94 protein-coding genes and 6 pseudogenes (2 of these 100 only partly in view) are annotated in these 115343 nt (G+C 71.5%); 58 read left to right on the top strand and 42 right to left on the bottom strand.

All coding sequences use genetic code 11. The features are described 5' to 3' along the window. Together ACF1CT_RS23050 and ACF1CT_RS23055 are read right to left on the bottom strand one after the other, a co-directional pair. Positions 1-316: the 5' portion of a GNAT family N-acetyltransferase gene (locus ACF1CT_RS23050; RefSeq protein WP_391785798.1), read on the bottom strand. 221 nt of this gene lie to the left of the window's left edge; 316 of the gene's 537 nt are visible here — the first part of the coding sequence; it begins with the start codon at positions 314-316; its stop codon lies beyond the left edge, outside the window. Positions 317-384: 68 nt separating this feature from the next. Then, positions 385-1104, bottom strand: a complete 720-nt coding sequence (locus ACF1CT_RS23055) for a hypothetical protein (RefSeq protein ID WP_391785799.1) — start codon at positions 1102-1104, stop codon at positions 385-387. Between the two features lie 332 nt (positions 1105-1436). Between ACF1CT_RS23055 and gcl the strand changes: the two genes are divergently transcribed. Beyond that, the gene (gene gcl / locus ACF1CT_RS23060) at positions 1437-3221 is read left to right on the top strand and encodes a glyoxylate carboligase (protein WP_391785800.1); all 1785 of its coding nucleotides are present in this window, start codon (positions 1437-1439) and stop codon (positions 3219-3221) included. 329 nt (positions 3222-3550) lie between these two features. Here gcl and ACF1CT_RS23065 read toward each other — a convergent pair whose 3' ends face one another. The 3 genes from ACF1CT_RS23065 to ACF1CT_RS23075 all read right to left on the bottom strand — a co-directional run bounded on the left by ACF1CT_RS23065 (position 3551) and on the right by ACF1CT_RS23075 (position 7286). Beyond that, positions 3551-5008, bottom strand: a complete 1458-nt coding sequence (locus tag ACF1CT_RS23065; RefSeq protein ID WP_391785801.1) for a catalase — start codon at positions 5006-5008, stop codon at positions 3551-3553. A 241-nt stretch (positions 5009-5249) separates the two neighbouring features. Beyond that, a complete protein-coding gene (locus ACF1CT_RS23070; protein ID WP_391785802.1) occupies positions 5250-6149 on the bottom strand; it encodes a 2-hydroxy-3-oxopropionate reductase in 900 nt (299 codons plus the stop codon). A 246-nt stretch (positions 6150-6395) separates the two neighbouring features. Beyond that, positions 6396-7286 carry a TIM barrel protein gene (locus tag ACF1CT_RS23075; protein ID WP_391785803.1) on the bottom strand — a complete coding sequence of 297 codons (891 nt, stop codon included), beginning with the start codon at positions 7284-7286 and terminating at the stop codon, positions 6396-6398. 283 nt (positions 7287-7569) lie between these two features. On the opposite strand from ACF1CT_RS23075, the gene ACF1CT_RS23080 reads away from it, so the two are divergent. The 8 genes from ACF1CT_RS23080 (at position 7570) to ACF1CT_RS23115 (ending at position 15006) form a co-directional block, all read left to right on the top strand. After that, positions 7570-8763: a lactonase family protein gene (locus ACF1CT_RS23080; RefSeq protein ID WP_391785804.1), complete on the top strand. Its 1194-nt coding sequence runs from the start codon at positions 7570-7572 to the stop codon at positions 8761-8763. A 125-nt stretch (positions 8764-8888) separates the two neighbouring features. After that, complete coding sequence (locus ACF1CT_RS23085; RefSeq protein ID WP_391785805.1) at positions 8889-9128, top strand: hypothetical protein; 240 nt, start codon at positions 8889-8891, stop codon at positions 9126-9128. Next, positions 9125-9502, top strand: coding sequence for a helix-turn-helix domain-containing protein (locus tag ACF1CT_RS23090; RefSeq protein WP_391785806.1), 378 nt, complete (start codon positions 9125-9127; stop codon positions 9500-9502). The genes ACF1CT_RS23085 and ACF1CT_RS23090 overlap by 4 nt, the downstream gene beginning before the upstream one ends. A 190-nt stretch (positions 9503-9692) precedes the next feature. Then, positions 9693-10202 (top strand): 2-oxo-4-hydroxy-4-carboxy-5-ureidoimidazoline decarboxylase, encoded by a 510-nt coding sequence (gene uraD / locus ACF1CT_RS23095; RefSeq protein WP_391785807.1) that lies wholly within the window; start codon positions 9693-9695, stop codon positions 10200-10202. Positions 10203-10239: 37 nt separating this feature from the next. Then, positions 10240-10632 carry a hydroxyisourate hydrolase gene (gene uraH, locus ACF1CT_RS23100; protein WP_391785808.1) on the top strand — a complete coding sequence of 131 codons (393 nt, stop codon included), beginning with the start codon at positions 10240-10242 and terminating at the stop codon, positions 10630-10632. Positions 10633-10639: 7 nt separating this feature from the next. After that, a complete protein-coding gene (pucL, locus tag ACF1CT_RS23105) occupies positions 10640-11587 on the top strand; it encodes a factor-independent urate hydroxylase (RefSeq protein WP_391785809.1) in 948 nt (315 codons plus the stop codon). A 305-nt stretch (positions 11588-11892) separates the two neighbouring features. After that, positions 11893-13290: an 8-oxoguanine deaminase gene (locus tag ACF1CT_RS23110; RefSeq protein ID WP_391785810.1), complete on the top strand. Its 1398-nt coding sequence runs from the start codon at positions 11893-11895 to the stop codon at positions 13288-13290. A 249-nt stretch (positions 13291-13539) separates the two neighbouring features. Then, positions 13540-15006, top strand: a complete 1467-nt coding sequence (locus ACF1CT_RS23115; RefSeq protein WP_391785811.1) for a nucleobase:cation symporter-2 family protein — start codon at positions 13540-13542, stop codon at positions 15004-15006. 100 nt (positions 15007-15106) lie between these two features. On the opposite strand, the gene ACF1CT_RS23120 is transcribed toward ACF1CT_RS23115, so the two are convergent. The 7 genes and pseudogenes from ACF1CT_RS23120 to ACF1CT_RS23150 form a co-directional block, all read right to left on the bottom strand. After that, a complete protein-coding gene (locus ACF1CT_RS23120; protein ID WP_391785812.1) occupies positions 15107-15988 on the bottom strand; it encodes a chitosanase in 882 nt (293 codons plus the stop codon). 185 nt (positions 15989-16173) lie between these two features. Further along, positions 16174-16617 (bottom strand): annotated as a pseudogene (locus ACF1CT_RS23125) (IS30 family transposase); the annotation flags it as partial. Between the two features lie 609 nt (positions 16618-17226). Further along, positions 17227-17589, bottom strand: a pseudogene (locus ACF1CT_RS23130) (group II intron maturase-specific domain-containing protein); the annotation flags it as partial. A gap of 56 nt (positions 17590-17645) precedes the next feature. Next, positions 17646-18258 (bottom strand): annotated as a pseudogene (locus ACF1CT_RS23135) (reverse transcriptase/maturase family protein); the annotation flags it as partial. A gap of 213 nt (positions 18259-18471) precedes the next feature. Continuing rightward, positions 18472-18648, bottom strand: a pseudogene (locus ACF1CT_RS23140) (hypothetical protein); the annotation flags it as partial. A gap of 359 nt (positions 18649-19007) precedes the next feature. Further along, positions 19008-20156: an IS701 family transposase gene (locus ACF1CT_RS23145; protein ID WP_391785913.1), complete on the bottom strand. Its 1149-nt coding sequence runs from the start codon at positions 20154-20156 to the stop codon at positions 19008-19010. A 76-nt stretch (positions 20157-20232) separates the two neighbouring features. Further along, positions 20233-21041 (bottom strand): IS5 family transposase gene (locus tag ACF1CT_RS23150; RefSeq protein ID WP_391785813.1). Its coding sequence is split into 2 segments (ribosomal slippage): positions 20233-20693 and positions 20693-21041, totalling 810 coding nucleotides; the frame shifts between segments, so codons are not numbered across the junction. 421 nt (positions 21042-21462) lie between these two features. Between ACF1CT_RS23150 and ACF1CT_RS23155 the strand changes: the two genes are divergently transcribed. Next, positions 21463-21669, top strand: a complete 207-nt coding sequence (locus ACF1CT_RS23155; RefSeq protein ID WP_391785814.1) for a hypothetical protein — start codon at positions 21463-21465, stop codon at positions 21667-21669. A 56-nt stretch (positions 21670-21725) separates the two neighbouring features. Here ACF1CT_RS23155 and ACF1CT_RS23160 read toward each other — a convergent pair whose 3' ends face one another. Then, entirely contained in the window at positions 21726-21938 is a 213-nt protein-coding gene (locus ACF1CT_RS23160; protein ID WP_391785815.1) for a hypothetical protein, read from the bottom strand. Between the two features lie 212 nt (positions 21939-22150). Here ACF1CT_RS23160 and ACF1CT_RS23165 point away from each other — a divergent pair, with 212 nt between their 5' ends. From ACF1CT_RS23165 to ACF1CT_RS23225, 13 genes are all read left to right on the top strand, one after another. After that, positions 22151-22360: a hypothetical protein gene (locus ACF1CT_RS23165; protein ID WP_391785816.1), complete on the top strand. Its 210-nt coding sequence runs from the start codon at positions 22151-22153 to the stop codon at positions 22358-22360. A gap of 685 nt (positions 22361-23045) precedes the next feature. Continuing rightward, on the top strand, positions 23046-23180 hold the full coding sequence (locus tag ACF1CT_RS23170; RefSeq protein WP_391785817.1) for a hypothetical protein: 135 nt from the start codon (positions 23046-23048) through the stop codon (positions 23178-23180). A gap of 102 nt (positions 23181-23282) precedes the next feature. Beyond that, positions 23283-24206 carry a SagB/ThcOx family dehydrogenase gene (locus ACF1CT_RS23175; RefSeq protein ID WP_391785818.1) on the top strand — a complete coding sequence of 308 codons (924 nt, stop codon included), beginning with the start codon at positions 23283-23285 and terminating at the stop codon, positions 24204-24206. Between the two features lie 63 nt (positions 24207-24269). Beyond that, positions 24270-25319, top strand: coding sequence for a TOMM precursor leader peptide-binding protein (locus ACF1CT_RS23180; protein ID WP_391785819.1), 1050 nt, complete (start codon positions 24270-24272; stop codon positions 25317-25319). Then, entirely contained in the window at positions 25312-26685 is a 1374-nt protein-coding gene (locus ACF1CT_RS23185; protein ID WP_391785820.1) for a YcaO-like family protein, read from the top strand. The genes ACF1CT_RS23180 and ACF1CT_RS23185 overlap by 8 nt, the downstream gene beginning before the upstream one ends. Before the next feature lie 3 nt (positions 26686-26688). Further along, on the top strand, positions 26689-27480 hold the full coding sequence (locus tag ACF1CT_RS23190; RefSeq protein ID WP_391785821.1) for a CPBP family intramembrane glutamic endopeptidase: 792 nt from the start codon (positions 26689-26691) through the stop codon (positions 27478-27480). Next, complete coding sequence (locus ACF1CT_RS23195; protein ID WP_391785822.1) at positions 27477-28115, top strand: hypothetical protein; 639 nt, start codon at positions 27477-27479, stop codon at positions 28113-28115. Before ACF1CT_RS23190 ends, ACF1CT_RS23195 begins: the two co-directional genes overlap by 4 nt. Positions 28116-28167: 52 nt before the next feature. Then, a complete protein-coding gene (locus ACF1CT_RS23200; RefSeq protein ID WP_391785823.1) occupies positions 28168-29223 on the top strand; it encodes an LLM class flavin-dependent oxidoreductase in 1056 nt (351 codons plus the stop codon). Between the two features lie 174 nt (positions 29224-29397). After that, positions 29398-30129: a TetR/AcrR family transcriptional regulator C-terminal domain-containing protein gene (locus ACF1CT_RS23205; RefSeq protein WP_391785824.1), complete on the top strand. Its 732-nt coding sequence runs from the start codon at positions 29398-29400 to the stop codon at positions 30127-30129. Between the two features lie 106 nt (positions 30130-30235). Next, positions 30236-31465, top strand: coding sequence for a cytochrome P450 (locus tag ACF1CT_RS23210; protein WP_391785825.1), 1230 nt, complete (start codon positions 30236-30238; stop codon positions 31463-31465). Between the two features lie 37 nt (positions 31466-31502). Then, positions 31503-32558 carry a methyltransferase gene (locus tag ACF1CT_RS23215; RefSeq protein ID WP_391785826.1) on the top strand — a complete coding sequence of 352 codons (1056 nt, stop codon included), beginning with the start codon at positions 31503-31505 and terminating at the stop codon, positions 32556-32558. Between the two features lie 201 nt (positions 32559-32759). Continuing rightward, entirely contained in the window at positions 32760-34478 is a 1719-nt protein-coding gene (locus tag ACF1CT_RS23220; RefSeq protein WP_391785827.1) for an MFS transporter, read from the top strand. A gap of 12 nt (positions 34479-34490) precedes the next feature. Beyond that, positions 34491-35519: a replication-relaxation family protein gene (locus tag ACF1CT_RS23225; RefSeq protein WP_391785828.1), complete on the top strand. Its 1029-nt coding sequence runs from the start codon at positions 34491-34493 to the stop codon at positions 35517-35519. A gap of 377 nt (positions 35520-35896) precedes the next feature. Here the strand turns inward: ACF1CT_RS23225 and ACF1CT_RS23230 are convergent. The 5 genes and pseudogenes from ACF1CT_RS23230 to ACF1CT_RS23250 all read right to left on the bottom strand — a co-directional run. After that, positions 35897-36030, bottom strand: a pseudogene (locus ACF1CT_RS23230) (IS30 family transposase); the annotation flags it as partial. Continuing rightward, positions 35997-36320, bottom strand: coding sequence for a helix-turn-helix domain-containing protein (locus ACF1CT_RS23235; RefSeq protein ID WP_391785914.1), 324 nt, complete (start codon positions 36318-36320; stop codon positions 35997-35999). The gene ACF1CT_RS23235 and the pseudogene ACF1CT_RS23230, both read right to left, overlap by 34 nt. A 469-nt stretch (positions 36321-36789) precedes the next feature. Beyond that, complete coding sequence (locus ACF1CT_RS23240; protein WP_391785829.1) at positions 36790-37098, bottom strand: SH3 domain-containing protein; 309 nt, start codon at positions 37096-37098, stop codon at positions 36790-36792. A 240-nt stretch (positions 37099-37338) separates the two neighbouring features. Further along, positions 37339-37929, bottom strand: a complete 591-nt coding sequence (locus tag ACF1CT_RS23245; protein ID WP_391785830.1) for a TIGR03086 family metal-binding protein — start codon at positions 37927-37929, stop codon at positions 37339-37341. 48 nt (positions 37930-37977) lie between these two features. Continuing rightward, entirely contained in the window at positions 37978-39039 is a 1062-nt protein-coding gene (locus tag ACF1CT_RS23250) for an amidohydrolase family protein (protein ID WP_391785831.1), read from the bottom strand. Between the two features lie 163 nt (positions 39040-39202). On the opposite strand from ACF1CT_RS23250, the gene ACF1CT_RS23255 reads away from it, so the two are divergent. Then, positions 39203-40180, top strand: a complete 978-nt coding sequence (locus ACF1CT_RS23255; RefSeq protein WP_391785832.1) for a fibronectin type III domain-containing protein — start codon at positions 39203-39205, stop codon at positions 40178-40180. 85 nt (positions 40181-40265) lie between these two features. Here the strand turns inward: ACF1CT_RS23255 and ACF1CT_RS23260 are convergent, their stop codons facing one another. The 6 genes and pseudogenes from ACF1CT_RS23260 to ACF1CT_RS23285 form a co-directional block, all read right to left on the bottom strand. Then, on the bottom strand, positions 40266-41426 hold the full coding sequence (locus ACF1CT_RS23260; protein WP_391785833.1) for a VWA-like domain-containing protein: 1161 nt from the start codon (positions 41424-41426) through the stop codon (positions 40266-40268). A gap of 55 nt (positions 41427-41481) precedes the next feature. Continuing rightward, positions 41482-42720 carry a sigma 54-interacting transcriptional regulator gene (locus tag ACF1CT_RS23265; RefSeq protein WP_391785834.1) on the bottom strand — a complete coding sequence of 413 codons (1239 nt, stop codon included), beginning with the start codon at positions 42718-42720 and terminating at the stop codon, positions 41482-41484. Beyond that, the gene (locus tag ACF1CT_RS23270; RefSeq protein WP_391785835.1) at positions 42717-44567 is read right to left on the bottom strand and encodes an ankyrin repeat domain-containing protein; all 1851 of its coding nucleotides are present in this window, start codon (positions 44565-44567) and stop codon (positions 42717-42719) included. The genes ACF1CT_RS23265 and ACF1CT_RS23270 overlap by 4 nt, the downstream gene beginning before the upstream one ends. Beyond that, the gene (locus ACF1CT_RS23275; protein WP_391785836.1) at positions 44564-45700 is read right to left on the bottom strand and encodes a gala protein; all 1137 of its coding nucleotides are present in this window, start codon (positions 45698-45700) and stop codon (positions 44564-44566) included. The genes ACF1CT_RS23270 and ACF1CT_RS23275 overlap by 4 nt, the downstream gene beginning before the upstream one ends. 111 nt (positions 45701-45811) lie before the next feature. After that, positions 45812-45884: pseudogene (locus ACF1CT_RS23280) on the bottom strand. A gap of 100 nt (positions 45885-45984) precedes the next feature. Continuing rightward, positions 45985-46635, bottom strand: a complete 651-nt coding sequence (locus ACF1CT_RS23285) for a response regulator (RefSeq protein WP_391785915.1) — start codon at positions 46633-46635, stop codon at positions 45985-45987. Between the two features lie 197 nt (positions 46636-46832). Here ACF1CT_RS23285 and ACF1CT_RS23290 point away from each other — a divergent pair, with 197 nt between their 5' ends. Further along, positions 46833-47777, top strand: a complete 945-nt coding sequence (locus tag ACF1CT_RS23290; protein WP_391785837.1) for an ABC transporter ATP-binding protein — start codon at positions 46833-46835, stop codon at positions 47775-47777. Further along, entirely contained in the window at positions 47774-48574 is an 801-nt protein-coding gene (locus ACF1CT_RS23295; protein ID WP_391785838.1) for an ABC transporter permease, read from the top strand. Before ACF1CT_RS23290 ends, ACF1CT_RS23295 begins: the two co-directional genes overlap by 4 nt. A 169-nt stretch (positions 48575-48743) precedes the next feature. Here the strand turns inward: ACF1CT_RS23295 and ACF1CT_RS23300 are convergent, their stop codons facing one another. Further along, the gene (locus tag ACF1CT_RS23300; RefSeq protein ID WP_391785839.1) at positions 48744-50390 is read right to left on the bottom strand and encodes a sensor histidine kinase; all 1647 of its coding nucleotides are present in this window, start codon (positions 50388-50390) and stop codon (positions 48744-48746) included. Positions 50391-50741: 351 nt separating this feature from the next. Here ACF1CT_RS23300 and ACF1CT_RS23305 point away from each other — a divergent pair, with 351 nt between their 5' ends. Further along, positions 50742-53030 carry a glycosyl hydrolase family 18 protein gene (locus ACF1CT_RS23305; RefSeq protein ID WP_391785840.1) on the top strand — a complete coding sequence of 763 codons (2289 nt, stop codon included), beginning with the start codon at positions 50742-50744 and terminating at the stop codon, positions 53028-53030. A 135-nt stretch (positions 53031-53165) separates the two neighbouring features. Here ACF1CT_RS23305 and aceB read toward each other — a convergent pair whose 3' ends face one another. Then, complete coding sequence (gene aceB / locus ACF1CT_RS23310; protein WP_391785841.1) at positions 53166-54785, bottom strand: malate synthase A; 1620 nt, start codon at positions 54783-54785, stop codon at positions 53166-53168. Between the two features lie 235 nt (positions 54786-55020). Then, positions 55021-55626, bottom strand: a complete 606-nt coding sequence (locus ACF1CT_RS23315; protein WP_391785842.1) for an NTP transferase domain-containing protein — start codon at positions 55624-55626, stop codon at positions 55021-55023. 282 nt (positions 55627-55908) lie between these two features. Here ACF1CT_RS23315 and ACF1CT_RS23320 point away from each other — a divergent pair, with 282 nt between their 5' ends. Continuing rightward, entirely contained in the window at positions 55909-56211 is a 303-nt protein-coding gene (locus ACF1CT_RS23320) for a DUF5955 family protein (protein ID WP_376242593.1), read from the top strand. Between the two features lie 20 nt (positions 56212-56231). Here ACF1CT_RS23320 and ACF1CT_RS23325 read toward each other — a convergent pair whose 3' ends face one another. Both ACF1CT_RS23325 and ACF1CT_RS23330 read right to left on the bottom strand, forming a co-directional pair. Beyond that, positions 56232-56876, bottom strand: a complete 645-nt coding sequence (locus ACF1CT_RS23325; RefSeq protein WP_391785843.1) for a response regulator — start codon at positions 56874-56876, stop codon at positions 56232-56234. Continuing rightward, the gene (locus ACF1CT_RS23330; RefSeq protein ID WP_391785844.1) at positions 56873-58099 is read right to left on the bottom strand and encodes a sensor histidine kinase; all 1227 of its coding nucleotides are present in this window, start codon (positions 58097-58099) and stop codon (positions 56873-56875) included. Before ACF1CT_RS23330 ends, ACF1CT_RS23325 begins: the two co-directional genes overlap by 4 nt. 110 nt (positions 58100-58209) lie before the next feature. Here ACF1CT_RS23330 and ACF1CT_RS23335 point away from each other — a divergent pair, with 110 nt between their 5' ends. Beyond that, positions 58210-59301, top strand: a complete 1092-nt coding sequence (locus ACF1CT_RS23335; protein ID WP_391785845.1) for an ABC transporter permease — start codon at positions 58210-58212, stop codon at positions 59299-59301. Further along, entirely contained in the window at positions 59298-59984 is a 687-nt protein-coding gene (locus ACF1CT_RS23340) for an ABC transporter ATP-binding protein (RefSeq protein ID WP_391785846.1), read from the top strand. Before ACF1CT_RS23335 ends, ACF1CT_RS23340 begins: the two co-directional genes overlap by 4 nt. 82 nt (positions 59985-60066) lie before the next feature. On the opposite strand, the gene ACF1CT_RS23345 is transcribed toward ACF1CT_RS23340, so the two are convergent. Next, positions 60067-60867, bottom strand: a complete 801-nt coding sequence (locus ACF1CT_RS23345; RefSeq protein ID WP_391785847.1) for an IclR family transcriptional regulator — start codon at positions 60865-60867, stop codon at positions 60067-60069. Positions 60868-61335: 468 nt separating this feature from the next. On the opposite strand from ACF1CT_RS23345, the gene allB reads away from it, so the two are divergent. Beyond that, a complete protein-coding gene (allB, locus tag ACF1CT_RS23350; RefSeq protein WP_391785848.1) occupies positions 61336-62679 on the top strand; it encodes an allantoinase AllB in 1344 nt (447 codons plus the stop codon). Positions 62680-62885: 206 nt separating this feature from the next. Beyond that, positions 62886-63512, top strand: coding sequence for a dihydrofolate reductase family protein (locus ACF1CT_RS23355; RefSeq protein WP_391785849.1), 627 nt, complete (start codon positions 62886-62888; stop codon positions 63510-63512). 124 nt (positions 63513-63636) lie between these two features. Here ACF1CT_RS23355 and ACF1CT_RS23360 read toward each other — a convergent pair whose 3' ends face one another. Continuing rightward, positions 63637-65367 carry a hypothetical protein gene (locus ACF1CT_RS23360; RefSeq protein WP_391785850.1) on the bottom strand — a complete coding sequence of 577 codons (1731 nt, stop codon included), beginning with the start codon at positions 65365-65367 and terminating at the stop codon, positions 63637-63639. 207 nt (positions 65368-65574) lie between these two features. On the opposite strand from ACF1CT_RS23360, the gene ACF1CT_RS23365 reads away from it, so the two are divergent. The 3 genes from ACF1CT_RS23365 (at position 65575) to ACF1CT_RS23375 (ending at position 68236) form a co-directional block, all read left to right on the top strand. Continuing rightward, the gene (locus ACF1CT_RS23365; RefSeq protein WP_391785851.1) at positions 65575-66666 is read left to right on the top strand and encodes an NAD-dependent epimerase/dehydratase family protein; all 1092 of its coding nucleotides are present in this window, start codon (positions 65575-65577) and stop codon (positions 66664-66666) included. 62 nt (positions 66667-66728) lie between these two features. Further along, complete coding sequence (locus tag ACF1CT_RS23370; protein ID WP_391785852.1) at positions 66729-67223, top strand: NUDIX domain-containing protein; 495 nt, start codon at positions 66729-66731, stop codon at positions 67221-67223. Further along, the gene (locus ACF1CT_RS23375; protein WP_391785853.1) at positions 67220-68236 is read left to right on the top strand and encodes a mevalonate kinase; all 1017 of its coding nucleotides are present in this window, start codon (positions 67220-67222) and stop codon (positions 68234-68236) included. Before ACF1CT_RS23370 ends, ACF1CT_RS23375 begins: the two co-directional genes overlap by 4 nt. A 128-nt stretch (positions 68237-68364) precedes the next feature. Here the strand turns inward: ACF1CT_RS23375 and ACF1CT_RS23380 are convergent, their stop codons facing one another. From ACF1CT_RS23380 to ACF1CT_RS23395, 4 genes are all read right to left on the bottom strand, one after another. Beyond that, complete coding sequence (locus ACF1CT_RS23380; RefSeq protein ID WP_391785854.1) at positions 68365-69462, bottom strand: radical SAM protein; 1098 nt, start codon at positions 69460-69462, stop codon at positions 68365-68367. A gap of 62 nt (positions 69463-69524) precedes the next feature. Beyond that, positions 69525-70376: a carbohydrate ABC transporter permease gene (locus tag ACF1CT_RS23385; protein WP_391785855.1), complete on the bottom strand. Its 852-nt coding sequence runs from the start codon at positions 70374-70376 to the stop codon at positions 69525-69527. After that, complete coding sequence (locus ACF1CT_RS23390; protein ID WP_391785856.1) at positions 70373-71293, bottom strand: carbohydrate ABC transporter permease; 921 nt, start codon at positions 71291-71293, stop codon at positions 70373-70375. The genes ACF1CT_RS23385 and ACF1CT_RS23390 overlap by 4 nt, the downstream gene beginning before the upstream one ends. After that, complete coding sequence (locus ACF1CT_RS23395; protein ID WP_391785857.1) at positions 71283-72569, bottom strand: extracellular solute-binding protein; 1287 nt, start codon at positions 72567-72569, stop codon at positions 71283-71285. The genes ACF1CT_RS23390 and ACF1CT_RS23395 overlap by 11 nt, the downstream gene beginning before the upstream one ends. Positions 72570-72885: 316 nt before the next feature. Between ACF1CT_RS23395 and ACF1CT_RS23400 the strand changes: the two genes are divergently transcribed. Together ACF1CT_RS23400 and ACF1CT_RS23405 are read left to right on the top strand one after the other, a co-directional pair. Next, positions 72886-74049 (top strand): serine/threonine protein kinase, encoded by a 1164-nt coding sequence (locus ACF1CT_RS23400; protein WP_391785858.1) that lies wholly within the window; start codon positions 72886-72888, stop codon positions 74047-74049. Positions 74050-74059: 10 nt separating this feature from the next. Further along, positions 74060-74812 carry an HAD family hydrolase gene (locus ACF1CT_RS23405; protein WP_391785859.1) on the top strand — a complete coding sequence of 251 codons (753 nt, stop codon included), beginning with the start codon at positions 74060-74062 and terminating at the stop codon, positions 74810-74812. Here the strand turns inward: ACF1CT_RS23405 and ACF1CT_RS23410 are convergent. Beyond that, positions 74739-76229 carry a N,N-dimethylformamidase beta subunit family domain-containing protein gene (locus ACF1CT_RS23410; RefSeq protein WP_391785860.1) on the bottom strand — a complete coding sequence of 497 codons (1491 nt, stop codon included), beginning with the start codon at positions 76227-76229 and terminating at the stop codon, positions 74739-74741. The genes ACF1CT_RS23405 and ACF1CT_RS23410 overlap by 74 nt on opposite strands. A gap of 167 nt (positions 76230-76396) precedes the next feature. On the opposite strand from ACF1CT_RS23410, the gene ACF1CT_RS23415 reads away from it, so the two are divergent. Next, the gene (locus ACF1CT_RS23415) at positions 76397-77251 is read left to right on the top strand and encodes a class I SAM-dependent methyltransferase (protein WP_391785861.1); all 855 of its coding nucleotides are present in this window, start codon (positions 76397-76399) and stop codon (positions 77249-77251) included. A gap of 17 nt (positions 77252-77268) precedes the next feature. Beyond that, a complete protein-coding gene (locus tag ACF1CT_RS23420) occupies positions 77269-78018 on the top strand; it encodes a GNAT family N-acetyltransferase (protein ID WP_391785862.1) in 750 nt (249 codons plus the stop codon). A 365-nt stretch (positions 78019-78383) separates the two neighbouring features. On the opposite strand, the gene ACF1CT_RS23425 is transcribed toward ACF1CT_RS23420, so the two are convergent. The 3 genes from ACF1CT_RS23425 to ACF1CT_RS23435 all read right to left on the bottom strand — a co-directional run bounded on the left by ACF1CT_RS23425 (position 78384) and on the right by ACF1CT_RS23435 (position 81022). Continuing rightward, the gene (locus tag ACF1CT_RS23425; RefSeq protein ID WP_391785863.1) at positions 78384-79373 is read right to left on the bottom strand and encodes a CehA/McbA family metallohydrolase; all 990 of its coding nucleotides are present in this window, start codon (positions 79371-79373) and stop codon (positions 78384-78386) included. A 150-nt stretch (positions 79374-79523) separates the two neighbouring features. Next, positions 79524-80651 (bottom strand): hypothetical protein, encoded by a 1128-nt coding sequence (locus ACF1CT_RS23430; protein WP_391785864.1) that lies wholly within the window; start codon positions 80649-80651, stop codon positions 79524-79526. An 83-nt stretch (positions 80652-80734) separates the two neighbouring features. Further along, positions 80735-81022, bottom strand: a complete 288-nt coding sequence (locus ACF1CT_RS23435) for a hypothetical protein (RefSeq protein ID WP_391785865.1) — start codon at positions 81020-81022, stop codon at positions 80735-80737. 291 nt (positions 81023-81313) lie between these two features. On the opposite strand from ACF1CT_RS23435, the gene ACF1CT_RS23440 reads away from it, so the two are divergent. The 4 genes from ACF1CT_RS23440 (at position 81314) to ACF1CT_RS23455 (ending at position 85160) form a co-directional block, all read left to right on the top strand. Continuing rightward, on the top strand, positions 81314-82549 hold the full coding sequence (locus ACF1CT_RS23440) for a sensor histidine kinase (protein WP_391785866.1): 1236 nt from the start codon (positions 81314-81316) through the stop codon (positions 82547-82549). Between the two features lie 73 nt (positions 82550-82622). Continuing rightward, positions 82623-83354: a response regulator gene (locus tag ACF1CT_RS23445; RefSeq protein WP_391785867.1), complete on the top strand. Its 732-nt coding sequence runs from the start codon at positions 82623-82625 to the stop codon at positions 83352-83354. A 179-nt stretch (positions 83355-83533) separates the two neighbouring features. Continuing rightward, positions 83534-84724 carry a cytochrome P450 gene (locus ACF1CT_RS23450; protein ID WP_391785868.1) on the top strand — a complete coding sequence of 397 codons (1191 nt, stop codon included), beginning with the start codon at positions 83534-83536 and terminating at the stop codon, positions 84722-84724. 16 nt (positions 84725-84740) lie between these two features. Then, positions 84741-85160, top strand: coding sequence for a PaaI family thioesterase (locus ACF1CT_RS23455; RefSeq protein WP_391785869.1), 420 nt, complete (start codon positions 84741-84743; stop codon positions 85158-85160). Positions 85161-85250: 90 nt separating this feature from the next. Here ACF1CT_RS23455 and ACF1CT_RS23460 read toward each other — a convergent pair whose 3' ends face one another. Next, on the bottom strand, positions 85251-86288 hold the full coding sequence (locus tag ACF1CT_RS23460; RefSeq protein ID WP_391785870.1) for a Gfo/Idh/MocA family oxidoreductase: 1038 nt from the start codon (positions 86286-86288) through the stop codon (positions 85251-85253). Positions 86289-86498: 210 nt separating this feature from the next. Between ACF1CT_RS23460 and ACF1CT_RS23465 the strand changes: the two genes are divergently transcribed. The 6 genes from ACF1CT_RS23465 (at position 86499) to ACF1CT_RS23490 (ending at position 92420) form a co-directional block, all read left to right on the top strand. After that, positions 86499-87215 (top strand): GntR family transcriptional regulator, encoded by a 717-nt coding sequence (locus ACF1CT_RS23465; protein ID WP_391785916.1) that lies wholly within the window; start codon positions 86499-86501, stop codon positions 87213-87215. A gap of 397 nt (positions 87216-87612) precedes the next feature. Then, a complete protein-coding gene (locus ACF1CT_RS23470; RefSeq protein WP_391785871.1) occupies positions 87613-88596 on the top strand; it encodes a sugar ABC transporter substrate-binding protein in 984 nt (327 codons plus the stop codon). Further along, on the top strand, positions 88593-89633 hold the full coding sequence (locus tag ACF1CT_RS23475) for an ABC transporter permease (protein WP_391785872.1): 1041 nt from the start codon (positions 88593-88595) through the stop codon (positions 89631-89633). Before ACF1CT_RS23470 ends, ACF1CT_RS23475 begins: the two co-directional genes overlap by 4 nt. Continuing rightward, complete coding sequence (locus ACF1CT_RS23480; protein ID WP_391785873.1) at positions 89630-90487, top strand: ATP-binding cassette domain-containing protein; 858 nt, start codon at positions 89630-89632, stop codon at positions 90485-90487. Before ACF1CT_RS23475 ends, ACF1CT_RS23480 begins: the two co-directional genes overlap by 4 nt. A 164-nt stretch (positions 90488-90651) precedes the next feature. After that, on the top strand, positions 90652-91815 hold the full coding sequence (locus ACF1CT_RS23485) for an ROK family glucokinase (protein ID WP_391785874.1): 1164 nt from the start codon (positions 90652-90654) through the stop codon (positions 91813-91815). 14 nt (positions 91816-91829) lie between these two features. Continuing rightward, positions 91830-92420 carry a hypothetical protein gene (locus ACF1CT_RS23490; protein ID WP_391785875.1) on the top strand — a complete coding sequence of 197 codons (591 nt, stop codon included), beginning with the start codon at positions 91830-91832 and terminating at the stop codon, positions 92418-92420. 55 nt (positions 92421-92475) lie between these two features. Here the strand turns inward: ACF1CT_RS23490 and ACF1CT_RS23495 are convergent, their stop codons facing one another. Then, a complete protein-coding gene (locus tag ACF1CT_RS23495) occupies positions 92476-93423 on the bottom strand; it encodes a methionyl-tRNA formyltransferase (protein ID WP_391785876.1) in 948 nt (315 codons plus the stop codon). A 249-nt stretch (positions 93424-93672) separates the two neighbouring features. On the opposite strand from ACF1CT_RS23495, the gene ACF1CT_RS23500 reads away from it, so the two are divergent. The 4 genes from ACF1CT_RS23500 to ACF1CT_RS23515 all read left to right on the top strand — a co-directional run bounded on the left by ACF1CT_RS23500 (position 93673) and on the right by ACF1CT_RS23515 (position 98100). Further along, positions 93673-95016: a lysine N(6)-hydroxylase/L-ornithine N(5)-oxygenase family protein gene (locus ACF1CT_RS23500; protein WP_391785877.1), complete on the top strand. Its 1344-nt coding sequence runs from the start codon at positions 93673-93675 to the stop codon at positions 95014-95016. A gap of 83 nt (positions 95017-95099) precedes the next feature. Then, complete coding sequence (locus ACF1CT_RS23505) at positions 95100-96158, top strand: FecCD family ABC transporter permease (RefSeq protein WP_391785878.1); 1059 nt, start codon at positions 95100-95102, stop codon at positions 96156-96158. Then, positions 96155-97216, top strand: a complete 1062-nt coding sequence (locus ACF1CT_RS23510; RefSeq protein ID WP_391785879.1) for a FecCD family ABC transporter permease — start codon at positions 96155-96157, stop codon at positions 97214-97216. The genes ACF1CT_RS23505 and ACF1CT_RS23510 overlap by 4 nt, the downstream gene beginning before the upstream one ends. Positions 97217-97257: 41 nt before the next feature. After that, positions 97258-98100 (top strand): ABC transporter ATP-binding protein, encoded by an 843-nt coding sequence (locus ACF1CT_RS23515; RefSeq protein WP_391785880.1) that lies wholly within the window; start codon positions 97258-97260, stop codon positions 98098-98100. 17 nt (positions 98101-98117) lie between these two features. Here the strand turns inward: ACF1CT_RS23515 and ACF1CT_RS23520 are convergent, their stop codons facing one another. Continuing rightward, complete coding sequence (locus ACF1CT_RS23520) at positions 98118-99101, bottom strand: response regulator transcription factor (protein WP_391785881.1); 984 nt, start codon at positions 99099-99101, stop codon at positions 98118-98120. Positions 99102-99209: 108 nt separating this feature from the next. Here ACF1CT_RS23520 and ACF1CT_RS23525 point away from each other — a divergent pair, with 108 nt between their 5' ends. The 5 genes from ACF1CT_RS23525 to ACF1CT_RS23545 all read left to right on the top strand — a co-directional run. Continuing rightward, positions 99210-100022 (top strand): ABC transporter ATP-binding protein, encoded by an 813-nt coding sequence (locus ACF1CT_RS23525; protein WP_391785882.1) that lies wholly within the window; start codon positions 99210-99212, stop codon positions 100020-100022. Then, positions 100022-102541: an FtsX-like permease family protein gene (locus tag ACF1CT_RS23530; protein ID WP_391785917.1), complete on the top strand. Its 2520-nt coding sequence runs from the start codon at positions 100022-100024 to the stop codon at positions 102539-102541. The genes ACF1CT_RS23525 and ACF1CT_RS23530 overlap by 1 nt, the downstream gene beginning before the upstream one ends. A gap of 167 nt (positions 102542-102708) precedes the next feature. Next, on the top strand, positions 102709-103767 hold the full coding sequence (locus ACF1CT_RS23535; protein WP_391785883.1) for an iron-siderophore ABC transporter substrate-binding protein: 1059 nt from the start codon (positions 102709-102711) through the stop codon (positions 103765-103767). A gap of 37 nt (positions 103768-103804) precedes the next feature. Further along, positions 103805-105604 carry an ABC transporter ATP-binding protein gene (locus ACF1CT_RS23540; RefSeq protein ID WP_391785884.1) on the top strand — a complete coding sequence of 600 codons (1800 nt, stop codon included), beginning with the start codon at positions 103805-103807 and terminating at the stop codon, positions 105602-105604. A gap of 46 nt (positions 105605-105650) precedes the next feature. Continuing rightward, on the top strand, positions 105651-115343 hold the 5' portion of the coding sequence (locus ACF1CT_RS23545) for an amino acid adenylation domain-containing protein (RefSeq protein WP_391785885.1). 1230 nt of this gene lie beyond the right edge of the window; the window shows 9693 of its 10923 coding nt (coding positions 1-9693); it begins with the start codon at positions 105651-105653; its stop codon lies off the right edge, out of view.

Below are 115343 nucleotides of genomic sequence, written 5' to 3' on the forward strand. Positions count from 1 at the left end.
GCTCCGCCCATCCGGCGAGATGGTCGATGAGCCCGGAGCCGATCCCGCGCCGGGCGGCGGACGGATGGACGGAGACCTGCTCGATGTGGGCCGCGCCGTCGACCGGGTCGGCGATCAGATAGCCGACCGGGCGGTCGGCGGGGTCCGTGGCCACCCAGGCGCGGCCCGCCCGCCGGTAGCGTTCCAGCAGGTCGAGCGGGGGCGGGTCGTCGTCCGCTATGGCTGCCATGCCCAGCGCGCGGAAGGGCTCGCCGGCGTCCCGCTCGATGTCCTGCAGGAGGGGGAGATCGGGGCGGCGGGCGGTACGGATGCGCATGGGGCCAGTATGGCGTCCGCCGCGGAACCCCGGGCGGACGGGGGCCCCGCCCCCGGGGCCTGCCGGTGTCAGGCGTTGGCGTCGACGAGTTCGTCCGCCGGCCCGTTGACCGGCCGGGGTGTTCCCGTGCCGTCCATCACGAAGAGCGGGACGCCGAGTCCGTCCGCCCGTTCCCCGGCGTCCGGCGCGTATCCGGGGAGAGAGAAGAACACGCACGCGACGGAGGCGGACAGGGCGTTCAGCCACAGGCATTCGACGTCGCGCAGCGCGGTCGGCCGACCGCCGGTGTCCACCCGGGCGATCAGGCCGTCGGCCCGCAGATCGATCCGGGCGGGGGAGGCGCCGCCCGGCCGGGACGCGTCGTGGTAGCCCAGCAGGCGCAGGTATCCGGCGGCGTTCGTGACGGCGTCGTGTGCGGTGCGGACCGGTCGGGGGCGGAAGGCGGGCCGGGGCGCCGCCGCGGTGTGCGGCGGCGGTCCGGGGGACACCCGGGTGCCGTCGGCGGCCCCGGGATCGCCGAGGGGCGTCGGTGCCGGGGCGACCGGTATCCGCAGCACCGTCCCGCAGGGGCAGCACAACTCCGGCCGCGGCCACTGGTCGAGACGGCCGCAGGCGCCGCAGCGCACGGCCACCCAGTCGTCGTCCCAGGTGCGGTGGGTGAGCGGTACGACCGGAGCGCCGCGCAGGACCGGCGGGGCGGTCGGCGCTCCGCAGGGGCACGGGTAGGCCTGCGTGCCGTACGTGTGCGCGGCATGGCAGACCGGGCAGCGCACCGGTACCGACTCCACCCTGTCCTCCCTCGTCCCCGCCCCACTTTCCCCCGGGCGTCTCGCCGTCCGGGCCCGCGGGCGCGGCGGCGGGGGCATCGCTCCGGGGCCCATGCTCCATCACGCGCGCGTGCCCCGGAGGCGGTTCGGCGTACTTCGCGCGTCCACGTGCCGACGGCCGCCGCCCGCTCGGCGTCCCTTGACGACCGTTCGGCAGCACCTTAAATTGACTTCCGTATAACAGAATCCATTTTCCGCGATACGGAAATAGTGCGGAAGTGGTCCATGCGGAATTGGTGCTCTCAGGTGGCGCGACAGAGCCCGACTCCACCCGGTCCGAGCAGGAGCACTCAATGCCTCGAATGACCGCTGCCCGAGCGGCAGTCGAAATCCTCAAACGAGAAGGCGTCAGCCACGCGTTCGGTGTGCCGGGCGCGGCGATCAACCCCTTCTACGCGGCCCTCAAGGCCTCCGGCGGGGTCCGCCACACGCTCGCCCGCCATGTCGAGGGCGCCTCGCACATGGCGGAGGGCTACACCCGGGCTCGCCCGGGGAACATCGGCGTCTGCGTCGGCACGTCGGGACCGGCCGGCACCGACATGATCACCGGTCTGTACTCCGCCTCCGCCGACTCGATCCCGATCCTCTGCATCACCGGCCAGGCTCCGACCGCGGTGCTCCACAAGGAGGACTTCCAGGCGGTCGACATCGCCTCGATCGCGGCGCCCGTCACCAAGTCCGCCACGACCGTGCTCGAGGCCGCCCAGGTCCCGGGGGTGTTCCAGCGGGCGTTCCACCTGATGCGGTCCGGCCGCCCCGGCCCGGTCCTGGTCGACCTGCCCATCGACGTCCAGCTCACCGAGATCGAGTTCGACCCCGACCTGTACGAGCCGCTGCCGGTGCACCGGCCCGCGGCGTCGCGCAAGCAGATCGAGCGGGCCGTCCAGATGCTCAACGCGTCCGAGCGTCCGCTGATCGTCGCGGGCGGGGGCGTCATCAACGCCGACGCCTGTGAACTCCTCGTCGAGTTCGCCGAGCTGACGGGCGTTCCGGTGGTGCCGACGCTGATGGGCTGGGGCGTCCTCCCCGACGACCACGAACTGAACGCCGGGATGGTCGGTCTGCAGACCTCGCACCGATACGGCAACGCGAACTTCCTGGAGTCCGACTTCGTCCTCGGCATCGGCAACCGCTGGGCCAACCGCCACACCGGGAAGCTGGACGTGTACACCCGCGGCCGCACCTTCGTGCACGTGGACATCGAGCCCACCCAGCTCGGCAGGATCTTCGCCCCCGACCTCGGCATCGCCTCCGACGCCCGGCCCGCGCTGGAACTCCTCGTCCGGGTGGCGGGCGAGCTGAAGGCGGCCGGGAGGCTCAGGGACCGCTCGCAGTGGGCGGCGTCCACCCAGGAACGCCGGGCCACCCTCCAGCGCCGCACGCACTTCGACGACGTGCCGCTGAAGCCGCAGCGGGTGTACGAGGAGATGAACCGGGCCTTCGGCCCCGAGACCCGCTACGTCACCACGATCGGCCTCTCGCAGATCGCCGGTGCGCAGCTGCTGCACGTGTACCGGCCGCGCCACTGGATCAACTGCGGCCAGGCGGGCCCGCTCGGCTGGACCGTCCCGGCCGCGCTGGGCGTCGCCACCGCCGATCCGGACGGCTCCGTCGTCGCGCTCTGCGGCGACTACGACTTCCAGTTCATGCTGGAGGAACTCGCCGTCGGCGCGCAGCACCGCATTCCGTACGTCCACGTCCTGGTGAACAACTCCTACCTGGGGCTGATCCGTCAGGCCCAGCGCGCCTTCGACATCGACTTCCAGGTCAATCTGGAGTTCGAGAACCTCAACTCGCCGGAGATCGGCGGGTACGGCGTCGACCACGTCAAGGTCGTCGAGGGGCTCGGCTGCAAGGCGATCCGGGTCACCGAGCCGGACCGGCTGCTGCCGGCGTTCGAGGAGGCGAAGAGGCTTGCCGCCGAGTTCCGGGTGCCGGTGGTGGTCGAGGCGATCCTGGAGCGCGTGACGAACATCGCGATGAGCGGCACGGACATCGCGTCGGTCAACGAGTTCGAGGACCTCGCCACCGAGTCCGGCCACGCGCCCACCGCGATCCGTCCGCTCGCGGTGTCCTGAGACGTCGGCCCCCAGGGGCGGCCCGTGCTCCCCGGTCCGGGGCACGGGCCGCCCCGTGTGCCGCCCCGGCGACGGGCCCGCACACGACGAAGGGGCGCGGAGCACGGGACCAGGTCCGTACTCCGCGCCCCGGCGCGGGTGGTGAGGCGGAGGGATCGAGGGTCGCGGCGGCGGCCCGGACCGGCGGCGGTCGTCCCCCTCGGATCGGGGAACGGACCCCGCAGGCCCCGCCACCGCACTGGCGTCGCACGCCGCCGCGACCTCGTCCTGTCCGCGTCGCGTACCACCCCTCATCCGGGTACGCGCCGCGCACAGGGCTCGGTGGGCTCTCAGTCCTCGCGCAGGGCGCGGACGGCCTCCTCCACGCGTCGGCCGTAGTCGGCGTCGGCGGCGCGGAAGTGGGCGAGGTTCTTCTCGATCACGTCCTCCCGGGTGACCCGGGACAGGCCCCCGGCGATATTGGCGACCAGGCGGCCCTTCTCCTCCTCGGACATCAGCCGGTACAACTCGCCCGCCTGGAAGAAGTCGTCGTCCTTGATGTGGGCGGGCGCCGCGTGGGTGCCGGTCCAGCCGTGGATCGCGAGCGGGGCGGAGAGCGCCCGGTCCGTCTGGGCGGGGCCCGCGTAGGAGTTGGGCTCGTAGTTCTTGTCGTGGCGGGTGCCGTTGCGGGTGGCGTGCAGCCCGTCGCGGCCGTAGTTGTCGACGACCGGGGTGCGCGGCGCGTTCACCGGGAGCCGGGTGTGGTTGACGCCCAGCCGGTAGCGGTGCGCGTCCGCGTACGCGAACAGCCGGCCCTGGAGCATCTTGTCCGGGGACGGGCCGATGCCCGGCACGAAGTTGTTCGGCGAGAACGCGGCCTGTTCGACCTCGGCGAAGACGTTCTCCGGGTTGCGGTCGAGGACCAGCCGGCCCACCCGCCGCAGCGGGTGGTCGCCGTGCGGCCAGACCTTGGTCAGGTCGAACGGGTTGAAGCGGTAGTCCGCGGCCTCGGCGGCCGTCATGACCTGCACGTACAGCGTCCAGGACGGGTTGACTCCGCGCTCGATGGCCTGGAGCAGGTCCGTCTGGTGCGACGTGGCGTCCTTGCCCGCCAGTTCGGCCGCCTGCTCGGCGGACAGACAGCGGATCCCCTGGTTGGTCTTGAAGTGGTACTTGACGAAGAACGCCTCGCCCGCCGCGTTCGTCCACTGGTAGGTGTGCGAGCCGTACCCGTTCATGTGGCGGTACGAGGCGGGGATGCCGCGGTCGCCCATCAGCCAGGTGACCTGGTGCGTCGCCTCCGGGGCGTGGGCCCAGAAGTCCCAGACGTTGTCCGGCTCCTGACGTCCCGTGAACGGGTCGCGCTTCTGCGAGTGGATGAAGTCGGGGAACTTGATCGGGTCCTTGATGAAGAACACCGGGGTGTTGTTGCCGACCAGGTCGTAATTTCCCTCGTCCGTGTAGAACTTGAGGGCGAAGCCGCGCGGGTCGCGCACCGCGTCCGCGCCGCCGAGGGAGTCGGCGACGGTCGAGAAGCGGATGAACGTCTCGGTCCGCCTGCCCACCGAGGACAGGAAGTCGGCGTGGGTGAACTCCGTGACGTCGTCGGTGACTTCGAAGTAGCCGTGAGCGCCGGAGCCGCGGGCGTGGACCACGCGCTCCGGGATGCGCTCACGGTTGAAGCGGGCCAGCTTCTCCAGCAGATGCTGGTCCTGGAGGAGGAGCGGGCCGCCGGCACCCGCGGTGGCGGAGTTCTGGTTGTCGGCGACCGGGGCGCCTGACTCGGTCGTAAGCACACGCTGCGTCATGGTGTCGGGGCGACCTTCCGTACGGGATCTGCTGAGGTGCGGAACTGCGACGGTTCGGGGTTCCAGGAGCGTAGATACGCCGCGAACCGGAGGTCAACAGTTTGTTGAAATCGGGTGTCCGGTGTTCCGGACGGCGTCGACGCCTGGGCGCGACAGGACAGGTGTCGGCGCCGACGCCGTCCGGAAGTTTCGGGGAGCCGCCCTCGGCGAGGGGTGCGGGGCGGCCGGGGCGGGAGCGGTCTCAGACCGCGGCGGACGGGCCGGACAGGCGCTCCACCGAACGCAGCAGCGCCGAGTGGTCCAGACCGCCGTCGCCCTGGGCGCGCAGCGAGGAGACGAGCTGGGCGACCACGGCGCCGACCGGCAGCGCGGCGCCGACGTCGCGGGCGGCGTCGGTGACGATGCCCATGTCCTTGTGGTGCAGGTCGATCCGGAAGCCCGGGGTGAAGTCCCGCTTGACGAAGTTGTCCTTCTTGCGCGTCAGTACCGTCGAACCGGCGAGTCCGCCGTTGAGCACGTCCAGGGCGGCGGCGAGGTCGACGCCGGACTTCTCCAGGAAGACGACCGCCTCGGCGCACGCCTGGATGTTGACCGCGACGATCAACTGGTTGGCGGCCTTCACCGTCTGGCCGGAGCCGTGCGGCCCGCACCGCACGACGGTCCTGCCGAGCGCCTCGAAGAGCGGCCGGGCCGCGTCGAAGTCGGACTGCTCCCCGCCGACCATGATCGACAGAACTGCCTCGATCGCTCCGGCCTCGCCGCCGGACACCGGGGCGTCCAGCACCCGGATGCCCTTCTCGGCGGCGTTTCCCGCCAGTTCCACGGAGGTCTGCGGGGTGATCGACGACATGTCGATCAGCAGCGCGCCGCGCCGCGCGTTCTCCAGGATGCCGTCGGGTCCGTAGGCGACGGCCTCGACCTGCGGGGAGGCGGGCACCATCGTGATGATCACGTCGGCGTCCCGGACCGCCTCGGCGATCGAGCCCGCGCCCCGGCCGCCGGCCGTGACCAGGCGGTCGATCTTCTCCTGCTCCAGGGTGTGACCGGTGACGTCGTATCCGGCCCCGATGAGGTTCTCGGACATGGGCGAGCCCATGATGCCGAGCCCGATCCACGCGACCTTGGGGAGGGTGCTGCTCATGAGGGTGCCTTTCGGTAATGAGCTGGGGGCGGGAGAGGGATGGAGCGGCGAGCGGTGTCATGCGGCCAGGAGCCCGGGGTGGAGCAGGGGGCGAGGGCGAAGGGGGCCTCCCGTGCGGGCGAAGCCGGGAACGTGGGGAACCTCGCAACCGGCGACAGCGCGGGAGGCGCGGTCGCAGGGCGTCGCGAACCCGCCCCTCTCCTGCTCCCCGGGTCGTGAGCGCGTGTACGAGGGGAGTCCGCCGCCTCAGAGCCCGTCGGGTGACCGCTGACCGGCCGAAGGCCGCCCGGCAGGCTCTCGGCGGGCGGCCCGCGCGGTGGCCGGCAGCCACTCGAAGGCCTCGGCGCTCGGCCGGTCGCCCGGCTTGTACTCCAGGCCGACCCAGCCGTCGTAACCGGCCTTCGTCAGCTCGTCGAGCAGCCGTTCCAGCGGGAGCGAGCCGGTGCCGGGCGCGCCGCGCCCCGGGTTGTCGGCGATCTGGACGTGGCCGGTCCTCGCGGCGTACGTCGCGATGACCTCGCTCAGGTCCTCGCCGTTCATCGACAGGTGGTAGAGGTCCAGCAGGAACTTCGCGTTGCCGAGCCCGGTCGCCGCGTTCACCCGGTCGACGACCGCGATCCCCGCCGGGGCGCTCACCAGCGGATAGCGCGGCGACTCCGGCGCGTTGAGGGTCTCGATCAGCAGCACCGCCCCGATCCGGTCGGCGGCGCGGGCCGCCGCCACCAGGTTCTCCAGGGCGAGTTCGTCCTGCGCGGCCGGGTCGACGCCGTCGACGCGGTTGCCGTACAGCGCGTTCAGCGCCCGGCAGCCGACCGAGGCGGCGAAGTCGGCCGCCACCTCGATGTTGGCGCGGAAGCGGTCCGACTCCGCGCCGGGGACGGAGAGCGCGCCGCGGTCGGGGCCGGGCAGCCGCCCGGCGTAGAAGTTCAGCCCCACCAGGCGCGTGCCCGCGTCGTCGAGCGCCTTCCCGAGGGCGTCGAGCTCGGCCCGCGGTGGGGTGGGGGTCTCGATCCAGGGCCACCACAGCTCGACCGCGGTGAAGCCGGCCGCGGCGGCTGCCGCGGGACGCTCCAGGAGCGGGAGTTCCGTGAAGAGGATCGAAAGGTTCACATCGAAGCGCTGGTCCGGATAGCCCATGAGGGTTTCGGCATCCCTTCCGTATTGCGGAAGTTGGTTTCTACAAGCTGGAAGATTGCCCGGGGGGTCGGTGACTGTCAAGGGGGTGCGCGGAATTCGGGCCGGAGCCTTCGAGCGGATTGGGCGGCCCTTGGGCGGGAATCGGCCGGTTGCCGAAGGGGAACCGGGCGGGACAGGGTGGCGGCGATGCGTCCGATGCGGTCGGCCCGGCTCCCGCCACTCGCCGCGCGGCCCGCCCGTGCGCAACGTCCCCCCGCTCTCGACCCCGCACGAGGTGCCCCGCATGAACCACGCCACCAGTCGGCGTACCGTCCTCGGCGCCCTGCTCGCCGGCGCCGCCCTGTCCGCGGCCCCCACCCGGTCCCGGACCGCGCCCCACGCGCCGGAGCCCGTCCCCGCGGCCGGCCCCCGTCAGCCGGCCGACCTGCTGCTGCTCGGCACCTACACCTCCGCCAGAGGCGGTGGCACGGGCATCGGCACGGCCGCCTACGACGCCACCACCGGGGCGATCTCCGCTGGTCCCGTGATCACCGGGGTCGACAACCCCTCGTACCTGGCACTCCACCCCTCGGGCGGCACCGTCTACGCCGTCGACGAGCAGGAGAACGGGGGCGTGACCGCCGTCGCCCTGTCCCCGGACGGCGGGCACCGGGTGCTGGGCACCCGCTCCACCGGCGGGGCCGGACCCACCCACCTCTCCGTCCACCCCACCGGGCGCTGGCTGCTCACCGCGAACTACACCTCGGGCAGCGTCGCGGTGCACCCCATCGGCGACGACGGCTCGCCGGGGGAGCGCACGGACCTGGTCTCCCACACCGCGCCGCCGCCCGGCCCCGGCCAGAGCGGGCCGCACGCCCACCAGATCGTCACCGCCCCCGACGGCGAGCACATCCTCGCCACGGACCTTGGCAACGACACCGTCTACACCTACCGCCTCGACCAGGAACGCGGCAGGCTCACCGAGGTCTCCCGCGCCTCGCTGCGCCCCGGCTCCGGGCCGCGCCACCTCACCTTCCACCCCGGCGGCCGGTTCGCGTACCTCGCCTGCGAACTCGACAACACGGCCGTCGTCTGCGGTTACGACCCCGCCACCGGCGCCCTCTCCCCGGGCGCCCCGCTGTCCACCGGGACCGGCGGCGGCACCAGCTACCCCGCGCAGTTCGCGGTCACCGGCGACGGCCGGTACGCCTACCTCGCCAACCGGGGGCACAACAGCCTGACGCGCTACGCGGTCGAGGGCGACGGGGCCGCGCTGCGGCTGCTCGACACCGTGCCGGTCGGAGGCGACTTCCCCCGGCAGGTCGCCCTCTCGCCGGACGGGAAGCTGCTCTTCGCGGCGAACCAGCGGTCGAGCACCGTGACGGTCTTCCGGGTCGACGCGGGCGACGGCGGCCTGACCCGCGCCGGTGACGCCTTCCCGTTCCCGACCGCCGTCTGCGTCCTGCCGTACCGGGCGCCGGTGCCGTCGCACCACTGAGCGCGCGCCGCCACCGGCCGCGGCCCCCGCCGTCCGGGAGGCGGCGGGGGCCGTTAGGGTCGGGCCCCTGGCCGCGGGCCACTCGGACGCGGCGAACGCATGTGGGAGGCACAGTGCGCTTGAGAGTGGAATTCACCACCGAGCCCTTCGATCTCGACGAGGCGCCCGCCCACGCGGTCGTGGCCCGCGAGGTCATCCAGTCGGCCGAACTGGACGCCGTGGACGTCGGGCCCTTCGGGAACACGGCCGAGGGCGGCGCGGACCGGGTGCTCGCCGCGGTGGACAGCCTGCTGCGCAACGCCCTCGCGTCGGGCGCCACTCGGGTGTCGCTCCAGGTCAACGTGGTCGGGGAGGACGCGAAGTGACCGAACCGGCTGACCACCCCCTCGTCGCGGCGGTCAAGCCGCTCGTCGACGCCATGGGCGCCGAACTGCTCGGCCCCGAACAGGCATGCGGCGACGACGTGGTGCTGACCTGGGAGGGTGAGGAGGTCGTCGCCGTCCGGCTGCCCCAGCTCTCGGAATCGCTCGACCACATCCTGACCGCCATGGAGCGGCGGCACGGCATGCCGCTCGCCGAGCTCGACCGCAGGACCAAGCAGTCGGTGGTGCGGAGCCTGGAGGCGCGTGGCGCGTTCTCCGTACGGCACGGAGTGGAGACGGTCGCGGGCGCGCTGGGCGTCAGCCGCTTCACCGTCTACAACTACCTCAACAGGGAAAACGCGGCCAAGGAAGGGTAGTTGGGGCCGCCGGTGCGGGAGGGGTGCCGAGGCGGTGCGGGGCCGTCGTCCGGAGTGCCGGGCGGCGGCCCTCCGCGTTCGCGGAATTTCAACAAAGTGTTGACGTGATGTTGTGGAGGGCGTTAGCTATGCGCAGCCCGACCGACGCGGAGTGCCGCACAGCACCGCGAGAACAGCCACGGAGGCTCCCGTGACTTCGAGCTCCACACCGGGCCTCGCCCGGTTCGACACCCTGGCGGACGACGAGGCGGCGGCCGTGCTGCGCGAGGTGTGCGCGAGCGCCGCCTGGGGGAGAGCGATCCTCTCCCGGCGTCCGTACGCCACCGCGGAGGACCTCTTCTCCGCGAGCGACACGGCGACGGCCGCGCTGACCGCCCCGGACCTGGCCGAGGCGATGACGGCACACCCGCCGATCGGCCGCCCGACCCCCGGCGATCCGACCTCCTCCCGCGAACAGCGGGGGATGGCCGACGCCTCCGAGGAACTCAGGGCCGAGCTGCTCGAACTGAACCTGGCCTACCAGGAACGGTTCGGACACGTCTTCCTGATCTGCGCCACCGGAGCCACCGGTGAACAGATGCGCGACGCGGTGAGGTCCCGGATCGGGAACTCGCCGGAGCGGGAGCGCGAGCACGTGCGCACCGAACTCGGCAGGATCAACCGCATCCGGCTCGCCCGTCTCCTGACGGAGGACGCGTGACGGCACAACGGCTCGCAACGGAAAGAGAGTGAAGGCCGTGAGCACCTCCGCCACCGCATCGGTGTCCACCCACATCCTGGACACCAGCATCGGCCGCCCCGCCGCGGCCGTCGCCGTCCGGATCGCCGCCCGCGGCGGCGAAGGCGCCCCGTGGACCGCGCTCGGCGGCTCCACCACCGACGCGGACGGGCGCTGCAAGGACCTGCCGGCACCGCCGGAAGGCACCACCCACGTACGGCTCGACTTCGACACCGGGACGTACTTCGCCAGCACGAGGCAAGCCGAGGCGCAGCAGGACGCCCCCCGCGCAAGGGACAGCGGCGCGTTCTTTCCCGAGGTGGCGATCACCTTCGCCGTCACCCCGGGCGAGCACTACCACGTGCCGCTGCTGCTCAACCCGTTCGGCTACTCCGTTTACCGAGGGAGCTAGCACCGACATGACCGCCGATTCCGCCCGCCCCCGCCCTGTGATCCTCGGCCAGAACCAGTACGGCAAAGCGGAGAACCGCGTCGTCAGGATCACCCGGGACGGCGACACCCACCACATCAAGGACCTGAACGTCTCCGTCGCCCTCTCCGGCGACATGGAGGACGTCCACTACTCCGGTTCCAACGCCCACGTCCTGCCGACCGACACCACCAAGAACACGGTGTACGCGTTCGCCAAGGAACACGGCATCGAATCGGCCGAGCAGTTCGGCATCCACCTCGCCCGTCACTTCGTGACCTCGCAGGAGCCGATCCAGGTGGCGCGCATCCGGATCGAGGAGTACGCCTGGGAGCGCATCGCCACCTCGGACGCCAACTCGCGGTTCATCGGCGCCGACGAGGTCAAGCACTCCTTCGTGCGCAGGGGACAGGAGACACGCACCACCCAGATCACCTTCGACGGCGAGAAGTGGCAGATCGTCTCGGGGCTCAAGGACCTCGTCGTGATGAACTCCACCCACTCCGAGTTCTGGGGCTACGTCAAGGACCAGTACACGACGCTCAAGGAGGCGTACGACCGCATCCTCGCGACCGAGGTGTCCGCCAGATGGCGGTTCAACTGGACCGGCGACGAGACGCGGATGCCGAACTGGGAGAAGTCCTACGAGCAGACCCGCAAGCACATGCTCCAGGCCTTCGCCGAGACGTACTCCCTCTCCCTCCAGCAGACCCTGTACCAGATGGGTTCGCGCATCATCAACAGCCGCAGCGAGATCGACGAGATCCGCTTCTCGCTGCCGAACAAGCACCACTTCCTCGTGGACCTGGAGCCGTTCGGCCTCAAGAACGACAACGAGGTCTACTTCGCGGCGGACCGCCCGTACGGCCTGATCGAGGCCACCGTGCTGCGGGACGGCACCGAACCGCGGATCCCGGTCGACCTGACCAACCTCTGACGCGGCGCCGCGCCGGTCCCCGCCCGCACCGGGCCGGGCGGGGACCGGCCGGGCCGGAGGGAACCCCCATGGCACAGCCGTTGTCCGGGGCCGCAGCGGCGAAGGCCCCGTCCCGTCCGGCGGACGAGAGGCTCCGCCCCGAACGGCTCGTCCCCGCCGCGCCCCGGCGCGGCGCCGGAGCGCTCGTCGCGCTCCCGCCCCACCTGTTCCTCCACCCTCTCGGCACCCACGGCAGCCCGGCCGTGGCACTCAAATCCTCCTGGGGTCCTGCCGTGCCCGTACCGCCGGAAAGAGAAGGAGACGTCATGGCAGCATCGGCAGCCCCCGAGCACGTGGAACGCCTCGTCATCGAGAACTGCGCGATCGCGACCGTCGACGCCGACGACACCGAGTACGCCTCGGGGCACGTCGTCGTCGCGGGCAACCGCATCGAGTCGGTCGGCGCGGGCCGGGCCCCCGCGGGCCTGGAGAACGTCGTGCGCCGCGTCGACGGGACCGGGCACCTGGCCACCCCCGGCCTGGTGAACACCCACCACCACTTCTACCAGTGGATCACCCGCGGCCTCGCCACCGACCACAACCTGTTCGACTGGCTGGTCGCGCTGTATCCGACGTGGGCGCGGATCGACGAACCGATGGTCCGCGCCGCCGCGCGGGGCTCGCTCGCCATGATGGCCCGGGGCGGTGTCACCACCGCCATGGACCACCACTACGTGTACCCGCGGGGATCGGGCGACCTGTCCGGTGCCATCATCGGGGCCGCCCGTGACATGGGCGTACGGTTCACCCTCGCCCGGGGCTCCATGGACCGCGGCCAGAAGGACGGCGGACTGCCCCCGGACTTCGCCGTGGAGACCCTGGACGACGCGCTCTCCGCGACCGAGGCCACCGTCGACGCCCACCACGACGCCTCGTTCGGCGCGATGACCCAGATCGCCGTCGCGCCGTGCTCCCCCTTCTCCATCTCCACCGGACTCCTGCGCGAGGGCGCCGAACTGGCCCGCCGCAAGGGGGTGCGCATGCACACCCACGGCTCGGAGACCGTGGAGGAGGAGAAGTTCTGCCACGAACTCTTCGGCATGGGGCCGACCGACTACTTCGCCTCCACCGGATGGCTCGGCGACGACGTGTGGATGGCGCACTGCGTCCACATGAACGACTCCGACATCACCGCCTTCGCCCGCACCGGAACCGGTGTCGCGCACTGCCCCTCGTCCAACGCCCGGCTCGCCGCCGGCATCGCCCGGGTACCCGACCTGCTCGCCGCCGGTGTCCCGGTCGGCCTCGGCGTCGACGGCACCGCCTCCAACGAGTCCGGAGAACTCCACACCGAACTGCGCAACACCCTTCTCGTCAACCGCCTCGGCGCCCACCGCGAAAAGGCGCTGAACGTCCGTCAGGCGCTGCGTCTGGGAACCCACGGCGGCGCCCGGGTCCTCGGCCGCGCCGACCAGATCGGTTCGCTGGAGCCCGGAAAGCTCGCCGACCTGGTGCTCTGGAAGCTGGACACCCTCGCCCACGCCTCCATCGCCGACCCGGTCACCGCGCTCGTCCTCGGGGCCCCCGCCCCGGTCACCCTCTCCCTCGTCGACGGCCGGCCGGTCGTCGAGAACGGCCGCCTGACCACCGCGGACGAGGACGCCATCGCCCGTGCCACCCGTGACGAGGCCCGCCGCCTCGCGCGGATCGCCGCCGGGGCCTGACCCCCGGCCCCCCCAGGACAGGTCGGCCGAGGGGGACGGCCCTCGGCCGACCGTCGCGGACCCGAGAGGGGTCCGTGACAACCGGTGCGGGGCGCACACACGTGCGCGCCCCGCACCGGCGAGGAAGGCTGCCCGCACCAGCTGCCGCACGAACTGCCCACCTGCCCCCCACCTGCACCGACGCACCACTCGCACCACCTCCCTGACACCCACGTCACCGCAGACGTGTAACCGACCGGAGGAACCGCCGTGGCAGCCAAGCCCAGGTTTCGCAACGACGCAGTCGCAGCATCCGACGCCACCCCCACCCCCGTACCGGAAGCGGCTCCCGCCGAACGGAGGCATCCGGTCGACGGGACGCTCCCCCCGCTGAAGCTGTTCACCAGCGGCCTGCAGCACGTGGCCGCGATGTACGCGGGCGTGGTCGCCCCGCCGATGATCGTGGGCCCCGCCGTGGGCCTCGACGCCAAGGAGACCGCCTTCCTGATGGGGGCGAGCCTCTTCACCGCGGGACTGGCCACCCTGCTCCAGACCCTCGGCGTCTGGCGCATCGGTGCCCGGCTGCCGTTCGTCAACGGTGTCTCGTTCGCCGGTGTCACACCGATGGTGGCGATCGGCAAGGACCGCGGACACGACGGCATCGCCGTCATCTTCGGCGCGATCGTCGTCGCCGGTCTCCTCGGCTTCCTGCTCGCTCCCTACTTCTGCAAGCTGGTCCGCTTCTTCCCACCCGTCGTCACCGGCACCGTGATCACCCTGATCGGCGTCTCGCTCCTGCCGGTCGCCTTCAACTGGTCGCAGGGCGGCAACGCCGAGGCCACCGACTACGGTTCGACGACCAACATCACCATGGCCGCCGTCACCATGGTGATCGTCCTCGCCCTGCGCAGGCTGCTGCGCGGCTTCCTCCAGCAGATCGCCATCCTGCTCGGCCTGGTCGTCGGCACCCTGATCGCGATTCCGGTCGGGATCACCGACTTCGGGGCCCTCGGGGACGCCGGACTGTTCGGCTTCCCGACGCCGTTCCACTTCGGGGCGCCGCGGTTCGAGATCGCCGCGATCGTCTCCATGTGCATCGTGATGCTGGTCTGCATGACCGAGTCCACCGCGGACATGCTGGCCCTCGGCCGGATCGTCGACCGCCCGGCCGACGAGCGGACCATCGAGGGCGGACTGCGCGCCGACACCCTGGGCAGCGCGATCAGCCCGCTCTTCAACGGCTTCATGTGCAGCGCCTTCGCCCAGAACATCGGCCTGGTGGCCATGACCAAGGTGCGCAGCCGCTTCGTGGTGGCCGCGGGCGGCGGCATCCTGATCCTGCTCGGGCTGATGCCCGTCGCCGCGTCCGTCATCGCGCTCGTCCCGCTGCCCGTTCTCGGCGGCGCCGGGATCGTGCTCTTCGGGTCGGTCGCCGCGAGCGGCATCCAGACGCTGGCGACCGCCGCGATGGAGAAGGGCGAGAACGCGCTCATCGTGGCCGCGGCCCTCGGTATCGGCCTGATCCCGATCGCCGCGCCGGACTTCTACCACGCCTTCCCCAAGGACCTGCTCGTCGTGCTCGACTCCGGCATCTCCACCGGGTGCGTCGTGGCGATCGTGCTGAACCTGGCCTTCAACCACCTCGGCCGTGGGCCGGAGCGGGAACTCCCCGACGGGGACGGGGCCAACGCCCCGGAGCGGAGCCGGTCGGCCGCCGCCCCGGCCACGGCGCACTGACCGCGCGTACCGGCGGGCCACGTCCTTCGGGACGACGGCGCGGCGCGTACGACGGCCCCTCCCGGGCCGCCGTACGCGCCGCGCCAGTGCGCCGGACGGATCAGCCGATGTGGTAGCTGTCGCCGTACACCTTCCAGTCCAGCGGCGGATCCAGGTTCAGATTCCCCTTCTTGAGGAACACCCGCTGGGCGGTGTCCACCCGGCTGGTGTCCGAGTGGGCCTCCTCCTGCTTCATCGCCCACACCCGGGCGTCCAGGAAGGCGTTGAGGTACGCGACCTCGTCGCCGCCCTGGGCCGGCGGCTTCGCCTTGGCGAGGGCGCGCTTGCGGATGGCTCCGAAGCCGGTGCTGTCGTCGCCGTCCCCGTGCATGACGATGGCGTCGTAGTACGCGAACTGGCCGAGCGTGCCGATGCCGTCCGCCTTGCCCCGCTTCACGGCGGGGTCGAAGTACACCCGGTCCCGCTCGTCGTTCTGCGCCTGCTGGAACACGGTGTCCGACGCCGCCTTCACCCAGTCCTTGGTGAAGTTCGGGTCGAGACCCTCGTGCGAGTCGGAGCCGTTGACCTTGCGCAGCGCGGGGAGGTACTTCGCGAGGACGTTGCCCGGTTTGCGCGCGGTGTACGACTCGACGAGATCCAGCATGTCTCCGGTGCCGGAACAGAACCCGATGATGCCCGCGGTGTAGCCGCGGCCGTCGTCGATGTCCTCGATGTACCTGTACTGGGCCTTCCAGTCCAGCGAGGAGTTCTCCGCGCTGGAGACCAGCTTCATGGCGATCTCCTTCTTCGCCGGGTCGTCGAGCCCGGTCGCGGCGGCGGCCCGCGCGGCGTCCGCCGCCGTCCGCTGCTCGGCCGCCGGGTGTGTGGGGGCTCCGGCGTGGGCGGCCACGGGGACCGCCGTGAGGGCCAACCCTGCCGCGATGACCGCGATGCGCACGGAGCGGGGGGCGCGTCGTGCGGTGCGCTTGTGGGGAGCGTGCACCAGTCCTCCAAGAGGGTTTCATCGTTCTGTCGGTCTGTTAGGAAGCTTTCCTATCAGAGTGATCGGGTGCCGTACACCCCTGCCGCACAAGGAACCGGAGGGGCGAGGGCCGCGGCGTCCGCGGCGGGACGCCGAAGGCCCCGCACCACCTTGGGTTCCAGTGGTCGCCGCAACACCGCCTGTTTTCAGGTGGTGAGTGGATCACGTAGACGCTCGGCCGGGGTGTGCCGGCCGAGCGTCCTGTGTGGGCGGCCGTTGAGTTCCTGGGTGACGTGTTCGAGGTTCTCGGGGCTGTGGACACTCAGGTCGGTGCCTTTGGGGAAGTACTGGCGCAGAAGTCCGTTGGTGTTCTCGTTGGAGCCGCGTTGCCAGGGTGAGGCGGGGTCGCAGAAGTGGACGGGCATGCCGGTGGCCATGGTGAACTGCTTGTGACGTGCCAGCTCGCTGCCCTGGTCCCAGGTGAGGGAGCCACGTAGATGCGCGGGCAGTGTCTGGATGGTGGCGCCGAGGCCGTCGCGGACGGTCTCGGCGTCGTGAGCTCCGCCCGGCAGGTGGACCAGCATGGTGTAGCGGGTGCTTCGTTCGACCGGGGTGGCGATCGCGGAGCGGCTGTTGGCACCGATGGTCAGTCGGGTAGCGGGGACGCATTGCTGCGTCCCCGCCCCCTCAGAACCGTGCAAGCAGCTGTTCACCGCACACGGCTCAAGCAAGCCCCAAGGGCTCGCGGTCAGGAGAAGGTGCAGGATTCGTCGGCCCGGCGGCTCCCATCCGCCGTTGACAGAGGGTGTGAAGGAGACGGAGCCGTTGATTGCCCGGTGAGACACCGCCAGGGAACGCGACATACTGCTTGGAGATCGCCTTCCTGACGACGACCCGTCACGCTTCCCATTCCTGGGGCTTCGCGGTGGGTGGTCGGCGTGCAACAGGAGTCCTCCGCAGATCGAACAGCGACCTTGCTGCGCCTGGAGCAAGCGCACGGTGATGCCGTCGACCGGTGGAGGTGGTCCCCTGCGACGCCGCTCGGCCCAGTACGACTCAAGCGCCGGGTCGTCCGGGGACGCCCTGCCCTTGACCAGCTGGTGCCGGACGATCTTCGTCCAGGAGAACTTGAGCAGGTAGGCGCCGCTGTCGCGGTCGCCGAACACCCACCGGTCCTTCCTGGCCTTGTTGAACCGGCCGAAGTACTTGTCGGATACCCAGTGCTTCGGCTTGTTCGGGTGGCTGTGCTTGGCCCACTTGTAAGTGAGCTTCCACATGTGATTGTCCAGCGTGGTGAAGACCTCGCTGGACACCACCGTCCGGTAGTAGGCCGACCAACCCCACACGATCGGGTTGATCTTCTTGAGCACCGCTCCTGCGTTGGCCCCTCGCAGGGCCAGCATCTCGGCGCTCAGCCGTTCCCGGATCCGTCGTTGGGCCGCTGTGCTCGGCTTGATCAGCAGCTTGCCGTGATAGCGGCGGACGTTGAACCCCAGGAAGTCGAACCCGCTCTCCGCGTGGACGATGCGAGTCTTGTCCTCGTGGAAGGTGAGGCCCCTGGGCGTCAGCCATGCGGCCAGCCGTTCCTCGACCTGTTCGGCCTGCTCACGGCTGGTGCACATCGCGACAAAATCGTCTGCGTATCTCACCAGCACGGGGCTGCCACTCTGCGCGCATTGGCATGATAGCGCCAGTCCTCTAGATATCCGGCCTGTAGTAGCCCGTCGACCAACCGCAGGAATCGGTTGTCGTGAATCTTCTCAGCCAGGATTCCATGGAGGATCCCATGGTCCAGCCGATCGAAACACTGAGAGATGTCTCCCTCAACGAACCACACTGTGCCACACCACGTCGGATGGATCTCCTGTAAAGCAGTGTGGCACCCCCGCCCCGTGCGGAAACCATGAGAGGAATCACTGAATTGCGGATCGTAGTACGCATCCAATAGAGAGCGCATTACTTCGTGCAACAGCTTATCCGACCACGAGGGTAATCCAAGCGGACGCTTGGCGTTTGATCCCTTCTTTTGAATATAAACGCGCCGTACTGGCGTCCATCGATAGCGCTCCGAACGGAGTGCATCAATGATCTCCTGGATCTTTCCCATGCTCATGCCGTCCACGGTCTCAGCCGTAGAACCGTGGGTCATTGCGCCGTCGTTGCGATAAATCCGCCCGGTAAGCGCGCAGATACAGTTCCGGATTGAACAAGCATCGATACAACCGCTCCAGTGGCAATCCCCTTTTACCGCGATCACGGATGATCTCCAGTATGGCTTCGGCGTTCTGCATTACGCGTACCTCACCATCCCTGTAGTTCAGTCAACACCTGTGCCCCTTTGCCCTCATTCCGGCTTTCCCGGACTTCATGACCGGTCGTTACTCCGGGTAGGGTGGGCTGCCTGGCGAGGTCCCGTGTTCATTTCGATGATCTCGGGCCTTTTCCAGGCAGCCTCCCACCAAACCCGGCGTGCCCGCTTTCCAGGCACCGGGCTTTCCAACGATTTATTCCGCGCGTGTGACCGGGTTTGCGTGGATCCAGTCATGGCACGGCACGCAGACTATGAGCGTCTTGCGTCGTTTCCTCGCCATGATGACGGCCCACGCTGGCTGGTCCGGTCCCGGTTTCCCGAGTTCGTTGAGTCCGGCGACCTGGTGGACTGCCACCGTGGTGCCGGTCTCGCAGAGTTCGCATTCCTCGCGAGCAGTTCCTTGCGGGGGACGCGGACCCGGACCGGGCCGGCGTCAGTGATGACCGCCCGCCGGTCTTGCCGCAGGATGATCCCGCCGAATCGTGCTACCAGATCTGGCCTGCCTCTCCGCTTCCGCCTGGCCTCGAAACAGGTCCTGGGGCCGTCGCCGGTGATGACCTTCGCCTTAGTACTGCAACGACACTCCGTGATGTCCTCTGCGTTGGTAATGGCTGATGCGGGCTCGTGCTTGGCTTCGTCTTCGCCATCGTGACCATGCGAGTACGTGTTGGGCGTGGTGGCGGAGGGGTGACGAGATGCGGTTGAAGAGCCGCCGGGCCTCGTTCATGGTCATGGGAATGAGGGATTGATCGCTGCCGGTGTCCGGGCCCCTTTTTTTGCCTCGGCTCGCAGGAGGGCGAGGAAGGCAAGGGCGGCCATGGAGAGAGTTATGTGCCGGTACCACGCGGTGTAACCGCGGACCTGGTAGTGATCGAGACCGGTTTCGTTCTTCGCCGTCTGGAAACACTCCTCGACCATCCACCGGGACCCCGCTGTCCGCGCGAGTTCTTCCAATGGAGTCCCTGTCGGGGAGAAGCAGATGTAGTAGGCGATATCCGTAGGATCCGTGAGGCTGCGTCGTGCCAGTAACCAGTGGTCCCAGCCTTCCCGCCGCCAGGGCCGGATCGGGGCTGCCGCCCAGTCGTATTCACGCGGTCCGTGGGCGCCGTCGCCGCAGCTCACACGGGTCCATGCGTCACTGGGGAGCTCGCTGACCAGCTTGTGCGCGCGGGCCTGGCCGAAGAATTCCATAGTCATGACCATCTGCGATTTCGGGACCGCGAGGACATGAGGGATGTCATGTTCTTCCAGCCATAGCCGGATCCGGCTCGTCTGGCCGTAGACCTCATCAGCAGTCACCCACCCGAACGGGATCCCTGATTCCACGGCGCGTTTCAGCATACGCAGGGCCATGTCCGGCTTGGTGGCGAACTCGACATCGTCGCCGATGCCGGCAGCCCGGCACCGTTCGCTGTCCGATATCCAGTCCTTCGGGAGATACAGCTCGCGGTCGATCAGTGCCCGCCCCCGGTCGGATCCATAGGCCAGGAACACCCCAATCTGGGAATTCTCGATTCGGCCGGCCGTTCCCGAGCACTGCCGGGCTACCCCCGCCGACTTGATGCCCTTCTTCAGGAAACCCGTCTCGTCGAGGATCAGAATTCCCCGGTCGGGATCTCCGATCTGCTCCACGACCGCGTCACGGACGTCGTCCCGCAGGGCATCGGCGTCCCACAGGTAGTGGTTCAGCAGCCGCTGCATCCCCTGGGGACCATCGTCGCCGTCAGCCTCGGCCAGGGTCCAGCTGTTCTTCCGTTCCGCCTCGCTGAGCAATCCCCGCAGGTAGGACACCATCCGCCGCCTCGACTCCACCCGCCCGAAGCGTCCCGCGAACCGCGCCACGAAGTCACAGGACACATCTGACCAACCATCAGCTATCTCGTCCACCACGAAACGAGCAACGACGAAGACGGCATCGAGTCACGGAGTGTCGTTGCAGTACTAAGAAGTCATCTCATTTGGCGAGTCTGCGGTAGCAAATGAGGGTGCAGGCGATGCTGGTGAAGGCCAGGAAGTGGTCGGCCTTGCGTTCGTAGCGGCGGTGGAGTCGTCGGCAGCCGGCGAGCCAGGACATGGTGCGTTCGATGGTCCAGCGGTGTCGGCCGAGTCGTTGTGAGGTCTCGATGCCTTTGCGAGCGATGCGGTGCCGGATCCCGCGTCGGCATAGCCATTGCCGCAGGTGACGGTAGTCGTAGCCCTTGTCGGCGTGGAGCTTGCCGGGCCGGCGTCGACGGGGGCCTCGGCGGGAGCGGATGGGCGGTATGCCTGTCACGAGCGGGATAAGGGCTTGACTGTCGTGGACGTTGGCACCGGAGATTGCGACAGATATAGGCAGACCGGTCCGTTCGGTGATCAGATGGATCTTCGACCCGTACTTACCCCGGTCGACAGGATTCGGACCTGTCAGGTCCCCCTTTTCAGAGCCCGCATGTTCACCGAGTCGATCGCGCACCTCGACCAGTCCAGCTTGCCGCGGGCACCGAGTTCGTCCAGTACCAGGCGGTGGAGCTTGGCCCACACCCTGACCTTCGACCACTCCGAGAACCGCCGGTGGGCGGTCGCTCCGGACGGGCCGAACGACGCCGAAGGCAGCTGCTGCCAGGTGCAACCCGACGTGGCCACGAAGGCGATCGCGGCCAGCACCTCCCGGTCGCCGTGCCGACGCCGACCACCGCCCTGCGGCCGCGACGGCGCCTCCGGCACCACCCGCTGGAACAACTCCCACAACTCATCCGGCACCAGCCGCTCAACGATCCCCACCATGACTCACAGAATGCCGAGTCGCCCAAATGAGATGACTTCTAAACGTGATTGTCGGGCTGTTCATCTTCCTGGCGGTCTCCTTTGCCCGGCCGGTGGTGGCCAAGCTCATGACCTTCAGCTTGTGCTTGCCGCTGTAGTTGGATCGGTTGGCGGTTCCGTGGCGGCGGGTGCGGGTGCGGGTGCGGGTGCGGACGCGGGTGCCATCCATGAGGACGACCTCACTCGTCCGCGAACCGGAACCCGATGATCCCCAGTTTGGGATCTTTTGCGAACAACCCAACGCCTCACCCACTATCACGCACCAACTCGTAAGCACGGCTGCGGCGACCGCTGCGGTCCCCAGAAGATCAACACCAGGCGAGAGACCAAGAGTGCGAAGTCCCGCGCTGGTCAGAGGCCCATCGGCACCCCAGACGAGTTGATGCACATCCTCCGCCGCCACAAGGAGGCGCAGGCCCGTGAGCGAGCACTCGCCCGCGACCTGTGGACCGAGAAGGGCTACGTCTTCACCTCGCCGGTCGGCGAGCCCCTGAACCCCAACACCGATTACCACAAGTGGAGGGAGCTGCTGAGGTCCGCGACGGCCGTCTCCACGACGCCCGCCACACCGTGGCCACCGTCCTGTTGATCCTCGGCGTCCCGGACGCGGTCGTCGACGCCATCATGGGCTGGGAGCCAGGCAAGTCAGCGCGGATGCGCCGCCGCTACCAGCACCTGACCAGCCGCGTCCTGAAGGACACTGCCGACAAGATCGGCGGCCTCCTCTGGGGCAACGACCCCGCCCAGGTGGCCGGAGGCGTCGTGCCTGGCGCCGGCCAGAGCCCTGTCCCTGCTGAGCTGATGGTCCACGTCGCCCGCCTCGGCGAGCGGCGCGTACCCTTCCTTCAGAGGGAGCATGCTGACGAGGTCGTTGCCCAGTGGAGCGAGGACTGGCCGGACCGAACAGCCGAGGTCGAGGAGTGGGACCGCGGGCGCTGGGAGCGCAACGGCCCCGGGGGCGTGCGCGCGGTCCGCGATCGGATGCCCGAGCGGATCGTCGTTTTTCACGCACGTGCCCTGTTCCTCCCCAGCGGAGAGCGTGAGTTGCTGCGCTCCCCGAACAGTGGTCGGTGCCGGCATGGGAATTGGAGACCGACGCCTACACCAACCGCCCATCGGTCTGGCGCACGGTCCGGCTCCCCGGTGCGGGCCAGGAGGTCGAGGCCAACGCGCGCGGTACGGACAAGGCGGCCGGGGAGGCCGCCTTCGCCGAGGCGTGCGTACAGGCTGAGGACCGCGCACAGAACCCGGGGAAGTACGGAGACGCGGACGAGTGGTAGCCGAGCCGCCGTGGCGACCCTGCCCGACGCGGAACTGAAGCGGGCTCCGACCGACTGGTCGGAGCCCGCTGCCCGGTGCGGTTACTGGTGAGGGTGATCCACAGCGCACGCAATCGCTCCCATGCCCCGCTCGCGCGCGGACTTCCATTCCCACTACCGCTCAACTCCCCTCCCGGGCCGCTGTTCGCGCAGGTGGTGCCAGATATTTCCGTGCGTGCGAGAGGCCGACAGCAGGGCGACTACCGGCGCTGCGGCGGGAGGCGGGGAATCGGTTCCGCTGCCTGACTGCCAGTGGGATCCAGCGAGTGTCGCAAGTGCATGTGTCCCAAGCGATCTGCTTTGTGGGCGCTTTCGGGCCGTTTGGCCGGTACACCGACACCCCTGAGGCGCTATCGGTGTGACCTGGGTCACTTTGTGAAGATTCCGTTTCGTGTTGTCGGTTAAGGAAAGGCGCTGATGAGGCGTTCGGGTGATCGAGAAACGCTCGGATTCCACTCTTTGGGAGAGTGAGCGATGGCTGCCTAAGCTGGGTTGACGCCCACAAACTACGATAGTTAGATGAGTTCAGCAGTCGCCGTAAAGGATATGCGGCAGGGCCCTGGAGGCTTACCTTTGAGTGATCTAAGTAATTTGCCTCCCCCTTCTTTCTGGGCTGCTCGAAAAAGTTCTTAGAAAGGTGAGATAAATGCAGATCCGTTCCACTGTGACTGCCGAGACGCGGAACCAGACCCAGCAGGTCGCGCTTTTCGGCGCCAACCGCACCGAGGCCGTTCTGGTCCCCGGTGCGTGCTGCTGCACCGCGGCCATCGCCCGCCGGTAATCACCTGAGCGCGGAGGAAACTCCGGGCACGTGAAGGGTGGCCGGGACCTCGCGTCCCGGCCACCCGTCACGGAATCGACAAGGTACTGGAGGGTTGAACCCGTGTCGGAGAGTCCACTGTTAACACTCGATGAAATACGGAATGCGCTGGTCACCACAGAATGCCGCAGCCTTTCCGTTGGATTTGAGTCCATCGGTCTTCGGACCCATGAGGCGCGATTTGATAACCTGAGTCAGACGGCGCTGCCGCGCGTCGCCGAGGAATTCCTGCTGGCCGGCAGAAACCGGCGGCACGACCGGGACACCCAGCTGTCCGTCACGCACTACTTCACCGACCCGGTGGCGGTCGCCCTGTCCCAGCTTGGGAGGGAGGCCACCGAGGCCTCACGCCTGGCACTCCCGGCGGGCAGCGAGCCCGAGGCATCTCTGACCGACGCAGTGGCCGGCCGCCGCAGCGTCCGGGATTTCGCGGGCCTCCCGGTCTCCCTCGATGACCTCGCCACAGTCCTGCGCTATGCCAATTCGGAAACCGCCGAGATCGACACCGTCCTGGAATCTGGCAGCGAGGTATCGCTGCGCCTGCGCACCGTTCCCAGCGGCGGCGGACTCTATCCGATCGAGATCTGGATCGGAGCCCGGAACATATCTGGGTTGGCACCCGGTATCTACCGCTATCTGCCGCACGAGGATTCCCTGGCGATGCACGGTGGCGCGGACGTGCTGGACGCCGCAACGGCCGCCGTGATGGAGAGCGGAAGCGCGGAACTGCGGCTGGGTGCAGGATTTGCCCTGCTGGTTGCCCAACCGTGGCGGGCTATGCGTAAATACGGCCCGCGCGGAATGCGTTTTGTTTTCCACGAAGCAGGCGGCATCAGCCAGAACATCCATCTGGCGGCCACTGCGCTCGGTTTGGGCAGCCTGGACAGTTCCAGCTTCTATGACGACGACATGGACGATGCCCTGGGGCTCGACGGTCTCTTCCGTACCACCGTCCACCTGATCGTCCTGGGGCATGTGTCGTCCTGACCAAATATCTTTTGTTGTTACGGCCGTCACGGTTGATTTCACGTGCCGATTGAGGAGCTTTCCGTGTCAGTGGAACACAAGAAATATGGCGAGTCGCGCCTCAGGCGCTCCTATTCCGTCATCGGGCACAGCCCGGACGTGGTCGAGATCAGAACGGGCGTGTGGAACCACCGTTCCTTCACCCTGACCGACGAGCGCGCCTCGGGAAAGCTGTACGCACTGGTGCGTGGCCTCGACGGCTCGCTGTCCCACCGCGAACTGGCTTCCCAGGTCGGGGTCCCGCGCGCCGAGGTCGAGGCGGTCGTCGACCACCTGGCCACCCTGGACGCCCTGGAGTGGAGCCCGCACAGTGCTCTGGACGCCTACCTGGAGACGATCGGCCCGCTGCGTACGGCAGACGCCGGCACAACCTCGTACAAGCGAGTATTCGTTCTTGGCGACCCTGTCCTGGCCGAGCACCTCGCCGCCTCGATTTCCGAGGCGGGTGATGTGAAGGCTGAGGTCCTCGGCACGCAGAGCCCCGTCGCCCAGGCGCTGTCCCGGGCCGGAGCCGACACCCTCAACGATGGACTCAGGCTGGCCGAACTGGTTCGCAGTGTCGAGGAGCTGCGCGGCTCGGTGCTCGTGACCGTCGACGCCGTCGTCAACCCGTTCCGGTCCCAGCTCATCAACCGCGTTACCCAAGAACTCGGGGTCCCCTGGCTCCACACCGGGGTCGACGGCCCGTTCCTGTTCATCGGCCCCACCGTGATTCCTGGCCGGTCCGCCTGTTACGAGTGCTTCGAGACCCGCGTCGGGATGAACATCCGGGAGAGCGCCTCGTACCAGCGCTACAAGGAGGCCCTCGCAACGGGCCAGGTCCGTACCGGCGAACCCGCGCTGCTCAGCGCGATGCGTACCACCCTCGTTGGCCATGCCGCGCTGGAAGCCATCAACCTCCTCGCCGCGGGCAGTACCTTCAGCGTCGGCAAGGTCCTGGGCATCTACGTGCCCACCATGGAGATCGCCTGGAGCGATGTGCTCAAGCTGCCGGGCTGCCGGGGCTGTTCCTCGCTCGCCGGCCGCGACGACACCCACCTGTACTTCGACGTCAGGACGTGGGCCGGTGAGTGAGACGACGACCGAGTTCCGGGGCGCGGACCTCCGGGTGCTGGGCGATGAGGACGCCCGCGCACGTGAGATCCACCGCCGCATGCAGGGTGCGCTGTGCGGGATCATGACCTCCTCCGGCAGCCTCAACAAGGCGCCCACGCACCCCCACCTTTTCGTGGAGGGCGCCGAACTCACCGGAGTGCACCAGTGGTTCGGGCGCGAGTCGGCCAAACCGGGCGCTTACCACATCGGCGGCTACGGCACCGTGCCGTTCGAGGCACGAATCCGCATCCTCGGCGAGACGCTCGAACGCTACGCGGGCTTCTCCGCGTGCGTCGAGGGCCGCTTCCCGGTCGTCCGCGCCTCCCACGAGGAGCTGCTGGCGCGCGGCGAACCCGTTGTCGACACGGGCGTGTTCCAGCTGTTCGTCCCCGACCAGTTGGCCGCCGACGGCTTCCCCTTCCAGGCGTTCTCACCCGCCATGCCCATGGAGTGGGTGAAGGTCCCCTCGCTGCTCGACAGCAGTGAGCAGTACGTGCCCGCCCATCACTTCCTGCTCGGCAATCTGCCCGGCCCGGGTGAACCCTGGACGCTGCCCGCGGTGACCACCGGCACCGCGGCCCACACCGCGCCGGAGGCTGCCTTCCTGTCGGCCCTGTACGAGATCGTCCAGGTCGACGCCGCCGTCGGACACTGGCACAGCGCCACGTCCAGCCTGCGCATCGAACCCGACGCGCGTACCGCGCTGCTCCAGAACGTCATCACCAGGCGGCTGCGCGGCGGCCTGGAGCCCGAGTTCCATCTGCTGCCGAGCCCGGACCTGCCCGGGTTCAACGTGGCGTGCATCCTGCGCAAGCCCGAGGGAATCAGCCCGGCGATCAGCGTCGGTCTCGGCAGCGGCCCCTCCCTGGTGCGTTCTATGTACCGGGCCCTGCTGGAGACCGTGGGTGTCCAGACGCTCGCCGGCTGGTCCGCCGTCGAGGACAGGCTCGGCACCGGCGCCGAGGTACCGCTGCGCGACCGCCTAGGCCAGATCTTCGACCTGGACCAGAACGTCGCGTACTACGCGGGTGTCGAGGGCGCGCGCACCGTCGAGGAGCGTTTCGCCCGGCACACTGCCGTCAGGGCCGGAGACCTCCCTGCCGACGACCAACGTCCGGCACGGGAGATCGGCCGCTCGTTGCTCGATGCCTTCCGAAACAGCGGCAAGCGGCTCTTCGGTGCCGACTTCACGTCGGTGGACATCCGCCAGCTCGGCTTCTCCGTCATCCGGGCGTGGTCCCCGGACACGCTGAGTCTTCCGCTGCCGAGCGCACCGCCGGTCGCGCACCCGCGCTTCACGGCGTACGGCGGTTTCACCCACCGGCTCCCGCACCCCTACCCGTGAGCCATGGACCGGTTCCTGCTCACCACCCTGGCGGTGTGGTCACTGGCGCCGATGCCGCTGGCTACCCGGGTGCACGGACGCTGGCTCGAAGACCGTTGGCCGAAGCTGTCCACCCTCACGGTGTATCTGCTCGTTCTCGGCGTCCTGACCGTCGCCGGCGGGCTGTTGCTGGGCCCCGGCATCGTGCACGACGGCCCGCTGTACTGGGCTGTCGTCTGTGTTCCGCTGGGCTTGGCCCTCGGCCGAGCCTCGCAGATCGCCGACCGTAGGATCACCCGGCATTTCGCTGCACGCGCGCGGGCCCGTACGGCATCGACCGACCAGGCCCGAGGTGCCACCGCACCCTTACGGGCGGGCGGGGCCCGGCCGGTGGGCCTCGCCGCCCGCCGTTCGGCTCCGGGCACCGCCGTACGGAAGGCACCGGAATCGTCGGCACGCGGCGGCAACCGTTGGACCGCGAAGGAGCGGGACCGGGAGACACGGATCGGGCTGGGGGCGCTGCTGGCCGGGGCAGTGCTGGAGGAAGCCGTCTTCCGAGGCGTGCTGGGGCGGTTGGGGCTGGACCTGGGAGGACTCTCGGGGGCCGCACTGATCGTGCTTGCCATGGCGGCTTTCTGTCTGACGCACCTGCCGTTCGGATGGCCGCAGGCACTGGCCAAACTCCCGCTCTCGTTCATGACAACCGCGGCGTTCCTGCTGTCCGGCGGGATCGTCGCCGGATTGGTGGCACATACGTTGTTCAACTGGGAGTACTGGCGCTACCAACGGGCCCTCGGCACCACGGGGGAGCGATGACGATGCTCCTGTGGGTGGTCCGTGCCGCAGTGGTGCTCGCTGCCGCCACGGCCTGCGGGTGGTACCTGTGGCCGCGCCTGGCCAATGCCACCGGGCCGCGCAGGGCGCTGCTGCTGGCGCCCGTGCCCCTGGCCCTGCTGGTGACCCGTCAGATGCCTGGGCTGGGCGGTGCCGACGGGGCCCTGTTGATTCCACCCGGCATCGCGCTGGGCGTCGGGGAGGCGGCCCTGGCCGGGCTGCTGGGCACAGCGGGGGTGAGTGTGCTGGAACGCGTTCAGGTCTCGTACGCCAACTGGCTGCCCTTGGGAGACGGTCCGGCGCTGGCACCACTGCGTCCGAAGGGCCACCAGCTGCCGTGGGCCACGCTCGTCGGGACGGCGCTGGTGGCCGAGACCGTCCGGGCGGCCCTCGTCGGGGCCGCGTGCGCGGCGCATTGGGGGCTCGTCACGGCCCTCGCCCTGGGCATGCTGGCCTCGCTGACCCTGATGCACCCGCGCTCCAAGCGGGGCGCGGCGGACGCCGTTGCCGTAGCCCTGGGCGTGGGCTTCGCACACTCTTGGCTGCTGTGGTCGACGGACGCTCTGCCGGCGCTCGTCGCCGCTCACCTCGCCTTCCTCCTCGTCACAGTCGCCTGAATCCGCGTAAGCACACCGCGCACATCCGTCTGGCACAAAAATTGGAGGAACCATGAAATTTGGTATATCGCTGCTTCCGGACTGTCGGCCGGAACACACCTCACCCGTCCGCTACTTCGAGGATGTGCTGGAGGTCTCGCGGCTGGCCGACGAACTCGATTTCGACTACGTGAAGATGACCGAGCACTACCTGAAGGACTACGGCGGCTACTGCCCCAGCCCGCTCACGTTCCTGACCGCCGTCGCCGCGCAGACGCGCCGGATCCGGCTGATGACGGGTGGCGTCCAGGCGTCCTTCCACCACCCGGTCCAGCTGGCGGCGCACGCGGCCATGGTCGACGCCATCAGCGGCGGCAGGCTCGACGTCGGCTTCGCCCGGGCCTGGCTTCCGTACGAGTTCGAGGCGCTCGGCATCCCGTTGGACGAGAGCCGCGATCGCTTCACGGCCACCGTCGAGGCCGTGCTGCGGCTGTGGACGCAGAAGGAGGCATCCGAGGACACGCCCTTCTTCAGCTACCGGGACGCGCACTCGCTGCCTGCCGTGACGCAGACCCCGCACCCTCCCGTATGGGTCGCGGCCGTCCGCTCCCGGCAGAGCTTTGCCTGGATCGGGGAGAAGGGGCTCGGGCTGCTGATCGCCTCCCCGCCCCGCAAGGGCGAACTGGAGCACACCCAGGACATGGTCCGCGTCTATCTGGAAACCCACCGGGAGTACCACCCCGACCGGGAGCCGCGCATCGCGCTGTCCATCCCCATGATGGTCGCCGAGACCGACGCGGAGGCCCTCACGACCGCAGAACCGCTGCTCCAGTCCTACCTCGACGTGTGGGGCGAGGCCGCGGCCTCCTGGGACGGCGTCCAGTCCGCCGCATACCCGGGCTACTCCAACGCGGGCACCACCTTCCGCGCACTGACCGACGAGGACCTGCGCAGCACCTCCACGGCGCTGATCGGAAGCCCGGACACGGTCGTGGAGAAGATTCAGGAACTGTCCGCCGCGCTGTCCCTGGACACCCTGTTGCTGCAGATCGACTACGGCAGTCCGAGCGCCGAGGCCATGAGCCGCAATCTGCGCCTGTTCCATTCCGAAGTGCTGTCGCGCTTGTGAGATGTGCAGCTGCGGCGCCTACGAATACCTCAGCGCCTTCTCTCGTTCCTGAGTGGCCGGTAATGTTTGCCTCCTCAGCAATGTCAGCGACGTGGGAAGCCTGTCCACACCCGGCACGAAGCCGGGTCGGGGCCCGCGTACGCGATCCGGCGTCAAGGGGATGGAGAGCTCGTCGTGCCTGCTCCCGGTGCCCTGCCACCCGGTCGGAAGCTGCGTCCCCGGAAGCCGGCGGCGCGACCGCCCCGTGCCCCGCTGACCCTGGAGAGCCTGGCCGAGGCCGCGTTCCAGGTCATCGAGCGGGAGGGCCTCGACTCGCTCACCATGCGCAAGCTCGCGGACGAGCTGGGCATCCAGGCGGCCTCGCTCTACTGGCACGTCAAGGACAAGCTGGACCTGATCGACGTTCTCGCGGAGGCACTCTTCGCCGGGTTCTCACCCGAGGACTGGACCGACGGCGCCCTCAACGGGGACGAGGAGGACTGGCGGACGCACCTGTCCCGGTTCGCCTACGGGTTCCGCAGCTACCTGTTGAGCCGACGGGACGCGGCGCGCATCCTGACCAGCAAGTTCGTGGTGGGCCCCAGCATGCTGCGGCACCTGGAGGAGCAGCTGGGCTGGATCCGCCGGGCCGGCGTGGATGACCGCTCCGCGGCTTTCGGCTTCTACAACACCCTCGTCTTCGTGCACGGCTTCGTGCTGTGGGAGACCTCTCCGCTCTCCGCCGCCGTCGCGCGCGGAGTGGAACCCCGTCAGTACCTCAGCGAACTGCGGGCCGAGCTCGACGACCTCGACCCCGACATGTATCCGCACGCCCACGCCCTGGCGGATGAACTGACCCGTCCCGGTATGGACGAGCGTTTCACCTTCGGTCTGAACTGCCTGCTCGCCGGACTGGGCCAGCAGTAGTCCCGGTCCGGTAGAGGCCCCAACCCTCTTGCGGGTGAAGCCGTTCACCGCTGCGCGTGTGGTCTGCGTGCCGTCTTCCCGACATCTCCCCTCTCGGCAGGTTCCCTTGACGCTCAAGAACGCTCTGCCCCAGCCCTTCGCCGAAGAACACGCGGTCAATCCGTACCCGGCCTACCGGGCCCTCCTCGACGAGGGCGACCTGCAGCGGATCACCGTACGACCCGGCCTCGACGCATGGCTTGTCCTCGGCCACGATCTCGCCCGGCAGGCCCTCAACCACCCGGCGATCAGCCTGGAGGCCCGGCATGCCCAGCCGCCGGTCCACGAGGCGATCATGGCGGGCGCCATGGAAGAGAAACAGTCCTTCTTCGGGCAGCACCTCCTCGCCGCCGACGGCGAGCGACACCACCGCCTACGACGCGTGATGTCGCGGGCGCTGACCGCGCGCCGTTTCCATTCCATGGCGCCCGAGGTCGACAGCATCGCCCACGCCTTGATCGACGAGCTGCCCGCGCCCGGCCACACCGACCTCGTCGCCACTCTGGTCGTCCCCTTCACCATCAGCGTGCTCGCCGGGCTGATGGGCGTCCCCGAGCCCGGCCGGGAGCTGCTGACCGAGCTGGCCAACACCGTCATCCAGGGCAAGGCCGAGGACGACGCGGGGTTCGCCGGAGTGATCTCCGGACTCACCACGTGCTTCGCGGAGTTGCTTGACCATCCGGAGCGGATCGCGCCCGACGGGCTGCTGGCCATGCTGGTCGAGGCCCGCAGCGCGGGGACGATCACTTCCGAGGAGACGTTCTCGCTGGCGTACCAGCTGTTCTTTGCCGGGCACGAGAGCAGCGGCTACCTCATGACCAATGCGACGGCCGTCCTGTTGTCCCGGCCGGACGTCGCTGCCGAGCTGCGCGCCCACCCCGAGCTGCTGGACGGGGCCGTGGAGGAGCTGTTGCGCTGGGAGGGCTCGGTCAAGGTTGGCAGCTGGCGCTTCGCGACCGAACCGCTCGAACTCGGCGGCAAGCGGCTGGAGACCGGCGACCCCATTCTGGTCGTGCTCTCCGCCGCCAACCGTGACCCGGAGAAGTACGCTGGCCCGGACACCCTCGACATCCACCGCGGCGGAGTCCCTCACCTCTCCTTCGGGCATGGGCCGCACCACTGCCTGGGCGCGGCCCTCGGCCGACTGGAGGCGCGCACCCTGCTTGCCGCGCTGCTGGAGCGCTTCCCCGACATGCGCCTCGACGTCCCGTACGCGGAGTTGTCCTGGCGCCACAACCTCATCATGCGCGGCCCGCGCCATCTGCGCGTCACCCTCGGCGAGGACCGGCGCTTCTGAGCCGTCCGTCTGTTCACCCCTACGCAAGGAGGCCGCAATGACGGCACCAGGAGCAGCAGCCACCCCCAACCCCCTGCCGATCGCTTCGGAACGGCTTCCCCCGCACCTGCGTCTGATGGGAATCGCCGCCGCCAAGTGGATCGCCCAGCCCGTCTACGTGCTCGCGAAGCTCAACGTCGCCGACCGGCTCGCCGAGGGCGAGGCGAGCACCATGCAGCTCGCGGAGCGGCTCGGCGTACGAATCGATCCATTACGGCGCTGTCTGCGGGCGGCGGCCTCGGTCGGTGTCTTTCGCGAGACGCAGCCGGACCGCTGGGAGCTGACCGACATGGCCGAATTCTTGCGGACTGACGTGCCCATGAGCCTGCGGGACTTCGCCGTGCTGCTGGGCGAGGAGCCCATGTGGGCATCGTTCGGCGGGATCATGCAGGCGCTCCGGCGGGAAGGGCCGGTCTTCGACAAGGTCCACGGGCATTCGATGTACGCCCACCTGGCCCAGGACGACGAGCTCGCCCGGACCTACCAGGGCGCCTGGGCGCCGCTCACCCAGGGCGTGATGCGCGCACTGGCCGCGGCCTATGACCTTTCGGGCTTCGGAACCGTCGCAGACCTGGGTGGGGGCGACGGCACTGCGCTGCGCATCCTGCTCGCCGAACACCCGCACATGAACGGTGTGTTGATGGATCTTCCGCATGTGCTCGAGGAGTACCGGAACGCTGACGACGAGGTCGGGGCGCGGCTGCGGACCGTAGCCGGGCGGCTTCCGGACGACGTGCCGGCCGACGCCGACGCGTACCTGCTGAAGAACACCCTGCACTGCTTGACGTCGCCCCTGGTCCGGCAGACCCTCAAGCGGATCCGTGAGGAGATGAGGCGCCCTGAACAGCGATTGCTGATCGTGGAGGCGGTGCTGGGGGCGGGCGACGGCTTCGATTGGAGCAAGCTCATGGACATCGAGGTGATGGTCAACAACGGAGGGTGCGAATACACGCTGAAGGAGTGGCGCGCACTGCTGGCGGAGACCGGGTTCCGGCTCGTCTCGGCCCGTGAGGTGCTGCATCCGCAGTGGGTCCTGGAGGCCCAGGCGGCCTGACCGTCCCGTTCGTCGAAACACAGCTGCATATTCACGGCGGTACCTACGGCGGCTCCGAGCACTCGGCTCGGGGCCGCCGTCGCCATGTTGGCGGTGGCCGGAAAGCACCCTTGGCGAGGCGCCAACGACGCATCTAACGTTGATAGGGATCTCTAACGTTAGTAGTCTCCGTGTCGTTCGTACCCACCCAAGGGAGAGCCCGTGTCCGAAGTCGAGGAGAAATCGGCCGCACGGACGGCGCAGCATGGGCCGGGGACCCGGCACCCCTGGCTCATTCTGGCGATCGTGCTGACCGCCGCGTTCATGCAACTCGTGGACGTCAGCATCGTCACCGTCGCTGTCGCGTCCATCCAGAACGGACTGGACGCCGGCTACGCCCAGGTCCAATGGGTACTCGCCGGATACACCCTGGCGTTCGCCGTCCTGCTCATCACCGGCAGCAAACTCGGTGACCGGCTCGGCCGCAAACGCGTCTTCATCCTGGGTATGGCCGGCTTCACCCTGGCCTCACTGCTGTGCGGGGTCGCCGGGAATGCTGAGACGCTCATTGCGGCACGTCTCCTCCAGGGGCTTGCCGCCGCGCTGATGTACCCGCAGGTCTACTCCGTCATCCAGGTCACCTTCCCACCGCAGCGCCGGGGCATGGCCTTCGGCATCCTCGGCGGAGTCATTGGCCTCGCCGCCATCACCGGGCCGCTCGTCGGGGGACTGCTCATCCAGGCCGACGCCTTCGGCTGGAGCTGGCGCCCCATTTTTCTGGTCAACATCCCTGTGGGCCTGCTCGCAATCGTGCTCGCGGCCCGCTTCATCCCCGAGTCCCGGGCCACCGAGGCGGGCAAGCAGGACCTTATGGGCGTCCTGCTCGTCACCGCGGGGCTGGTGCTCCTTGTCTATCCCATGGTCCAGGGCCGGGAACTCGGCTGGCCCCCCTATCTGTTCGTCATGGCCGCTGCCGGAGTCGTCGTCCTTGCAGTCTTCGGCTGGTACGAGCGGCGCCGCGAGGGACGAGGGCACGCTCCCCTCATCCGCACTGGCCTGTTCCGCAACCGGGGGTTCACCGCGGGACTGCTGCTCATCCTCGTCTTCTACGGGGCGTTCCTGCCATTCTTCCTTGTCTTCAGCATCTACCTGCAGTCCGGGCTCGGCTACAGCGCGTTGCGCACGGGCGTCGCCGTGCTGCCGTACGCCCTGGGCTCCGGCATCGGCTCGGGCGTCTCTGTCGCCCTCGCGCCGAAGCTCGGGCGCGTCGCCCTGCAGATCGGGCTGACCGTCCTCATCGCCGGCACGCTCGGTATTGCCTGGGCCGTCCACGAGTGGGGCACCGATCTCGAGACCCGGCAGGTGGTGCTCCCGTTGCTCGTCGCAGGACTCGGCTTCGGCTTTACCGTCACCCCACTGGTCACCCTGATCCTCGCCCGGATCCCGCTCGCAGATGCGGGCTCGGCCTCGGGCACGCTCACTACGGCGCAGCAGATCGGCAGTTCCGTCGGCGTGGCGGTCCTCGGCGCATTCTTCTTCGGGCTGCTCGGCTCCCAGGCGAATGCGGCCACGGCCGATGAGGTGCCCCGGCTCAGGGCTGAATTGGCCGCCGCGCACATCACGGGCCCGGCCGCGCAGGACGTCGTCGACGGCTTCCGCATCTGCTTTCACGACCGCGCCGCCGCGACCGACCCCACCGCCGTCCCGGCCAGCTGCCGTGACGCCTCGGCCCACGCCGACGCCACCGTGCAACGGGCCGTCCAGGCCGCAAGCGCCAGGGCCCTGCACACCGACTTCGCCGAGTCCGTGCAACGCACCCTGCTGCTCCAGAGCGTCCTGTTCGCAGGCTGTCTGGTCCTGGTGTTCGTCCTGCCGAAGGTACGGGGACGGGAGCTCACCGAGTTCGAGGAGAAGAGCCAGGATGCCCTCATCATCGGGTGAGTGGACGGGACGATGACCGAGACGTTGTATCCGTACGGCTCGACCGCCGGGCTGCGCCAAGACGTGCTGCGCGTCCTGGGCGTCCTCAAGGTCGCCACGGCCGAGCAGATCCGGGCGCTCACTCGCCCTGCGGCCAAGAGCAACAAATCCCACCGCAACGCCGCCCTCGACCTCCAGCTGCACGGACTCACCGTCTCCGAGGGGCACGCCTCCAACGGACACAAACTGTGGGGACTGACTCCGGCCGGGCTGGCGTCGGCGGCCTCCTTGCTGCGCCGGGGCGCTGAGGAGATGGGCGGGACGGCGCCCGGCACAGCCCGGCACGGCGCCGTGCACGCGCTGGCGGTGAACGAGACAATCACCACCTTCATCCAGTCAGGGGCGGGGGAGCGCCGCAAGATGGAACTGGGGGAAATAGCCGAGTGGAGCACCGAGGTACCGCTGCCCGCAAGTGGTTCCTGGAGCCGACCGGGCGTGGGCAGCCCCCGGGCCGACGCGGTCCTGTATGCCCCGGAGGCAGAGGTGCCGTTGTTGCTGGTGGAGGTTGACTGCGGGACCGAGACGGCTGCCACCGTCGCCGCCAAGTTCGAGCGCTACCAGCGCTTCTTCCAGCGCGAGGTCGAGGACACCGACGGCCGTCGAGCGCTGCTGTGGCGGACCCGATGGGGTGGGATGGAGGGGGCCGAACACCCGCCCGTGGCCGTGGTTTTCACCGGCCTCGGCTCCCGGGGGCTGCGTCAGCGAATGGAGGCGGTGGGGGAGCTGAGCGTGCGGTACTGGTTGCCGAGCGCATCAGGCTTGGACGGCCTGGCCGTCAGGCGAAACAAGGTCATTCCCATCCTGGTCACCACGCTCGACCGACTGCGGGTGTACGGGCCGCACGGGCCGACCTGGTGGCGATACGGGCACCGCGCATGGGAGTCGCTGGGAGTGGCGCTGGGCCAACACCAGATTTCCGCGAGGGTCGCAGAGGGCGGCTGCACCGGGGTTCCGTCGGACGACTCAGGGCCTGCTCCAGGAGATTACGACCAGCGTCTCTGAACGGAACCCCCAGCCGCTGGAGTGCCTCGCGCACCATCGAGGGCAGCGGTGCGCGTCCGAGGCGGGCGGGAAGTCCACGCGGATGTGGACGCGCCACCTGGATCACTTCGTGGAACGGGCGGCGGCAGCGGCGGCACTGGGATGCCCGCCTTGGGAGGTCGGGCCGCGTATTCGGTGTTTCTAGCTGATACGTCGATACGGCCACAACGCGGCAGTGGCGTGTGATGCCTGCCGGACCGCGACCAAGCCGGGGCTGGCGGGCCCGCCACGGGGGCAAGTGAGACCAGAACTGAGACCACGGCACACGAAAGGCCCCCCTGCGAGCCTTGGGTTCCAGTGGTCGTCGCAACACCGCCTGGTTTCAGGTGGTGAGTGGATCACGTAGACGCTCGGCTGGGGGTATGCCAGCCGAGCGTCTTGTGCGGGGGCCGTTGAGTTCCTGGGTGACGTGTTCGAGGTTCTCGGGGCTGTGGACACTCAGGTCGGTGCCTTTGGGGAAGTACTGGCGCAGACGTGCAACCGTCCTTCGCGCAGCAGCTTGCGGTCCTTGGGCCGGGGCCTGCGCGCTGCCGCGGTCCGGTGGGCCGCGTAGGGCTGGTAGTGCTCACGGTCCGAGTTCGCGTCGGTCTCCCGCTTGACCGTGCTCGCCGACCGCCCCAGGGCGTGTCCGATCGCCTGCAACGACCGGCCCAGCGTGCGAAGACCGCGGATCTGTTCGCGTTCGGCCAGTGTCAGGAACCGCGGGTGAAGCTGCTTCTCCAGGGCTGTCAGGCCCTCCGGTGCTGTGGTCACACCGCACATCGTGACGGTCCCGGTGGTGCAGTCGACACGGCGGCCGTCGGCGCAGGTGCGTGTGGTGCCGGTCTTCTTGACGCCCCAGTCCCGGTCCTTGGCCGTGCGCTCGTTCACGCCGACCTGCCGGGCAGCCACCCGGCGTGCGACGCCCTCGGCCCGAAGCCGCTCGTACGCGCCCCGCCCGGGATACCGGCGCGGCAGACGAGCCGAGCCCCGTCAGGCTTTCCAGGCCCAGCCGAACGCAGTGTTCCGGTTCACCCCCAGCTCGCGCGCCACCACGGTCACGTTCCCCACGACATCCAGCCGCGCAGGAAAATGCTCCCGCAACCCCGAAAGACCACCACGCCCAACGCCCACGGTCCTCGCAACTCCCACAGATCGCGGGTGTTGCGAGGACCGTTAGAACCCAAGCACGCGGCGGGCGCGGTGCGGGGCCTTCGGTGTTCCGGTGCTCCGGCGAGCGGGTGTTTCGGCGTCAGCAGTTCAGGTACGCCACGTGGACCCAGACGCCGGTGGGGCCGCCCCACAGGTCGCCCATGACCCAGTTGCCCTGCTTGCCGCGGTAGTTGAGGTTCTGGCCCTTGTTCACCTGACCCAGGACGGGGAACTCGTTGCCCGGTCCGCCGCGGAAGTTCACCCCGTTGTCGTTGACGGTGCAGACGGCGGCCGGAGCCTTGACGGCCTGCGCGGCGGCGGGGCTCTGCGCGGCCTGGGCGGCGGGCCCGAAGGCCAGACCGAGTCCGGCGGCCAGGACCGCGGCGGCCAGCGTCATCTTCTTCATCATGCGAATGATCCTCCGTTCTCCGGCCCGCGTCGGCGCGGGCCGTCCACCGCCGTCAACGGACCCGGCGACCGCCGGGTCACGGTTTCGCCGCCGCCTTCCGGAAGGAACGAAAGCGCAGGTCATATGACGTGCGCCCCGGCGTGCGCGGCGTGCCGGACGGATGCCTCTCGCGCCTGTCGGTCACGGGTTTGGCGGGTACCGGACGGGCGGCCGGGGTTCCTCCGCCGGCGCGCCGCCCGCTCAGCGCTCCGGCCGCCAGTCCGGGCGACGGCCGCTCATGGCCACGGTCCGGTCGAGCAGCGGCGCGTCGTCCGGGACCGGCACCGGCCGGGCGAAGATGTGCTCGGGCCGCGGGGCGTCGCCGGGGGTCAGCCAGTTCAGCGCGGTGCGCAGACCCGCCTCGTCCGGCGCGTAGTCCTGCCCGGTGGACCGGGCCAGATCCCAGCCGTGGACCAGAAGTTCCTCCAGCGCGACGACGTGGGCCTCCCGCGCGGGCAGCACCACGCCGCCGACACGCGTCGTCCCCTGCCGGGCTGCCGGATCGCGCCAGGCCGCCACCAGTTCGTCCAGCAGCGACGGCAGCACGGCGCGCCAGTCGTCGTCGAGCGCCGGGGGCGCGTCGTCCGGGGCGACGCCGGTCGTCGGCCCGGACTCCTTGCGTGCCGCGTCGCGAAAGCCCCTGCTCAGCACGGTCAGGTGGGCGAGCAGGTCGCGCACCGTGAAGTCGGGGCAGGGCGTGGGGCCGTCGAGCCGTGGCTCGTCGACGCCGCCGAGCAGGCCGACGATCCGCCGGGCCGCGGGTTCCAGATCAACCGTGGGTGTGGTCTCCATGCGCCCATGCATACAGCGCGGACGGCTCCGGTGTCCGCAGGACCGCGCTCACCGCACGACGCGTCCGCGCAGCACGATCCGGGCCGGGTGGTCCAGAACGGCGGGATCCGCGGTCGGGTCGGCGGCGTACGCGACGACATCGGCGGGCGCGCCGTCCACGAGGCCCGGCAGGCCCAGCCAGGACCGGGCCGTCCAGGACGCCGCCCCCAGCGCCGCCTCGGCCGGCAGACCCGCCCGCACCAGCCAGGACATCTCGCCCGCGACCGTTCCGCACGGGAAGGAGTCCGTTCCCGCCAGCACCGTCACGCCCGCCTCGTGGGCGGCGCGCACATTGCCGAGCATGCCGTCCCAGCCCGCCAGCCACCGGTCGCGGCGCACGCTCGGCTCCCGGGCCCGCATCGCGTCCGCCCCCGAGCCGAAGGCGCCGAGCGTCGGGACGAACGCGGTGCCCTGCGCCGCCATCCGGTCCAGCAGCGTCGGGTCCAGATGCATGCCGTGCTCCAGGCTGTCGGCCCCCGCCAGGACCGCGTTGCGGGAGCCGTCCGGGGTCTGGCAGTGCACCGCCACCCTGCCGCCGACCGCGTGCACCGCCTCCACCACCGAGGTGAGCAGCGGCAGCGGCACGGCGGGCTGGTCCTGGGCCCAGTCGCCGATCACCTTGCACCACCCGGACGAGGCCGTCGCCTCCTCCACTGCGGCCCGCACCAGTTCGTCCTCGGCCACATCGCGTCCGAACCCGGGGAAGAAACGGCCGGGCGTGGCCAGCCACCGGCCCGCCGACGTCACGCGCGGCAGTCCGGGGTCCGACTCCACCCACGCGGGCATCCGCGCCGCGGTGCCGGGGGTGCGCACGGCCAGCACCCCGGCGTCCCGGTGCTCGCCCAACTGCTCGCGCAGCAGCTCCTCGTCGAAGGGGCCGTCCGTCGACAGCGCCCCCGGATGCGTGTGCACGTCGACGAGCCCGGGCAGCAGCCACCCGCCGTCCACGATCATCTCCACGTCCCGGCCCCGGAGCCCGCCCGGCGGACCGCCCGAACGGAGCACCCCGCCGTCGATCCGGAACACCCGCTCCTCGCGTTCCGGCAGCACGATCCCACGTATGCACAGCATCAGCCGACCGTACGTCACCGCACGCACCGGACCAACCGATCGCCGGCCCGGCCGTCGGCACACACCGGCATATTGCGGAACGTTCCGATCCAGCCTCTTGTCGGCAGGCCCCGCACCATGCAATACAGGTCTGGACCATTGCTGCCGAAGGGAAGGCACGACCGTGCGACGCCCCCACATCACCGCCGCGTTGGCCTGCTCCGGCGCCCTGCTCCTGGCCGCGCTCACCGGCTGCGACTCCGCACCCGAGGCGGACACCGTCGCGCCCACGGTTCCGGGGCACGTGACGGCCCAGGCGAGCAGCGCCACCTCCGTACACGTCATGTGGGAGCAGGCGTCCGACAACAAGGCGGTCACCGGCTACGAGGTCTACCGCAAGGGCGAGAAGGTGAAGACCCTGCCCGCGACCAAGGTGATGACCGACGTCGACGGCCTGACCGCCTCGACCACCTACACCTTCACCGTCCGGGCCCGCGACGCCGCCGGAAACCTCTCCGCGCCGAGCACCGCCGTGACCGTCACCACCCCCGTCGCGACGCCCGCCGACCACGCACCGCCGACCCGCCCGGTGAAACTGCGCGGCACGACGGACGGCGACCGGGCGGTGAACCTCTCCTGGGGCGGCTCGACCGACGACGTCGGCGTCACCGCGTACGACGTCTACCAGGAGGACTCCCGGATCCACAGCGTGCCGGGCACCGAGACCACGGCGCACGTGACCGGGCTGCGGCCCGGCACCGTCTACACCTTCACCGTCCGGGCCCGCGACGCCGCCGACAACTCCTCGCCGGACAGCGACTCCATAGACCTCACCACCGCGTCCGCGCCCGGCGCACCCGCCTCCACCGCCCCCACCGACCTGCGGGTCACCAACCGGGCCCAGGGCAAGGAGTACGCCATCGAACTGGACTGGGAGCAGCCGGACACGGGCGGCGAGATCCCCGCCTACCAGCTCTACATGGACGGCAGGCTGACCACCACGATCGTGTGGGGCTCCACCCCGCCCAAGGGCAGGGCGACCTACCGGCTCACCGTCACCGACCCGCGCGGCACCCGCTACTCGCTCAAGATCCGGGCGAAACTGCCGGACGGGAAGTGGGGGGACTTCTCCGCCCAGCGCACCGTCGTGCTCGGCGGATGAGCGACGGGGCCGGCCACCGGCTCCGGGTGCGGTTCAGAGCCTGTCGGGTGGCCTCCGACCGGGCGGAAGGCCACCCGACAGGCTCTCAGGAGGTGACCACCCGCACGGTCTCCACCCACCGCGGGGGCTGCGGGGCGCCCGCGCCGATGAGCGCCGCGATCAGCCTGCACGAGGGGGCCTCGTCCGGCCAGGGGGTGAAACCGTCGGTGAGAACCACGACGATGTTCGGCCGGTCCCGCTCCGCCAGCGCGGCTGCGATGCCCACCCGCATGTCGGTGCCGCCGCCCCCGGCCAGCGCCACCTGCTCCGTCGACGTCACCCGCGCCACGCTCCGCACATCGGCGTCGCAGGCCAGCACGGCGACCCGGTTGCCCCGGACACCCACCTCCCGCAGCACGCCGGTGACCTCGCCCAGCGCCGCGCCGAGTTCGTCGTCCCCCATCGAACCGGAGGTGTCGATCACGACGGCGACCCGGGGCAGCGGCCGGCGCAGACTGGGCAGCACCACACCGCGCAGCGCCCCGCTGCGGCGGGATGGACGCCGGTAGGTGTAGTCCATGGCCCCGGCCGCCCACGCCGCCGCCTCGCGGACGGCGCCCGCGAGCGCCTGCCGCCAGTCGACGGTCGGTTCCAGGATCTCGTCCGCCCACCGCTCCCAGCCCGCCGGGAGCGTGCCGCGACCGCGCCGGTGGGCGCGCATGGCCTCGGCGGTGAGCCGCCGCAACGCCTCCGCCTCCACCGGACCGAGACTCGACGGCCCCCGGTCCCCGGGCAGTTCCCAGGGCGTCGGCCGCCCGTGCGCCCCCGAACCGCAGTCGGCCGCGTGCGGGGTCGACGGCAGCGACGGGAGATACGTCTCGAAGAGCTGCCCGGTCGGCAGGCCGAAGAGCCCCGGCTCCATCCGGCCGGGCGGCAGCGGCTGCCCGTCGGCGATCAGATCGTCGTTGATCTCGCAGTCCTGCGCCACGTTGAGCCGGAGGTGGTCGCGCTGGTCGGCGGCGGGCAGCAGCCCGGCCCGCCCGTGGTGATCGCGCAGCAGGTGCGCCACCTCGTGCATCCACACCGCCGCGAGCTGCGCCACCGGCGTCGCCTCCACGAAGGCGGGCGACACGTAGCAGCGCCAGTGCCGGTCCACGCCCATCGTCGGCACCTCGGTGCTCGGCACCACCGACAGCGCGTACAGCGCCGACGCCAGATAGGGCCGTTCGGCCGCCGCCCGGTAGCGGGCGGCGAGCAGCTTGGTCATGTCCGGCCGGAGTCGTTCCGGGGCGGATCCCGCCTCCCGCACGGCCGTTCCCGCCTCAGCCGTTCCCCGGCAGCGCGCCGGACAACTGGAGCAGTTCCACGAACGCGTCGATGCCCTCGGGCACCGGCCAGTCGGTGTCCCGCATCGACGCCAGATCGACCGCCGCCCGCGCCGCCACATCGGGCACGCCCGCGTCCACGGCCTTGGCCAGCACCGTCCAGCCCGCCTCCCAGCGCCGCCGGGTCAGATCGCCCTGCACCGCCGCGACGATCGCGATGAGGAAGGCGAGCTGCCGGTCGCCGCGTTCGGGCAGGGCGAACGCGTCGGGGTTCGCCAGCACCCGGTCCGGGTCGGGCAGATCGAGGTTCTCCAGGTACGACAGCAGCTCGATGCCCGCGCCGTCCCCCACGGCCCCGGCCAGCGCGGCGGCGAGCGCCTCCCGTCCGGTCCCCGTCGCGTACCCGGTGGCGAGCAGCCGCAGCGCCATGTCCCAGGTCCGCGGCGACGGCCAGGCCCGTCCCCGGTTCTCCGCGTCGGCCGGGATGTGGTGGACGAGGCCGGGACGGGCGGTGAGGAATCCGGAGACCGCGCCGCGGGCCCGGGCCACCGCCCCCGAGGCCTTGGCGGGGTCGACGACCGGGATCGTGGCCTCGGGCCAGGTACCGGCCATGCCGCGTGCGACGGTGCGCGGGTCGTGCGTCCACTGCAGGTGCACGAACCGGTTGGCGAGCGGCGGGCTGAGGTGCCAGCCGTCCGCCGCGCTCGACGGCGGGTTCGCCGCGGCCACGATGCGCACCGGCTCCGGCAGCGTCAGACTGCCCACCCGGCGTTCGAGCACGACACGCAGCAGCGCCGCCTGCACCGCCGGGGGAGCGGACGACAACTCGTCGAAGAACAACAGCCCCCGGCCCGCGCGGGCGAGACGGACCGCCCAGTCCGGTGGAGCCATCGGCACCCCGGTCACGGCCGGATCGTCACCGACGACCGGCAGCCCGGCGAAGTCGGACGGCTCGTGGACACTGGCGATGACCGTCTCCAGCCCGAGACCGAGCCCGGCGGCGAGCTGCTCCATGCCGGCCGACTTGCCGATCCCCGGCTCGCCCCACAACAACACCGGCTGATTGGCCGTCACGGCCAGTGCCAGCGCCTCAAGTTGGGGATGGGCCGCGGTCTCCGTGCGCGACGCCCGGATCCTGCGGTTGAGCGCGTCGGCGGCGTCCAGCGGATCCGGTACGGCGGAGGGGGACGGCGACCGGGGCGTCCGTCCCGGTGCGTCGTGGGTGATCGGGCTCATCGTTCCTCACCCTCCTCGTCGAAGCCGCCCGCGCGGGCGGCGTTCTCGTCGAAGCCGCCCGCGTCGAAGGCGTTCTCGTCGAAGGCGTTCCCCTCGAAGTCGTCCTCCCGTTCCTCCTCCCACTCCTCCCACCAGTCGGCCCCGATGTCCGGGTACTCCTTCTCCACCCGTTCCCCGAGGAACCGCAGATCCGTGCGGCGGTACTTACGGATCAACTGGTGCAGCGAGAGCTCCATGTGGTCGGTGACATCGATGCGGGCACCCGCCTCCACCAGCGCCCGCACCAGATCCGCCGAACCGCCGTCGGCGACCGCCACGCACAGCGGCGTGCGATGCCGGTGTTCCGTGGCCTCCAGATCGAGACCGGCGGCCAACAGCCGCGGCAGCAGACGCTCGTGGTCGAGCAGGCCCAGCACATGGAGCAGGCCGCGCCGCCCACCGTCCCGCACCCGCGGGTCCACACCCGCGTCCAGCAGCTCCAGCACCCCGGGGGTGTCACCGTGCTGCGCGCGCAGGAAGAGTTCCCGGCGCTGCTCCCGCAGGCTCCTGGGCAGCCTGCCGATACCGGTCGTGCAGGACTGCTCCACGGCGAAACAGCCGGTGACCGCGCCGCCGAACGCCCGCAACGCCCTCTCGCGCCGCTGTTCCTGCGAGCTGTGCGGGGAGTCGAGTCTCCCGTCGCGGAAGACCACCTCGTGCCATTCACCGCGGCACCGGACCCGGACCGGCGCGGGAGGCGTCGGTCCCGGCGGCCCCACGGCCGGCTCCGAGGACGGGAAGAGGGAGCCGGCCACCAGCGGATGGAGCTGCGCCGGAGCGAGGACACCGGCGCGCAGCAGGTCGAGGTCCGGCAGCCGCTTGCAGAGCGTCGGAGGCAGCAGCGGGAACCCCAGGGCCGCCTTCTGCTCGACCAGCCTGATCCGGGGCGCCCTCGCGTCGGCCCCGTCCTCGCCGCTGAACTCCAACAGGGCACCGACCCGCCAGCCCCCGGCGATCCGGACGCACGACACCCCGTACAGATCCGCGATCCGGCGGGCCTCCGCCGCCAGCCGCGGGACGTCGAACCCGTGCTGTGTCAGGACGGATTCCGGCTCCGCCCGGTACCACGACGACGTCGACGGCGGGGTCGGGTCCAGTTCGACGCCGACCGCCGCCAGGGCATCGGTCACCCGCGTCTTTCCGTACAGCAGCGTCACCCACTCGGCACGGGCCACCGGGTCGCCGGAACCGGGGTCCGCGTCGGGCAGTTCGTCCGCGTCGAGCGGTGTGCCGTCGGCACGCAGGAACGGCAGCCGGTCCAGGCCGCCGACGCGGGCGCGCAGTTCGCCGGTGCGGCGCGCGTCCCACAGATACCGGCCGGTCCGCCAGTCCACGACGCCCGGCCGGAACGTACCCGGCGCCCAACCGTTCCGCAGCACCCCGAACCGGAGCGAGATCCGTTGCGGCCCGTCGATCATCGGGGGAGTGCGCAGGCAGAGGTGGGGCGTCCTCGCGCCCGGTACGTCCGCCGGGGCGCCGTACCCCGCCAGGATCACGGTCAGATCGGGGGCGAGCGTCGAACGCCCGCCCAGCACGCGGGGCAGGTGCCAGCGCAGCAGGTCCGGCACCAGGTGCAGCAGGTCGTCGTGCAACGCCTCGGCCACGTCCGGGCCGTAGCGCACGGCCACCGCCGCCGGATCGAACATCACGTCGAAACCGGCTGCCGCGCACGCCCCCCGCCAGTCACCTGCCGCGCGCCGTTCGGCGGACGCCTCGATCATCCACCGGGGCACCGCGTACCGGCGGACCTGCCGCAGGCTCGCCAACTCCTCCGGGGCGAGGAATCCCGCCGTCGCGTCCGGACTCACCGGTAGACACTCCTGACCGCGCGCAGGTCCGCGTGGGCCCCGCCGTCCGGGCGCAACCGCGCCGCGAAGGACCGCTTCACCCGGCGGGGCAGCCCCGGCCCCAACCCCACGTACTCCAGGCGGGAGCCGACGCCCACGGCGGTGAGCAGGGACTTCGCGCCGCGTCCGGTGAGTCCGGTGTGGCGCAGCTCCAGCCGCCGCAGCGGGCTGCCGTGCAGGGCGCCTGCCAGCGCGTCGGCACCGGCGTCACCGGTGACGTTGGGGCGGGCCCCCAGGCTGCGCTCCGAGGGCGGCCGCCCCAGGTCGAGCGCCTCGATCCCGTGGAGCGCGTCGGCAAGGGCGTGCGCCCCGTCCGGCCCGATCCCGTTGCCACCGAGGCCGAGCCGGATCGGGCGGGCGGGGTCGGCGACGGTCGCGAGCACCGCCGCCCCCGCGTCACCGAGATGGTTGGACGGCAGGTACAGCTCCCGCACACCCGCGTCCCGGATCAGCGCGGCGAGCAGCGGCGCGGCGTCGGCCCCGAGCCCGTTGCCGCCGAGGAACAGCCGCTCGACCGGCCGGGGCCGTTCGGCGAGCACGGCCAGCAGCGCGCCCAGCCCGTCGGTGGTGAGCCCGGTGTTCACCAGGTCGAGGGTGCGCAGCGCGGTGTTGCGGCGCAGCATCGGGACGAGGGCCCGGACCCCGGCATCGGTCACGGGGTTGCGCTTCAGCCACAGGCCCCGGACGGTGTCGTCCCCGGCGAGCGCGGTGGCGAGGGCGGCGGCCCCCTCGGGCCCGATGCGGTTGCAGCCGAGGTAGACCGTGCGCAGACCGTGGTCACCGGGGGCGAGGGCGTCCGCGACGGCCCGCGCGCCCTCGTCGCCCAGCGAGTTGGTGCCGAGCAGGACGTGCGCGGCGTGCGGTGAGCGCGCGACGACGGGCATCACCCGGACCGCACCCGCCGCACCGAGCCCCTGCTTGCACAGGTCGACCCGCCCGTCCGCCCGGAGCGCGCCCAGTGCGAAGGCCTCGTCGGACGCGACGGGAAGCGCCGAGTCCAGGCGTTCCAGCAACGGGTCGAGCAGGGCCGCGTCGGCGAGCGGAATGTCCGGGTGCTCGATCGCGGGACAGCGCACGGGCATCGGTTGCGACATCACTACTCCCCAGGTCCCCCGATGACACCCGGCCCGCGGCGGACGACCGCTCTCTCCGCCCGCTCGGGACGAACCGAGGCCATCGACTCTCCGCCACGAAATTCAAAGCGGCAAGACCGGTCGGATTCGAACCGACGTCCTCCAGCTTGATGCGTGGGCGCGACGACCTCTGCGCTACAGCCTTGCCGTGCCCGATCATATCCACCGACGAGCCGAATTCGCACATCAGTACCGGACTTGGCCGCGGCAGGCGGGGCGGCGACCGACGCGCACGGTCCGCGCCCTCAGCGGTCGTGTCCGACCAGGCCCGCCTGCCAGGCCGCGAGCGCCGCCTCCACGCGGTTGCGCACGCCGAGCTTGCCGAAGACCGCGCTCACATGCGCCTTCACCGTGCCCTCGACCAGGCGCAGCCGGCCGGCGATCTCCGCGTTGGAGAGCCCGGCGCCGAGCAGGGCGAGCACGTCGTGCTCCCGTCCGGTGAGCTGTTCCAGCCGCTGCCGGGACGGCCCCGGTCCCGTCATGCCGCCGCTGCGCAGCCCGCCGATCACCCGTGCCGCCACCTTCGGCGACAGGTACGCGCCGCCGGAGGCCACCGCGTGCACGCCGCCCAGCAGTTCCCTCGGGTCGTCCGCCTTCAGCAGGAATCCACTGGCCCCGGCCCGCAGCGCGTCCGCGATGAAGTCGTCCTCGCCGAAGGTGGTCAGCATGACCGCGGCGGTGCCCGGCAGCTCGCGATGGATCCGGGCGGCCGCGGCGATCCCGTCCAGCCCCGGCATCTGGATGTCCAGCAACGCCACCTCGGGCCGGTGCCGCCGGACCGCCTCGACTGCCTCGAACCCGTCGGCCGCCTCGGCGACGACCTCGATCCCGGGATCACGGGCCAGGATCGCGCACACCCCGGCGCGGACCAGCGCCTCGTCGTCTGCCACCAGCACGGTTGTCACCGGCACAGCCTACGTCCGTGTCCTCGAAGCGCCGTCGTCCGGCAGGGGACCGGGCCGTCCGGCAGGGGACACCCCGACGAAAGCAAGGGGTGCGATCACCGCCGCCGGGCCGATGCGCGCCGCGCCCGGCGGTTCCTACGTTCGAGACACGCCGGAATCACCGGCGGCAGCGGCATCGGAGGCGATACGTGATCACACTCAGAGGTCTGACGAAGCGCTACGGCGACACGGTCGCCGTGGACCGTCTGACGTTCGACATCGGCGAAGGGCGGGTGACCGGCTTCCTGGGGCCCAACGGGGCCGGGAAGTCCACCACGATGCGCATGATCCTCGGACTTGACCGTCCGTCCGGCGGCGAGGCGCTCATCGACGGCAGACCGTACGCGTCGCTGCGTCACCCCGTCCGGGAGGTCGGGGCACTGCTCGACGCCCGGGCGCTGCACCCGGCGCGCCGTGCACGCAGCCATCTGCTGGCACAGGCCCGCAGCAACGGAATTCCCGCGCGACGCGTGGACGAGGTGCTGGAGACGGTGGGACTCGCCGACGTGGCCCGGCACCGGGCCGGGGGGTTCTCGCTCGGCATGCACCAACGGCTCGGCGTGGCCGGGGCGCTGCTCGGTGACCCGCGGGTCCTCGTCCTCGACGAACCGGTCAACGGCCTGGATCCCGACGGGGTGCGCTGGATGCGGGAACTGGTCGGGGCGCTGGCCGCCGAGGGCCGTACGGTCTTCCTCTCCAGCCACCTCATGAGCGAGATGCAGCTGACCGCGGACCGACTCGTGATCATCGGGAAGGGCCGACTGCTCGCGGACCGGCCCATGGCGGAGCTCCTGGCGCACAGCGCGCGGGCCTGCGTACGGGTCCATGTCCCCGATCCCCGGGAGCGTCGCGAACTCGCCGACGGACTCGCCTCGTTCGCCTCGGCGGAGGTCGGGGCGACGGATGACGGGGCGCTTCGGGTGACGGGCAGCACCGCCGCGGAGGTCGGTGACCTGGCCCACCGGCTCGGTGTCCGGCTGCACGAACTCATCGACGTACCGGCATCGTTGGAACAGGTGTACATGGACCTGACCGCATCGAGCGTGCAGTACACGGCCCCGGACGCCGCACCGGCCCGGAAGGTGACGGCATGAGTGCCACGAGGGACATCGACAAGGGCGCCCGGCAGGCCGCGGGCACGCGCACCGGAGGCGGGCCGGCCGGCGCGGTCGCCGCGGAGTGGGTCAAGCTGTGGTCCGTCCGCCCGGCCGCCGTCTGCCTGTTGGCGGCCGTGCCGGTGACGGCGGTCTTCACCTTCTACTACGCGTCGATCGCCCGCATCAACGACAGGCCGCCGCAGCCGGTCGACAACGCCGCGGTGTCGTCGCTCCTGCTCGTGCAGTTCGCCGTCGTCGTCCTGTCGATGACCGCGGTGACGGGCGAGTACACGACGAGGAGCATCGGCAACTCGCTGCTGTGGGTGCCGGTCAGGCACCGGGCGCAGGGCGCAAAGGCGTTCGTCTGCGCGGTGGTGGCGTTCTGTGCCGGGACGGTGTGCGGCGCGCTGGGCACGGCAGTGGCGTGGGGGCCGTTCGGCGGTCACGCCACGTTCGATCCCGGTACGTCGGTTCTCCGCCTGTCGGCCATGGGCGTGTACTGCTCGCTGGTCGCGGTGCTCTCGGTCGGGGTGTCGTTCGTGCTGAGGGCCTCGGCGGGGGCGCTGACCGTGCTCTTCGTACTGATCTCGGTGCTGCCCGCCGTGCTCACCGCCCTGGGCGGCGACGTCCTGCTGACTGTCGTCGACTGGCTGCCGCAGACCGCCGGCATGTACGCCGTGCGGGCCGACGGCGACGCCCCGTACCCTCCGGGCGCGGGATTCCTGATCATGGCCGGGTGGGCCCTCGCCGCCCACCTGGCGGGACTGTACGTGCTGCGGCGGCGCGACGTGTGAGGCTCTCAGGCCGTGTCTGACCATTCCACGCGGGCGGGCGCCGCCCCGCACGGGACCTCGCCGCGTTGCCGAAAAGCCCTGGTAGCTCCGCTACAAGGACTTCCCGGCGCCTTGCGACGCACCGCACAGGACGACGCCCGCTGATCCACGCGGAACTGTCAGACACGTCCTAGCCGTCGGACGGACGGCCCGGCAGGACGTCCTTGGAGACCAGCCGGGCGTCCGACCAGCAGAGCCGGTACACGTCCACCTGCTCCAGCACGTTGACGTTGGACCGGTAGAACGCGCAGCGGGAACCGGTGGGCGAGGGCAACGCCCTCATCCGGTCCGTCGGATAGCGGAAGGAGCGTTCCGGCAGTACCGCCGCGTGGGCCCGCTGCGTGTCGCCGACGCGCAGCGCCGCGTAGTCCGCCGGACGCAGGACACAGGTGGACAACCGGTGTCCGAGCAGGAGGGCGGAGACCAGCGCGACGAGTCCGATCCCGACCGGGGCGCCCGACGCGAGGAGGAGACGCAGCCCGGCCCGGCGCCGGGCGGCGGAGGCGAGCCGGGGCACGGACCTTCGATCCGGGTCATCGGGTGCCCCGGGGGAGGACTCCGGCGGCCCGGCGCGCGGCCGGTCGGGCAGGACGGCGGCCACCTCGAAGCCGTCGGCGGTCGGTGCGGCGCGCAGCGTCCCGCCGAGCAGCAGTACCCGTTCCCGCATCCCCGCCAACCCGTGGCGGCCCGGCGCCGCGGACCGGACGGGGCGCGGCGCACGCACCGCCCGGCGCGAGTCGGAGACCCGCACCTCGGTCCCCCCGTCGTCCCGGGAGATCCGGACGGCCACACTGCTGCCGGGGGCGTGCTTCAGGGCGTTGGTCAGCGATTCCTGCACGATCCGGTAGAGCGCCCGGTCGGCCAGCGGCGGCATCCCGGACGTCCCGCCGGTGCGGTGCAGCGTCACGTCGGCCCCGGACGCGCGTGCGCGGTCGACGAGTTGTTCCACGGACTCCGGCGACGCGGCGGCCCCCACCCGCTCCGCGAGCGGGTCCGCGTCCGACGGGCCGGTCCCCGCCCGGCCCGAGCCGGCGTCCTCGCGCAGGACACCGATGGTGTCCCGCAGGTGGTCGACGGCGTCCGACACCATCGCACGCAGCGCGGCGACGTCGTCCCGGTCCCGTGCGGTCAGACCCGGCGAGAGCTCCAGCGCCCCGGCACGCAACGCGATGAGGCTGAGTTCGTGCCCGAGGGAGTCGTGCATGTCCGCGGCGATCCTGGTCCGTTCCCGCAGCCGTGCCCGCTCCACGGCCTGCTGCTGCCGCTGTTCCAGACCGAGGGCGTGCTGCCAGCCGCCGTCGACCAGGGCCTTGCGGGCCTGCCGGTAGCGGCCGGCCAGCCAGGGCAGCACCAGGGCCGGAGGGATCAGCCCCGCGGTGTAGAACCAGTACACGGCGTCGGCCCTCTGCGCGGCGCAGATCCCGAGATCGACCACCACACATCCGGTGAACAGCCACAGGGCCCGGGGGACGGTGGTCCCGGGCCGCGCCGTCGAACCGCCGTCCGCCGTGCGCCCGCGCGGACCGGCGCCGAGCAGGAACGACAGGACGGCCGGTGCGAGCAGGTACGCGTTGGCGGGGGAGCCGGGGGAGGTGAGCCCCAGGGCGCAGAGCCCGTTGGCGAGGAACACGGCGGTGCCGGGCCGTCGCCGGCTCCCCGGCACGGCCACCGCCAGCACCGCGGCGGGCAGCAGCAGCCCGGTGACGAAGGACTGCGGATGTTGCCGGTACCCGAGCACACCGGCCGCCATCAGCGCCGCCCACAGCAGCGCGTCCACGGCCACCGGTCCCGGACCCGCGAAGGCCCTCCGTGCGGCCCCGTGCACCCGCGTCCCACCCGTCCACGTCCCCGTTCGCATCACCACCCCAGGGAGACTAGCCGGGAGCCGGGAGCCGGGAGCCGGGAGCCGGGAGCCGGGAGCCGGGAGCCGGCAAACGTGCGCAAGGGGCGCGGCAACTACGTTCCGAATCAGGTGAGTTGAACGACGGCGCTTTCGAACCCCAATGGTCTGTACCTATTGACGAGTTGGTCCAGACCTTTTATGTTCCCGTGTGCTCCATGGAACCCAGAACGCCTCCGCTCCCCTTCAGGACCGCCTCACCGGTCCCTGCCCCAAGGGAGAAACACCATGTCCGAGCACGTGACCTTCAGACGGAGAACGGCGACCGCTCTTGTCGCCGTTCTCGGGCTCCTCCTCGCACTGCTGTCGATGCAGGCCGCTCCCGCGCACGCCGCGGGCAAGCTGACAGCCACCTTCACCTCCGCCGACAACGGGTCGTGGTGGAAGGGGACCTATGTCCTGCACAACGACACCGACACCGCCGTCACCGGCTGGAGTCTCGAATTCGACCTGCCGGCCGGGGTCACGATCGACACCTCGTACAACGGCACCGTCACCACGCAGGGCAGCCACGTCACCGCGGCCAACGCCCACTACAACGGCACGATCGGCGCCCACAGCACCACCGAGCCGTACAGCTTCTGGTTCGTGGCCAACGGTCCGATCGCCGAGCCGACCGGCTGCCGGATCAACGGCGACAAGTGCGACGGTTCCGCGGACGTGCCGCCGGGCGCGCCGGGCGGGCTGAAGCAGACCGACGTCACGGCCCGCACCGCGTCGCTGTCCTGGACGGCGGCCACGGCCGGTGACTTCCCCGTCGCGTCGTACGACATCCTGGCGGGCGGCAAGGTGCTCGGCACCGCCACGGCGACGACCGACGCCACGGTCACCGGGCTGACCCCCGCGACCGCCTACGCCTTCACCGTCCGGGCCCGGGACACCCGCGGCAACACCTCCGCCGAGAGCGCCCCGTTGACCGTCACCACCGTCGACCCGGCCACCGACACCTCCCCGCCGACCGCCCCGGGCTCGCTGCACTCCACCGCGGCCGACGCCTCCTCCGTCACGCTCGCCTGGACGGCCTCCACCGACGACCAGCGGGTCGCCGCCTACGACGTCTACCGAGGCGGTCAACTCGCCACCACGGTCTCCGGCACGACGACCACCGCCACCATCGGCGGCCTCTCGCCCTCGACCTCGTACACCTTCACGGTCAAGGCCCGGGACGCCGCCGACAACGCCTCCCCGGCCAGCGCCGCGGTCACGGTGAAGACCGACGACATCGTCGGTGCGGGGAACTACGCCAAGGTCGGGTACTTCGTCCAGTGGGGCATCTACGGCCGCCAGTACTTCGTCAAGAACCTCCACGACTCCGGCGCCGCGGACAAGCTCGACATCGTCAACTACGCCTTCGCCAACATCGACCCCACCAACCTGACCTGCCTGAACGGCGTCACCAAGGGAACCACCGCCGATCCCGAGGACCCCGAGCAGGGCACCGGCGCCGGTGACGCCGACGCCGACTACGGCCGCCCCTTCAGCGCCGCGCAGTCCGTCGACGGGGTCGCGGACGACGGATGGGCCAAACTCCGGGGCAACTTCAACCAGTTGAAGAAGCTCAAGAAACTCCACCCGAACCTGAAGATCGTCGTGTCGCTCGGCGGCTGGACGTACTCGAAGTACTTCTCCGACGTGGCGGCCACCGACGCCTCCCGGAAGAAGTTCGTCTCCTCCTGCGTCGACATGTACCTCAAGGGCAACCTGCCCGAGTACAACGGCGCGGGCGGTCCCGGCACCGCGGCCGGGATCTTCGACGGCTTCGACGTCGACTGGGAATGGCCCGGCACCGGTACCGGACACCCCGGCAACCACTACTCGCCCGACGACAAGGCCAACCTGACCCTGTTGCTCGCCGAGTTCCGCAAGCAGATGGACGCGCTCGGCGGCGGCCACCGGCTCCTCACCGCCTTCACCCCCGCCGACCCGCAGAAGGTGGGCGAGGGCTGGGAGCTGGACAAGGTCTTCGACTCGCTCGACGTCGCCAACGTCCAGGGCTACGACTTCCACGGCTCCGGCAGCGACAACTCGTGGGAGCCCGACCGCACCGGCCACCAGGCCAACCTCTACACCGACGACCAGGACCCGTACGACTTCCACTTCAGTGCCGACACCGCCATCAAGGCGTACACCGACGCGGGCGTCGAACCACGCAAGCTGACCCTCGGCATCCCGTTCTACGGCCGCGGCTGGCAGAACGTCACCGACGGTGGCGCCGCGGGCGAATGGCAGTCCGCCGGAGGGGCCGCACCCGGGCAGTTCGCCGAGGAGGCCGGGACGCGCGGATACTCCAACCTCATCGGGGCGTTCCCGACGATGACCGTCCACCACGACGAGCAGTCGATCTCCACGTACGGCTACACCGGCAACCAGTGGTGGTCCTTCGACGACACCTGGTCCATCGGGAAGAAGACCGCGTACGTGAAGGACAAGGGACTGCTCGGCGTCATGATCTGGGAGATGTCCGGCGACACCCCGCAGGGGACCCTGATGGGCGCCCTGGACTCGGGGCTCGGCTGACCCCTCTCGGGGGATCCGCCGGATAGGCGCCGGCGGTGAACCGCGCGTGGGACGGGCCGCCCGTATCGCGGGCGGCCCGTCCCGGTACCGCCCCGGGGCACTGCTCCCGGCCCCGGGGCGGTACGGTCGCGCGGCTCAGCGCAGCCGCTCGTAGGCGGGCAGCGTCAGGAAATCCGCGTAGTCCTCGTCCAGGGAGACCTGGAGCAGCAGGTCGTGGGCCTGCTGCCACTGACCGGAGGCGAACGCCTCGTCACCGGTCTCCGCGCGGATCGCGGCGAGTTCCTCGGCGGCGACCGTACGGGCCAGGTCCGCCGTCGCGGTCACGCCGTTCTCGAAGACCACGCCCGCGTTGATCCACTGCCAGATCTGCGAGCGCGAGATCTCCGCGGTGGCCGCGTCCTCCATCAGGTTGAAGATGGCGACCGCGCCGAGGCCGCGCAGCCACGCCTCGATGTAGCGGATGCCGACCGCGACGGCGTTGCGCAGCCCCTCGTACGTGGGCCTGGCGTCCAGGGTGTCGACGGCGATCAGGTCGCCCGCGGCCACCGCGACGTCCTCGCGCAGGCGTTCCTTCTGGTTCGGCCGCTCGCCGAGGACCGCGTCGAAGGAGGCCATGGCGATCGGGACCAGGTCGGGGTGGGCGACCCAGGAGCCGTCGAAGCCGTCGTGGGCCTCGCGGTCCTTGTCGGCCTTGACCTTCTCGAAGGCGGCCTTGTTGACCTCGGCGTCGCGGCGGGAGGGGATGAACGCCGCCATGCCGCCGATCGCGTGCGCGCCGCGCTTGTGGCAGGTGCGGACCAGGAGTTCGGTGTAGGCGCGCATGAACGGGGCGGTCATCGTCACCGCGTTGCGGTCCGGGAGGACGAACTTGGCTCCGCCGTCGCGGAAGTTCTTGACGATCGAGAACAGGTAGTCCCAGCGTCCCGCGTTCAGTCCGGAGGCGTGCTCGCGCAGTTCGTAGAGGATCTCCTCCATCTCGTAGGCGGCGGTGATCGTCTCGATGAGGACGGTCGCGCGGACCGTGCCCCGCGGGATGCCGACGTAGTCCTGGGCGAAGACGAAGACGTCGTTCCAGAGGCGTGCCTCCAGGTGCGACTCCGTCTTCGGCAGGTAGAAGTACGGCCCCTTGCCGAGGTCGAGGAGGCGCTGGGCGTTGTGGAAGAAGTAGAGGCCGAAGTCGACGAGTGCCCCGGGCACCTCGGTGCCGTCGAGCCGCAGATGGCGCTCGTTCAGGTGCCAGCCGCGCGGACGGGTGACGACCGTGGCGAGTTCGTCGTCGGGCCTCAGCGCGTACGACTTGCCGGACCGCGGGTCCGTGAAGTCGATGGCACGGGTGTAGGCGTCGATCAGATTGAGCTGGCCGAGGACGACGTTCTCCCAGGTGGGGGCGGAGGCGTCCTCGAAGTCGGCGAGCCAGACCCGCGCCCCCGAGTTGAGGGCGTTGATGGTCATCTTGCGGTCGGTCGGACCGGTGATCTCCACCCGGCGGTCGTTCAGCGCGGCCGGGGCCGGCGCGACCCGCCAGGAGTCGTCCGCGCGGATCGCCGCCGTCTCGGGCAGGAAGTCCAGCGTGGACGTACGGGCGATCTCGGCGCGGCGCTCGGCGCGGCGGGCGAGCAGTTCGTCACGGCGGGGCGTGAACCGGCGGTGCAGCTCGGCCACGAACGCGAGGGCCGCGTCGGTGAGGACCTCGTCCTGCCGGGGCAGCGGTTCGGCGTCGACGATGGCCAGCGGGGACGGCGCTGGTGCGGACATGAGCTGTCACTCCTTCAACGAGCGGTGCGGACGGCGCCCCACGGCCGCCGGGCCCGGCCGGAACGGCACGGCGTGCCGGGGCGCCGGGAGACGGGTGCGAACGCCGTCCGGGGGTGCAGAGGCTTCTGAACAGTGGATACTAGTTTCCTCATGGTGGAAGTTCAATGGTTTGTTGATGTCGAGAATCTCAGGGTCGACAGAAGCGGCGCCGTACCGGCACGGCGTGCCGGGTCGCTCAGCCGAGGTGCCTCAGGTCCTCCGGCAGGTCGATGTCGTACGCCCGGGCCACGTCGGAACACTCGACGAGCGTGAGCGCGTCGCGGCGCGCACGCAGATACTCCCGGGCGCCCCGGTCGCCCACCGCGCCCGCCACGACGTCCGCCCACCGTTCGGCCCCGAACAGCACCGGATGGCCGCGCTCGCCGTCGTACGAGGCGGCGGCGAGGGCGTTGCGGGAACGGCACGCGGCCCGCACCCGCGCCACCGCCTCCGGGCCGATGCCGGGCTGGTCGACCAGGAGCACCAGCGCCGCGTCCGCGTCCGTACCGGTGAGTGCGCCGAGCCCCGCCCGCAGCGACGAGCCCATGCCCTCCGTCCACCCGGGGTTGACGGTCACCGTGCACCCGGCGAGTCCCGCGCGGGCCCGAACCTCCTCGGCGGCGGCGCCCAGCACCACATGGACACGGTCGCAGCCGCCGTCACGCAGGACCCGCGCCGCGTGCTCCACCAACGGCCGGCCGCGGTGTTCGAGAAGGGCCTTGGGCCGTCCGCCGAGCCGCCGCCCACCGCCCGCGGCGAGCAGCAGGCCGACGACCACCGGGCCCCGAGTTGTTCGATTCATGCGGACTGCATACCCCGGACACGCCTCGCCGCGCACGCGGGCGACGGGGCGGGGAGGGACACGGGGAGCGGCGGGGGAGAGGGTGATGACCTGGGGCGCCGGGGTCCACGGGGCGACTCGCGGATCACTCGTACGGGACCCCTCGAATTCTGTCCGCGGAGTGGCGCACGACACCTTTCATAGCGTTAACTTGCGGTCACTCCCGGACACTTGACTGCGTTCCGGGACCCGGTCGGAACGCTGGCACACGAATGTGCGAGGGGGATTGCTTTGTTGCGAAGCATGGGGCAGACGCGGGTGACGAGCAGTGGTGAGGACCCGAGGGTGACGGAGCTGCGCACGGCGGTCTCCCGACTCCGCCGGGAGCTGGCGGGCCATCCGGCGGAGTTCCCCGACCGGGGGATCGCGGAGGACGAGCTGGCGGCCCTCGACGCGATGGCGGTCGGCGGTGTGCCCGAGATCCCGCGCCTGCGTCGTTCGCTGCTGCTGATCGCGGGGGCGATCGGCTCGGTCAGCGCGCTGGCCGCCGCGCTCAGGGACGTACGCGTCGCCGTGGACCTGTTCGGCGAGCCGCCGCGCGGCTGAACGCCCGTCGGGCGGCCGGTTCAGCGGCGGATCAGCCGGCGTGCCGTGGCCGCGGCGACCGCCGAGGTGCGGGAGTCCACGCCCAGCTTGGCGTAGATGTGCACAAGATGGGACTTCACGGTCGCCTGGCTGAGGAAGAGCCGCTTGCTGATCTGGAGGTTCGACAACCCCTCGCCGACCAGCTGGAGCACTTCGAGCTCCCGTTTGGTCAGCGCGTGCGCCGGGGTGCGCATCCGGTCCATCAGCCGGTGGGCCACGGACGGGGCCAGCGCCGACCGCCCGGCGGCGGCCGTGCGCACCGCCGCCGCCAGCTCCTCCGGCGGGGCGTCCTTCAGCAGGTACCCGGCGGCGCCCGCCTCCACCGCCGCCAGGATGTCCGCGTCCGAGTCGTACGTGGTGAGGATCAGCACCCGGGGAGCGTCCGGCCGTGCCGTGATGGCCGCGGTGGCCTGCGAACCGTGCATGCCGGAGCCGAACTGCAGGTCCATGAGGACGACGTCGAACCCGCCGGTCGCGGCGAGTGCCACGGCCCGTTCCGCGGTGGCGGCCTCGTCGACCACCAGGAAATCGTCCTCGGCGTCGAGCACGGCCCGCAGCCCCGCCCGTACCACCGGATGGTCGTCGGCGAGCAGCAGCCGGATGGGGTCGGGGGCGGGCGCGGTCATGCGGCCTCCTGTCCCGGTGGCCCGTCGGCGGGCCGTCCGTCGGTGAGCGGAAGGGGAAGGGTGAGAGCGACGGCGGTGCCCTGCCCCGGTGCCGACTCGACGCTGAGCGTGCCGCCGAGCGCCCGCGCCCGGGAACGCATCGCGGGCAGCCCGAAGCCGCCGGACCCGCCCTCCGCCGCACTCGCCCCGCTTCCGGGAACGAAGCCGCACCCGTCGTCGACGACGTCCAGCGACACCGACGTGTCCATGAAACTGAGGGTGATCTCCGCACGTCGCGCCCCGGCGTGCCGCACCGTGTTGGCAAGTGCCGACTGGGCGGTGCGCAGCAGCGCCACCTCGTACGGGGTCGGCAGCTCCACCGGGGAACCGCTCACCGCGAACTGCACCGCGAGGCCGGGGGACGTGGTGCGGGACGACAGACGTTCCAGGGCGGCCGCCAGCGAGCCGCTCTCCAGGTCCGGCGGCGACAGCGCACGCACGAAGCGGCGGGCCTCGGCGAGGTTGTCCTGCGCCGCCTCCCGGGCCCGGCGGACGTGCGCGGTGGCGGGGGCGTCGGCGGGCAGGGTGCGCTCGGCGGCCCGCAGCAGCAGCTGGATGCTGGACAGGCCCTGTGCCAGGGTGTCGTGGATCTCGCGGGCCAGCCGTTCCCGCTCGGCGAGCGTGCCCGCCGAGCGCTCCGCCTCGGCCAGCTCCGCGCGGGTCGCCACCAGCTCCTCGATCAGCGCCCGCCGCCGTTCGCTCTCCCGGAACAGCGCCTCGTAGCCGAGGACCGTCGCCACGGCGACCGCCGCGCCGAGCAGCGGCCCGATGAACGTGCCCGGTGTGACGGCCTGGCCGTGGAGCACGAAACAGGCGATGGCGGCGCAGGCGGTGACCGCGACGGCGGGCAGGGCCGCACGCGTCGGCAGCAGATGCAACTGGAGGAAGTAGAGGGGGAAGGCCACCCACAGGGCGTCGGGCGACAGCACCAGCAGCACCAGCCACATGGCGCCCAGCAGGGCCAGCCACACGGCGGCGGCGCGGCCCCGCGGCTGTACGGCCGGGGCGAGGGCGCCCGCCGCGTACAGGGCGGCCATCGCGCAGCCGGCCACGACGATCGCGCTCGCACGCGGGGAGCCGTCACCGATCGCCCGCACCACCACCAGCGCGAGCAGTCCCACCAGCAGGGCGTGCAGGCACAGCCGCAGCGCGGTGGTGACCGGGGGGTGGGTGCGGGAATCCATGATTCGTCCAGCGTAGACGGGCCGTGCTCGCACCCGGTCAATCGAAAGGTTGATGTCGAAGCACACCGGCGAGCGATGCCGCGGACCGCCGGTGCCCGGAGGCTGGAGGCATGTTCGTCGCATGGAGAGATCTCCGGTTCGCCAAGGGCCGGTTCGCGCTCATGGGCACCGTCGTGGTGCTGATCACGCTGCTCGTCGGTCTGCTGTCCGGCCTCACGGCCGGTCTGGCCAGGGAGAACACCTCGGCCGTCACGGGGCTGGACGCCGACCGTCTGGCGTTCGCCGCCCCGCCCGACGGCCGCTCGGTGTCCTTCACCGATTCGAATGTCGAGGAGAGCGCCTGGCGGAGCTGGGCGGGGCGGCCCGGGGTGAGCCGGGCGGAGCCGCTCGGCATCCGCACCCTCGACGCCGCCGCCGGGGAGGGCAGGCGCACGTCCGCGGTGTCCGCGTTCGGGATCGAGCCGGACGGCGGCCTGGCACCGGCGGGTGCCCGGGTCGGCCCGGGGAAGGTGGTGCTGTCCGAACAGGCCGCCGAGGACCTGGGCGCCGGGGCCGGGGACCGGCTGCGGCTCGGCCCCGCCGAGTTCGCCGTCGCGGCGGTCGCCGGCGACGCCTCGTACAGCCACACACCGGTCGTGTGGACCTCGCTCGACGACTGGCAGCGCCTCGGGGGCGACGGCGCCGCCCGGGAACGGCACGCCACCGTGATCGCGCTGACCACCACGGGCGGGGCCGACCTGGCCGCCGGGGACAGAGCCGCCGGCACCAGCACCCTCACCCTGGCCGACTCCCTCACCGCCATCGGCTCCTACCAGGCCGAGAACGGCTCCCTCCAGTTGATGCGGGGCTTCCTCTTCGCCATCTCCGCCCTGGTCATCGGCGCCTTCTTCACCGTCTGGACCATCCAGCGCAGCGGCGACGTCGCCGTCCTCAAGGCGCTCGGCGCCTCCACCGGCTACCTGTTGCGGGACGCGCTCGGGCAGGCCGTCGTGATGCTGGCCCTCGGCACGGGGGCGGGCACGCTGCTCGCCTCCGGCATCGGCGCGCTGATCAGCGGTGGCGCGGTGCCGTTCGTCCTCGACGCGGCGACCGTGCTGGTCCCCGCCGCCGTCATGATCGTCCTCGGCGCGGTCGGGGCGGCCCTGTCCATCCGGCGGATCACCGCCGTCGACCCGCTCACCGCACTCGGGAGTGCCCGATGACCCTCACCCTCACCGACGTCACCCTCACCTACCCCGACGGCGACGACCGGCTCACCGCTCTGGACCGGGTCTCCCTGGACGTGCCCGCCGGTTCGCTCACCGCCGTCGTCGGGCCGTCCGGCTCCGGCAAGTCCAGCCTCCTGGCGGTGGCCGCCACCCTGGTCACCCCCGACACGGGCCGGATCGTCGTCGACGGAACCGACACCACGGACCTCGGCCCCGCGCAGAAGGCGGTGCTGCGCCGCGACCGCGTCGGCATCGTCTTCCAGCAGCCCAATCTGCTGCCGTCCCTCACCGCGGCCGAGCAGCTCCAGGTGATGACCCATCTGTCGGGCGGATCCGTGCGCGGTGCCCGCGACCGGGCGATGGAACTCCTGGACGCGGTCGGTCTCGTGGACAAGGCGGGCCGCCGTCCCCATCAGTTGTCGGGCGGCCAGCGCCAGCGCGTCAACATCGCGCGGGCCCTGATGAACGAACCGGGGGTGCTCCTCGTCGACGAACCGACAAGCGCGCTCGACCACGAACGCGGGGCCGCGGTGCTCGACCTGCTGGTCGCACTCACCCGGCAGCGGTCGACGGCGACGGTACTGGTCACGCACGACCGGACCCATCTGGACCGCGCGGACCGGACCGTCACCATGCACGACGGCCGGCTGACGGCCCCGGCACCCGAAAGGCTCTGAGGGGTGGGCCGGGCCGCCGGCCGGCGCGGGACGCGGCCGGACAACCCGCGCGTGACTTCGCGCATGGGCTGTCCGGCCGGTCTCAGCCCGCGGAGCCGCTGCCGGCCAGGGCGTCGGACAGTTCCTTCGCCGCCTGCTGGAGGATCGGAACGATGCGCTCCGTCGCCGCGTCCGTGACCCGGCCCGCCGGACCCGAGATCGAGATCGCGGCGGCGGTGGGGGAGTCGGGGACGGGCACCGCCAGGCAGCGCACACCGATCTCCTGCTCGTTGTCGTCCACCGCGTAGCCGGCCCGGCGGACCTGCTCCAGCGCCTCCAGGAAACCGTCGGGGGAAGTGATGGTCTTCTCGGTGGCGGCGGGCATCCCGGTCCGGGCCAGCAGCGCCCGCACCTCCTCCGGCGAGGTGTGCGCGAGCAGTGCCTTGCCGACCCCCGTGGAGTGCGGAAGCACCCGTCGGCCGACCTCGGTGAACATGCGCATCGAGTGCTTGGACGGCACCTGGGCCACGTACACGACCTCGTCACCGTCCAGGAGAGCCATGTTCGCGGTCTCCCCGGTCTCGTCGACCAGCCGCGCGAGGTACGGGCGGGCCCAGGTCCCGAGCAGCCGGGACGCGGACTCGCCGAGCCGGATCAGCCGGGGCCCGAGCGCGTAGCGCCGGTTCGGCTGCTGGCGCACGTAGCCGCACTGCACCAGCGTGCGCATCAGCCGGTGGATGGTCGGCAGCGGCAGCCCGCTGCTCGCGGAGAGCTCGCTCAGTCCGACCTCGCCCCCGGCGTCCGCCATCCGCTCCAGCAGATCGAAGGCGCGCTCAAGGGACTGCACACCGCCGCTGGAGGAGGCGGGCTTGGAGTCGGATGTGCTGGCGTGGGACGGCGGCACGTCAACGGTCCTTTCGAGGCGTGAGGAGCGGGTGCCTCACCCGGCGAGGCACCCCGCAGCCTACCGGGCTGTTCCCGATCGGCCCACCGCTCCGGCTCCGGCGTCCTGGCCGGTCAGAGCCTGTTTGTCCCGGTGTCGGTGCCCGGCCGGGCAGCTCTCCGAGGCCGCGCTGGTGCCATGGTACGTTCCATGTTTCGAAAATTGTATTCCGATTTGTGGAATCCTCCAGCCGGGGGCGTGTTCATCCACCGTCCGCCCGCCGCGCGGGCGGACCGGACGGGCGACGGGCGGACGAGGTCTTGACGGGGCGGTGGCGCGAGTGAAGACTCCTTCAACAGTTCGTTGAATTTCTCGACGGCCCGGCGACGGTCCGGAGACGACGGGCGGTGTCCGGAGCTCCGCCGGATCCGGCCGGCATCCGGCCCGGCGGCGGCCCGGCCACGGCCGAGTCCGAAGTGAGGAGCACGGGTGTCCGGTGCGGACGTGAATCTGGTACTGCGCTCGACGCGCGTCGTCACCCCCGACGGGACGCGTCCGGCGGCGGTCGCCGTCGCCGACGGGCGCATCGACGCCGTTCTGCCGTACGACGGCGGGGTCCCGGCCGGCGCCCGGTCGGAGGACCTCGGCGACGACGTCCTGCTGCCCGGGCTCGTCGACACCCACGTGCATGTGAACGACCCGGGCCGCACCGAGTGGGAGGGGTTTCGCACCGCCACCCGAGCCGCCGCGGCGGGCGGCATCACCACCCTCATCGACATGCCGCTCAACGCCGTCCCGCCGACCACCACCGTCGACCACCTGCGCACCAAGCAGCGGGTGGCGGCACCCCGGGCGCACATCGACACCGGTTTCTGGGGTGGTGCCGTCCCTTCCAACGCGAAGGACCTGCGACCGCTGCACGAAGCCGGCGTGTTCGGTTTCAAGTGCTTCCTCTCGCCCTCCGGCGTCGACGAGTTCCCGGAACTGGACCAGGAGCAACTTGCCCGGTCCATGGCGGAGATCGCAGGCTTCGACGGCCTGCTGATCGTGCACGCCGAGGACCCGCGCCATCTGGCCTCGGCCCCGCGGCGCGGCGGTCCCGCCTATGCCGACTTCCTCGCCTCGCGGCCCCGCGACGCCGAGAACACCGCCATCGAGGGGCTCATCGCGCACGCGAGGCGGCTGAACGCCCGCGTCCACATCCTGCACCTGTCCTCCGCCGACGCGCTGCCGACGATCGCCGCCGCCCGGCGCGACGGGGTGCGGATCACCGTCGAGACCTGTCCGCACTTCCTCGCGCTCACCGCCGAGGAGGTCCCGGACGGCGCCACGGAGTTCAAGTGCTGCCCGCCGATCCGGGAGGCCGCCAACCAGGACGCGCTGTGGGCCGGGCTGGCCGACGGGACGATCGACTGCGTCGTGTCCGACCACTCGCCGTGCACCGCCGACCTCAAGACCCCGGACTTCGCCTCGGCCTGGGGCGGCATCTCCTCCCTCCAGCTGGGCCTGCCCGCCGTCTGGACCCGGGCCCGCGCGCGCGGCCACTCGCTCGACGACGTGGCCCGCTGGATGTCCACCGCCCCCGCCGCCCTCGCCGGGCTGACCGGCAAGGGCGCCATCGAGCCCGGACGCGACGCCGACTTCGCCGTCCTCGCCCCCGACGAGACGTTCACCGTCGACCCCGCCGAACTCCTCCACCGCAACCAGGTCACCGCCTACGCGGGCCGCACCCTGTACGGCGTCGTGCGGTCGACCTGGCTGCGCGGCGTGCGGATCGCGGCGAACGGCGTCTTCACCGCACCCACCGGCCGCCTCCTGGAGAGGAACCGCTGACCGCGACGGGGCGGTCCGCCGCGCGGATGACGTGAACACCGGCGCCGCGGGCCCGATATGTTCGGGATGTCCCGTCACGCGTGCCGGGACGGGAGAACACGTGCCCGCCGGACCGATGAGTTCCGGGCGGCGGCGGGGTCGGAAGGGGGAAACCACCGTTTCCCGGACCCGGATCGGGCCCCGGGACCACGACCAGGAGTGGCGTCATGGCCGCGAAACTGACCCTCACCACCTTCCTCACCCTCGACGGCGTGATGCAGGCCCCCGGAGCCCCGGAGGAGGACACCCGCGACGGGTTCGCGTACGGCGGTTGGCAGGTGCCGTTCGTGGACGAGGACATGGGGCGGTTCATGTCCGAGGTCTTCGACCGCTCCGCGGCCTTCCTGCTGGGCCGCCGCACCTACGACATCTTCGCCGCGTACTGGCCCGGGGTGACCGACCCCGACGACCCCATCGCAGGCCCCCTCAACACCCGTCCCAAGTACGTCGTCTCGACCACGCTCGGGAAGCCGGGATGGCACGACACGACCGTCGTCACCACCGACGTCCCGGCGGAGATCGCGCGGATCAAGGAGCGGACCGAGGGCGGCGAACTCCAGATCCACGGCAGCGGCGACCTCGCCCGGTCCCTGATGGAGCACGACCTGATCGACGAGTACACCCTCCTCGTCCATCCGGTCGTGCTCGGCCGGGGCCGCCGGCTCCTCCCGGACGGCGGCCTGCCCACCGCCTTCGAACTCACCGCCTCGCGCACCACCGCGCGCGGCATCTCGATCCAGACCTACCGGCCCGCCGGCCCGGCGCGATTCGGGTCCGTCGCCCTCGACGCCTGAACACCGTCCGGACCGCCGTCCGCGAGGCGGCGGACCCCGGCGGTCGTCCGCCGCACGGCGTCGCGCGCAGGAACGGGGGCGGGGAGGCGCGTGCCCGGCGCCCGGACGGGCGCCGGGCACAGCGCTACCGGCCGTCGCCGCCGTGCGGGGGGCGCCGCGCGCCACGGTCCGGCACCGGCCGGGGCGCGGGCTCGTCCGGGGGCGGCGGGCCCGGTTCGAGAAGTACCCCTTCGTAGGCGAGCCACTGGGCGAAGGTGTGCAGCCCCCGGGGCAGGTCCGTGGAGGGAGCCCAGCCGGGGGGCCGTTCGGCGCCGTCGGCCGGAGCGCGCCACCCGGGAGTCTCCTCCGCGACCGCCCGTACCGGTACCGGCCGCACCGCGGTGTGCACGGCCTGCGCCAGTTCGGCCGCCGTGCACGGCGCACCGGTCGCGGCAGTGAGGTCGTGAGCGGCCGGCCTGGTGCGCAGAATCGCCGCGACCGCGTCGGCGAGATCGTTGACGTGGAGCGGGTGGACCTCCGCGTCAGGGGGACCCGCGACGGTCACGGGCCGGCTGCGCAGCGCGTCCCACACCATGCGGCCGATCGGTGTGTGGCGCGAGCAGCCGGGTCCGTAGACCTCTCCCACGCTCAGCGTGTAGGGGACGGGGTCGTCGTGCGGGCGGATCACGACCACCGGTTCGGTGCTCCGGACACGTGTCAGGTCGACCACGGCGTCGGAACGCTCCCGCAGGTCGGCCAGTCTGCGGGAGAGGTGCTCGCCGAGGGGGTTCGCCGCCGCCCGCCAGACGAGGCCGTCCTGTCGCCGGGGGCGTGGACGCGGGCGGTGCGCGGCGGCTTCCCGTCCGGCGTCGAGCGCCCGGTGCGCCATCCGGGCCAGGGGGTCGCGGCGCTGTGCGAGGTGTTCGTCGGTGCTGGTGTTGCTGATGCCGCCGGTGCCGATCGTGGCCACCGATTCCGCGTACGCCCCCGATGGTCCGCAGGGCACGGCCAGTCCGGTGCGGGACGCCTCGAAGCCCATGGCCAGGGCGGTCAGCCAGGTACCGCGCAGGTCGGCCCCGGCCGCTCCGGCGCCGGGCGGGCGGAGGAGCGAGCCGGGCAGTCCGGCGCCGCGCAGGTACTGCTCGGTGTCCAGGTGCAGACGGCGTTCCGGCCCGGGGCCCGGGACGCGGACCGCGCACTGGGCGACACCGTGCTTGAAGAACGGCAGCACGGCCGGAGCCGCGAGCGTCCGGCCCTCCTCCTCCGGCACGTCGTCCGGCAGGAAGCAGACCGAACGGCGCGGGCCGCGGAAGGCGTTTCCGGAGAGGGAGCCGTGGTCCTGGTGCTCGGCGAGATTGGGAACGGCGACATAACGGGGCACACCGGTGTCGCGTAAGTAGCGGTGCATCAGGATGTCGTCGGGCCAGCCGCCGAGCCGGGACCGGCCGTACGCGACGAACCCCTCGGCGACCGGGCGGGGGAGCACGATGGCCACGCACGGGAAGTACTCGTTGACGGCGCCGACCCAGCGGGCGCCGGCCATCGCTCCCCAGCGCACGGCCGCCCCGTTGCGGGAGTCCCAGAGCGCGAACAACGCGAGTGCCGCGTCGGGCAGTTCCTCGATCGCGGACCGCACCCGGTCGAAGAAGGTTTCGGACAACGTCATGTCGTCCTGAATCACCAGTTGATGTGTGGCCCCGTCCTCGATCGACGACCACGCGGCGAGCGCGGTCCGCAGGACCGAGGGGGTGCCGGTGGGGTCGGGGTCCATGACGACCCGTACGAGGCCCGCAGGGGCGCTCAGCGCCAGTTTCTCGGCCGCCGCGCGGCGTCTCGGATGGGTCATGACCACCGCGCTGAGTCGTTGACGTGTCATATGTCCTCCCTGTTCCGGCCGTGCCGAGCACCGGTCCGAAGCCCGTTTCCATCGACCGGTCCCGGACAGTACGGGGGGCTTGGGCACGCCGCAAGAGTGCCGAAATGGCACTCTGGCAGCCGGGCGACGGGCGCATGAATGCTGGGGCCCGGCACGCCGGGTCCGTGGACCGCGTGCCTCCTTCCCCGATACCGGAAAGGGGCTTCCATGCCCGCGTTACCCAGCATGTCCGCCGCAGACGCCACGGTTGATGTCACCGGGGAGACCGTCCGCTCCCGGCTCGACAAGCTCCGCGACGCCCGTGTGGTCGTGACCGGAGGCGGCGGCCTCGTCGGCAGCAGGCTCGTCGCGGTGCTGCGGAGATCCGGCGCCACCGTCACCGTTCTCGACCGGATGGACGCCTACCCCGAGCACGCCCACGAGATCTTCGGCGTGGCACGCAGCGACGCCCGGCTGGTCGTCGGCGACGTGCGCGACGCCGACACCGTCGGCGCCCTGCTGCGCGAGGCCGACTTCGTGGTCCACGCCGCGGCCTACGCGGATGTCGCCGCCTGCACCAGGCGGCCCGACATCGCCTTCCGCGCCAACGTCGAGGGCACCCAGGTCGTCCTGGAGCAGGCCGCCCGCCACCCGGTGCGCCGACTCGTGCTCGTCTCGTCCGCCTCCGTGTACGGCGACGGCGTACCCACCGACGGGGGGCCGCAGGTCTTCCACGAGGACCAGCCGCTCTTCCCGGTGTCCGTGTACGCCAACTCCAAGCTCTGGGCGGAGCACCAGACGAGGCTGATGCTGAACGCCTCCAGCGGCACCGAGTACGCGGTGGTGCGCTACTTCTCCGTCTACGGCGAGCCCCAGATCCCCAAGCCGGGCAGCCACTCCTGGATGGTTCCCTGGCTCTCCCTCCAGGCCCGCCTCGGCCGTCCGATGCGGCTCAACGGCGGCGGCGTACAGGTCCGTGACCTCGTCCACGTGGACGACATCGCCGAGGCCACCGCGCTCGCGCTGACCGAGGAGCAGATGGCCGCGCAAACCGTCAACATCGGTACCGGCGTCCCCACGTCGGTCCGCGAGGTCGCCGACCTGATCGCCCCGTACTTCCCCGGGGCACGGCGGATCGTCACCCCGCGCCCCGAGGGGGACCCGCTCGGCGGCTACGCCTCGACCGAACGCGCCAGGGAACTGCTGCGCTGGCAGGCCGGCATCGACGTCCGAGAAGGTGTGGACCGGTATGTGCGATGGCTGCTCGCCACGCCGGACGCCATGCCGCGCTGGCTGGCCGACGAGACGGACGAGGAGTGAGAGCCACCGCACCGGACCGGCCCGTGGCACGCGGGTACGGCGACGGAGGAGAGACGCACGGCATGAGTTACACCGGTTCGTACATCTGGTCGCTGCGCCAGAAGGTCGGCTCCAGGAGCCTGCTGGTGCCCGGCGCGCAGGTGCTGCTGCTCGACGCCGGGGGCCGCGGGCTGTTCCAGCAGCGTGCGGACACCGGGGTCTGGGAGCTTCCGGCCGGCGCCTGCGAGGAGGGCGGTGACTTCCTGGACGCCGCCGTGCGGGAGACGGCCGAGGAGACCGGCCTGCGGCTGGAGCGGGAGGACCTGGTGGCGTTCGGTTCGCTGTCCGATCCGCGGGTGCACACCCTGACCTACCCGAACGGCGACGTCACGCACTGCTTCGCGCTCTGTTTCGTCGCCCACCGCTGGTCGGGGGAGTTGGCCCCGGGCGCCGACGAGGTGCGCCGAGCCGTGTTCGCGCCGCTCGACGCCCCGCCGCGGCCCCTGCACCCGCCGACGGCCGTGGTGCTGTCCATGTACGAGAGGTTCCGCTCGGAGGGAAGGTTCCAGGCCCGGTGATCCCCACACATCCGATACGCGCGGTGGTGCCCTGCCGGGCCTGTCTGTCCGGCGAGGACCTGGACTGGCTCGGCGGCGGCCGTTCGGTCAGCGTCGCGCTCGCCCTGACGACGACCGCGGAGATCCGTCCCGGCCCCGCCCCGGACCGGCGGGCGGCGGACGGCTGGTCCCGGGAGGTGTGGGCGTTCCTGCACGAGCGGCTGCCGGGCCTCGGTCCGCGTCCGCCCGCCGTCACCGTGTCCAGCCGGGCGCCCTCGGCGAGCGGCCTCTCCTCGTCCACGGCCCGGATCGTGGCGCTGTTCCGGGCGTTCACGCACCCGTCGCTCACCGGTCGGCACGTCGACGACGACACGATCGCCCGGTGGGCGTACGAGTTCGAGTTCGCCGTCTTCAACGGCGGCGGCATGGACCACCTCGCGGTCGTCGAGGGCGGTGCGCTGCTCCTCGAAGGCCGCGAGCGCGGGCTTCCGGCCGTGCGGGAGCGGCTGGAGTTCCCGGACGAGTGGCGGGTCGTCGTCGTGGACTCCGGCACCCGCAAGGACACCAGGCACCACATCCGTGACGTGCGTGCGCAGCTCGCGTCCGGCGACCCCGCGCTCGCCGCCTACCGGGCGGCGGCGGACGAGGCGTCGGAGCGGGTGTGGGAGGCGTTGCGCGGCCGTGACCTGGTGGGGCTCACGACCGCGATGACCCGTGCCCACGAGGCCATGCGGGACCACCAGCGGATGTCGACACCGTTCCTGGAGGAACTCAGGGGCCTCGCGTCGCGTGCCGTCGGCCTGCCGCTGAAACTCAGCGGGGCCGGCGGGGGCGGGGCCATGGTGGGCGTCTGCCCGGCCGAGACGGTGGAGGGGACGGTGGAGCGGCTGAGGCGGGCGCTGAGCGCCTCCCACGCGCAGGTCGGGGTCATACCCGCTCCGGCCGCGCCGGCGAGGCGCGTCGTCGATCCGGTGCCGTCGGCGCCGACGGCGGGCCCGGTACGGGGAGGGGAGCGGCAGCCTGCCTCACCGTAGCGTGCCCGGCGGTCCGCCACGGCGGACCGCCGCACCACGACGGCGTCCGGCGCCTCCCCCGTTCCCGGGAACGGGGGAGGCGCCGGACGCCCTTGTGCGACGGCAGGCGGACGCGGCCCGCCGGTGTGTCAGATGAACGGGTCGTAGTCCTGCGCGAGCGGCGCCTCGCCGCCCTTCCGGTCGATGTGTTCAAGTTCCAGGTTGGAACGGTGACGCGCGCAGTGGAACCTGCAGTCACGGCTCGGGTCGATGATGCCCCGGTCCGAGTCCTTCCAGATGTCGGCGAGATCGTCCGTCACGGCGTCGCCGATCCGGGCGAGCGGGTTGCCCCGGTGGTAGGAGCACACGTACACCCCGGACGGGGTGATGAGCGTGCGGAGCTCGGCGACACGGCAGCGGTGGTAGTCCTTGGGCTGGATGGGGCCCGTGTGGCTGCGCAGGGAGGTGAGGGTGGAGGAGTTGACGAGTTGGAAACTGTCGCTCTCCAGACCGGCGGCCCCGGCGAGCTGGCGGTCGACGGATTCCAGCATCCCCTCGGGGACCTGCACGATGTGGTGGTCGTCGTCGAACATGGCTTTGGTCTCGAAGTAGTCGCAGCCGATGTCGTGGGCGAGTTCGGCCGCCTGCAGCACCTCGTGGTGGTTGGTGACGGTACGGCCGTCGGGCTCCCGGCGTGACATCACCAGGAAGGAGTAGCCGAGGGCTCCCTTCTTCTCGGCGGCGAGCAGCCGCATGTTGCCGATCACCTTGTCGAAGACGCTGCGGCCCTTGCGGTCGGGGCGGAACACCCCGTACGTCCCGGCGGTGCCCGCGTCGACGGAGACCCGGACCCAGGTGGCGTACTGGGCCAGCTCGGGGAGGCTCTGCCTGATCATCGTGCCGTTGGTGACGACTCCGACGGCCAGGCCGGCCTCGCCGAGTATGCGTAAGACCCGGCGGGTGCCCCGGTGGGCGAGGGGCTCCCCGCCGCCGATGAGGACAACGGCCCGCACCGACAGGGCGACGAGTTCCTCGGCGAGCGCGCCGAGCCGTTCCGGGGTGAACCGGCCCTGGTTGAGGAGCTTTCCGCTGATGCACTCGGGGCAGGCGAGGTCGCAGAACGTGGTCGGGTCGAGATCCACGACGAGCGGGGCACGCGAGGGCGCACCGGTGGCGGCCTCAAGGACCCGGGGCCAGCCGGAGGGCTGGTACAGCTTGGAGACGAGGTCGAGGCGGTCGTGCGTCACGGGTGTTCTCCTCCACGGGGGACAGGGTGTCGCGGGCGGGCCGTCCGGGTGCGGGTCGGGGCTCAGCCCTTGACCGCGCCGGAGGACAGCCCCGCGGCGATCTTGCGCTGGAGCACAAGGAAGAAGACCACTACGGGCAGGGCGGTGAGCGTGGCTCCGGCCATCAGCCCGCCGTAGTCGGTGCCGAAGCTGGTCTGGAAGGAGACCAGCCAGATGCTGAGGGTCTGTTTCTCCGGTGTGGACAGCAGGACATAGACGAGGACGTACTCGTTCCACGCCTGCACCATCGCGAAGACCGAGGTGGCCACCAGACCGGGGGCGAGCAGCGGCAGCACGACGCGGACGAACGCGCCGAGCCTCCCGCAGCCGTCGACCATCGCCGCCTCCTCCAGTTCCACCGGGATGGCGGCGACGAAGCCGCGCAGCATCCACACCGTGAACGGCAGGGTGAAAACGAGGTAGGTGAGGATGACCCCGGCGAGGCTGTCGGTGAGCCCCACTTCGTTCAGCAGCAGGTAGACGGGGATGATGAGGGCCGCCAGGGGGATCATCTGGACCGTGAGGATCACCACGACGAACGCCTTGCGGCCGGCGAAGCGGAAGCGGGCGAGGGCGAACGCGGCGAGGGTGCCGACCAGCAGCGAGGCGAGGACGGTGCCGACGCCGATGACGACACTGGAGCGGACGTTGGGCCAGAAGGTGTCCGAGCTCATCGCCCGCGTGAAGTTGGCGAGCGTGGGATGCCGGGGCCAGAACTCGGGCGGCAGACTGAGGATCTCGCTCGCCGGCCGGAACGCGGTGAGGACCATCCAGTAGACGGGGAATCCGATGACGGCGGCCACGACCACACCGAGGACGTCGTGGCGGCGCCCGCCCCGTCCCACCGGGGTTCTCTGTCGTCGTCCTGGTCTCATTCGGTCTCTCCCAGCCTCAGCATCTGCCGCAGGTAGACCACGGCCCCGACGAGCAACAGGACGACGGTGACCACGGCGATGGCCGCACCGGTGCTGTAGCGGTTGACGGCGAACGACTCGATGAAGGAGTACACACCGAGCAGGTAGTACTCACGCTCGGGCTGGCCGCCGCGCATCAGCCAGACCTGGTTGAAGACGCCGAAGTCCCAGATGGCCATCAGGGTGGTGACCACCACGAACACCGGCTTGACGACGGGGAAGGTGATGTGACGGAAGATCTGGGACGGGCGCGCGCCGTCGATGAGGGCCGCCTCCTCCAGCTCCGGGGGGATCTGGGCGAGCGCCGCCTGAAGGGTGATGGCGGCGAACGGCAGCGCGCCCCAGACGACGACCGCGGTGATCACGGCGAAGCCCTGCCACGGGTCGGTGAACCAGTTGTGCCGGGCGAGGTCGACACCGGGCAGCTGTGACAGCAGCCAGTTGACCACTCCGTAGTCCGCGTCGAAGAGCCAGCGGAAGACCGCCGCCGCCACCATCACCGGCATCGCCCACACGGCGACGAGCATGCAGGCGAGCAACGCCCGCACCCACGGCGCCGCCCGCCGCATCAGCAGGGCGGTGAACAGACCGAGCACCATGGTCAGGGTCACGCAGACGACGGTGAACAGCACGGTGCGGGCCACCACCGTCCAGAAGAACTCGTCGCCGAGGATCGTCCGGAACTGCCGCAACCCGGCCCAGGGCGGTGCCGCACCACTGAACAGCTCTCTGCGGGTCATGTCCTGGAAGGACAGGGTCGTCATGTCGAACAGCGGATAGCCGAGGACCACCAGAAGTGCCAGCAGCGTCGGCGAGATCAGCAGGTAGGGCAGCAGGGGGCGCAGCCGGCGTCTGACCGGGACCGGTTCAGCGTTCATTGATCACGGCGTCGATCCGGCGGTCCGCCTCCCGTGCGGCGTCCCGCACGGACGCCTTGCCGGTGGCGATACGTTCCAGCATCTCGGGCAGGACGTTGGACTTCTCCACCGACGTCCAGCCGGGGGCGAGGGGCGTGACCCAGCCGCGGGTGGCGGCCTGGGCCGCCGGGCCGTTGACACCGTCGGCGGCCACCTCGGTGAGCTGGATGGTGTTGTTGGGCAGGGTGTTGGCGGCGATCAGCTGCTGCTGGGACTTCTCGTCGGTGAACACGCGGATCCAGTCGGTGGCGAGGTCCTTGTTCGCCGATTTGGCGGGCACGGCCAGGGTGCTTCCGCCGAGGAACGGGGGAAGCAGCTTCCCGGACGGGCCGGGGAAGGCGAAGGTGGCGAACTTCCCCTTCAGGGAGGGGTTTCCGCCGGACGTCGGGTCGGTGGCGGCCTGGGCCTCCCAGGTGTTGCCGTAGAAGACGCCGACCTTGCCCTGCCCGACGACGGCCGGCTGGTCGCCGTTGTCCTTGGCCCGGTCCCCGACGTAGTAGTCGTCGAGGAGCTTCTTCCAGGTCGTGAGCCCGGCGATGGACTTCGGCGAGGAGAGGGCGCCGTGCCAGCGGCCCTCCTCCTCGACCGCCATCTCGCCCTCGGCGTCCTTGACGAAGGCCATGGCGGCGGACCAGTAGCGACCGGGCATGTAGGACGCCGAGAACGAGGGGTCCGCGGCGCCGAACTTCGCCTTCAGCCGGTCGAGATCGGCGACCAGTTCGGGAAAGGTGCGCGGGGCCCGGGCGATGCCGGCCTGCTGGAAGTAGTCGGTGCGGTAGACGCCGACCCGCGCGCCCGCGTAGTAGGGCACACAGTAGGTCCGGCCGTCGTGACGGCAGGCGTCGGCGAGCGCCGGCAGCCATTCCCCGGAATGCTCGAAGTCCTTCGGGTCCAGCGGGGCGAAGGTGTCGTTGACGATGTAGTTGGTGGTCTCGCTGTTGCCCATCTCCACCACGTCGGGCACGTTCCGCCCGGCGAGGACCGCGTCGAGCTTCTGGTTCTTCGTCGTCCACTGCTGGTACTGGACGTCGACCCTCACCCCCGGGTGCTCCTTCGCGAACCGGCTGTTGGCGGAGGCGACCAGCTTCGGCCAGCTCTCCTTGGCGTCGACCGCCAGCCACACCGTCAGCTTGCCCCCCTCACCGGGGGCGTCGGTGCCGCCGGAGCCGCACCCCGCCGCCGTGAGCAGGAGGAGAGCTCCCAGGACCAGGGACCGGCCGGGCATGCGTAGTGCCATCGGATTCCTCCGTGCGGGATTGTCGGGGCGTATGGGGTCGGTGTGACCGCACCTCTCCCTACCCAGCTGATCGCGACCCCGCGCGAGGCGAGGGGATTTCGGCCGGAAGACAGCGGTGCGCAATCCCGCCCGAAAGTTGGTATGGACCATTGCGCTGCAGGAATGCCGTTCGGCACCGGAACGCGCACGACGCACTCAAGCCACACTGACGTGATCACGACGATGAGTGACCCGGTGACTCTTGACGGTGACGGATCGGTGACGCAGGTTTGCCCCCGGCGGCACTCCCGCCACTCCCGACCGAAGGGTTTGCACGGTGAGCGAGCAGAGGACGACCGGACCCGACACCCCCGCCCGCCCGGTGCGGGTCAATGCCTGGAACGGCTGGGACCCGCTGCGCCATGTGATCGTCGGCCGCGCGGAGGGCACCGTGGTGCAGGCCCCCGAACACGCGGTGCGCAGGGACTACCCCGACGACGGCTTCCCGCTGGGTACGCACGGCCCGATGCCGGCCGACATGGTCGCCGAGGCCGAGCAGCAGCTCGACGACTTCGCCGCCATGCTGCGCCGGCGCGGCATCCGCGTGGACCGGCCCGCCCCCGTCGACTTCACCCAGCAGGTGGGCACCCCCGAGTGGACCCACGACTCGATGTTCGGCTGCATGCCGCCCCGGGACCTGCTCCTGACGGTCGGCAACGAGGTCCTCGAAGCGACCATGTCCTACCGCAGCCGCTGGTTCGAGTACCTGTGCTACCGGCCGGTGCTCCAGGACCTCTTCGACTCCGACGACCGGATGCGCTGGGAGGCCGCCCCCAAACCGCGTCTCACGGACGCCTCGTACCGGACCGGGTTCTGGGACACGTACAACGACCTGCCGACCGACGTGCAGCTCGCCCGGGTCCGTGACTACGACCTGGTTCTCACCGAGGCCGAGCCCCTCTTCGACGCCGCCGACGTCGCCCGCTTCGGCAAGGACCTGTTCGTCCAGCTCTCGTTCGTCACCAACAGGAGCGGGTACGACTGGCTGCGGCGCCACTTCCCCGACCACCGGGTGCACGCGGTGACCTCGACCAACACCCACCCGCTGCACATCGACGCGACCTGGGTGCCGTTGCGGCCCGGGCTCGTGCTGCACTGCGGGGAACGGCTCGCCGACGCCGAGCTGATGGAGTTCTTCAAGCTCAACGACTGGGAGATCGTGGAGGCCGTCCAACCGGCAAGCTGGGACCATCCGCCGAAGCTGTCCTTCTGCAGCCCGTGGCTCGCCGGGAACATGCTCAACCTCGACGAGAACACCCTGTGTATCGAGGAGAACGAGGTACGGCTCGCGGAGCAGCTGTCGGCGTACGGGTTCGAGATCGTGCCGGTGCCGTTCCGGGCGGTCGGGCCGTTCGGCGGCGGGCTGCACTGCGCGACCGTCGACATCGAACGGGACGGCGAACTGCAGGACTACTTCCCCCGCAGGTACGGGCGATTCTAGGAGCGGGCCGATGCTGGTGGACGGGATCGGCGCGGTCGTCTTCGACTTCTACGGCACACTGGTGCGGATGGTGGAGCCGCTGCCCCCCGACCACCACGGCATCTTCGCCCGCCGGGGCCTCGCGGACCGGGCCGAACTCTGGGGCGACCAGTGGTCGGTGGGGCCCGGCGAGGGCGAGGAGCACACCGCGCACTCCACCGACGAGGCCGCGTACACGGCGTGGGAGCGCGACCGGCTGCGGCGCCGGGCGCGGGCCTGCGGCGTGCCCGGGGAGGCGATCGAGGGGCTGGTCGACGAGCTGGACCGGGCCATGAAGGCCATCCGGCTGGAACTCTTCCCGGACGTGCTCGACGTCCTGGCCGCGCTGCGGGAACGCGGGCTCCTCGTCGGGGTGTGCTCCAACTGGTTCTGGAACCTGGAGGAGTGCGTCGAGGCGACGGGGCTCGGCGGTGCCGTGGACGTGGTGGTGGGCTCGGCCCGGACGGGGGCGCGCAAGCCGCATCCGCTGATCTACCGCGAACTGCTGGAGCGGTGCGCGCTGCCGCCCCGACAGGTCCTGTTCGTCGGGGACATGTGGGTGCCCGACGTACTCGGCCCGCTCGGCGCCGGAATGCGGGCGGTGCACGTGCACCGCCCCGACCGGGCGGTGGAGGGCGCCGCACCTCCGCTGCCCGCCGGGGCGGCACGGATCACCGGGCTGAGGAGCCTGCTCGCGGGGGCGTCGGGGCCCGGTGACGGAGACGGTCCAGGAGGTTGCGGGTGACCCGGACGACCGCCGGGTCCTGCTCGTGCCCGCAGACCACGGGCCAGTCGGTGGTACCGGCCGTGAAGACCGTGCCACCGGCGGTGTAGAGGCCCATGGTGGCGGCGCGGGGGCTGCTGATGGACGGCTCGCGGACGGGGCCGTTCCAGTGGCCCCACTTGAAGTGATGGAAATCCTCGTGCACCGGTTCGAGGACGTGGATTCCGAGAATGAGGAACGACTCCGGAGTCCCGTCCTCCCCGGTGGCGCGGGCGATTTCGTCGCTGTCGTACGCGAAAGCGGCGCCGTCGCATTCATATCCGATGAGAGGTGTTCCCGCGCCCAGCCGGTCGGGGGTTTCCCCGCCTGATCCGTCGCGCAGCCCCGTCCCCTCATAGACCCAGTGGTCGGCATGTTGCACCGTGTATCCGACGCGGGGCCGGTCTCCGGGCCATTCGGTGGCGGGCCACATTCCCCCGTTGCGGAAACTCACTCCGGTGAGCGAGTTCTCCGGCCTTCCGGCACCGTCGGGCCCGGGTGTCCACCACTGGTCCGTTGCGGGAAGGTGCGGGTATTCCTCGCCGACGTGGTGATCGGTGTCGGAAACGAAAGCTGTGCCGTCGTCCGACGGATGTACCCGCCACCAGCACGCGTTGGCGCTGAGAAAGGCGATGTTGCCGCCGCCGCGGACGAATTCCTCCGCGTGGGCGCGCATCGCCCCGCTCCAGTACTCGTCGTGGCCGACGCTCAGCAGCAGGTCGTACGAGGAGAGCAGGCCCGGATCCTCGTGCAGGTCGAGGTCGGTGCAGTACTCGACCGGATAGCCGTGGCGCTCCAGCCAGGCGACGAACGGCGCGTCCCAGTAGGCGAGGTCGATGGCACCGCCCGGCCGGTGGAAGCTGACCCGGTGACCACGTGGTTCGCCGTCCCCGCCCGCCCGGTGCACCGGATGGTCGTACAGGCTCGCGCCCCGTTCCGCACCGGGCCGGTCGGCACGGTTGTAGGCGTGCCGGGTGAAGGTGGACTTCTTGTAGAGGATGCGGGAACGGCTGCCCGGGACGCGCGGGCGTACCACGAAGAACTCCCGTGCGTGCCCTTCGAGATGCTCCATGTCCAGCAGCGGCGGGTCACCGGCCCGGCCGGGCCCGCACTCCACGAATTCGACGACGTGGATTCCCGGCTGCCACTCCTCCGGCACACTGAGGCCGAGCGGCGGCCACCCCCAGTCGTCGGCGGGCGAGGCCGTGCCGGGTATTCCGTCGGGGTGATCCGGTGCGGCGTGCAGGGCGCCGGAGTACTCACCGGATTCCCCGACGGGTACGAGTTCCCTGCCGAGCCGGTAGAACCGGAGCCGGAATCGGGGGGAGTCGGTGGAGATGTGCAAGGACAATTCCCCGCCGACGTCGATGCTTTCACGGCCGACATAACCTTCGATCATGCGGCTCATGCTAGGCAGCCGTCGACGCCACGACAACGGTGTGCCCAACCGGCCATTCGAACCTCTTTTTCGGACACGATGGGTTTTCCTTGAATTCGTTCCGGACTTCTTGGGTACGGCGGAATCCGGCAGGGGCGAAACCGTCCGCCGATGGGTGAGGGGATCAGATGAGCGGCGAATTCCGTGTACGGGAGTTGGTGCTTGGAATCCAGGGGCTCGCGCTGTTGCGCCACGCGGTGGACGGCGACGAGGCGTTTCTGCGGCAACGGGTGTCGGACATCCGCCGCTTCGCTCTCGCGGAGCCGGGGGAGGAGCGGTTGCCGGACGGTGGGGCAGCCGTCAGTGAACTCGACGTGGCCTCGGGGTACGCGGCCTGGTCGGCGGTGTACGACTCGCTGCCCAGTTCCTACATCGAGGTGGAGGAGCCGGTCGTCGCCTCGATCCTTGACGACGTCGCACCGGGCGTCGCGCTGGACGCGGCCTGCGGCACCGGACGACAGTCCCGGGCGCTCGCCGGGCGGGGACACCGCGTGATCGGTGTGGACCAGTCCCCGGAAATGCTGGCCAAGGCCCGGGCGAACACGCCGGAGGCCGACTTCCGGGTCGGGAACCTGGACCGGCTGCCCCTCGAAGACGACTCCGTCGACCTCGCGGTCTGCTCGCTCGCCATGACCCACCTGCCCGACCTCGTCCCCGGCGCCGCGGAACTCGCCCGGGTGGTAAGGCCGGGCGGGCGGATCGTCGTCACCGACCTGCATCCGTTCGTGATCGCCCTCCAGGGGCAGTGCCTCTTCGTGAACGGCTCCGACGAGCTGGCGTTCGTCCGCAATCACGTCCACCTGCCCGGCCGCTACCTGGAAGCGTTCGGGCGGGCCGGCCTGCGGGTGCGCGCCTGTCACGAGCCGCTGTTCAACGGACGGCTCGCGCCCGGCGGATACGAGGAGTACATCGCGGACGCGGCCCGCGCCGCCTGGGACGGACTGCCGATCGTCATCGTCTGGGACCTGGAAGTCCCCGCGTAGAAAGGGAGCCGGACCCGATGGCCCTGACACTGGTACGGCACACACAACGGCCCGAGCTGTGGGACCGCATCCCGGAGCGGTTCGCCGGTGTGGTGCCCGAGTACAACCTGCACGGCGACATCAACGGCGACTACTGGAACCGGCTGTTCGAGGACTTCCCCGAGTTCCAGTTCCTGCTGTACGACGACGAGGACGAGGTGATCGCCGGAGCGGGCCGCTCACTGCCCCGCAGCTGGGACGGCACGGCGGCGGATCTCGGACCGGGCCTGGACGACTCGATCGCGCGGGCCTTCGCGGACCGGGACGCCGGGCGCGCCCCCGGGGCGCTGTGCGCGCTGGGCATCGAGGTCGCCGAGGACCACCAGGGCAGAGGCCTGTCCAAGGTCCTGCTCGACGCGATGACCGAAACCGCCCGGTGCGCCGGCCTGGGAACCGTCCTGGTGCCGGTCAGACCCACCTGGAAGGACCGGTACCCCCTCGCGCCGGTCGAGCGGTACGCGGCGTGGACCCGCGAGGACGGAACCCCGTTCGACCCGTGGATCCGCACCCAGGTCGGCGCGGGAGGCACGGTCGCGGCGGCGTCCGGGCGCTCCTCGCGGATCACCGGGACGGTGGCCGAGTGGGAGAGCTGGACGGGCATGGCGTTCCCCGACTCCGGGGAGTACGTCTTCCCCGGTGGGCTCGCACCGCTCCACATCGACCGGGAACAGGACGTGGGCGCGTACTGGGAACCCGGGGTGTGGATCACCCACCCCGTCCGCGCCTGAGAACCTGCCGGGTGACCTCCGACCGGGCGGACACGGCATGGCACGCGCGCCTCCGGCGCTGCCGGGATGACCGAGTGGCCCCGCCACCGGGCCTTCCCGGCGCCCTGGAACCGCACGCACCATGCCGGTCCGCTTTCCGGCCGAGGGCCACCCGACGGCCTCTCAGCCTGTTCCCCCGCCCCCCCCCGGCGGCAGGTTCTCCGTGAGGTCCGTCGGCAGGTCGAGCGCGCCTTCGCGTGGCCGCACCGGATCGGACGACTGCGCATCCGCCGCGAACGGCGCGCCGGCCCTCGTCCGGGCCTGCCCCAACCGGCCTGCGGCCTCATCTGCCCGCGCCGCCGCGCGCATCGTGCCGAGGCGACCGGTCAGGTCAGGGTGATCGGGTTGGTGAGTGCGGCGACGTGCCCGTCGGGACGGCGGACCTCGACGCGGACGAACGCCGATTCCTCCGCCGTCGTGTGCCACTGCGCCACTCCCGCTCCGTCGCCGGGAAGCGACACATGGTGGACCTTCCCCCGGTCGGTGTGAAAGCTGACGGCCGCCGACGGCACACCCGTCACCGCTGCCCGCGCCTCGACCCGCCCACCGCGAGTCGCGAACTGTTCGCCCACGCCGACGACGCGACCGCCGACGCCGAGGGTGAACGATACGTGCACCTGCGCCGACTCGGCGATCCAGCTTCGGCCCGAGCGGATCCCGTCGAGGACCGCCCGGGTACTCAGCTCCTCGGCCAGGACCACGGTGTGCGGGACGCCGATCTGGCCCTCCAGATGTGTGTCGCTGTTGCCCATCGCCGGCCGCCAGGTGCCCGTCCGGACATCGGCAGCGAGGCTCCGGTCCCACTCGGCCAGCGCTACCTCGTTGTCGGCGTTCCAGGGCCGGTCCGAAGCCCACAGGCCATTCCACACCTCCACCACGTCGAAGCCCCGGAAGGGGAACATGAAGTCGCCCGACGGAAAGGGCGCGTGGGGATGCGCGGCCACGCACAGACCCCCCACTCGATGGACCTGATCCAGACACCGATCGATCAGTCCGTCCCCGACCCGGTGGTTCCAGTCGACGACCTGACCGGGGCCGATGCCGAGCGCAAGCCAGTGCCCGGTCCTCGTGGTCACCTCCTCACCCAGCACTATCAGGAAGTCGTCAGCGGCCAGCTGCGCCCACACACCGGGTGCCGCGGCGGAGTTGTGCTCCGTCGTCGCGATGAAGTCGAGCCCGGCGAGCCGTGCCCGCGACGCCAGCTCTTCGGGAGCGAGCTCTCCGTCCGAGTGGACGGAGTGGACATGGCAGTCCCCGCGGTACCAGCCCGCCCCGCGTCCCCGCGCCCGTACCGGCGGGAAGTCCGAACTCGACAAGGTTCTCCTCCTCCAATGGCCTGTGGACAGGACGTCCGGGCGGAGCAACCGGTTCCGTGACACCTCCGGCACGAGGAACAGGCACCGGGCATCCCGCCACGACGCGGGCAGCACCGTCCGGCGCGGGACAACGCCTGCCGCCCGCGACGGTTACAGAGTTGAGGAGTGGGCCCGGAGGAGGTCCTCGCCGGTGCGGACGGCGCTCTCTGCCAGTGCGGCCATCGACCGGACCTCGTCCGGGCCCGCCTCGGGACGCCGCTCGGGCGGCAGTCCGGCGGGCCCGGCGGTGGCGATGGCGGAGCGCCGCATTCTGCCGAGCGCGGCCCCGGGCACGCCGTCGGGGGCGGGCCCGAGACCGCGGGCGGCGTGGGCGGCCTGCCGTCCGAGCAGCAGGCAGTGCGTCCACAACTCCTCGGCGAAGGGCCTGCCGAACGTGTCCGCCACCCGAGCCACCAGGTCCTCCGGGAGGTGCGCCGCCCGCGCGGCGTCGACGCTCTCCTCCGTGAGCCCGGTCGCGGGCAGGGCCTCGCGCCAGGGGTGGTGTCCGCGCCCGCCGTCGGCGTCCTTCTCCTGGCCGGCCAGCCGGATGAAGCCCTCCCCGTACCGCATGTACGGAATCCAGCCGGGCTCCTCCAGCACCCTTCCGCGAGCGAGCAGGGGTTCGGCGTCCGCGGCGGAGGTGGGGCAGACCGCGAGCCGGATGCCCTGGGCGGCGTGACCGTTGATGCTGCTGGTACCGATGTGCTCGACGACGTTCGGCACGGCGAGCAGACCCATCCTGCCGCGTCCCCGGAAGAACACGGAGAACAGTTCGTCGTCGTGCCGCTCGGCACTGCCCCGCGCGAACGCCCGGAAGGCGGTGGCCGTCGCGAACGGCAGACACACGGCCAGGGACGGCGTGAACTCGTCGGGAACGGCCCGCACCCAGGAGGCACCCGCGAGCGCTGCCAGGCGCGCGGCGCCACCGTTGCGGGCATGCCAGTTGGTGTAGAACACCAACGCCTCGTCGGGGAACCGGGAAACGGCTTCGGCGACGATCTCCAGCAGCTCGGCGGGCGCGTCGACATCGTCCTGGACGACGAGGTGGTGACCCGCCCCGGGACTCGCCGCCGACCAGGCGACCAGAGCGGTGCGCAGAGCGGAGGGCGAACCCTGCGGATCGGGGTCGACGGCCAGGCCGTCGAGCCCCAGCCGGTCCGCGAGGTCCTGGGCCTGGGCGAGACGAACGGGATGGGTCATGACGGCCGAACTCGGAAGAATCCTGGTCACCTGGGTCACGATGCGCTCCTCGGCAAGGGGTCGCCGGTCATGCTCGCAGAGCACGGGCGGACCGGGAGCGGCACGCCGGGAGTTTGGCCGGATCAGGGACGGTAGCGGCTGCCCCAATGGGAACGGGCGAGGGGCTCACCGTCGACGGAGAACCGAACGGCGCGATGAGGCCCCGGGCCGGACGCCTCGACGCCCGCTGCGTACGGCCGGCGGCGGCGAAGGAGCAGCACGGTGACGACGAGCCAGCACAGGCCGATGACGCCGTCGGCGTACAGGACGATGGCCAACGGCAGACGGCTCGCGCCGTGGACGGCGGCCACCGCGAGCGCCGAGACACCGGTGCCGGCCGCGAACAACAGGTATCGCACAGACTGCCGCACCGTGAACGCCTCTCGTCCGTCAGACCGCCGTAGAGCAGTGAACGACAGACTGCCCGGATCTGTGACGGCCCAATCCGGCCAGCTGTTCGGCAAATCGCCGCACCTCGGCCGCGCGCCGTCCTTCGCCGAGAACCCGTCCGTTTCCGGGCGGGACGCCGCCCGGCCCGGACCCGGCCGCCGCGTCGGCCGATGGCCTTCGCGGCTGGGCCGAAAGTCTCGGGTCCGGCGACTTTGGTGGCCTCCATGTCCTCGAAGCCCGGGATCCCCGGCCGGGCTGAGTAGTTTCGTCGTATGACGCGTACGGAGTACCGCTGGCTGTTGCCCTCGGCCATGGCCGACCCCGAGCTGCCCGGAGACCGGGGCGGCAGAGCGCGAAGGACCGTGCGGGACTGGATCGTCGACATCACCGCCTTCCTCTGCGCGGCGCTGATCGGCATGCTCGCGATGACGACGATCGACGCCGACCACACCACCCCGGACGGCGTCGTCCTCGCCGACGGCCTCGTCGGGGCGGCGGCCTGCTGCACGCTGTGGGTGCGGCGCCGGTGGCCGGTCGGTGTCGCGCTGGGGCTGACACTGGTCTCCGTCGTCGAACCGACCTCGGCGGGGGCGCTGCTCGTGTCCCTGTTCAGCCTGGCGGTGCACCGCCCGTTCCGGCCGGTGGCGGCCGTGCTGGTGCTCAACCTCGCCCTCGCCCCGGTGCAGCCGTATCTGCGCCCGGACCCGAACAGCTCCCTCGTCGAATCCGTGGTCATCGGTGTGCTCCTGTGCCTGCTGGTGGTCGGCTGGGGCATGTTCGTGCGGTCCAGACGCCAACTGGTCGTGACCCTGCACGAGCGGGCCCGCCGGGCCGAGAGCGAGGCGGCGCTCCGCGCCGAACAGGCGCAGCGACTGGCCCGGGAGGCCATCGCCCGGGAGATGCACGACGTCCTCGCCCACCGGCTGACGCTCCTCAGCGTCCACGCGGGCGCCCTCGAATTCCGTCCCGACGCCCCGACGGCCGAGGTGGCGCGGGCCGCCGGGGTCATCAGGGACAGCGCGCACGAGGCGCTCCAGGACCTCCGGGAGATCATCGGGGTCCTGCGCAGCCCCGGCGAGAGCGACGGCGACCGGCCGCAACCCACCCTCGCCACCCTGGACTCGTTGATCAGCGAGTCCAGGGAGGCCGGCATGAAGGTGACCCTCGACAGCCGCGTCACCGACCGGGCCGGGGCACCCGCCGCCACCGGACGCACGGTCTACCGCATCGCCCAGGAGGCGCTGACCAACGCCCGCAAGCACGCACCGGGCACCGAGGTGGTCGTCACGGTCCGCGGCGGTCCGGGCGACGGACTCACCGTCGAGGTACGCAACCCGGCGCCCGCCGAACCCTTCCAGCGGGTACCCGGCTCCGGGCAGGGGCTGATCGGCCTCACGGAACGTGCCACCCTGGCCGGGGGGCGCCTCGATCACGGGCCCGATCCGGACGGCGGCTTCCGCGTCCGGGCCTGGCTGCCGTGGCCGCCCGGGACACCGACCGGGCCCTGACGGACCGGGGCGAACGGTGCATCGCGCCGCGGGTGGCCGACGGGCGCCGGGTCGACGCCCTACCGTTGCCGTCATGACGACCCCGCCCGCCGAGGACCCCGCGGCACCGCCGGTCCGGCTGCTCATCGTGGACGACGACCCGCTCGTACGGGCCGGGCTCACCTTCATGCTCGGCGGGGCCGAGGACCTCGCCATCGTGGGGGAGGGGGCCGACGGGTCGGAGGTGCCGGACCTCGTGGACCGGCTGCGCCCCGACGTGGTCCTGATGGACATCCGGATGCCGACCGTCGACGGGCTGTCGGCGACGGAGACGCTGCGGGCGCGGCCCGGCGCGCCGGAGATCATCGTTCTGACGACGTTCCACGCCGACGAGCACGTGCTCCGGGCGATTCGCGCCGGAGCCGCCGGCTTCGTCCTCAAGGACACGCCCCCGGCACAGATCGTCGACGCGGTGCGCCGGGTGGCGTCCGGCGATCCGGTGCTGTCGCCCGCCGTGACCCGCCGGCTCATGGACCACGCCGCCGGGACGGGGCCGGGGAACGGCTGGGGCGACCGGGCGGACCGCACCGACCGGGCACGGCAGCGGATCGCCGCACTCGGCGAGCGGGAGCGCGAGGTGGCGACCGCCGTCGGCCGCGGTCGCTCCAACGCCGAGATCGCCGGCGAGCTCTATCTGAGCGTGGCGACGGTGAAGACCCAGGTCTCCAGAATCCTGGCGAGGTTCGGCCTCAACAACCGTGTCCAGATCGCGCTGCTGGTGCACGACGCGGGTCTGCTCGACGACGGCGGCGACGGCACGCCGTGAGCCGGGCGGGCGGCGGTACCGCCCGGTGCCGTCCCGCGGCCCGGTCGAGGCCGGTGCCCGGACGGAGAGTTTCGGCCGGAGCGCGTCCGATACACCTGTCCCGGTGTGATCGCGACGGCCGTAGGGTGAACCGGTCGGTCCCCAGGGATCGAGCCGATCAGACCGGGAGGGGCGCTCACATGTCCGATGCCAGCAAGCAGGTCGATCTCGATCTGCGAGGGATCGAGGACTTCACCGCGAATCCCTACCCGTACTACGCGGAGCTGCGTGCCCGGGGTCCCGTCCACACCGTCCGCACCGACGAGTTCGAGCGGGTCTGGCTCGTGGTGGGCTACGACGAGGGCCGTGCGACCCTCGCCGACCCGCGGTTCTCCAAGGAGTGGCGGGGGCTGGTGGACCGGCCCGAGGGGGACGACCCGATCTACGCGAACATGCTGGAGCTGGACGCGCCCCGTCACACCCGGCTGCGCAAGCTGGTCACCCGGGAGTTCACCGCCCGCCGGGTCGAGGCCCTGCGCCCCCGTGTCCAGCAGATCACCGACGAGCTCCTCGACGCGATGCTGCCCGCCGGGCGCGCCGATCTCGTGGACGCGCTCGCCTTCCCGCTGCCGATAACGGTCATCTGCGAACTGATCGGCGTGCCGGACCTGGACCGGAACACGTTCCGCCGGTTGTCGAACGACGTCGTCACCCCGTCCGCGCCGGACCAGGAGGGCGAGGCCGTGGCAGCCATGGGCGCGTACCTCGGCGAACTCATCGGGGACAAGCGGTGCTCGCCCGGCGACGACCTGATGAGCGCGCTGGTCAGGACCCGCGACGAGGACGGGGACGCGCTGTCGCCCGACGAACTCGTGGGCATGGCCTTCCTGCTGCTCGTCGCCGGGCACGAGACCACGGTCAACCTGATCTCCAACGGGGTACGGGCGTTGCTCGACCACCCGGACCAACTTGCCGCGCTCCGTGCGGACCTCGGCCTGATCGACGGCGCGGTCGAGGAGATGCTGCGCTACGACGGTCCGGTGGAGACGGCCACGTTCCGCTTCCCGCGCGAGCCTGTCGAGATCGGCGGGCGGACCGTTCCGGCGGGGGAGCCGTTGCTGGTCTGCCTTGCCGGTGCCGACCGCGATCCCGGCCGTTTCCCGGAGCCGGACCGCTTCGACATCCGTCGCGAGGCCCACGGGCACGTGGCCTTCGGACACGGCATGCACTTCTGTCTGGGGGCGCCGCTTGCCCGGCTGGAGGGCCGGATCGCGATCCGCACCCTGCTGGAGCGCTGCCCCGGCCTCGCGCCGGACGACGACGCGTGGCTGTCGGACTGGCGCCCGGGGCTGCTGATCCGAGGGACCCGGACGTTGCCCGTGCGCTGGTGAGGTGCGAAGCTCTGCCATGACCGAACTCGATTTGCAGATGGCGCGGAAGGTTCTCGACAGTCAGCCGTTCAGCGGACTCGTCGGAGCACGGATCACCGCCTTCGGCGACGGCGCCGCCACACTCGAAGTGGACATGCGCCAGGAACTCCAGCAGCAGAACGGCTTCCTGCACGGCGGTGTCCTCGCCTACGCCGCCGACAACTCGATCACCTTCGCCGCCGGTACGACACTCGGCCCGGCGGTGCTCACCGGCGGCTTCTCCGTCCAGTACGTCCGGCCCGCCACCGGGCGCACGCTGATCGCCCGCGCGGAGGTCGTGCACACCGGGCGACGGCAGGCCGTGGTCCGCTGCGAGCTGTTCGCGGCGGGGGAGGACGGGGCGGAGGCGCTCTGCGCCGTCGCCCAGGGGACGGTGCTGTCCGCCGCGTCGTCCTGACGGGCCATCGGACGGACGGGGCGCGAAGCGGTGGGCCGGAGCCTGCCGGGTGCACTCCGGCCGGGCGCTCGAAGCTCACCCGGCAGGCTCTCAGCCGGGTACCGGGGAGCCGGGGCGGACGGTCGCCCCGGCGATGATCTCCGCGATCCGCACCGGTCGCCTCTCCCGGCGCGACAGCTCGCACGCCTCGGCGATCAGCAGTGCCCGCCACGCCTCCCCGCCGTCGCACGGGTTGGGCAGTTCGCCGTGCACCAGCCGGACGAACGCGTCCATCTCCGCCTCGTACGCCGGGGCGAATCGTTCCAGGAAGCCGGGCCAGGGACGCGGTGGCGCGCTGCGGCGGCCCGGTTCGGCGGAGGTGAGCGGCGTCCGGTCGTCCAGACCGACGGTGATCTGGCCCGTCTCGCCCGCGAGTTCCATGCGTACGTCGTAGCCGGCGCCGTTGCAGCGGGTGGCCGACGCCGTGGCCAGGGTGCCGTCGTCGAGGGTCAGCAGCACGGCCGCCGTGTCCACGTCGCCGGCCGCCCGGAACATCGCGGGCCCGGCATCCGATCCGACGGCGTACACCTCCGTCACCTCACGGCCCGTCACCCATCGCAGCATGTCGAAGTCATGGACCAGACAGTCCCGGTACAGCCCCCCGGAGAGCGGCAGGTACGCGGCGGGCGGCGGTGCCGGGTCCATGGTCGTCGCCCGCACGGTGTGCAGCCGGCCCAGCACCCCCGATCGCACCGCGTCGCGCGCGGCCCGATAGCCCGCGTCGAACCTGCGCATGAAACCCAGCTGAAGAACGCCTCCCGTCTCCTCGACCTCGCGCAGCGCGCGCAGCGTCCCCGGCAGGTCCAGCGCGATGGGTTTCTCGCAGAACACGGGCAGCCCCGCCCGCGCGGCCCGCACGATCAGGTCCGTGTGCGCCGACGTGGCGGAGGCGATCACCACGGCGTCCACGCCCGCGGCCCACACGTCGTCCGTACCGTCGGCCGCCGTCGCGCCGAGACGGTCCGCGACGCGAGCGGCCCGGGCCCCGTCGGTGTCGGTCACCACCAACGCGTCCACGCGTGGGTGGCGGCTCAGCACGTCCGCGTGGAAGGAACCGATCCGGCCGGTGCCGATGAGTCCGATGCGCATGGACCCAACGTGCCGTTCGCTCCTCGCGCTGTCAACTATATGTCCTGACAAATTGGCATTGTCAGGTGGTCGTGTTGTCCGGACAACCGGACACCATGACGTCCGGACAGCATGACTTCCGGATGCCATGACTTCCGGAGGTTCTGACGTCGGCGCTACCCTCCACCCGTGCCCAAACCCACCACCGACCCCGCCGCGCTCGAACTGGGGGTGGACCGCGCCAGCCCGGTTCCGCTCTACTACCAGCTCGCCCAGCAGCTGGAAGCGGCCGTCGAACAGGGCAGGCTCGCCCCCGGAAGCCTCCTCGGCAACGAGATCGACCTCGCCGCCCGGCTCGGTCTGTCCCGGCCCACCGTCCGCCAGGCCATCCAGTCACTCGTCGACAAGGGGATGATGGTGCGCCGCCGCGGTGTCGGCACCCAGGTCGTGCACACCGGGGTCCGGCGGCCGCTCGAACTGAGCAGCCTGTACGACGACCTCGCGGCCACCGGCGGTCGCCCCACCACCCGCGTCCTGCGCAACACCGTGGAGCCCGCCCCGCCCCGGGTCGCCGACGCGCTCGGTGTCCCGGAGGGCAGCGACGTCCACCTCGTCGAGCGGCTGCGGTACACGCACGGCGAGCCGCTGGCGCTGCTGCGCAACCACCTGCCGGCCGGGATCCTCGACCCGGACACCGAGCGGCTGGAGGCCACCGGCCTCCACCGGCTGATCCGCGGCGCGGGCATCGCCCTGCACAGCGCCCACCAGGTCATCGGCGCCCGGCTCGCCACCGCGCAGGAGGCCGCCGCGCTCGCCGAGACCGAGGGCGCCGCGGTGCTGACCATGGACCGCACCACCTTCGACGACACCGGGCGCCCGGTCGAGTGCGGATCCCACGTCTACCGGGCCTCCCGCTACTCCTTCGACCTCCGGCTGCTCGTCCGGTGACGGCACCCGCCGGCCGCTCCCGCGGCCCGTTCCCCTCCGGCCGTCGGTCCCGTGACGACCGTCACGCGAACCGTTGACGCCGGGCGCGCCCACCGCTAGAACTGCCGTCGGGGAACCCGGGACCGGTGTCCGCCGGACCGGCGTCCCGTCCCCCGGCGACCGCGCCCCCGCAGCGGGAGGAGAGCCGTACGCACCACCCGGAGGCCTCCGGCGCGCCGCCGCGTAACACCCCGGTGCCGACCCGCGTGCCCCGCCCTGCCGGGCGGCTCCGTCGCCGTCTCGGTGATACTTGGGCAGCCGGGTCGGGCGCGGAACACCTCCGGCCGACCGCACAGCACAGCGAGCAGCACAAGAAGGGCACGGCGTCGTGGCAAGGGTTCGGACAGGGGTACGCGCGATGGGCGCCGTGCTTGCGGCAGTGCTCGCGGCCTCCCTCGCGGGATGCAGCAGCACCGGTGGCAAGCGGGCGGAGGAACGTGCGGCCCGGGCCGCGGCCGAGGGCCGCGCCGCGGTCGACACGCCCCGCTGGACCTTCGCCATGGTCACCCACTCCGGTGACGGCGACACCTTCTGGGACATCGTCCAGCGGGGAGCCGAGCAGGCCGCCGTCAAGGACAACATCAAGTTCCTGTACTCGCACAACGACGAGGCGCAGCAGCAGGCCCAGCTGATCCAGGCCGCCATCGACCAGAAGGTCGACGGGCTGATCGTCACGCTCGCCAAGCCCGACGCGATGAAGGACGTCGTCGCCAAGGCCGTCCGGGCCGGCATCCCGGTGATCACGGTGAACTCGGGCTCCGCCGAGTCCAAGCGCTTCGGCGCGCTCAGCCACATCGGCCAGGACGAGTCCATCGCGGGCGAGGCGGTCGGCGACGAGCTCAACGCGCGCGGTCGCAAGAAGGCCCTGTGCATCCTGCACGAGCAGGGCAACGTCGGGCACGAGCAGCGTTGTGCCGGGGCGAAGAAGGCGTTCGACGGGCAGATGCAGAACCTGTACGTCGAGGGCACCAACATGCCCGACGTCCAGGCGTCCATCGAGGCCAAGCTCCAGGCGGACAGGAGCATCGACGCGGTCGTCACCCTCGGGGCGCCGTTCGCGGACGCCGCCGTCAAGGCGAAGAAGACCGCGGGCAGCGCCGCCGAGATCGACACCTTCGACCTGAACGCCAAGGTCGCCGCCGCGCTCCAGGACGAGTCGCTCGGCTTCGCGGTCGACCAGCAGCCCTACCTCCAGGGCTACGAGGCCGTGGACCTGCTCTGGCTGTACCGCTACAACGGCAACGTGCTCGGCGGCGGCCGTCCGGTCCTCACCGGCCCGCAGATCATCACCTCGAAGGACGCCGCCGAACTCGCCCAGTACACGAAGCGGGGGACTCGATGAGCGCGGCCGCCCCGGCCGACGCCGACGAGAGACTGCTGCGCACCTCCCCGCTGCGCAGACTCCTCGGCCGCCCCGAGCTCGGCTCGGTGGTCGGCGCCGCGGCCGTCTTCCTCTTCTTCTCGATCGTCGCCGACAGCTTCCTGCGCGCCTCCAGCCTCGGCACGGTGCTGTACGCCGCCTCCACCATCGGGATCATGGCCGCGCCGGTGGCGCTGCTGATGATCGGCGGCGAGTTCGACCTCTCCGCGGGGGTGCTGGTCACCAGCTCGGCGCTGGTCTCGTCGATGTTCAGCTACCAGATGACCGCCAACGTCTGGGTCGGCGTCCTGGTGTCCCTGCTGGTCACGCTGGCCATCGGCGCGTTCAACGGATTCATGCTCACCCGCACGAAACTGCCGAGCTTCATCATCACGCTCGGCACGTTCCTGATGCTGACCGGTCTCAATCTGGGCTTCACCAAGCTGATCAGCGGAACCGTCTCGACCAAGACCATCGGCGACATGGAGGGCTTCGACTCGGCCCGCCGGGTCTTCGCCTCGCAGTGGACGATCGGCGGCGTGGAGTTCAAGGTCACCATCCTGTGGTGGGCCGTCCTCGTCGCGATCGCCACCTGGATCCTGCTCCGCACCCGCTTTGGGAACTGGATCTTCGCCGTCGGCGGCGAGGCCGACGCGGCCCGCGCGGTCGGTGTGCCGGTGATCCGTACCAAGATCGGGCTCTACCTCGGGGTGGCCTTCGCCGCCTGGGTGTCCGGACAGCACCTGCTGTTCTCGTACGACGTGGTGCAGTCCGGCGAGGGCGTCGGCAACGAGCTGATCTTCATCATCGCCGCGGTCATCGGCGGCTGCCTGATCACCGGGGGCTACGGCTCCGCCATCGGCTCCGCGATCGGCGCCTTCATCTTCGGCATGACCAGCAAGGGCATCGTGTACGCCGAGTGGAACCCGGACTGGTTCAAGTTCTTCCTGGGAGCCATGCTGCTCCTGGCCACCCTGCTCAACGCATGGGTACGCAAGCGCGCGGAGGCGACGAAATGACGGCCCCCCAGTCCCCGGGCGCCCCGGGCGGGCAGGACGCGCCCCGCCGGGCCCTCGTCGAGCTGGACCACGTCAGCAAGTTCTACGGCAACATCAAGGCGCTGACGGACGTCTCGCTGGAGGTCCACGCGGGGGAGATCTCCTGTGTGCTCGGCGACAACGGCGCGGGCAAATCCACCCTGATCAAGATCATCGCGGGGCTGCACCGCCACGACGCGGGCGCGTTCCTGATCGACGGCGAGGAGACCACCCTCGTCAACCCGCGCGACGCCCTCGACCGCGGCATCGCCACCGTCTACCAGGACCTGGCCGTGGTGCCCCTGATGCCGGTGTGGCGGAACTTCTTCCTCGGCTCCGAGCCGACGACCGGCGCGGGCCCGTTCAAGCGCCTCGACGTACGTCTGATGCGCGAGACGACCCGTTCCGCACTGCTGCGCATGGGCATCGACCTGCGCGACGTGGACCAGCCGATCGGCACCCTGTCCGGTGGTGAGCGCCAGTGCGTCGCCATCGCCCGGGCCGTCCACTTCGGGGCCAAGATCCTCGTGCTGGACGAGCCGACCGCCGCGCTCGGCGTCAAGCAGTCCGGGGTCGTCCTCAAGTACGTCGCCGCCGCGCGCGACGCGGGTCTCGGCGTGGTCCTCATCACGCACAATCCGCACCACGCGTATCTCGTCGGTGACCGGTTCGTGCTGCTCAAGCGCGGCGCCATGGCCGGGAGCCACACGAAGACGTCCATCTCGCTGGACGAGCTGACCCGTCAGATGGCGGGCGGCAGCGAGCTGGAGGAGCTCGGTCACGAGCTGGAGCGGGCGTCGGGACCGGCCGGGACGGGCCCGGGGAACGAGGCGTAGGACGCGTCCGGGAGGGCCGTCGCCCGCCCGCGGCGCGGCGCCGACGCCGCCCGCCCGGAGCCGGGTGCGCCGCCCCGGGGGCCCCGACAGTGGCAGAATCGAGCCCGACGGGCACCGTCCGCCGCCGGGACCACCCGCCCCGGCCCACCAACCCCGCAGGGACGATGAGCACGTACCGCGACTTCACCCACCGCGGCTCCGCCCGCGCCACCGTCCTGCGGACCGTGGGCACCCGCGAGCGGCGCTCGCACCTCACGGCGCCGAGGGTGCCCACCGTCGGCATCGACATCGGCGGGACGAAGGTGATGGCCGGGGTCGTCGACGCCGACGGCACGATCCTGGAACAGCTGCGCACCGAGACACCGGACAAGTCCAAGAGCCCGAAGGTCGTCGAGGACACCATCGTCGAGCTGGTCCTGGACCTGTCCGACCGGCACGACGTCCACGCCGTCGGCATCGGGGCGGCGGGCTGGGTCGACGCGGACCGCTCCAAGGTGCTGTTCGCCCCGCACCTCGCCTGGCGCGACGAGCCGCTGCGCGACGCGCTCGCCTCCCGTCTCGTCGTGCCGGTCATGGTCGACAACGACGCCAACACCGCCGCGTGGGCGGAATGGCGGTTCGGAGCCGGCCGCGGCGAGGACCACCTCGTCATGATCACGCTCGGTACCGGTATCGGCGGCGCGATCCTGGAGGAGGGCCGGGTCAAGCGGGGCAAGTACGGGGTGGCCGGCGAGTTCGGCCACATGCAGGTGGTGCCCGGCGGACACCGCTGCCCGTGCGGGAACCGGGGCTGCTGGGAGCAGTACAGCTCGGGCAACGCCCTCGTACGCGAGGCCAGGGAGCTGGCCGCGGCCGACTCCCCGGTGGCGCACGGCATCATCGAGCGGGTCAAGGGGAACATCCCCGACATCACCGGGCCGCTCATCACCGAGCTGGCCCGTGAGGGCGACGCGATGTGCGTCGAACTCCTCCAGGACATCGGCCAGTGGCTCGGCGTCGGCATCGCCAACCTGGCCGCCGCGCTCGACCCCTCCTGCTTCGTCATCGGCGGTGGTGTCAGCGCCGCCGACGACCTGCTGATCGGCCCCGCCAGGGACGCCTTCAAGCGGCATCTCACCGGCCGCGGCTACCGGCCCGAGGCAAGGATCGCGCGGGCCCAGCTCGGCCCGGAGGCGGGCATGGTCGGCGCCGCCGACCTGGCCAGGCTGGTGGCCCGCAGATTCCGTCGCACCAACCGCCGTCGCGTCGAGCGGTACGAGCGGTACGCGCAGATCTACGACCAGGCCGCGAGCACCATCCGCAGCACGCGCAACACCCGCACCTCCTAGGGACCTCCACAGACATGACCGCAGCCGAGCACCCCGTCCTGCCGCGACCGTCCTCGCCGCCCGACGACGACCGGCCGCCGCAGGAGCGGCGCCGGACGATCCGCCGCCGTCTGATCACGGCGACCATCATCGTGCTGCTCATCGGTGTCCCGGCCGGCTACCTGCTGATCTCCGCCGGACAGAGCCGCCGCTCCGGGCAGAACAAGGAGGCCGAGGCCTCCGTGCAGGGGCTCCGGGAGGGCTGGCCGTCCCGGCTGCAGCGCCGGATCTACGAGCTGCCGATGCCCGGGAACTCGGCCGATGTGCAGTACTACGAGACCAACAACTGGAAGGTCAGCCGACTGTACGTGGAGTTCCGCACCACGTCCGCCGGACTCGACCGCTTCCTGAGCCGGCTGGGCAGCGGGCGTTCCGCCCTGGAGACGGGGGAGGTGACCGTAGGCGCCCGGGACCGGGAGGTCTCCGGGTGGTCCTTCAACCCGGGTGTCCAGTGGGCGGGCACCACGCACACCAACAAGGGGACCCGGCCCACCCAGGACATCACCGTGAACATGGCCGATCCGATGAACCCCGTCGTGTACGTGGTGTCCACGGCGACTCCCTGATCCGGGCCGGCCGGGCCCGCCGGCGGGCGCGCGGGCCCTGTCGGCGTCGGACGCGTCAGGGCCTGCCGGTCAGATAGCCGCCCATGGAGGTGAAGTACTCCGTCGCGGGCATCTCCCGGCCCTCCTCGGTCCGTACGCGGGTCAGGGCCAGGCCGTGGTTGCGGCCGGTGCGGGCGTCGGCCCCGGCGACGATCACCACGCCGTCGCCCTCGCGGTAGAAGACGCGCCCGGGCGTGCCGCCGTAGCGGTTCTGGGACACCACCGCGGCGAGGACCTCCAGCCGCCTGCCCCGGTGGTAGGTGAAGGCGCTGGGGTACGGCTCCGACTGGGCGCGGACCAGCCGTTCGAGGTCCTGTGCCGGCCAGCTCCAGTCGATGCGGATGTCCTCGGCGGACCGCTTGTGGAAAAAGCTCGCCAGGGAGCGGTCCTGTGCGGTGAACTCGGTCCGCCCGGAGGCGATGAGGTCGAGGGCGCCGATGGTGACCGGGGCGATGAGGCCGACGGTCTTGTGGAAGAGGTCGGTGGCGGTGTCCTCCGGGCCGACCGGGACCGCCTCCTGCCGGACGATGTCGCCGGCGTCGAGTTCGTCGTTCATCATGTGCGCGGTGACACCGACTTCGGACTCGCCGTTGATCAGGGCCCAGATCAGCGGGGAGAAGCCGGCGTACTTGGGCAGCAGCGAGTCGTGGACGTTCAGTGTGCCGTGGCGCGGGAGGCCGAAGACGCGCGGGGGTATCCAGGTCCGCCAGTTGTTGGCCACGATGATGTCCGGATCGGCCTCCTCGAGGAGCCGGAACAACTCCTCGTCGTCGGGGCGGTTGCGGATCAGCACCGGGACGTCGTGCTCCTCGGCGAGGTCGGCGACCGAATCGCTCCAGATCTTCTCGTAGGCGTGCTCGCTCCGGGGGTGTGTCACGACCAGCACCACGTCGTGCTCGGAGTCCAGGAGGGCTCGCAGGGTTCGATGCCCCCAGGTCTGGTAACCGAACATGACGACCCGCATGGGGTTCCTCCTCAGGACAGGGATGGACCACCAGTGAGTAAAGCAAGGCTTACCTTAGCTTTCAACCATACGATTTAAGCCACTGGTTGATGGGTTGTCAGTTACCGGTCATCCGTTTTGTCCTGTCGACAGAGCGGCGTGATGAGCTTAGGCTCACCTAAGTTCTGCTGGGCAGTCCTGTCGGCGTGCCCACGTCCTTCCCCCTTCCCCCGCGCCTGACAGGCGGCTTTCCCGCACGATGGGAGTGACATGTCACAGGTTCTTCCTGACGACGCACCACCGGTCCACGACCTCATCGGCATCGGCTTCGGCCCCTCCAATGTGGCCATGGCGATCGCCCTCGGCGAGCACAACGCACGCGTCGACGGGCGGGAGTCGCTCAGCGCTCACTTCTTCGAACAGCAACCGCGCTTCGGCTGGCACCGGGGCATGCTGATCGACGACGCCACCATGCAGGTGTCCTTCCTCAAGGACCTGGTCACGCTCCGGAACCCCGCCAGCGAGTTCAGCTTCCTCTGCTACCTGCAGAGCAGGGACCGGCTGATCGACTTCATCAACCACAAGAACCTCTTCCCTCTGAGGGTGGAGTTCCACGACTACTTCGAATGGGCCGCGGCCAAGGTCGACGACCAGGTCTCCTACGGCCACGAGGTCGTCTCCGTCACGCCGGTGGTCCACGACGGTGCCGTGGACCACCTGGACGTGACCGTCCGTTCGGAGGAGGGGCTCCGGGTCCACCGGGCCCGCAACCTCGTCATCGGCACCGGACTGCGCCCCCTCGTGCCGGAAGGGGTGGAGCGCGGCGAACGCGTCTGGCACAACTCCGACCTGTTGCGCAAGGTCGAGGCGCTGGAAGGCGCCTCGCCCTCGCGGTTCGTCGTCGTGGGCGCCGGGCAGAGCGCCGCCGAGAGCGTCGCCTACCTGCACCGCTGCTTTCCCCGGGCCGAGGTCTGCGCGGTCTTCTCGCGCTACGGCTACAGCCCCGCCGACGACAGCAGCTTCGCCAACCGGATCTTCGACCCCGGGGCTGTCGACGACTACTTCGCCGCGCCCGACGGTGTGAAGGACCGGCTGATGGCCTATCACGGCAACACCAACTACTCCGTCGTGGACATCGACCTGATCGACGACCTGTACCGGCAGATGTACCGGGAGAAGGTTCTCGGCACCGAACGGCTGCGCTTCCTCAACGTGTCCCGGGTCGCCGGGGTGGAGGAGACCCCGGACGGAGTCCGTGCCACCGTGGAGTCCCTCGTCACGGGCGAGGAGACGCTGCTGGACTCCGACGTCGTGGTGTTCGCCACCGGCTACAGTCCCGCCGATCCCGTCGGCCTCCTCGGCGAGGTCGCCGACCGCTGCCTGCGCGACGACGAGGGCCGCCTCCGCGTCGAGCGCGACTACCGCATCGCGACCGACCCGGGCCTCCGTTGCGGAATCTACCTCCAGGGCGGGACGGAGCACACGCACGGCATCACGACGTCCCTGCTGTCCAACACCGCGATACGGGTGGGCGAGATCCTGGACTCGCTGCTCGGCAGCGGTCTCAAGTCCACCTCCGACGAGGCCCGTCCGGCCGTCCGCGGCACGGCCTGATCCATGGACCCACTTCGTTCCGGCCGTGAAGTGTCCCACCGGCCCCGCGGCGTCGGTGGATCAAGGGGATAACGTACATCGACATGTGCACGACTGCAGTGGAGCTTTCCGCGCCGACGGGTACGATTCGGGCCCGTCGGCGGCGGGTGGTGGGCCTGGGCACGCTGGTGGCGGTCCTCGTGGTCGCGGCGGCGGTGTCGCTGGCCGTCGGCGCGCGCGCGTTGAGTCCGGCCGAGGTCTGGCACGGGCTGTTCGCGACGCCCGAGTCCGATCGGCGGCTCACCGAGATCCGGCTCATCGTGCAGACCGTGCGGGTGCCCCGGACGGTCCTCGCCCTCGTCGCGGGTGCCGCCCTGGGCGTCGGTGGTGCGCTGATCCAGGGATACACGCGCAACCCGGTCGCCGACACGGGGCTGCTGGGGGTGAACGCGGGTGCCTCGTTCGCCGTGGTGTCGGTGATCTCCGTGTTCGGCCTCACCAACCCGTTCCAGTACGTCTGGTTCGCCTTCGCGGGGGCGGCGGTGGCCGGCGTCGTCGTCTTCGGTCTCGCCAGCATCGGCCGCGGGGCGGGCAATCCGCTGACGCTCGCCCTGGCCGGGCAGGGGATCACGGTGTTCCTCGCGGCGATGACCACGGCGGTCGCGCTCTCCGACCAGAAGTCGCTGAACGCGCTGCGGTTCTGGAACGCGGGCTCCGTGGCCGGTGTCCGGTTCGACGTCATCTGGCCGGTGACGGCGTTCATCGCGCTCGGGCTGGTCCTGGCACTCACCACGCTGCCCTCCCTCAACCTGCTCAACCTGGGCGACGACGTGGCGCGGGGGCTGGGCGTGAACATCGCGCTGAGCCGGACCGTGGGCATCCTCGCCATCACCCTGCTCGCGGGCGCGGCCACGGCGGCCTGCGGGCCCATCGCCTTCCTCGGGCTCATGGTGGCCCACGTGGCCCGGTATCTGGCCGGGCCGGACTACCGCTGGCTGGTGCCGTACGCGGGACTGCTCGGATCCGCGGTCCTGCTGGTCTGCGACATCGTGGGGCGGCTGGTGGTGCGGCCCGGCGAACTGGACGCGGGAGTCGTCGTCGCGCTGCTCGGGGCCCCGTTCTTCGCGGGCCTGGTGTGGCGGGGAAAGTTCAAGAACGCGTGAACGGGACAGACGTGAATCCTTCGGTGGCGCCGGGCGTACGGCTCGGCCCGGTCTCGTTCGTGTGGCGGCCCCGGCTCGTCCTGGTCACGCTGGTGCTGGTGGCGGCGACCTTCCTGGTGTTCTGCGTCTCCATCGCCGTCGGGGACTTCCCCATCGGGCTGTCCCGGGTGATCGCCACCATCCTCGGCCGGGGCGAGCAGGTCGACGAGTTCGTGGTCATGGACCTGCGCATGCCACGCGCCCTTGCCGGTCTCGTGGTGGGGATCGCGCTGGGCGTGTCCGGGGCGGTCACGCAGTCCGTCGCGCGCAATCCGCTCGCCAGCCCGGACATCCTGGGGATCACCGGCGGTGCCGGCGCGGTCGCGGTGTTCCTGGTGACGGTGTCGGGCGGTGCCGCCGCGACGGTCGTCAGCTCGGTGGGCCTGTCCGCGGCGGCGCTGCTGGGCGGTCTCGGCACCGGTCTTCTCGTCTACTTCCTGGCGTGGCGGCGCGGGATCGACGGCTTCCGGCTCATCCTCATCGGCATCTCGGTGGGCGCCGCCATGGAGGCGATCACCACCTGGCTGCTGGTCTCGGCCGACATCAAGGACGTGGCCAGGGCCCAGGCGTGGCTGGTGGGTTCGCTGGACAACCGGTCGTGGGACGAGGTCGCGGTGGCGTTCTGGTGCACGCTGGTCCTGATCGTCGTCGTGGCCGGTGCCGCGTTCCAGTTCAGGCCGATGCACCTCGGTGACGACGTGGCCGCCGGACTGGGCGTCCGGTACACCCGGGTGCGGGCCGTGCTGCTGCTGTGCGCGGTCCTGCTGGCCGCCGTGTCGGTGGGCGCGGCGGGCCCGGTTCCGTTCGTCGCCCTGGTGGCACCGCAGGTGACGATGCGTCTGGCGAAGCACCCGACGCCGCCGATGGTGGCCTCGGGCCTGGTGGGGGCGCTGCTGCTGATCGGCGCGGACCTGGTCGCGCGCACGGCGCTGCCGATCACCCTCCCGGTCGGCGTGGTCACCGCGGCGATCGGCGGGCCGTTCCTCGTCTATCTGCTGGTGCGGGCCAACCTCAAGTAGATGGTATGAAGGTAAGGCAAACCTCAACAAGGGGGCTTCCTGTGGCCGCTCAGTTCATCACCGGGACCGGGACCGGGACCGACGCCGTCCCGCGGCTGGCGGCCAGGGGCGTCACGGTCGGATACGGCGGCCGGACCGTCATCGACGGCCTGGACGTGACGATCCCGCCGGGGGTGATCACCACGATCATCGGCCCCAACGGCTGCGGCAAGTCCACCCTGTTGCGCACCCTGACCCGGCTGCTCAAGCCCGCCGCCGGCGCGGTCGTGCTGGACGGCGAGGACATAGCCGGGCTCAGGACCAGGGACGTGGCGAAGAAGCTCGGCCTGCTGCCGCAGGCGCCGGTCGCGCCGGAAGGGCTGACGGTGGCCGACCTGGTCGCCAGGGGGCGCCACCCGCACCAGAGCTGGCTGCGGCAGTGGTCGTCGGACGACGCGGGTGTCGTGGCGCGCGCGCTGGCCATGACCGGGGTGTCCGAGCTGGCCGACCGCCCGGTCGACTCGCTCTCGGGCGGGCAGCGTCAACGCGTCTGGATCTCGATGGCCCTGGCCCAGGGCACCGACCTGCTGCTGCTGGACGAACCGACCACCTATCTGGACCTGGCGCACGCGATCGACGTGCTCGACCTCGTGGACGACCTGCACGAGTCGGGGCGCACCGTGGTCATGGTGCTGCACGACCTCAATCTGGCCACGCGCTACAGCGACAACCTCGTCGTGATGCGGGCCGGTGAGATCCTGGCCCAGGGGCATCCGCGTGAGGTGATCACCGCCGAGCTGCTGCACGAGGCGTTCGGGCTGCGCGCCAAGGTGATCGACGATCCCATGGGCGACCGGCCCCTCGTGGTGCCGATCGGACGCACGCATGTCCGGGCACAGGGCTGAGCCGCCCCGGAAGGAGCTCAGATCCAGCCCCGTTCCTTGGCCAGCAGACCCGCCTGGAACCGGTTGGCGGCACCGAGCCGCAGCATGATGTCGGCGATGTAGCGGCGGAACGTCCGCAGCGAGACACCCATTTCGCGGGCGGCCGCCTCGTCCTTGTCCGTCCGGGTGAGGACCTCCAGCACGCGGCGTTCGAGATCGGACAGCTTCGGCTGCCGCGCCGGGGGACCGTCCTCGGCGGGCAGGTCGTGGCCGGTGTCCCAGACCTGCTCGAACCAGGCGACCGTGTTGGCCACCACCCCGGGCTGACGGACGATCAGCGTCGCCTCGTCGTGGTCGTCCGGATCCACCGGCACCATCGCGACCCCGCGGTCCCAGATCGCCATCCGCCGGATCGCCTGCCCGGTGCTGCGCACCTCCCCGCCCAGGGCGACGAGTTCACGCAGGTACGCCAGGGTCCCCGGGTCGGCGAGAGCCATCGGCGTCACCACCGTGCGCCAGCGGATCCCGCGGCGCAACATCCGCAGGTCGGACTCCCTGGCCTCCTCGATGCTGCGGGACTGCCACGGCGTCGGCAGCAGCGACATGTGCTCGCGGAAGGTGAAGAACGCCAGGTCGGTGAGACGTTCCCGAATGGCGTCGACACCGTCGACGCGTTCGATGTCGCTGCTCGGCGACCGTTCCGTTCCCTGCTTGTGGTCGTCGACGAGCGGCGCGATCACGGCGCGCGTGGCGAGCACCTGGTCCGTGGCGGACTTGAGTTCGCCCAGACGCCGCTCCACCAGCCACTCCACGGCGACCGCGGGGTCGGAGACCAGCACCGTGTGCCGATCGGTGAGCCGGATCAGGCTGTGCGACTGCAGTTCGTCGAGGCCCTCGTCCACGGTGTCGCGGTCCCAGCCGAGCGCGCTGCACGCGTCCTCGGTGCCGCACTCCGGATTGCGCAGGAAATAGCGGTAGAGACGGAGGTGCTCATCGGACACCCCGACTGCCGTCAGACTCATTTTCTCCCCCTGCGGGCCGCCCGGTCGGCGTGCCCGTTGGCAGCAACATGCCAGCGGCTGCCCTTTCTGACAGTAGAGCAATGATCGTCCGCGCAGCAGGCTCGACGCATGCCCAAGAAATTCGCCCCGGCGGACCGCGCCACGGCGGCCGCCCCCTCAGCCCACTCGACCGGACCACGCACCGGGAACCCGGACACGGCGATACGCCTCGACGGCGTGACCAAGGTGTACGGCAGCGGCGCGAACGCGGTGCACGCGCTGCGCGGCATCGACATCGCCATCACGCGCGGCAGCTTCACGGCCGTGATGGGCCCCTCCGGCTCCGGCAAGTCGACCTTCCTGCACTGCGCGGCCGGCCTCGACCGGCCGAGCGGCGGCACGGTGACCCTCGGGGACCAGGAGCTGACGGCCCTCGGGGAGACCGCGCTGACCCGGATGCGCCGGGACCGGATCGGCTTCGTCTTCCAGGCGTACAACCTGATCCCCTCGCTGACCGTCGAGCAGAACATCACGCTCCCGCTGCGCCTCGCCGGGCGCCGCGCGGACGCCGCCCGGCTGGCGCGGATCACCGACCAGGTCGGACTCACCGGACGCACCGGAAGCAGGCCCGGCGAACTCTCCGGCGGCCAGCAGCAGCGCGTGGCGATCGCCCGCGCCCTGATCACCGGTCCCGAGGTGGTCTTCGGCGACGAGCCGACCGGCGCGCTGGACACCATGACCGCCAAGGAGGTCCTCGGGCTGCTCCGCCGGACCGTGGACGGCCTCGGCCAGACCGTCGTGATGGTCACGCACGACCCGGTCGCCGCCGCGTACGCCGACGCCGTGCTGTTCCTCGCCGACGGACAGATCGCGGACACGATGCTCGCGCCGACCGCCGAGCGCGTCGCCGACCGCATGAGCCGCCTGGGAGCGTGGGCGTGATGCTGACACTCGCGCTGAGCACCCTGCGGGCCCGCAAGGGGGCCTTCGCCGGCGCCTTCGTGGCCCTGATGTTCGCGGCGGCGCTGGTCACCGCGTGCGGGGCGCTGCTCGACACCGGCTTACGCGGGACGATCCCCACCGAGCGCTACGCGGGGACGCCCGTCCTGGTCACCGCCGACCAGGAGCTGCACTGGACGAAGGTCAAGAAGGGCAAGACGAAGGAGAAGTCGAAGCCGCTGACCGAACGCGCCTGGCTGGACGAGGACCCCGCCCTGCTGAAGAAGCTCGCGGACGTCCCCGGGGTGCGCGAGGTGGTCACCGAACTCACCTTCCCCGCACAGGTGATGGGCCCGGAGGGCCCGCTCGGCGAGGGAGCCTCGTGGGGCCACGCCTGGGGCTCGGCCCGGCTCACGCCCTTCGCGCTGCGCGAGGGCCGTGCCCCCGCCGGGCCGGACGAGATCGTCGCCGACGCGGGCAGCGGACTGCGCACCGGCGCGAGGGTGACCGTCCAGTCCACGGGCGCGCCCGCGGTGTACCGGGTCGTCGGCGTCGCCGCGCCCACCGGCCGGGACGCCCTGCCGCGCCAGTCGACGCTCTTCTTCAGTGAGAAGGAGGCGCGCCGCCTGGCCGGGCACCCGGGGCAGGTCTCCGCGCTCGGCCTGCTCACCTCCGCGGGCGCCGCGACGGGCGACGTCCACGACCGGGTGGTCGCGGCGCTCTCCGGAACCCCCTTGAAGGCGCGGTCGGGCGAGGGACGCGGGTCCGTCGAGTTCATCGACGCCGACAAGGCTCGGATCAGCCTGATCAGTCTGGGCGGCGCGATGGGCGGCACGTCGCTCCTCGTCGCGCTGCTGGTGGTGGCCGGTACCTTCGCGCTCTCCGTGCAGCAGCGGGCCCGTGAACTGGCGCTGCTGCGGGCGGTCGGGGCGACCCCGCGACAGCTGCGCCGGATGGTGGGGCGCGAGGCGATGGTCGTCGGACTGCTGGCCGGGGTGCCGGGAGCCTGCGCGGGGTTGGTCCTGGCCCGCTGGATGTACGGACGGTTCGTCGAGGTCGGAGCGCTTCCGGACACCCTGGAGCTGACACTGAGCGTGTTCCCGCCCGTCGTGGCGGTGCTGGCGACGCTGCTCGCCGCGTGGGGTGCGGCCCGGGTGTCGGCCCGGCGGCCGGCCCGGGTACGACCGACCGAGGGGCTCGCGGAGGCGGCGCTCACGGTCCGTCGGCAGGGTCCCGGCCGCGTGGTCGGCGGTGTCCTCGCCGCCGTCGGATACGTCGTCCTGGTCCTGGTCCTCCCGGGGCTGGAGACCGACGCCGCGGCCACCCCCGTGACCTTCTTCTCGGTGATCCTGGCGACGGGCGCGATCGCGCTGCTCGGCCCGTCGATCGCCGGGCTCGCGACGGGAGTCATGGGGTGGGTCGTCCAGCGGGTGTCGCCGGCGTCCGGGTTCCTCGCATCGCGGAACGCCCGCACCGACCTCCGCCGGATCGCGGCCGTGGTCACCCCCCTGAGCCTGGCCGTGGCGATGGCCTCGACGATCCTGTTCACACAGACGACGACGAGCCACGCGGCGGGGGAGCAGGCCGAGTCGGGAACGAAGGCGCCGTACGTCCTCGCGGCCTCGGGGCCCGGTGTCCCGTCCGGGGCGGCCCAGGCCGTGCGCGGGCGGTTGCCGGGCGCGACGGCGACGGAGGTCATCCGTACCACGGTCCGGATCGGGCAGGACAAGTTCTCCGCCCAGGGCGTGAGTTCGCGGGATCTGACCCGTACCGTCGATCCGGGCGTCACCTCGGGCACCCTGGCCACGATGAGCGGTGACACCGTGGCGTTGAGCGACCTGGCGGCCCGGACGAGGCACGCACGGCTCCAGGACCGCGTGACGGTCACGCTCGGCGACGGCGCGAAGAAGGAGCTGAAGGTGTCCGCGATCTACGAACGCGGGCTCGGCTTCGGCGATGTGCTGCTCCCGCACCGGCTGGTGGCGGAGCACGTCGACAACCCGCTGTCCTCCTCGGTCCTGGTGGCCGGAGTGCCCGGCCGCGACGAACTGGCCGCCGCCCTGAGCGGCTTCCCTGCGGTCCGGGTCCTGGACCGTGCCGACGTCGAAGCCGCCCGTCGCGGTCAGGACGGCGCCCAGGCCCAGGTCAACTACATCGCGATGGGGCTGGTCATCGCGTTCACCGGGGTCGCGGTGGTCAACACACTGGTGATGGCGACATCGGCCCGGCGGCGCGAATTCGCCCTCCTGCGGATGATCGGCGCGACCGGCCGCCAGGTGCGTGTGATGCTCCGCTGGGAAACCCTGATGGTCGGTCTGCTGGCGATCGGGCTGGGGACGCTGGTCACCTGCGCGACGCTGACGGCCTACAGCCTGGGCATGACCGGCCAGGCGACGCCCTACGCGCCGCCGCTCTCCTTCGCCTTCGTCGTCGCGGCGGCGGCGGCCCTCGCCTTCCTCTCCACCGCCCTGCCCGCCCGGGCGGCCCAGCGGGCGGACAGGTCCGGGCCGGGCGGGCAGTGAGCGCGCGGGCCCACCGCTGAGCGGTGAAACCGGGCGGATCCTGTGCTCAACGCGCCGACACATGGGGACAGTTCGAAAGTTAGGGTAGGCTGACCTCACTTGTGCAGGATACGGTTCGGCTGTCCTCGACCAGGGACGGCCGGCCATGCGAGAGCAAGGGGCTTTGGATGCTTCTCCATCGAACGACGCCCGTGAGGCCGTGGCGGCGGCTCGCGGCGGTCCTGTCCGCCGCGGCGCTCGGCGTCGGCCTCCTGACGGGATGCGGCTCCGACGCGGCGGACGGCGGGAGCGATGACGCCCCGGCCGCCGCCGCGGGCGCGTTCCCGGTCACGGTGGAGCACGCGTTCGGTTCCACGAAGATCACCAAGGCTCCCCGCCGGGTCGTCTCCGTGGGGTACACGGACGACCAGGCCATCCTGGCGTTCGGCATCAAGCCGGTCGGCATGGTCGACCAGTACCCGAACCCGGCGGGCACGTCCCCCGACGTCAACACCCAGTGGCCCTGGGTGAAGGACAAGTGGGGCGACATCCGCCCCGAGGTCATCATGAGCAACGGTGACACGGGCCCGAACTACGAGAAGATCGCCTCCCTGCGACCGGACCTGATCATCGCGGTCTACTCCGAGATCGACCGGGCCGCCTACGAGAAGCTCTCCAGGATCGCTCCGACGGTGGGACGCACCAAGGGGGAGAAGGAGCCCTTCAGCGCACCGTGGCAGGACAACGCGGTGCACATCGCCAAGGCGCTCGGCAAGGAGAAGGAGGGCACCGGACTGGTGAAGGGCATTCAGGACAAGCTCGACGCCGCTCGCACCGCGCACCCGGAGTTCGCGGACCAGACCGCCGTCGCACTGTCCTGGTACAAGGACTCGATCGCCCCCTTCACCACCACCGACGTGCGCGGACGACTGATCACCGGCATCGGCTACAAGGGCGCGACGAAGATCGACGAGATCGCCGACGGCAAGTTCTACACCGTGCTCTCCCCCGAGCGCGTCGACCTGGTCGACGTCGACCGCGTCTTCGTCATCGGGGACGAGGCGGACACCGAGGCGCTGAAGAAGTTCGAGCTGTTCACCAACCTGTCCGCCGTCAAGAACGGCAGGGTGTCGTACCTGCTCGACAGCGAGGGCCCGGCCGTCGGCGCGGCCATGTCCCAGGGAACGCTGCTGTCGCTGCCGTACGCGATCGACGAACTCGTCACGTCGGTCGGCCGGAACAAGTGAGTGAACGGTCCCGCCCCCGGAGAGACTTGGTCTTCGTGTGACTGCCATCGACACTCCAGCCGCCCCGGCGAGCACCCTGCGCACGGCGACCGGGCGCGAGGCCGCCCGATGGGTGGCGGCGCACTGCCGCCGCGCCCCGTGGCTGACGGGCTCCACCGTGCTCACCACGGTGGCCGGGGCGGCGCTCCAGGTGTTACCGGTGCTCCTGCTGGGCCGGGTGGTGGACGGGGTGGCCGGGGGCGCGTCGCGTTCGCTGCTGGTCGCCGTCGGCGCGACGATGGTGGCCGCGGCGCTGCTCGGCGCGGCGGCCACCGCCGTGTCCACGTACTTGATCGGGCGGGTGGGGGCCGACCTGCTGGCACGGCTGCGGGAGGGCGCCGTCCGCGCGGTGCTGGGGATGCCGAGCGCACGCGTCGAGCAAGTCGGCCGGGGTGATGTGCTGTCCCGGGTCGGTGACGACGTGGCCGTCCTGTCCAAGGGCATCCGGTCGGCCGTTCCCACGGTGTTCTCGGCAGGTGTGCTGGTCGCCATCGCCACGGCCGGCATGTTCGGGCTGGACTGGCGGCTCGGCCTGGCCGGAGCGGGCGCGCTGCCCGCGTACGCCCTGGCCCTGCGCTGGTACCTGCCCCGGTCCGCACCGCTCTACCGGAAACAGCGGGTGGCCCAGGCCGACCGGGCGCAGGCGCTGATCAGCGGACTGAACGGGATCGACACGGTCCGGGCCTACCGCCTGGAGGAAGCCGTCCGCGAGCGGGTCGACCGGGAGTCGTGGCGGGTGCGCGACCTCGGCATCGAGGTGTTCCGGTTCTTCGGCCGCTTCGTCGGCAGGGAGAACCGCGCCGAGTTCATCGGACTTGTCCTGATCCTCGTGGTGGGGTACGCCCTGCTGGAGGCCGACGCCGCCACCCTGGGCGAGGTGTCCGCGGCCCCGTTGATGTTCCACCGGCTGTTCACCCCGCTGGGCGCCATCATGTTCACCTTCGACGAGGCGCAGAAGTCGGGCGCGAGCCTCACCCGCCTGGTCGGGGTGCTGGGGGAGCCCGCGGAGGGCCGGCTGGTGGGCGACCCGTCCGTCGCGCCGCCGGACGCCGCGCCGTACCCGGTGACGGTGGAGGGACTCACGTTCGGCTATCCCGGTGGCGAGGAACCCGTTCTGCGGGACGTGAACCTGACGATCCCGGCCGGTGGTTCGCTCGCCCTGGTGGGGGCGACGGGTGCGGGCAAGTCGACGCTGGCCGCACTGATCGCCGGCATCGGAAGCCCCCAGGCCGGTTCGGTGCGCATCGGGCCGTACGACCTCGCCGGTCTGGACGAGGCCGGCGCACGGGCCCTGGTGAGCATCGTCACGCAGGAGACGCACGTGTTCTCGGGTCCGCTCGCCGACGACCTGCGGCTCGCCGCGCCCGGGGCGAGCGAGGCCCGGCTGAGGGAGGCGTTGCGCACGGTGGGCGCCGGCACATGGGTGGACCTGCTGCCCGACGGGCCGCACACCAGGGTCGGCGAGGGCGGCGAGCGCCTCGACGGCACCAAGGTCGCCCAGGTCGCCCTGGCCCGCCTGGTGCTGGGGGGCGCGCCGGTGGTGGTGCTCGACGAGTCGACGGCGGAGGCGGGCAGCGAGGGTGCCGCGGAACTGGAGCGCGCCGTGCTGGCCGCGTGCGCGGGCCGGACCACGCTGTTCGTCGCGCACCGGCTGACCCAGGCGATGGCGGCGGACCGGATCGCGGTGCTGGACGCCGGGCGTGTGGTCGAGGAGGGCACGCACGGGGAACTCGTCGCCCTGGACGGCCGGTACGCGCGTCTGTGGCGTGCGTGGCGAGAGGGCAGTCAGGAAATCTGAGTCGGGCGGGCCGACATTCGTGTCGTGGAAGGATGCTGAGTCTTCGATGAGAGAACCGAGTGCTTCTCGCGTACTGCTTTCTCCCACCCGCCTGGCGGGTGTGCGTCGCCGCACCGGCGACCACGGGGACCGGACCATCGCCGAGGCCTGTGCCATCGGGCTGGCGTACTGGGCGACCGGCCACGGCCCCGAGGGCATGGACCTCGCCCCGGGCACGATGTTCGCCGATCTTCTCGGATGGGTCGGCAACGGCGGTACCGGAAAAGGGGATTGGCAGGTCGACGCGGACTGCCGGAGCATCTCCGTTCCCGACGGTGTCGTGGTGGCCGACGCCCAGCTCGCACTTGACGACCTGACCGACTTCCCGGACCGGCCCATCGGCACCATCGCCCCGTCCAGCGCGGCCGCCAGGATGGAGGCCCTTGCCGAATGGAACGACACCCGGGCCGACCGGGTCCGTCCGACGATCATGGAGATGTTCCGCGAACAGGCGCGCACCAGACCGGACGCCGTCGCCGTCATCGACCGGCGCCGGTCACTGACGTACCGCCAGGTCGACGAGTACACCGGTCAGTTGGCCCACGAACTGCGCCGGCGGGGTCTCACCGCCGAACAGGTCGTCGGCATCTCGCTGGGCCGCGGTGCCGACATGGTCGTCGGACTCCTCGCCGTGCTCCGGGCCGGCTGCGCGTTCGTCCCGCTCGATCCGCAGTGGCCCGCCGAGCGCCGGGCCGTGGTCGTCGAGGACGCCGGGGCCGTCCTCCAGCTCGACGGCTCGGGCGCGCACCGCACGGGTGAACCGGACGCCGTCGCCGTCGATCTCGACCACTGGGGGTTCGCCGCCCACCCCGCCGACGGACCCGAGGTGTCCGTCCCCGGCATGTCCCTCGCCTACGTGATGTTCACGTCCGGATCGACCGGTCGGCCCAAGGGCGCCATGATCCGGCACGAGGCGATCAGCGAACGCCTGTTGTGGCAGGCGAACGAGATCCTGGGCTTCGGCCACGACGACGCGTCGCTGTTCAAGGCGCCGTTGTCCTTCGACATCTCCATCAACGAGATCTTCCTGCCGCTGGTGACCGGCGGCAGACTGGTGATCCTGCGCCCCGGCGGCGAACGTGATCCGCACCACCTGCTGAGCGTGATCGCCGAGCAGCGCGTCACCTTCACCTACCTCGTGTCGTCCATGCTCGACGTGCTGCTGGAGATCGTCGGCGACTCCGGTCGGCTCGACAGCCTGCGACACGTGTGGTGCGGCGGCGAGGTGCTGACCCCGGAACTGTACGAACGGTTCCGCACCCGGCTCGACATCCCCCTCTACCACGGCTACGGCCCCGCCGAGACGACCATCGGCGTCTCCCACGTCATCTACCGGGACGCCGCCGAACGCCTGTCCACCTCGATCGGCAGGGCCAACCCCAACACCCAGCTCTACGTCCTGGACGACGAACTGCGCCCGGTCCCGGTCGGGGTCGGCGGAGAACTGTACGCGGGCGGATTCCTCCTGGGACGCGGCTACGTCAACGCGCCCGGCCTGACGGCGTCCCGCTTCGTGGCGAACCCCTTCGCCGACGACGGGTCCCGGCTGTACCGGACCGGCGACCTGGCGCGATTCGCCCCGGACGGGTCGCTGGACTTCCTCGGCCGCGCCGACAACCAGGTCAAGATCCGCGGCATGCGGCTGGAGATCGAGGACGTCGAGTCCGGCCTCGCCGAACACCCGGGCGTACGGCACAGCTGCGTCGTCGCGAAGAAGAACTCGGCGGGCGGCACCTACCTGGTGGGGTACGTGATCCCGGCCGCCGGGCACGAGGACCTCCGGGCCGACGACGTCACGGTGTGGGCCGCCCGGCACATGGTGGAGTACATGGTGCCCACCCGCGTCGTCGTGATGGACGAGTTCCCGCTCACCGCGAACGGCAAGCTGGACCGGCGAGCCCTGCCGGAGCCCGTGACCGGCACCGGAAGGGCGCCCGTCACCGAGGACGAGCGGCTGGTGTGCGAGGCCGCCGCGGCGGTGCTGCGACTGGAGGAGGTCGGCGCCGACCAGGACTTCTTCCGGCTCGGCGGAGACAGCATCCTCGCGATCTCCCTGCTGAGCGCGTTGCGGGAGGCGGGTCTGCACGTCACCGCCCGGCAGATCTTCACCCACAGCGTGCTCGGGGCGCTCGCCGCTGTGGCGAGCCGCGAGGACGTCTCCGCCACCGACCACGCCGACGTCGCCACCGGTTCCGTCGTGGGATCGCCCATCGTGCGGTGGCTCGGCGAGACCACGGACGCGATCGACGGTTTCGTGCAGTCGGTCGTCCTCAACACCCCCGCGGAACTGACCGCCGACGCCCTGGACGAGATCCTCGCCGCCGTACTGGACCGGCACGACATGCTGCGCGCCCGGCTGGTCCGCGGCGAGCGCTGGGGCTTCGACATCCCCGGGGCGGGCCGGTCGCGCGTGGAACGGCGGGAGAGCGACCGCCCCGTCGAGGAATGCGTCGCGCTCGCCACCGACGGGCTCGACCCCGCGGCCGGAGCGATGCTGTGCGCCGTTCTGCGCCGCGAGGCACGGCAACTGGTCCTGGTCGCCCACCACGTCGTGATCGACGGTGTGTCCTGGCGGATCCTGATGGACGACCTGGCCACGGCCTGGGACCAGTACGCCGCGGGCACACCGATCGACCTGCCGCCCGTGGGCACCTCGTTCCGGCGCTGGACGCAGCTGCTGGAACGCGCCGCCCCCGACACCGACCGCACGTACTTCGCGCGCCCCCTGCCGGGAACCGACGCCCCGCTGGGCAGGCGCGCGCCCGCCGACACCGACACCGTCGCCCGGGAACGGACACACACCGTCTCGCTCGGGCCCGAGGACACGGCCGCACTGCTGGGCCCGGTTCCCGCGAGGTTCCACGCGGGTGTCAACGACGTACTGCTGACCGCCCTCGCCGTCGCCCTCGCCCGGTGGCGCCGCGACCGCGGGCAGGACCAGACGTTCGCCCACGTCGAACTGGAGGGGCACGGGCGCGAAGGACGCTTCGTGGCGGACACCGCGGGCGCCGAGCCGGACCTCTCGCGGACAGTGGGCTGGTTCACCACCCTGTTCCCGGTGACCGTGGACCCCGGCACCGCCGCCGACCTCACCGATCCCGGATACCTCGCCGTCGCCCTCAAGTCGGTCAAGGAGGACCTCGCCCGCGTGCCGGACAACGGCGTCCCCCACGGCGTGCTCAGGTACCTGACCGGCTCCGCGCCCGCCGCGCCCGCGCCGCAGGTGCTCTTCAACTACCTCGGCCGCTTCGACGCCGGCTCCGCGGGGAACTGGCAACTCGCGGGCGGCACAGGCCGGCTGGGCGAGCGGCGCGACCCGAGGATGCGGCTGCCGCGCGCCCTGGAGTTCAACGCGATCGCCGAACCCGGCGCGAGCGGCGCCTACGAACTGGCCACCACCGTCTCCTGGCCCGAGGGGATGTTCACCGACGAGGACATCACCACCCTCGCCCGGTACTTCCGCGAGACCCTGACCGCCCTGGCCGCACTGGAGGAGGGCGGCCACACCCCCAGCGACTTCCCCCTGGTGCCGCTCACCCAGGCCGACGTGGACGAGCTGGACGGCCCCGCGCTGCGGGACGTCCTGCCGCTGACCCCGCTGCAGGAGGGTCTGTACTTCCACTCGGTCTTCGACGACGACACGACGGGCAGCTACGTCGAGCAGCAGCTTCTGACGCTGGACGGCGACGTGGACCCGGACCGCCTCGCGACGGCGGCCACCCGGCTGCTGACGCTGTACCCCAACCTGGCCGCCCGGTTCACGGCCCTCGCCGACGGCCGGGTCGTCTCCGTCGTCGAGAGCGGAACCGAGGCACCCTTCACCACGCTGGACCGCCCCGGCCTCACCGACGACGAGATCCGCGGCCTCGCCGAGCGGGACCGTCGCGCCGGGTTCGACCTCGCCACCGGGCCGCTCATGCGCTACACCCTCGTCCGGGCCGGTTCCGGGCACACCGTCCTGGTGCAGACGGTGCACCACATCGTCGCCGACGGCTGGTCGGTGCCGCCGATGCTCCGCGCCCTCCTCGCCGAGTACCACGCACCGGGGAGCGTGTACCCGCTCGGCGGCCACCGCGACCACGTACGGCGGCTCGCCGCACGCGACCAGGACGAGAGCGACCGGGTGTGGCGCGAGGAACTCGCCGACCTGCCCGGCCCCTCCCTGGTCGCCGAGGGACACACCCCCTCCGAGCGGTTCGACGACATCGCCGTCGAACCCACCGCCGGCATCGACGCGGCCGTCCGCTCGGCGGGTGTGCCCCTGAGCGTGGCCGTGCACAGCGCGTGGGCGGTGACGCTCGGCGGCCTCCTGCACACCGAGGACGTCGTGTTCGGCTCCACGGTCTCCGGACGCGACGCGGAGGTGCCCGGCGTCGAGGACATGGTGGGGCTGTTCATCAACACGATCCCCGTGCGCGCCCGGTGGAACGCCACCACCACGGCGCGCGACCTGCTCACCGCGGTGAAGGAGCACCAGAGCAGGGTGCTGGCGCACCAGCACGTCTCACTGGCGAGGATCGGCCGACAGAGCGGCGCGGGCCCGCTGTTCGACACCCTGGTGGTGTTCGACGTCGCCACCGACGTGGACGGCCTGCGCCGCCCCGGCGACACCCTGGCCATCACCGGCATCGCCAACGAGGGCGCCCCCCACTACCCGTTGACGCTGGTGGCGGAGCGCACCCGCGACGGCCGGCCGCGCTTCGTCCTGATCCACGACGGGGCACTGCTGCGCCGCCGGAGCGCCGAGGCGATCCTGCACACCTTCACCCGGACCCTCGCCGCCCTGCTCGACCGGCCGGACGCCCTCGTCGGCGACGCCGCCCCCGTCCCCGCCCGGCGCCCGGCGGAGATCCCCCCGACGACCCTGAGCGAGCTCTTCGACGCCGCGGCGCGGCGCGACCCGGCGGCCACCGCCGTCACCCAGTGCGCTCTCGACGGCGGCACCCGGTCACTGACCTACGGCGAACTGGCGGCGGCGAAGGACGGGTTGGCCTCGGCCCTGCGCGCCGCCGGTGCCGGCCCGGGCCGCAGGGTCGCCGTCGCCGTTCCGCGCTCCGTGGAACAGGTAGTGGCCCTCGTCGCGGTCGTCACCGCGGGCGGCGCGTACGTACCGCTGGACCTCGCCTACCCGGACGAGCGGCTGGCGTACCTCCTCGCCGACGCCGCCCCGCAGGTCGTGCTCGTGGACCGTGAGCAGCGGGACCGCCTCGCCCGGCTGCTGGCCCGTGCCGGAGTGCCCGCCCGGGTGCTGGTACAGGGCGACGACCTGCCGCGGGCCGACACCGCCGGCCCCGGGGCGGGCCCGCACGACCCCGCGTACGTCATCTACACGTCCGGCTCGACCGGCCGTCCCAAGGGCGTCGTCGTCCCGCACTCCGCCGTGGTGACGCTGCTCGCCAACACCCGGACCGACATGGACTTCGGCCCCCAGGACGTCTGGGTCCAGTTCCACTCCTTCTCGTTCGACTTCGCGGTCTGGGAGCTGTGGGGGGCGCTCGCGCACGGCGGCGAACTGCTGGTGCCCGACTACGCGCTGACCCGCTCCCCGGTCGACTTCCACCGGCTGGTCCGCGAACGCGCGGTGACCGTGCTCAACCAGACCCCGTCGGCGTTCCACCGGTTCGTCGAGGCGGACCGGCTCGCCGGCGAACCGGTCACGGCACTGCGCCGGATCGTCTTCGGGGGCGAGGCGCTGGATCTCGGGCGGCTGCGCGGCTGGGTCGAGCGGCACGGCACCCGTGCGCCCGAACTCGTCAACATGTACGGCATCACCGAGACCACCGTCCACGTCACCCACCGGGTGCTCACCGACACGGACTTCGGCCCCGGCGGCGACGCCGGACCGATCGGCGGCCCGATCCCCGGCCTCGCCGTCCACCTGCTCGACGACCGGCTCCGGCCGGTGCCGCCGGGCCGGGTCGGCGCCATCTACGTGGCCGGGGACCAGGTGTCGCTCGGCTACCTGGGCAGGCCCGGCCTCACCGCCGCCCGCTTCGTGGCGAACCCGTTCACGGACGACGGCTCCCGCATGTACCACACGGGCGACCTCGCCCGCCGCAGGCTCGACGGCGAGCTGGAGTTCGTCGGACGCGCCGACGACCAGGTGCAGCTCAAGGGGTTCCGCATCGAGCTCGGCGAGGTGGAGTCCGCGCTCAGGCACCTCGACGGCGTCGTCGACGCGGCCGTCACCGTGGCGGACGGCGGCGACCACCTCGTCGCGCACGTCGTGGGACGGGTTCCCGGCGACCTCGTCGCCCGGCTGTCCGCCACGCTCCCCGCCCACATGGTGCCGGGCCGGGTACTGCCGGCCGAGGCCCTGCCGCTGACCGTCAACGGCAAGCTGGACCGCAGGGCCCTGACCGGGCGCGCAGCACAGGACGGCACCCCGGCGGTCAGCGGTGGTTCCGCACCGGCCGCACCGGCCGACCCCCCGACGGCCACCCGCGACCGCGCACTCGCCGCACTCATCGACGTCTTCGCCGCAGCGCTGCCCGGTGCCGCCGTCGACGCCGACACCGACTTCTTCGCCGCCGGGGGCGACAGCATCGTCGCCATCACCGTCATCAACCGCGCCAGGGCGCTCGGCCTGCGGATCGCCCCCCGGGACGTGTTCCTGTTCAAGACCCCGCGCGCGCTCGCCGAACGGTCGGGCACGCGCGACCCGCGGACCGCCGCGCCCGCGCCGTCCCGCCCCGAGAACGGCCCGCTGCCCGCCACCCCCATCATCCTGCGCCAACGCGAACTCGGCGGATCGCTCGCCCGGTTCGCCCAGGCCAGAACACTCGCGACGGCCGAGGGCACCGGTATCACCGCGGTCCGGCGCGCCGCGAACGCGCTCGTCGCCGCCCATCCGGCCCTCCGGCTGCGGCTGCGCGTCGAGCACGGCGTCTGGTCCCTGCGCACCGAACCCGCCCGCGAGATCACCGTCGTCACCACGGACACGACCGACCCGACGGCCGCCGCGAACGAGGCCGCCGGGCGACTCGACCCCGCATCCGGGGAGGTCGTCGCCTTCACCTGGCTGGAGACGAGCCGGACCCTGGTCGTCACCGCGCACCACCTCGCCGTCGACACCGTCTCCTGGCTGATCATCCTGGACGACCTGGCCACCGCCCTGGACGGGGCGCCGCTGCCACCGCCCACCACGTCCTACGCCGAATACGCCGAGGCACTGGCGGCACGCTCGGCCACGGAGACCGACGGCCTCGGACACTGGATCACCACGCTCCGGGCCCCCGCGCCGCTGCCCGCGGCCCGCAACCCGCGCGAGACCACGGTCGTCCTCGGCCCCGAGGCGGGCGACCGCGTGACGCGCACCGCACCCGCCGCACTCGGCGTGGGCCTCACCGAACTGCTGTGCGGCGCGCTGCGCGCCGCGCTGACCCTGGTGCAGCCGACGCCCACCGACCTCGCGATCGACCTGGAGCGGCACGGCCGGGCCCCCGCCCCGGAACACCACGACTACTCCCGCACCGTCGGCTGGTTCACCGCCGTCGCGCCGGTGCGGCTCACCGCCCACACCGACCCCGTCGCGGCCGCCCGCGAGGTCGCCGAACGCCGCCCGGACGAGTCGGACCACGTCGCCTACGGACGCCTCAGGTACCTCAACCCGCAGACGGCCCCGCTGCTCACCGCCCGCCCCCAGGTGCTGTTCAACTACCTGGGCCGGGGCGGCGAGTCCCGGGCACCGCGCCTCACCGGGGGCGACCGGACGAGCCCGTACGCCGTCGAGGTCAACGCGTGGACCGACGACGCCACCGGCAGCCTGCACGCCGCCTTCACCCTCGCCGAGGGCATACCCGACGCGATCACCGGCCACTGGCTCGCCGCACTGGAGCGGATCGCGGACACCGCCGCGACGGCCGAGCGCACCGCCCCGGTCACCCCGCTCCAGCGCGGCCTGTACTTCCAGGCCCAACTGGCGGGCACCGCCGGCCACTACGTCGCGCAGAGCTGGTTCACCTTCGACCGGCGGCTGGACACCGAAGCGCTGGCCGAGGCGATGGCACACGTGATCGCCAGGCACCCGGGCGTGGGCGCCGGATTCACCACCGACGAGGACGGAAACCCGGTCCAGGTCCTGAAAGCGGGCCGGCGGGTCGGTGTCCGTACGGTCCGCGTCTCGACGGCCGCCGAGGCCGAGGCCCTGCGCGCCCGGGACCGCGAGACGGGATTCGACCCGGACGAGCCGCCGCTGATCCGGCTGACCGCGGTGCGTCTGCCGGACGGCCGGGACGGCCTGCTGCTCAGCTACCACCTGCTGCTCTGGGACGGCTGGTCCCGCGAGATCCTGCTGCGGGACCTCTTCGACGCCTACGAGGCCGTCGTCGCGGGCGAGCCCCTGGACACCGCACCCGCCCTGCCGAGCTTCGAGGACTACGCCCGGTCCCTGGCCGCCGCGGATTCCGGGGCGTCGACCCGCTTCTGGGCGGAGCACCTGGCCGGACTGCCGGGCCCCACCCTGCTCGCCGGGCCGGACCCCACCCTCCCGGACGACCTGCCGCGCGCCGTGGTGCACACCATGTCCGCCGAACTGTCCCAGTTGGCAAGGGAGGCGGCCGGAGCGCACGGGGTGACGGTGAACTCGGTGCTGACCGGCGCCTTCGGCCTCCTCCTCGGCGCCCGCACCGGCCGGGCCGACGCCGTCTTCGGGGTGACCGTCTCGGGCCGTGAGGGCGAGGGGCACGACGGCATCGTCGGCGTACTGCTCAACACGGTGCCGCAGTGGACGCGACCGCGGCCCGACGACACGGTCGGCGCGTACCTCACCGCCGTGCAGACGGCCCGGGTCGAGGCGATGGAACACGAGCACCTGGGGCTCGGGGAGATCCAACGGGCCGGCGGCCACGACACCCTGTTCGACAACCTGTTCGTGCTGCAGAACTTCCTTGACCTGGACGCGCTCGCCGAGCTGAACGCCGGGCACGGCATCACCTCGGTGCGGGCCGACGACTCCACGCACTACCCGTTCACCTGGGTCGTCACGCCGGGCGAGCGGTTCACGGTCAAGCTGGAGCACCGCGACGACGACTCCGACGGCGCACGCCGGCTCCTGGACGACTACCTGCGCGTGCTGGAGGACCTGGCCCGCTCGACCGGCAGGGTGGGCACGCTGCCGGGCCCGGTCCCCGCACCCCGGGCCGCCGAGCCCACCCCCATCGGCACGGACACCGTCGTCGACCGCTTCGACCGGGCGGCGGACCGCGATCCGGAACGGGTCGCGCTCGTCGCCCACGGCGCCGCCATGACCTTCGCCCGGCTCCGCGACCGCAGCCGCGCGCTGGCCGGTGTCCTCGCCGCGCGGGGCATCGGCCCCGAGACGACGGTGGGCCTGGCGATCCCGCGCTCCCTCGACTCGATCGTGGCGCTGTTCGCCGTGCTGCGGGTCGGCGCCGCGTACGTCCCGCTTGAGCTGGACCACCCGGACGAGCGGATCGCGACGATCGTCGCGGACACCGGACCCGAGGCGATCCTCACCGTGAGCACCGTGTCGCCCCGGCTGAGCGGCGACCTGATCGAGCTGGACCGCCCCCTGCCCGAGGCCGATCCGTACGTGACGTTCGCACCGGACGACCCGGACCGCCTGCGCCATCCCGCCTACACGATCCACACCTCCGGCTCGACCGGGAAGCCCAAGGGCGTGGTGACCGAGTACGCCGGACTCACCAACATGCTGATCAACCATCAGCGGCGGATCTTC

The organism is Streptomyces sp. NPDC014734 (assembly GCF_043083325.1).
Classification (GTDB): Bacteria; Actinomycetota; Actinomycetes; order Streptomycetales; family Streptomycetaceae; genus Streptomyces.

What these genes read in the sequence shown, in the direction of transcription:
- gcl (WP_391785800.1), top strand. Translation starts at nt 1,437, where the DNA reads ATGCCTCGAATGACCGCTGCCCGAGCGGCAGTCGAAATCCTCAAACGA.
- ACF1CT_RS23065 (WP_391785801.1), bottom strand. Translation starts at nt 5,008, where the DNA reads ATGACGCAGCGTGTGCTTACGACCGAGTCAGGCGCCCCGGTCGCCGAC.
- ACF1CT_RS23070 (WP_391785802.1), bottom strand. Translation starts at nt 6,149, where the DNA reads ATGAGCAGCACCCTCCCCAAGGTCGCGTGGATCGGGCTCGGCATCATG.
- ACF1CT_RS23075 (WP_391785803.1), bottom strand. Translation starts at nt 7,286, where the DNA reads ATGGGCTATCCGGACCAGCGCTTCGATGTGAACCTTTCGATCCTCTTC.
- ACF1CT_RS23080 (WP_391785804.1), top strand. Translation starts at nt 7,570, where the DNA reads ATGAACCACGCCACCAGTCGGCGTACCGTCCTCGGCGCCCTGCTCGCC.
- pucL (WP_391785809.1), top strand. Translation starts at nt 10,640, where the DNA reads ATGACCGCCGATTCCGCCCGCCCCCGCCCTGTGATCCTCGGCCAGAAC.
- ACF1CT_RS23110 (WP_391785810.1), top strand. Translation starts at nt 11,893, where the DNA reads ATGGCAGCATCGGCAGCCCCCGAGCACGTGGAACGCCTCGTCATCGAG.
- ACF1CT_RS23155 (WP_391785814.1), top strand. Translation starts at nt 21,463, where the DNA reads ATGCACATCCTCCGCCGCCACAAGGAGGCGCAGGCCCGTGAGCGAGCA.
- ACF1CT_RS23160 (WP_391785815.1), bottom strand. Translation starts at nt 21,938, where the DNA reads ATGCTCCCTCTGAAGGAAGGGTACGCGCCGCTCGCCGAGGCGGGCGAC.
- ACF1CT_RS23170 (WP_391785817.1), top strand. Translation starts at nt 23,046, where the DNA reads ATGCAGATCCGTTCCACTGTGACTGCCGAGACGCGGAACCAGACCCAG.
- ACF1CT_RS23190 (WP_391785821.1), top strand. Translation starts at nt 26,689, where the DNA reads ATGGACCGGTTCCTGCTCACCACCCTGGCGGTGTGGTCACTGGCGCCG.
- ACF1CT_RS23195 (WP_391785822.1), top strand. Translation starts at nt 27,477, where the DNA reads ATGACGATGCTCCTGTGGGTGGTCCGTGCCGCAGTGGTGCTCGCTGCC.
- ACF1CT_RS23200 (WP_391785823.1), top strand. Translation starts at nt 28,168, where the DNA reads ATGAAATTTGGTATATCGCTGCTTCCGGACTGTCGGCCGGAACACACC.
- ACF1CT_RS23215 (WP_391785826.1), top strand. Translation starts at nt 31,503, where the DNA reads ATGACGGCACCAGGAGCAGCAGCCACCCCCAACCCCCTGCCGATCGCT.
- ACF1CT_RS23225 (WP_391785828.1), top strand. Translation starts at nt 34,491, where the DNA reads ATGACCGAGACGTTGTATCCGTACGGCTCGACCGCCGGGCTGCGCCAA.
- ACF1CT_RS23235 (WP_391785914.1), bottom strand. Translation starts at nt 36,320, where the DNA reads ATGTGCGGTGTGACCACAGCACCGGAGGGCCTGACAGCCCTGGAGAAG.
- ACF1CT_RS23240 (WP_391785829.1), bottom strand. Translation starts at nt 37,098, where the DNA reads ATGATGAAGAAGATGACGCTGGCCGCCGCGGTCCTGGCCGCCGGACTC.
- ACF1CT_RS23245 (WP_391785830.1), bottom strand. Translation starts at nt 37,929, where the DNA reads ATGGAGACCACACCCACGGTTGATCTGGAACCCGCGGCCCGGCGGATC.
- ACF1CT_RS23250 (WP_391785831.1), bottom strand. Translation starts at nt 39,039, where the DNA reads ATGCTGTGCATACGTGGGATCGTGCTGCCGGAACGCGAGGAGCGGGTG.
- ACF1CT_RS23260 (WP_391785833.1), bottom strand. Translation starts at nt 41,426, where the DNA reads ATGACCAAGCTGCTCGCCGCCCGCTACCGGGCGGCGGCCGAACGGCCC.
- ACF1CT_RS23265 (WP_391785834.1), bottom strand. Translation starts at nt 42,720, where the DNA reads ATGAGCCCGATCACCCACGACGCACCGGGACGGACGCCCCGGTCGCCG.
- ACF1CT_RS23275 (WP_391785836.1), bottom strand. Translation starts at nt 45,700, where the DNA reads ATGTCGCAACCGATGCCCGTGCGCTGTCCCGCGATCGAGCACCCGGAC.
- ACF1CT_RS23295 (WP_391785838.1), top strand. Translation starts at nt 47,774, where the DNA reads ATGAGTGCCACGAGGGACATCGACAAGGGCGCCCGGCAGGCCGCGGGC.
- ACF1CT_RS23305 (WP_391785840.1), top strand. Translation starts at nt 50,742, where the DNA reads ATGTCCGAGCACGTGACCTTCAGACGGAGAACGGCGACCGCTCTTGTC.
- aceB (WP_391785841.1), bottom strand. Translation starts at nt 54,785, where the DNA reads ATGTCCGCACCAGCGCCGTCCCCGCTGGCCATCGTCGACGCCGAACCG.
- ACF1CT_RS23315 (WP_391785842.1), bottom strand. Translation starts at nt 55,626, where the DNA reads ATGAATCGAACAACTCGGGGCCCGGTGGTCGTCGGCCTGCTGCTCGCC.
- ACF1CT_RS23320 (WP_376242593.1), top strand. Translation starts at nt 55,909, where the DNA reads ATGGGGCAGACGCGGGTGACGAGCAGTGGTGAGGACCCGAGGGTGACG.
- ACF1CT_RS23325 (WP_391785843.1), bottom strand. Translation starts at nt 56,876, where the DNA reads ATGACCGCGCCCGCCCCCGACCCCATCCGGCTGCTGCTCGCCGACGAC.
- ACF1CT_RS23330 (WP_391785844.1), bottom strand. Translation starts at nt 58,099, where the DNA reads ATGGATTCCCGCACCCACCCCCCGGTCACCACCGCGCTGCGGCTGTGC.
- ACF1CT_RS23335 (WP_391785845.1), top strand. Translation starts at nt 58,210, where the DNA reads ATGTTCGTCGCATGGAGAGATCTCCGGTTCGCCAAGGGCCGGTTCGCG.
- ACF1CT_RS23340 (WP_391785846.1), top strand. Translation starts at nt 59,298, where the DNA reads ATGACCCTCACCCTCACCGACGTCACCCTCACCTACCCCGACGGCGAC.
- ACF1CT_RS23355 (WP_391785849.1), top strand. Translation starts at nt 62,886, where the DNA reads ATGGCCGCGAAACTGACCCTCACCACCTTCCTCACCCTCGACGGCGTG.
- ACF1CT_RS23360 (WP_391785850.1), bottom strand. Translation starts at nt 65,367, where the DNA reads ATGACACGTCAACGACTCAGCGCGGTGGTCATGACCCATCCGAGACGC.
- ACF1CT_RS23365 (WP_391785851.1), top strand. Translation starts at nt 65,575, where the DNA reads ATGCCCGCGTTACCCAGCATGTCCGCCGCAGACGCCACGGTTGATGTC.
- ACF1CT_RS23370 (WP_391785852.1), top strand. Translation starts at nt 66,729, where the DNA reads ATGAGTTACACCGGTTCGTACATCTGGTCGCTGCGCCAGAAGGTCGGC.
- ACF1CT_RS23385 (WP_391785855.1), bottom strand. Translation starts at nt 70,376, where the DNA reads ATGAGACCAGGACGACGACAGAGAACCCCGGTGGGACGGGGCGGGCGC.
- ACF1CT_RS23390 (WP_391785856.1), bottom strand. Translation starts at nt 71,293, where the DNA reads ATGAACGCTGAACCGGTCCCGGTCAGACGCCGGCTGCGCCCCCTGCTG.
- ACF1CT_RS23395 (WP_391785857.1), bottom strand. Translation starts at nt 72,569, where the DNA reads ATGGCACTACGCATGCCCGGCCGGTCCCTGGTCCTGGGAGCTCTCCTC.
- ACF1CT_RS23405 (WP_391785859.1), top strand. Translation starts at nt 74,060, where the DNA reads ATGCTGGTGGACGGGATCGGCGCGGTCGTCTTCGACTTCTACGGCACA.
- ACF1CT_RS23410 (WP_391785860.1), bottom strand. Translation starts at nt 76,229, where the DNA reads ATGATCGAAGGTTATGTCGGCCGTGAAAGCATCGACGTCGGCGGGGAA.
- ACF1CT_RS23415 (WP_391785861.1), top strand. Translation starts at nt 76,397, where the DNA reads ATGAGCGGCGAATTCCGTGTACGGGAGTTGGTGCTTGGAATCCAGGGG.
- ACF1CT_RS23420 (WP_391785862.1), top strand. Translation starts at nt 77,269, where the DNA reads ATGGCCCTGACACTGGTACGGCACACACAACGGCCCGAGCTGTGGGAC.
- ACF1CT_RS23440 (WP_391785866.1), top strand. Translation starts at nt 81,314, where the DNA reads ATGACGCGTACGGAGTACCGCTGGCTGTTGCCCTCGGCCATGGCCGAC.
- ACF1CT_RS23445 (WP_391785867.1), top strand. Translation starts at nt 82,623, where the DNA reads ATGACGACCCCGCCCGCCGAGGACCCCGCGGCACCGCCGGTCCGGCTG.
- ACF1CT_RS23450 (WP_391785868.1), top strand. Translation starts at nt 83,534, where the DNA reads ATGTCCGATGCCAGCAAGCAGGTCGATCTCGATCTGCGAGGGATCGAG.
- ACF1CT_RS23455 (WP_391785869.1), top strand. Translation starts at nt 84,741, where the DNA reads ATGACCGAACTCGATTTGCAGATGGCGCGGAAGGTTCTCGACAGTCAG.
- ACF1CT_RS23460 (WP_391785870.1), bottom strand. Translation starts at nt 86,288, where the DNA reads ATGCGCATCGGACTCATCGGCACCGGCCGGATCGGTTCCTTCCACGCG.
- ACF1CT_RS23470 (WP_391785871.1), top strand. Translation starts at nt 87,613, where the DNA reads ATGGGCGCCGTGCTTGCGGCAGTGCTCGCGGCCTCCCTCGCGGGATGC.
- ACF1CT_RS23475 (WP_391785872.1), top strand. Translation starts at nt 88,593, where the DNA reads ATGAGCGCGGCCGCCCCGGCCGACGCCGACGAGAGACTGCTGCGCACC.
- ACF1CT_RS23480 (WP_391785873.1), top strand. Translation starts at nt 89,630, where the DNA reads ATGACGGCCCCCCAGTCCCCGGGCGCCCCGGGCGGGCAGGACGCGCCC.
- ACF1CT_RS23485 (WP_391785874.1), top strand. Translation starts at nt 90,652, where the DNA reads ATGAGCACGTACCGCGACTTCACCCACCGCGGCTCCGCCCGCGCCACC.
- ACF1CT_RS23490 (WP_391785875.1), top strand. Translation starts at nt 91,830, where the DNA reads ATGACCGCAGCCGAGCACCCCGTCCTGCCGCGACCGTCCTCGCCGCCC.
- ACF1CT_RS23495 (WP_391785876.1), bottom strand. Translation starts at nt 93,423, where the DNA reads ATGCGGGTCGTCATGTTCGGTTACCAGACCTGGGGGCATCGAACCCTG.
- ACF1CT_RS23500 (WP_391785877.1), top strand. Translation starts at nt 93,673, where the DNA reads ATGTCACAGGTTCTTCCTGACGACGCACCACCGGTCCACGACCTCATC.
- ACF1CT_RS23505 (WP_391785878.1), top strand. Translation starts at nt 95,100, where the DNA reads ATGTGCACGACTGCAGTGGAGCTTTCCGCGCCGACGGGTACGATTCGG.
- ACF1CT_RS23520 (WP_391785881.1), bottom strand. Translation starts at nt 99,101, where the DNA reads ATGAGTCTGACGGCAGTCGGGGTGTCCGATGAGCACCTCCGTCTCTAC.
- ACF1CT_RS23525 (WP_391785882.1), top strand. Translation starts at nt 99,210, where the DNA reads ATGCCCAAGAAATTCGCCCCGGCGGACCGCGCCACGGCGGCCGCCCCC.
- ACF1CT_RS23530 (WP_391785917.1), top strand. Translation starts at nt 100,022, where the DNA reads ATGCTGACACTCGCGCTGAGCACCCTGCGGGCCCGCAAGGGGGCCTTC.
- ACF1CT_RS23535 (WP_391785883.1), top strand. Translation starts at nt 102,709, where the DNA reads ATGCTTCTCCATCGAACGACGCCCGTGAGGCCGTGGCGGCGGCTCGCG.